The following is a 115,343-nucleotide window of genomic DNA, read 5'->3' on the forward strand; positions in this document are numbered from 1 at the left end:
CCGGAACGGGCGTTCGCACATGCGGCTCATTGCGAGCACTACCCCGATTCCCGCCGGCACATCGACGTCCCTCGCTGCCCCGCCTGCACCGCGGCCGTCACCGGCGCTGCGTCCACATCCCGAGAACCCCACACGCAGACGACCCGGCCTCACCGACCGCGAGATCCAGGTGCTGCGCACCTGGCTGCTCACCGATTCGAAGATCTGCGTGGCGGAAGAACTCTCGATCTCGATCGGCACGGTGAACACCCACCTGACGCGCATCCGGGCCAAGTACACGGCGGTCGGACGGACGGCCCGCACGAAGGCGGCCCTGGCCGCGCGCGCCATCCAGGACGGGATTCTCGCGCTCGACGACCTCTGAGCGACGGCGTGGCGACCAGCAGGCAGGCGGCCCGACCACCCATACAATCGACGCCATGCCACCGCCCCCGCCGTCGTCGCCCACCGGCTCCCAGGCACCGTCGGGCGTCCGAGTCGAGGCGCTGACCGCGGTCTTCCAGGTGCGCGAGGTCGGGCCTGAGTCGGCATCCTCACTGTGCGTCCTCCTCGAGAAGGCGGCCACCACGGGCACCTGGTCGCTGCCGGGCGGCGATGTCGCGGACGACGAGACCCTCCAGACCAGTGCGCGACGTCTCGTCGCCGACAAAGTCGGGATCGGAACCATCGCCCACCTCGAACAGCTGGCCGTGTTCTCCGCCCCCCTTCGGGTCCCCGGCGCCCGCACCATCGCATCGACCTACCTCGGACTGGTTCCGAGCGACGTGCAGGCATCGCTTCCCGAGACCGCGGCCTGGCACGGCGTCGATGCGCTCCCGGACCTCGCCTTCGACCACGGCGACGTCGTTGCCGCGGCACGGCATCGCCTGGCCGCCAAGCTCTCCTACACCAATATCGCCTTCGCGCTGGCCCCGGCGCGATTCCCGATGTCGGAGCTCTCCGAGATCTATTGTGCAGCACTGGGTTACCCGGTCGACACGACGAACCTCCTGCGCATCCTCAGCCGCCGCGCCGTGGTGGTCGCAACCGGCACGGTCGGCAAGACCGGACGGTCCGGTGGACGCCCGCCTGCCCTGTACGCGTTCGCCGACACCCGATTGCGGGTCACCGACGAGTTCGCGACCCTTCGTCCGCCGATGTGACGACCGCCCCGTCATCGACGAGAAGGACTCAGGACGGTCTCGAGCTCGGTACGGATCGTCCGCAGCTCCCGACCGATGCGTTCGCCGAGGGTGGATCCCGACGGGGACCCGGTCCGAGATCTCCGACGCTCGTTCGCCGCGCACATCGATTTCGGGACGTCGAATCCCGGTCTCACGGCAATCTTCTCGGACCCGTTACGGCGTCCCTCGACCACCGAGGAGCGCGGCATCGCCGTGCCGCGGGAGCGCATTCATCTGGTGGCACTCGCCGGACGCCTCCGCATACCCGAGGAGCGCGCCGTGTTGCTCGTGCACGCGATCGGCACCGGCGTGGTGCTCGCGCTCATCGCAGCACCGGAACCGGATCGCGACGCCCATCTCGCCGACACGGCGCGGGAGTCGCTTGCTGCCGCGCTTCTCACCGACGCCACCGACGGGTCCGACGACAGCACACGCGTGGCCGCACTGCGCCTGCGGGCCGGCGAGGACGCGCTCGGCGCCCTCAGCCCGGCGGAGCGAACGTTCATGCGTGAGTGGCTCGACCGGATCGCCGATTCGTGACCGGACATGGCCGTCGCCGGCGCCGACCTCAGAGAGCGGTCAACACCTCGGCGTCGCCCTCGGTGATCGCGATCGTGTGTTCGCTGTGCGCCGTACGCGAGCCGTCGGCCGACCGGATCGTCCAGCCGTCGGGGTCGTAGACGATCTGCGACGTGCGCTGGGCGAGCCACGGTTCCAGCGCCAGGGTGAGCCCGGGCCGCAGCCGCATCCCGTGCCCGGCGCGCCCGAGATTGGGCACATGCGGGTCCTCGTGCATGGTCCGACCCAGCCCGTGCCCGCCGAACTCGGTGTTCACGAGATAGCCGCGGGACGTGCAGATCTCGCCGATGGCGGCCGAGATGTCGCCGAGGCGATTCCCCGCCCGGGCGGCGGCGATACCGGCCACCAGGGCTGCTCTCGTCGTCTCGACGAGACGCTCGTCGTCGCTGCGCGGCGTCCCGACAATCACCGTCCGCGCCGAGTCGGCCACCCAGCCGTCGATCGCCACCGCTATGTCCATACTGAGGACGTCGCCGTCCGCGAGTACGTGGTGATGCGGCAGGCCGTGCAACACGGCGTCGTTGACCGAGAGGCAGATGACGTTACGGAACGGCCCGCGACCGAAGGACGGCTCGTAGTCCCAGTAGCAGGAGACGGCACCACGCTCCTCGATCAGCTGACGGGCACGCATCTCGAGGTCGAGCAGGTTGACACCGATCTGCGCACGACCGGCCAGGTCGTCGAGCAGTTCCGCGATGAACCGCCCGGTCACCCGCATCGCCGCGACCTCTTCGGGTGACTTGAGTTCGATCACTGCGGCCTCCTGCATCCATCTCCGGCGGTATTTGAATACCACCCTACGGAACGCGGTCGGTATTTTCATACCGGGGTCGCTAGAGTGGGTTCATGGTTCGTGCACCTCTGACCGCTGAGCAGATCGCCGCAGGCCGCAGGCTCGGTGCGCTGCTGCGCGACCGTCGCGGCAACCGCACGACGAATGAGGTCGCATGTGCGGCGGGGATCTCTCCGGAGACGCTGCGCAAGATCGAAACCGGCCGCCTGCTGACGCCGTCGTTCGCGACCGTCGTGGCACTCAGCCGGGTCCTGGATGTCTCGGTGGAGACGCTCGCCACGGCGATGAGTGGCGAGGTGACCGCTCACATCGGCTGAGCGGTGGGTCGCAGTTGCTCCTCGGTACCTGCGTCGAGCAGGTCCCCGACGCCCAGGTCACCGTGGCGCGAGGCGAGCGCGAGACCGAGATAGACCAGCGAGGCGGCCAGCGGCGCGCACACGAACAGGACCCATGGACCGGCGAGCCCTCCCCGCACGGCGCCGTCGAGCCACAGGTCCGGGACCACCTCGAAGGTCGAACCCACCGGCGACGACCTCGGATCGTCGAAACGCCAGTCGGCCACCATCGTGCCGACCCAGGCCGCGACGAGCGAGCCGATCACCGTCGAGATCGCCACGGCGACGAATCCCAACGGACCCCGCCACCGACGACTCGCGAACCATGCGATCACCACCGCGACCACCCCATAGCCGAACAAGAGCAGAGCGAAGGTTCCGACGCCCGCGAACTCCTCGGGGAACTGACCTGCCGGAATGAGCGCCGAGTCGGCGTCGACGACCCGGCCCGACATCGCCGGGGTCACCTCCGCCCAGATCATCCCGACCACCGAACCGAGCAGAACCACCGCACCGACCACCGCGATCAGCGGCCCGACGGCGGGCCGACGTCCGGCGTCGGTCACCGCAGGCCCAGTTCGGTCGAATCGACCGTCCCGTGCCGGGAGCACCGGGCACCCCATCCGTCCGGCCGTACCTGCACCACCATGCGTCGACCACACTGCCCGCAGAACCGGGGTGGTTCCAGCCCCATCCGGGCGGCCGTCGGCACCGCTTCGGCCGACTCCAGTTCGAGCGCGAGTCCGGTGTGGACACCGAACCGGCAGGGCTGGGCCAGGGGGCCCGGGATCTCATGCAGCGCGTCCGGAATGCCCGAGGGCCCCGGCGTCGTCATCGGAGACGTCACGTCGTCGAGCCTAGATGCTGTCGTTGAGTGCTTTGATCGGCATCGACAGATCCGACAAGAGGTCGAGGTCGTCTTCGGCCGGTCGGCCCAGCGTGGTGAGATAGTTGCCGACGATGACGGCGTTGATGCCGCCGAGGATCCCCTGCTGGGCGCCGAGATCGCCGAGCGTGATCTCGCGACCACCCGCGAACCGCAGGATCGTGCGGGGCAGCGCGAGACGGAACGCGGCGACCGACCGCAGCGCCTCGGAGGCCGGCAGGACGTCGAGGTCGCCGAACGGGGTGCCCGGGCGCGGATTGAGGAAGTTGAGCGGCACCTCGTCGGGCTCCAGCGACGCGAGGTCGGCGGCGAACTCGGCGCGCTGCTCCAGGCTCTCCCCCATGCCGAGGATGCCGCCGCAGCAGACCTCCATGCCGGCGTCGCGGACCATCCGCAGCGTATCCCAGCGCTCCTCCCAGGTGTGGGTCGTCACCACATTCGGGAAGTGGCTGCGGGCCGTCTCCAGATTGTGGTTGTACCGGTGGACGCCCATGTCCTTGAGCTGATCCACCTGCTCCTGGGTCAGCATGCCGAGGCTGCAGGCGATCTGAATGTCGACCTCGTTGCGGATCGCCTCGATGCCGGCCGCGACCTGACTCAGCAGCCGCTTGTCCGGTCCGCGGACCGCCGCGACGATGCAGAACTCGGTGGCGCCGGTCTTCGCGGTCTGCTTGGCGGCCTCCACGAGCGACGGTATGTCGATCCACGCGCTGCGCACGGGCGACGCGAAAAGGCCGGACTGCGAACAGAAGTGGCAATCCTCAGGGCAGCCGCCGGTCTTGAGCGAGACGATGCCCTCCACCTCGACCTCGGGGCCACACCACCGCATCCGGACATCGTGGGCCAGCTGCAGCAGTTCGGTCAGACGCTCTTCCGGCAGCCGCAGCACCTCGAGGACCTGCTCGCGGTTCAGCGGCTCCCCGCGGTCGAGGACCTGTGCGCGCGCGACGTCGAGGATGTCGCCGGTTGTCGGTTCGGATACAACGGGTGCCTGGGTCACGAGTGAACTCCTTCGGTGGACGGGCATTCAGGGTGGGCAGACGGTGCCGCCGCGGAAATCTCGGTTGCCGTCGGCGGGGATCCGGTTGCTGTCGGCGGGGATCCGGTTGCTGTCGAGGCGAATTCAGTTGCTGTCGACGAAAAGTAGGTTGCTGTCGGCGGGAGGGCGCACTCACGTCGGAGCCAGTCGGTGTCTATCCACGAGGGCGCACGGCGACGGAATTCCGCCCGATCGAGGGCCCCCGCGCCGGCGGGGATCACGCCGACGATCGGCACCCCGGTGACACGCGGCAAGTCAATGCGATTGCAGGTCATCGCGAGATCGGGGTCGGCAGGCCAGGAACCGACCACGAGGCCGGCCGGACGCAGGCCGCGGGCGACGATCGCACCGACGGTGAGCTCGGCATGGTTGAGTGCACCGAGCCCCGGCGGAACCACGATGAGCACACCCGCATCGGTGGCCGCCGCGACATCGAGCAGGGTCAATCCGTCGGCCAGTCGGACCAGGACACCACCAGCGCCCTCGACGAAGGTGACGTCGTGGTCGGCGGACATCGCGGTGATCGCGGCCGAGACGGTGTCGGGATCGAGCGGAGCCATCCCGGCCCGTCGGGCGGCCGTGTCCGGGGCGAGCGGATCGGGAAAGCGAGCGCATTCCACGGTGCTGACCGGACCGGCCAACTCATCGATCACGGCAAGGTCGCCGGGCTCCCCGGGCGCGACCCCGGTCTGTGCCGGTTTGCACACGGCTGCGGCCAATTCCGCATCAGCGGCGGCCGCGACCAGCGCTGCCGTGACGATGGTCTTGCCGACGTCGGTGGACGTACCGGTGACCGCGAGGACCTGGCCGGTCATCGCTCGCCGACCTCTCGGATCCCGACCTCTCGCAGCGCACCCTTGACCACGTCGGCGACGTGATGGATCAGCGGTCCGTCGAGATCGGCCCGCACCGTCAGCCGCAGTCGCGAAGTGCCCGCGGGCACCGACGGCGGGCGGAAGCAGCCCACGAGGACTCCGCGATCCCGACAGATCGCGGCGGCGGCCACCGCCCTTTGCGGTTCTCCGATGACCAACGAGATGACCGCAGCGGCCGGGTCGGGTACACCGATCGCGGCAGCGAGCCGGGTGGCATTGGCGCGCAGTCGGTCCGGCATCGCCGCATCCGAACGGAGCAGCCCGAGCGCGGCGCGCGCCGCACCGACCGCCGCCGGATTGAGCCCGGTGTCGAAGATGAAGGTCCGCGCCCGATCGATCAGGTGCGAACGCAGCAACGCCGATCCGAGCACCACCCCGCCCTGCGCGCCCAACGATTTGGACAGCACCGTCGTGACGACCAGGTCCGGAGCCCCCGACAGTCCGAGCTCGGCGACCAGTCCCCGACCACCCGGTCCGCGCACCCCGAGCGCGTGCGCCTCGTCGACGAGCAATGCGGCGCCGTGATCGCGAGCCGCCGAATACAACTCGGCGACGGGGGCAGGCTCGCCGTCGATGCTGTACACCGAATCGGTGACCACCAGGGCCCGCCGTTCGGTCCGCTCGCGCAGCGCCGCACGCACCGCGGCGTGGTCACCGCGATCGGTCACCACCACCCGCGCCCGCGACAGCCGGCATCCATCGATCAGCGACGCATGCGTACCCGTGTCGCTGACGATCAGGTCCCCTCGGCCTGCCAGCGCGGTGATCGCCCCGACGTTGCCGAGATAACCCGACGAGAAGGCCAGCGCAGCAGGGAAACCGAGGAAGTCGGCGAGATCGTCCTCGAGGTCGACATGGAGCTCGGTGGTCCCGACGACGAGCCTCGACGCGGTCGACCCGGCACCCCAGGTGTCCAGTGCGGCGTGGGCACCGGCGACGACGGCCGGATGGCCGGAGAGGCCCAGGTAGTCGTTGGAGGCCAAATTGATCATCGCCGGATCAGGAGGTCGCACAACGGGTTCGCGATGCAATCCGGCGGCACGCAGACGAGCGGCCTCGTCGGCCAGCCACGCCAGCGCATCGTCGCCGTCGGCGACCGGCGTGATCGCGGAATCCGGCAGCTCGGTGGTGGTCATCGGATGGCTCCCGTGACGAGATCGGTGGACAGACATGCCTGCACGGCGGCGCGGACCCCGCGGGTGATGGTGTCGATGTCGTCGTCGGTGCACACGAACGGCGGCATCACGTAGATGAGATCCCGGAACGGCCGGACCCACACGCCCTCGTCGAGGGCGGCGGCGGTGGCGGCCGCGATGTCCACCGGACCCTCGAGTTGGACGACCCCGATGGCTCCACGCACCCGAACGTCGACGATCCCCGTGCGACCGTCGAGGTCGGTCAGTCCCGTCCGCAACCGGCTCTCGATCCCCTGCACCCGTTCCCGCCACGGGGAATCGAGCAGCAGTTCCACCGCGGCGACCGCGACGGCACACGCCAGCGGATTCGCCATGAAGGTCGGCCCGTGCGCGAGCCCGCCCGCTTCCCCGGCACTGATGACCGCGGCGATCTCAGGCGTGCACAGGGTGGCCGCCAAGGTCAGGTATCCGCCTGTCAGCGCCTTGCCCAGACACATGATGTCCGGGGCGACCCCGGCATGATCGGCCGCGAACAGTTCACCGGTGCGGCCGAATCCGGTCGCGATCTCGTCGAAGATCAGCAGGACGCCGGCACGGTCGCAGATGCGGCGCAGTTCGCCGAGGTACCGCGGATCGTGGAAACGCATCCCGCCCGCACCCTGCACGACCGGTTCCACGATGACGGCGGCCAGCCTGTCGCGATGCCGTTCGACCGCGGATTCCAGAACGCGGACGTAGTCGTCGTCGAACGCCGCGGGCGGCGCGGGCACAAAGAGCTGCTCGGTCAGGACGTCGGTCCACATCGAGTGCATGCCGCCGTCGGGGTCGCAGACGCTCATCGGGGTGAACGTGTCGCCGTGGTAGCCGCCGCGCCACGTGAGCAGCCGGGTCCGCTCACCGTGGCCGCGACTGCGCCAGTACTGCAGCGCCATCTTGACCGCCACCTCCACCGACACCGAACCTGAGTCGCAGAAGAAGACCTTCTGGAGCGGCTCGGGGGTGATCGATGCGAGCAGCTGTGCCAGCCTGGCGGCAGGTTCATGGGTCAGACCACCGAACATCACGTGTGACATCGCCCCGAGCTGACGGGTCACCGCGTCGTCCAGAACCGGATGGCGATAGCCGTGAATCGCCGCCCACCACGAGCTCATCCCGTCGACGACGATGCGACCGTCGCCCAGCTCCAGCCGGACCCCGTGCGCGCCCCGCACCACCAGTGGGCGCGGCTGCGCCGGGTCGACGCCTGCCGCATGCATCGCGCCATACGGATGCCAGACGTGCTCGGCATCGATACGACTGATGGCGGCCTCGTCCACGGCGATGTCCTTCGAGATCGGGAGACGTCGTTCGGGCTGACGGCGTCCTGGACACTGTACAGGCTTCCTGAACGCTGTACAGGGCGCGCGTCGTCGGGCGCGCGCCCATTACCCTGAGCGGGTGAGCAACAATCGGGCCGACGTCCTGCGAGCGGCTCGGCACATCCTCACCGACCACAGCCTCGCCGACCTCTCGATGCGGCGGCTCGCCGCGGACCTCGGCGTCCGCCCGAACGCCCTGTACTGGCATTTCCCCAACAAGCAGACGCTGCTGGCAGCCCTGTCCGACGACATCCTCGGCGAGGTGCACACGGCACCGGGGTCGCTTCCGTGGGATGAGCGGTTGGCGTTCCTGGCGACCGGGATGCGCGCGGCACTCCTCTCGGTGCCCGACAGCGCCGAGGTGGTGTCGTCGAGCTGGGCCAGCGGATTGTCGCCGAAGTCGATCGCCATCGATCTGTCCTCGGTGGCCCGCGACGGCGGCTTGAGCGATCGAGATGCCCGGGCGGTCGCGACGGCGGTGTGTCAGCTGGTGATCGGACTCACCATCGAGGAGCAGACACGTGCCCAGATGGAACGTCTCCAGGTGATCGAGCCGTCGGACCGGGACTTCACCGCCGAGTTCACCGACGGCCTGAGCGTGATCCTCGACGGCGCGCGACTGCGCGCCTTGGCCGTGACTGCGTCGCCCGGCTCGGCCGAAGGTAAAGAAAAGTAAAGGTCAGCGGGGGTGTGACCGCAGGCGTGTCGGAGCGGACCGAATCGAGATATCACAGCTTGGACATGTAGATTGCTTCCCGACACCAGCCTCTGGCACACCAAACCAGTCGTCGCGCTCGATTCGCCGAACGCGCCGTCGAGACAGGAAGACGTACCCAGGTAGTGGCAGCTCCGACCCACACCGCCGCCCCGGCCACGCCGGCCCCGGTGAACAACGTGCCCGCGTACCGCACCGACCTCGACGGTCTGCGCGGGATCGCGATCGCACTCGTCGCGTGCTTCCACATCTGGTTCGGCCGGGTGTCGGGCGGTGTGGACGTCTTCCTCGCGCTGTCCGGATATTTCTTCATCGGGTCGCTGCTCCGCCACGCGATCCACAGCCAGGCACCGCACGTGACCTACCGCGACACGATCAATCCGTGGCCACGCCTGAAGCGCCTGCTGCGCCGACTGTTGCCCGCACTGTTCACCGTCCTGATCGCGATCGCCGTCCTCACCGTCATCGTCATCCCGCAGACCCGCTGGGTCAGCATCGGACGCGAACTGGTCGCGAGCGCGCTGTACTACCAGAACTGGCATCTGGCGTTCAATTCCCAGGACTACCTGGCCGCGAGCTCGGCCAACAGCCCGCTCCAGCACATCTGGTCGATGTCGGTGCAGGGCCAGTTCTTCGTGGCCACGATGGTCGTGGCCCTGGTGTTCGCCGCCGTCATCAAACTGGCCGCGAGAGCTCTGGCGCCCCTCGCGGAGCCACGGGTCATCCGGGTGCTCGTGGGCGTCGCCGTCCTCTTCGTGGCCGCCGTGTCGTTCTACTGGGCCCACATGCGCATGGGGGTCAATCAGCAGTTCAACTATTTCGACACCTTCTCGCGGGTCTGGGAACCACTCGCCGGCGGGCTGCTGGCCATCTGGCTGCCCCGCTGGCGCGTCCCGAGGTGGCTCCGCACGGTCGCGGCGGTCGTGGCCCTGGCGCTGATCGTCACCTGCGGCTGGTGGATCGACGGAGTCGACTCCTACCCCGGACCGTGGGCGCTGATACCGGTGGGCTCGACGCTGCTGATCATCTGGGCAGGCGCAACCGCCCTGGAGCGTCCGCGTCCAGGGGTCTCGTCACCGCAGGCCCTCCCACCGGTCAATCGGATGCTGGCCAGCCGGTGGCCGGTCTGGCTGGGCACCATCGCCTACTCGCTCTACCTGTGGCACTGGCCACTGCTCATCTTCTACCTGACGTGGCGGGGCAAGGACCACGCTTCGGTACTCGAGGGTGTGGTCCTGCTCGCTGTCTCGATCACCCTCGCCTGGCTCACCAAGCGCTACATCGAGGATCCGCTGCGCGGCGGCGGCCGGTCGCGGCTGGCGCACGCCCGCCGGGACGGGCACACCCGCTGGCTGACCTACACGTCGGTACTGACGTCGATCCTGGTGATCGCAACCCTGGTCACCGGAGTCGGTATCAAGATCTGGGATCGACACGTCTCGACGATGGTCGTGGACACCAAGAACCTCGATCCGCGCCTGTATCCCGGTGGTCGGGCACTCCTCAACGGCCTGCCGGTACCCGCACTGGATCCTCAGCCCTCGCCATTGCTGGTCACCAAGGACTTCCCGGAGACCTCCACCGACGGCTACATGAGCAGCTTCGAAGACCCCGACATCCACGTCGGTGTGTACGGCGACCCGAACGCGACCAAGACGATCGCGCTGATCGGCGGATCGCACGCCGAGATGTGGATCAGTGCACTGAACCTGCTCGGGCAACGCAATCACTTCAAGGTGACCACGTATCTGAAGATGGGTTGCCCGATGTCGACCGAGCTCGTCCCCAAACAGGACGGCATACCGTATCCGCAGTGCCACGACTGGGTGATGCGGGTCCAGAAGAAGGTCATCGCCGACAAGCCGGACGCGATCTTCACCAACTCGACCCGGCCGCGCGACTACGAGCCCGGCGACTGGGTGCCCCCGACCTACACGCCGATCTTCGACGATTTCATCGCGGCGGGCATCCAGGTGTTCGGCATCCGCGACACACCCTGGCCACACAACGCCGCGGGTCTGATCGACACGCCGACGTGTCTCGCCGACGGCGGGTCGGCCACCAGTTGCGCGACGCGACGGGCCGCGGCGCTGGCTCCCGACGACCCGGCCAAGGCGTTGGCCGCCACCCGGCCGATGTTCCACGCCCTCGACCTCTCGAACGGGGTTTGCGATGCGGAGTTGTGCCCGGCGATCGTCGGCAATGTGGTCGTCTACAAGGACTGGCATCACCTCAGCGCGACGTTTGTCCGCAGCCTGAGCGACGAGTTGGGCCGCCAGATGGCGGCGGCGGCGCCGTGGACGGGCCCGTCACCCCGTTGACCCCCTCGCCCGTTGACCCCCTCGCCCCGTTGAAGAGGTGTGACGTCGTCGATCACACGTCGTCGGCATGCTCTCCGAGATGAACCCGGGACCGTTGACGGCTAGTGTCGTCTCATGGAATCGCCGAAGGTCGCAGTGACTGAGTCACCGGCCCCCGATGCCGGAGGTTCGCGCCCCGCCCAGCCCGCGGAGGTCACCAACGTCCCCGATCCGTTCGACTTCGCGGCGCCACCGGACGACCGGGAACCCTTCATCGTCTGGCCGGGCAGCGCATATCCGCTCGGGGCGACGTATGACGGTGTGGGGACAAACTTTTCGTTGTTCTCGGAGGTCGCCACCGCGGTCGATCTGTGTCTCATCGACGACGCCGGGACGGAACGTCGGATCCGCCTCGAAGAGGTCGACGGATACTGCTGGCACTGCTATCTCCCCAACGTCGGCCCGGGTCAGTTCTACGGCTTCCGGGTGCACGGCCCCTACGACCCCGCTCAGGGTCTGCGGTGTGATCCGAGCAAGCTGCTGCTCGACCCGTACGGAAAGGCCTTCCACGGTGAGTTCGACGGGGATGCGTCACTGTTCTCGTACCCGATGGTCGATGAAGGACCGGACGAGGCTCCCGCCGCCGACGAGGCCGCCGAAGCAGACTTGGACACGACGCCCGGCGGCACGGATCAGACGCCGCCCGAGTCCGTCGGAAAACCGGACACCGATGGCACCGACACCGACACCGAGACCGAGACCGAGACCGAGCCGAACGGCGACACCGAGTCCTCGCTGACGCTCACCACCCGTGCACCGGCCGACATGCCGCAGCTCGACTCGCTGGGACACACCATGGTGTCGGTGGTGATCAATCCGTATTTCGACTGGCAGAGTGACCGATCCCCGCGTCGGCCTTATCACCAGACAGTCATCTACGAGGCCCACGTGAAGGGGATGACGGCCACTCACCCCGATGTTCCGGAGCATCTACGCGGAACGTACGCGGGACTGTGTCACCCCGTGATCATCGACCATCTGCAGTCGCTCGGCGTCACCGCGATCGAGCTCATGCCGGTCCACCAGTTCATGCAGGATTTCGTCCTGCACGACAAGGGCCTCCGGAACTACTGGGGGTACAACACCTTCGGGTTCCTCGCACCCCACGTCGAATACGCGTCGAAGCCCGACCAGCCGGCGAGCGCGGTCACCGAGTTCAAGGCGATGGTCCGGGCCTTCCACAAGGCCGACATCGAGGTGATCCTCGACGTGGTCTACAACCACACGGCGGAGGGCAACCATCTCGGCCCGACGGTCTCGTTCCGCGGGATCGACAACGCGGCCTACTATCGGCTCGTCGACGACAACCCCGAGATGTACATGGATTACACCGGAACCGGGAACAGTCTCAACGGGCGCCATCCGCACACGCTGCAGCTCATCATGGATTCGCTGCGGTACTGGGTCCTTGAGATGCATGTGGACGGCTTCCGTTTCGACCTGGCCTCCACCCTCGCACGCGAGCTGCATGACGTGGACCGACTATCGGCGTTCTTCGATCTGGTGCAACAGGATCCGGTGGTCAGCCAGGTCAAGCTCATCGCGGAGCCCTGGGATGTCGGCGAGGGCGGCTACCAGGTCGGCAACTTTCCCCCGCTGTGGACTGAATGGAACGGCAAATACCGCGACACAGTCCGGGACTACTGGCGGGGCGAACCGGCGACCCTCGGCGAGTTCGCGTCCCGGCTGACAGGTTCGTCGGACCTGTACGAGGCAACCGGCCGTCGGCCCCTCGCCAGCATCAACTTCGTCATCGCCCACGACGGCTTCACGTTGCGTGATCTGGTGTCCTACAACGAGAAACACAACATCGCCAACGGCGAGGACAATCGTGACGGCGAAAGTCACAACCGGTCCTGGAATTGCGGGGTCGAGGGCCCCACCGACGACCCCGACATCCTCGCCCTGCGCGCACAGCAGCAACGCAACATCCTGGCCACCCTGTTCCTCTCACAGGGCACACCCATGCTGGCGCACGGTGACGAGATGGGCCGGACGCAACAGGGCAACAACAACGTCTACTGCCAGGACTCCGAACTCTCGTGGATGGACTGGTCACTCGCCGAGAAGAACACCGACCTCCTCGACTTCACCCGCCGGGCCATCGCGCTGCGCCACGACCACCCTGTGCTGCGGCGCCGAAGGTTCTTCGCCGGCAAGCCGATTCGCTGGGGCGATCAGGCCCTCGACATCGTCTGGCTGACCCCAGCCGGGCAGGCCATGACCGCCGAGGACTGGGACAGCGGGTTCGGCAAGAGCCTGGCGGTGTTCCTCAACGGCGACGGCATCGAGGAGAAGAACGAACTCGGCGAGAAGGTCGTCGACGACAGCTTTCTCATCTGCTTCAACGCGCACGACGGCGACATCGACTTCCACCTGCCACCGTCGTCGTGGGGCCTGGAGTGGACCGGCGAACTCGACACCACCCACGCCGACGGCGCCACCGACCTCACCGCCGCGGCCGACACGACCGTGACCGTCGGTGCCCGATCGGTCCTGGTCCTGCGCAAGACGGCGTGAGCACCGAACGGCAGGTGTCGTCCGCCGACGCCCACGGCATCGGCGGACGACGAGAACCGGTCGCCACCTACCGGATTCAGCTCACCCCGGACCACGGCTTCGCCGAGGTCGTCGAGATCCTCCCCCGGATCGCCGACCTGGGCGTGAGTCACCTGTACCTGTCGCCCATCGGACGCGCGGTCGAGGGTTCCACCCACGGATACGACTGGGTGCCACCGCCCGGCGTATCGGCCGAACTGGGCGGGATCGACGGGTTGCGGGCGTTGCGTCGCGCCGCCACCGATCACGGACTGGGGGTGATCGTCGACATCGTGCCGAACCACACCGGCGTCGCGGACCCGGTACAGAACCCGTGGTTCAACGACCTGCTGCGGTACGGCTCGGGTTCGCGTTACGCGACGTGGTTCGACGTCGACTTCTCCACCGACAACGGCACCGACGGCAAGATCGCGCTCCCGGTGATCGCCGCCGACGGCGACCTCTCGCCCCTCTCCGTCGACGACGGGCATCTCCGGTACTACGACCATGTCTTCCCCACGGCTCCCGGCACCTCGAGTGGCACGCCCGCGGAGGTGCACGATCGTCAGCACTATCGGCTGGTCCCGTGGAACAGCGGGTTGATCGGATACCGGCGGTTCTTCACCGTCAACGAACTCGCCGGCCTGCGTCAAGAGGACCCCGAGGTCTACGCGGCCTCGCATCGATGGCTGTTCGACCTCGTCGACGAGGACCTCATCGACGGCGTCCGCGTCGACCATCCGGACGGGCTCTGGGATCCGCAGGCCTATCTGCGACGTCTGAGGGGCGACGTCGGCGATCGCCGGTTGATCTACATCGAGAAGATTCTCGCGTCGGACGAGGATCTGGAGCCCACCCTGCCGGTGGAGGGAACCACGGGTTACGAGCAGATGCGCGCGATCGATGCCGTCTTCATCGCGCCGACCGGGATCATCGAGCTCGACGAGGTCCACGAGAGCATCACGGCGACGACCGGCGACTCGGCGTGGCTGCACGCGACCGAACGAGAACGCAAGTTGACAACCGTCCGGCAGATGTTCCCGACCGAGCATCGACGACTCGTCCGGGCCATCACGCACTCCGATCCGTCCGCCGACGTCGACGCGATAGCCGACGCGACCGCCGAGCTGATCGCCGAGATCGGGGTCTATCGTGCCGACTACCCGTCCCTGCGCTCCCGTCTCCTCGACACCGCAGCGGAGATCGCCCGTCGCGCACCTGCTCTCGCATCCGCACTCGACCTCGTGGTCCAATCCACCGCGAGCCCCGGTGCGGCCACGTCTCGGCTCGCCCAGACCTGCGGCGCGGTGACGGCGAAGAGTGTCGAGGACAGCCTGTTCTACCGCACGGCAAGACTCGTCTCCGCTCAAGAGGTCGGGGGCGACCCGGCCAACCCGGCGATGTCGCTGCGGGAGTTCCATGCCCGCAATGCCCGCCGGGCACGTGACTGGCCGTGGGCGATGACCGCGACGTCGACGCACGACACCAAACGCGGCGAAGACGTGCGGGCCCGCATCGCCCTGCTAGCCCAGGTACCGGAGCGGTGGTCGCTGCTGGTCCGCCGGATCTGGTCCCTCGCGCCGCCGCCGGACGACCTGACGGGATACTTTCTGCTACAGAACATCTTCGGCGTCTGGCCCGTATACGGGGCGGTCGACGACACCCTGCGGACACGACTACGCGCCTATGCCCAGAAGGCGGCCCGCGAGGCGGGCCTGCGTACCACCTGGACCGAGGTCGACGAGGAGTTCGAGAGCGCTCTCGACTCGTGGGTGGACGCCGTCACCACCGGTGACGCCGCGGACGCGATCGCCGGACTGGTCGGCGAGATCTCGGCGAGCTGGCAGGCCGAGGCGATGGCGCGCAAGGCGATCGCACTGCTCGGCCCGGGGGTCGGCGACATCTACCAGGGCACCCAATGGTGGGACGACTCTCTCGTCGATCCCGACAACCGTCGGCCGGTGGACTACTCGCGGCCCGAGCATCATCCCAAGGCCGAACTGATCCGCGTGGCCCTGCGGGCCCGTGCCGATCATCCGATCGCCTTCGGTGCGGGAGGCACTTACGCTCCATTGCCGACCGAGGGCCCGCGCGCGGACCACGTGATCGCCTTCGTCCGGGGAGCAGACGACGATGATCCGCGGGTCGCCGTGGTGACCGCGCGCTTCACCCACAGTCTGTCCGCGCACGACCGCTCGACGACCTCGGTGACCCTGCCGCCGGGGACCTGGACCGACGCGGTGACCGGCGAAACCCTCGACGGAACCGCCCATCTCGCGCAGTTGCTCGCCCCCGGACCCGTCGCGATTCTCACCCGCTCAGGCTGAGCACACCGTCAGGTGGTGTCACTCACCCCGCCGGGGCAGGCGCGGGCGGGGCGGCGGGGGCGGCCGGCTGCCCGGACTGGTTCTGTTGGCCCTGGGGCGCACCGATACCGGCCTGCGCGCCGTCGAGCTTCGCGACCAGCCACTTGCCGTCCTCTTTGTGCAGGTCCAGCCAGATCAGCATCAGTTCCTTGCCGCCGGACGGCGCCAGGGTGCTGGTCCCACTGACCTCCATCAGCACACTCGTCTTTGCCGAGTCGGTGTCGAAACTGGCGACCGACACCGACTTCACGACCGGGGTGGCCTTCACGTTCAGATCCTTGACCGCCTTGCTCCCGTCGGACTGCTGCTGCTCCAGATGTTGACGGAACTCACCGGTGGACAGGGGGCCGAGGAGCTCCTTCATGTTGCCGATGTTGTCGGTGTTCATCGTGCTGACCAACTTGACCGAGAACTCCTCCGACGCCGCCTTGCTGTCGTCGAAGGCGGCGAGTTCCTGCCGCTGGTGATAGTAGCCCCAGCCCAGCAGCACGACCCCGACCACCACGGCGATCACGACGATCGCGGCCAGGACCTTCGCCAGTCCACGGGTCGAGAAGGTCAGCGAGATCTCGCGTCCGCCAGAAGATTTCGGGCGCTCGGAATCGGGTGTCACGTCGTTGTCGGGGGTTGCGGCCGCCGGGGTCGGGGTACCGGACCGGCGCCCCGCCGTCCGAGCGGATTTCGTCTGCGGACGCGTCGCCTTCGGTGCCGGCTCGGCCGGCTCGTCGACACTTCCGGTCGACGTGTCATCGGCACCGAGATCCGCGTCGGCCCGCGGCACGGCGTCGTCGGTGTGGGCGGCGTCGTCGGTGTGGGCGGTGTCCTCGGGACGGGGCGATCTTGACTCTGCCGAGCCCTCGTGCGATCCGTCGGAGTTGTTGTCCTGCTTGGTCATTCCTTCTCTTCACATCACTTGTCGAGCGGCACTGTCCGCGCATTCGGGTCATAGCCGGGCGGCGGACCGGCGGTATCGTCGCCGGGTGGTCGAGGTGCGTTCGCCGATCCGCGGACCTGTTGCCGCGGGTCTTCGGTCACACAGTACAGATTGGTGGGCACGGTCAGTTCCAGGATCTTCGTCGGTCGCACCGGGGTGACGGCGTAGTTGCAGCTCGGGCGCGGGAAGATGGAGCCGAACGCCCACCACGCGCCGCCGTGGAACATCGTGAGGCTCTTGACCCCGGCGTCTCGGATCGACGGGAGCAGATTCGCGATGGCGGGTGCCCGCAGAGCACCCTGCCGGGCCACGTCCACGAACTGCTGGAGCACGTCGGACACCGGGTCCCGGATCTGGTTCAGGGAGCCGGTCAGACTCGTCAGTTGCGATGGTCCCCGATCGAGCAGGGTGCGGATCTCCTTGTCGGAGGCCACCGCCGCGTTCACGATGGTACTCAAGGACGAGACCGTGGTCCCCAGATCCGGCTGGATGTTCGAGGTGGTCTTCAGAATCGTTCCGGTGTCGGAGATCAGCTTCTTCGTCTGCGGCAGCACGAGTGCCAGGTCGGCGAAGATGGTGCCGCCCGAGACGAACAGTGCGCGCAGATCGTTGTCACCGGAGCCGTCCGAACCGAGTGCCACCTCCAGGTTGTCGACCGCCGACCGCAGCTTGACCGGATCGATCTGCTCCACGACGTTGAGTGACGCCTCAAGCATCTCGGGGAACGGCGCCGTCACCCGAGTCTGGTTCACCGCGACGACATCACCATCGGCGAAGTACGGACCGTCGGCCGTGGCCGGTTCGAAGTCGACGTACTGTTCGCCCGCCGCCGAGAGTCCGAGGGCGGCGACGACCGCGTTGCGGTTGATCTTGACGTCATCGGTGATCTCGACGGTCACGTCCACCTGTTTCGGCTGCACGCGGATCGACTCCACCTCACCGACCCGGGCGCCGCGCAACATGACGCCCGAGGTGTCCTGGAGCCCACCGGAACTCGTGAAGTGCACGGTCATCTGATAGGTGCCCTTGAACGGATCCCAGCGGAGCGCGCCGAAGGACAGGTACGCCAGCCCGACGAGCATCACCAGGATCAGCCCGATGTTCCCGACGAGGACCGAGTGCCTGCGCACCCAGGTGAACGGTCCGGACAACGCCCTCATCCGCAGCACCCCCGCGTTCCGGTCAGCCGTGCCAGCAGTCGGGTCAGCGTCTGCTGCAATGCCTTCGAGCCCTCGTCCACATCCTGCAACTCGGGCAGGCGACTGGCCGAGTCGAACCCGGCGCCGGGATTGAGGTAGTAGACCTTCGCCGACAGTGCCGCGGCACTACCGGGCGTCGACTTGACCCACTTGGGAGTCAGCGTGGCCAGATTGTCCGAGAGCGGACCAAGGACGTTCGCGGCGCCGCGTAGACCTCTCAGTGCCGTCGACAGATGTCCGATGAGCTCGACGAGATTGTCCTGGTCGGAGTTCAGGAAGTCATTGGTCGCCGCGGTCACCCGGTTCGTCTTGTCCAGGGTCGTCAAGATCTGACCGATCTGGCTGTTCACCGCGTTGACCGCGGGTCCGAGTTTGTTGATCGACGCCATGATCTGGGCTCGACCGTCCGCTAGCTGACCGGTCAACACCTGCATGTTGCGCATCGACTCATCGACCTCGGCGGAGTTCTTGTTGAACTTCGTGATCGCAGTGGTGAGGCCTTCGATCGAGCCGGACAGCTCGTCCGGATGCGCCGAGACCGCGCTGCTCAACTCCGTCAGGATCACCTGCAGCGAGCTCAGGGATCCACTGTCGACCAGACCTGAGGTGCTGACGAGCAGATCCTCGACGGTCGCGGCGGCCGAGGTCGGCCCGTCGAGGCTGTCGCCGTCGCCGAGATACCCCGACGGCGCGCCCTTCGGAGGTAGCAGTGCGACGAACACGTCGCCGAGCGGAGTCGCCTGCCGCAGTTCGGCACCGGTGCCGGTCGGCAGCTTGGAGGCCGTGCTGACGTTCATGGTGACCACCGCCGAATAGTCCTGCGCGACGATGTCGGAGACCTGCCCGACGTCGGTCCCGTAGAGCTTGACCTTCGCGCGCGTCGGCAGGTTGAGCGCGTTGTCGAACTTCGCTGTCAACCGGATCGAATCACCGATGCCGCCGGGAGCGGGCAGCGGGATCTGCTCGACGGTGAGTCCCGGTACCACGCCACAGCCCGACATCGACACGACCGCCGCCACGAGCACCATCATCAGGGCGCCGCGCGAGACCCGTCGCCCGCGTCCGTCGGCGCGTTGAACTCGGAAGGGTCCGATTCCGCCACGGGTCATTTCGTCAGCTCCATCATCGCCGAGAACACACCGAGATCCGGCCCGAAATCCTTGAGCTGGCCCGTGCGACACCCGTTCTTCTGGAGGTTGATGGCCTGGCAGAAGGTCGACAACGCCTCGGTGTCGATCAACGACTTGTCGAGCAGCACCTGTGCACGCCAGGCGCCCTGCTCGGCCGAGACCGAGTTGCTGAGGTTCTGGAACAGCAACGGCCCCAGGTCGATCGTCTCCACCACCTGCCGCGAGAAGTCGCTGAGGTTCTCGGCCAGCGCAGCGAGGCGACCGGTCGACGACCCGATCGTGCCCGCATTGTTCCGCAGGAATGCGGTGGTGTTCTGCAGCGCGACGTTCAGGTCGCCCAGCGTCGCCTGGAGACCCGGCGCCTGGGTGCGGAGCATCTGCGCGACGTCGTTGATGGAGTTGGAGAAGGCCGTCATCTTCGGGTAGTTGCCCACCAGTGTGGAGGTCAGTCCCTGCACGGTCTTGATGATCTCCATCAGGGCACCACCATTGCTGGATGCCACCTCGGAGGCCTTGCTCAGCTGGTCGAACGCCTCACGCATCCGTTCGCCGTTGCCACTGGTGATACCGGAGGTGATGTCGACCAGGTCGGCGACCGGCCCCTCACCGTGCTGATCACCCGACAGCGACTTCACCAGGCCGTCGATCGAATCGAACAGCTCGCCGACCGAGACCGGGCTCTTCGTCTGCTGGATGACCGCGCCGTCGGTGAGCTTGTCGCCCTCGGAATATGTCGGGGACAACTCGATGTGTCGGGTGGTCACGATGGAGGTGTTGACGATGGCCGCGGTGGCGTCGGCGGGAACCGGGACATCCTTGTCGACGGTGAACGTCACCTTCACCCGGTTGCCCTGCTGCTCCACCCCGGTCACCTGGCCGACCGGCATACCGAGCACCGAGACGTCGTTGCTCGAATAGAGGCCGGCGACGTCGTCGAAATATGCGGTGACCTCGATGGCCGAACCGAACGCCGCCGTCCACTTCGCCGGGATGAGCGAGCAGCCCGACAGGCCCAGCACCACCATCAGAGCCAGCGCGACCATCGAGAGCGGACGACGCAGGCCGCGGGCCCCGCGTGCGGTGATCAACATCCGTCCACCACCCTCGCCAGGCACAGCCAGTTGTCCGGGAAGATCCCCCAGGGGAGGTAGCCGTTCGCGTAGGGACCGTCGCCGATGATGTTGTTGGTGAGTCGCGCGGTGACCGGGAGCACCTCGAGGAGCTTGCGAAGGTTGGCGCGATTCTTCTCCAGTCCCTGGGACATCGTGTTGAGGTTGGCCATGATCGGCGCGAACTGGTTGCCGTTCTCGCGGGCCACCGCGCGGGCCTGCTCGGTCAGCTGGGCGATCCCGTCGAGCATCCTCGTCACCAGAGCCTCACGCGCGGTGATTTTCTCGGCCAGCTGACGACCCTGACCAACGATGATCGACAACTGTGTCTGACTGTCGTCGACGATCCCCGTCACCGACTTCGTGTCGCTGACGAGTTGATTGATCTGATCCCGGCGGTTGGTGATCACCTTCGACATCGCGGTCAGCGAATCGAGGGTCGGCTTGGTCACCGCTGGTGCACCGGCGAGCTGCCGGTTGAGGGTGCGCAGGCTGTCGGCGAAGCTCTCGTCGTCGATCCCGGCGATGATCGGGGTGCCCTGTTCGATGGTCTTCTGCAGATCGTAGGGGACGCTCGTCTGCACGATCCGCCCGTCGGTGGCCTCGGTGGGCGAATCCCCCAGCGACACATCGACATATCGCTGTCCGAGCAGTGTGGACATCTTGATCTCGGCGGAACCGTTCGATGTGACGTTCACGTCCCGGTCGACCTTCATCGTGACGGTCACGTGATTCCCGTCGAGTTCGGTCGAGCTGACCTCGCCCTTGTCGATGCCGGCCACCCGCACCTTGTCCCCGGGACGGATGCCGCCCGCCTGGGCGAAATCACCGGTGTAGGTCTTCTTCCCGAGGTGTGCCTGCGCCAGACTGGTGACACCCAGCACCAACAGCACGATCACCGCGGCACCGGCCAGGCCGTACCAGAAACGACGATTGCCGTCGAAGTGTCTGCGCCACCTGCTCATCGACACACCTCCGAATGCTTGGTGCCACCGATCTTGTTGATGATGCCGGGTGGCAACAGCACGTCTCCGATCGCGATGTCGAGGTCGCAGGCATAGATGTTGAGGTAGGCGCCCTGACCGAGGACCAGTGGGAAGTGACCGAGGAAGATCGGCAACTGCCCCGCCATCCGGTCGAGCTTGGCGCCGTTGGCGATGAGGGTGGACGTGGCCGCCCGCGCGTCGGTCGCCGCGGCCGACAGCGAGCTCCGGCTCTGTCCGAGTACGTCGGCGAATCCACTTGCGGTCTGTCCGATCTGGGACACCGATTTGCCGAAGGCGGCCGAGTTCGCGTTGAGGTTCTCGATCAGGCCCGAGATGCTGTCGATCACGGTGCCCACCTGGCCGCCCTGCTTGGCCAGGTCGCGCATGACGGCGCTCAGGTTGTTGATGATCGACCCGATCACCGCATCACGATCGGCCATGTCCGAGGCGAGTTGCCCCACCTCGGCGACGGTGTAGCTCAGCGACACCTTGTTGCCCTGGAAGGCCTGGATCAGTCCCTCCGACAATGCATTCACCTGTTCTGGTTTCAGGGTCTCGAACACGGGCTGGAACCCGGCGAGCAGTCGGGTCACGTCGAACGAGTCCTCGGAGGGCTGTCGGAGGGATGATCCGGCCGCCAGCGGCGCGCTGTCGGCGCCCTTCACCAACGTGAGAGACAGGTACCGCTGACCGATGAGGTTCTGATAACGGATCGCCGCCTGGGTGTTGGTGAAAACGGGCTGATCGGTCTGTACGTCGAAGGTGACCCGGGCACGACCGTCGTCGAGGGAGATGTCGTGGACCCGGCCGACCCGCACGCCGGCCATCCGGACGTCGTCGCCGGTGGCGAGCCCGGAGGCATCCGTGAAGTAGGTGGTGAACGAGTTCGTGTTCCCCGGCAGCGACCGCTCCAGGGTGGACCAGATGATGTAGGTCAGGAGCATCGCGACGATCGCGAACACCGTGAAGCCGATCAGTGGTTTGCGGATGCTGGACTGCCCGTGGCTCATCGACCGCCTCCCTGCTGTCCGTTGGGGCTCCCCGGCCTGATCGAACTCGACTGGACCAGCGGCCCGAGCATCAGCGTGTCCGCGGCACCGGGCTTACGCTTGAGTGCCGTGCCGAGCGTCTTGTCGTCCGATGATGTGGTCACCGATCCCGCGGCGGATGCGTTGCGGCGCATACCGTCCGAGGGATAGATCATCAACGGACCGGAACTCGTCGGCCCCGTCCCGGTGCCCGGACCCACACACCCCGGGGCGCGCGTCTGGCCGTACGGGCCACCGTTGTAGACAGGGCAGTTCTGCCGTGTGTACCGCTGATACGCACCGAAGCTCACACCGATGTTGAGCTGTGCGTGACCGTTGACACCGGTGAACACGGTCAGCGCCTTGGCCGCGAGGTTGTTCAGCGCCGACAACGACTGCGGCAACGCGTCCGGCTCGAGGACCGCGGCGCCGACCATCGTGTTGAGATCACGCACCACCCGCTTGCCCCGATCACCGTTGGCCGCGAAGAGCGCCTGCGTCTCGTCCAGGACGCCCTCGCCCGCCGACAGGAGGGCGGTGAGATCCTGCTGTTTCTCGGCGATGGTCATCGCCGGGATCACGCTGCGGCCCAATGTGTCCAGCAACTGTGGCGTCGACTGGGAGAGCCCCTTCACGGCGTTGTTGAAGTTGTCGAAGCCCGAGGGAGCGCCTGGGGGGAACTGCGCGTTGATGGTGCGCCAGTAGTTGTCCAGCAGCGGGACGAACGCGCCGAAAACCGCACCGCCACCCTTCAACGCATCCGAGATGGTCCCGAGCACCGACGCGAGATCCTCCGGCGGTACGGCCTGCAGCAGGGTCCGCAGTTCGTTCTGCGCATCCTGCAACCGGATGGTCGGCAGGGTCTCGTCGGCCGGGATCGTGGCGTCCGAGGACAGGCCCTCCCCACTCGCCTGTCCGGGTGCGACGAGTTCGACGGAATTGACGCCGAACAAGTTCGACGGCACGGTCCGCGCGGTGACGTTGCTGGGGATGCCCGGCGCCTGGTCCGGATCGATGTCGATCCCGACGTTCTTGTACTGGAGGTTGCCCGGCCCGACGTCGCCGCTGAGATCTATCGACTTCACCGCCCCGACGATCAGGCCGTTGTAGCGGACATCTGCATCGGTGACCAACCCGTCGCCCACGTCGGTCAGTTTGGCGGTGACCGGAACCGTCGAGGTGAAGGTGCCCTGATATCGCAGGAAGAGCAGTACGAACAAGATGAGCAGGGCGACGAGGAACGCGAGTCCGCGCAGGACGTACTGCAGCAGTGAGGGATTGCGGCCGTCGGTGGCGATGTCCATCGAATCCTCCCCTAACCCGAGATCTTGATTCCGGGCGAGGTGCCCCAGAACACGAGCGTCAGGACCAGGTTGGCGAAGACGATGACGATGATCGCCATGCGGATCGCGTGCCCGGCGGCCACCCCCACGCCTTCGGGACCCCCGGAGGCGAAATAGCCGTAATAGCACTGGATGAACGTGGTCAGCAGGACGAAGACCACCACCTTCACGAATGAGGCGACCATGTCCGTGGAGACCAGGAACTGGTTGAAGTAGTAAAGGTAGGTGCCTGCGCCCTGGCCGCTCTGCACCTGGAACATGACCTGGCAGGCCAGGTAGTTCGCGGCCAGCGACACCGCATACAGCGGCACGATCGCCAGCACGGCCGCCGACATCCGAGTGGTGACGAGGTAGGGCAGCGGGCGGATCGCGATGGATTCGAGCGCGTCGATCTCTTCGCTGATGCGCATCGAACCGAGCTGCGCGGTGAATCGGCATCCCGACTGAGCGGTGAACGCGGTGGCCGCGAGCAGTGGCGCGATCTCACGGGTCGTGGCGAAGGCCGACAGGCCGCCGGTGACCGGGGACATGCCGAGGAGGTTCAGGGCGGTGTATCCCTCGATGCCCACGGTGGCCCCGCCCATGACGCCGAGGATCACCATCACGCCGACGGTGCCGCCGCCGACGACGATCGCGCCGTTGCCCCAGGCGACATCCGACAGCAGACGCCAGACCTCTTTGCGGTAGTGGGTGAAGGCGATCGGCACCGCGCCGATCGACTTGACCAGAAAGGTGATGAGGTGGCCCATCGCGGCGAGCATGCCGCGCGGGCCCCGGTAGATCGCCTTGGCCGCCTCGAGCGGCCGGAGAGCGGGGGGCACATACCGTGATGCGGTCACCTCACACCACCTTCGCCGGGACGAGGATGGCGAACAGCTGGGTCAGCGCGACGTTCACGGTGAACAACAGCAGCACGGAGTTGACCACGGCGGCGTTGACCGAGTTCGCCACACCCGCCGGACCGCCCTTGGTGGTCAGGCCGCGATCACAGGCGACCACCGCGACGATGGCACCGAAGATCACCGCCTTGATGATCGCGAAGGCGAGGTCGGAAGTGGATGCGAAGGACGCGAATGTGCCGGTGTAGCTACCCGGCGTACCGCCCTGGAAGTAGACGTTGAAGACATATCCGGTGATGAAACCGACGAAGCAGACGAAGCCGCACAGCAGAAAGCTCACCACCATGGTGGCCAGCAGGCGCGGGGAGATCAGACGCTGGATCGGGTTGACCCCCATCACCTTCATCGCGTCGATCTCGTCGCGGATGGTTCGAGAGCCGAGATCGGCGGCGATGGCCGAGCCGACCGCGCCGGCCAGCAGCAGCGACGTCACCAGTGGCGCGCCCTGCCGGATCACACCCAGTCCGGTCGCCGCTCCCGAGAACGAGGTCGCGCCGATCTGACCGGCGATGTTGGACACCTGGATCGACACGATCACCCCGATCGGGATCGCGACCAGCAGCGTCGGGAACACCGAGGTACTCGACATGAACGCGCACTGACGGATGAACTCACCGAACGGGAACCGGCGTTTGACGATGTCGACGATGAGGACCTTGAAGACCTCGACGAACATGCCCATCTGCCGCCCGAACGTGTCGAACGAGGCCATGACATGGTCACGGAACCACCGGCGAACTCCGCCCGAGCCCGCACGTGTTCCCTCCCCGTTCGAGGTCACCGCGTCAGTACTCAATCCCCTACCCTCGCGTGTCGGCTGCCCCGTCGCCGGGTTCAGTCAGATGTGTCGATCGAGCGGCCGACTCGGCCACCATCCCGCACACCATGTCGATGCGGGCCCCCTGGTGGGCCGACCCCCGCCGGTAAATATATCTGATATCTCCAATCCGTCTGTGTCACGGGTCACACTACCGACATCTGCGCCTGTCACAGCGGCGACATACCTTGTGTTTCGTGACCGATAAGTCGAAAGCTCCCGACACCATAACTGGGTCGACCGACCAACGTGGGGAGATATCGCGCTTTCCGGTCCCGGCGCGGCCTTTCGTGCCGCCGCACACGGCGGCCGATATCCGCGTGTGGGCACCGCGTGCACAGAGCGTCGTGATGCTGGCCGACGACGGCGGTGGCCAGAGCGAGATCCCGATGCGCCGAGACCAGGCCGCCACGGGGCAGGACACGGCGCAGTGGTGGGTTCCGGAGGTCGAGCGCTCGACCGCCGCGCAGCCCGACCTCCGATACCGTTTCGTCGTCGACGGCGGCGAGCCCGTCCCCGATCCGCGTTCCGTGCGACTTCCCGACGGTGTCCACGGCAGTTCGGCGCTTCATCATCTCGACGAGCCGTCGTGGTCCGCCGACGACTGGCGCGGCATCGATGTCCGGGGGGCCGTGCTCTACGAGCTGCACATCGGAACCTTCACTGCAGAAGGCACATTCGACGCCGCGATCGAGCGGATCGACCACCTGGTGACCCTCGGTGTCGACGTCGTCGAGGTCATGCCGATCAACGCGTTCAACGGGACCCACGGCTGGGGCTACGACGGTGTCGCGTGGTACGCGGTGCACGAGCCATACGGCGGCCCGGATGGTTTCGCCCGATTCGTCGACGCCTGTCACCGGCGCGGCCTCGGCGTGGTGCTCGACGTCGTCTACAACCACCTCGGGCCGTCGGGCAACTATCTGCCCCGGTTCGGTCCGTACCTCACCGAGGGAACCAACAGCTGGGGGTCCTCGCTGAACCTGTCGGAGCCCGATTCGGACGAGGTCCGGTCCTACATCATGGCCAACGCGCTTCGCTGGCTGCGCGACTTCCACGTCGACGGGTTACGTCTCGACGCCGTCCACGCCCTCGTCGATCACCGAGCGGTCCATCTGCTCGAGGAACTGGCGGTCGCGACCGATGCGCTCGCACTCGAACTCGGCCGGCCTCTGTCGCTGATCGCGGAGAGCGACCTCAACGATCCGCGACTGATCCTGCCGCGTGAACTCGGCGGGTACGGACTCGCCGCGCAATGGGACGACGACGTCCACCACGCCATCCACGCCGCCGTCTCGGGCGAGCGGCAAGGTTACTACGCCGATTTCGGCAGCCTCGAGGGATTGTCGAAGGTGCTGAGGGGCGGGTTCTTCCACGACGGCACCTACTCATCGTTCCGCAGGCGCCATCATGGCCGGCCAATACCGACCGACCTGGTCGCCGCAGAGGCGTTGGTGGCCTACACGTGCAATCACGACCAGATCGGCAATCGGGCCGTCGGCGACCGGCCCTCGGCCTACCTCACCGGTGGTCGCCTCGCCATCAAGGCGGCACTCGTGCTGCTCTCGCCGTTCACCCCGATGTTGTTCATGGGCGAGGAATGGGCGGCACAGACGCCGTTCGCGTTCTTCACCTCACACCCCGAGCCGGAACTCGGCCGCGCGACGGCGGACGGCAGGCGCGCGGAGTTCGCCGACCACGGCTGGGACGGTGTGGAGATCCCCGATCCTCAGGACCCGGAGACTTTCCGGTCGTCGAAGCTCGATTGGTCCGAGTTGGACCAGATGGCCCACCGTCGGATGTTCGACTTCTACCGCGAGCTGATCGAGCTGCGCAAGTGCGAGGAGGATTTCCGTCGCGGCGATTTCGCCTCGGTCACAACATCATTCGACGACGCAGCCGGTTGGTTCGCGATGTCGCGCGGCGAGTGGGTCGTGATCTGCGTCCTGGGCGGAACCGAGACGACCGTACCGGTCGACCTGACCCCCGAGCTCTGGTGGGACGAACCCACGATCGCCGACGGAGCGCTGCGCAGCAACGGGCACAACGTGGTGATCGGCCGGACCCGGTGACCGATCAGGTCAGGTAATCGTAGGCCGGAGTACCGGGTTCGAGTCGCTCACAGTGCAGTCGTGAGTGCGCCATGCGATCCATCAGGCCGACGAGACCCTCGGGTTCACCGAGCTCCACACCGACCAGCGCGGCCCCGGTCTCCCGGTTGTTCCGCTTGACGTACTCGAAAAGCGTGATGTCGTCGTCGGGGCCCAGCACGTCGTCGAGGAACCTCCGCAATGCCCCGGGCTCCTGCGGGAAGTCCACCAGGAAGTAGTGCTTGAGCCCCTTGTGGACGAGTGAACGTTCGATGATCTCGCCGTACCGCGAGACGTCGTTGTTGCCGCCGGAGATCAGGCAGACGACGGTGGCATCGGCCGGCAGGTCCAGCGTGGACAGTCCGGTGACGGCGAGCGCACCGGCCGGCTCGGCGATGATGCCCTCGTTCTGATAGAGCGCCAGCATGGTCGAGCAGATCGCACCCTCGTCGACGTGCATGATGTGCGCGGAGCCCGGGCGGGGTCGGTACCGGACGCCGTCCTCGAGCACTCCGACCAGGGGCTTCGGCGCGATGCCCGGCAGGCACGGGTGCTCGGTGATGGTTGCGTCGAGATCCGCCATCACCCGGTGGCCGATGCTGCCGATGCGCTTGACCGCCGCGCCGTCGACGAAGGGATCGATGGTGTCGAGAGTGACGGGCCCGCCGGCCGCCAGCGCCGCGGTCAGTGAGACCGCGCCGGTCGGCTCGACTCCGACGATGGCCACGTCGTCGCTGAGCGACCGCAGATAGGTCGCGATACCGGCGAGGCAGCCACCGCCACCGACGGGCGCGACCACGACGTCGGGCACCTTTCCGAGTTGCTCGACGATCTCGTAGGCGATGGTCCCCTGCCCCGCGGCGGTACGCGGGTCGTCGAACGCATGGATCCAGGAAGCCCCGGTGCGCATGACGTCCGACTGCGCCGCGGCGGCCGCGGCGTCGTACGTCTCGCCGACGGCGATCAGTTCGACGAAGTCTCCACCGTGCCAACGGATTCGGTCGCGCTTCTGCTTCGGAGTGGTGGTCGGCACATAGATCCGCCCGGGCACCTGCATGGACCGGCATGCGTACGCGACGCCTTGTGCGTGGTTGCCTGCGCTCGCCGCGACCACACCGCGGGCGAGTTCCTGCTCGGACAGTTGGGCCATCACGTTGTAGGCACCGCGAATCTTGTACGAGCGCACCGTCTGCAGGTCCTCGCGCTTGAGAAAGACCCGGGCCCCGACGTCTGCCGAGATCCGCGGCGATTCCTCGAGCGGCGTGCGGGCGACAGCCTCGGCGATCCGCGCGACCGACGCCGTGATGGCGTCCGCGGTCAACGTGGGACCGTGCTGATGAACCGATGCCTCCTGCGTACTCACGCTCTCCATGCTCTCACCCGGCGTCGTGGTGAGAGCATCGGGAGGTCCGGCGCAGTCCGATCGTAAATGGTCGACGGGGCCTTGCCGCGGGCATACACTCCACACAGGTCAACGAACCAGTCGTCCCCCGAGATCTGTGCGCGTGACCAACCGGCGGACGGCGTCCAACCTCGAGAGGCCGAGATGTTCCGACGCTCCACATCGTTCGACTGCGCCGACGACTCTGCATCGGTGTCACCCCCGGGATCGGGGCGGCCCGTCCGACGACGATTGATCGCGACCTCCTCGGTGATCGCACTCGCCGCCGGTCTGTTCACCGCGCTGTCGGCGGCCCCGGCCGCGGCCGCGCCGGTGTGTGCAGGCGCCGGGCAGGCCCCGCGCCTCGTCGGGTCGGTACCCGGGGCAGCACTCGAGGGACTGACCGTCGACGCCGGCGGACGGCTCTACACGACCGACCTGGTGTCGGGAAGGGTGTTCCGACTCTCGGCGCCGGGCGCACGACCGGTGCCGATCGCGCGCGTCCCCGAAGGCGGCGGCGGCGCACTCGCATGGGCCCGGGACGGCGCATTGCTCGTCGGCTACGGTGCCGATCCCCGCGTCGTCGTCGGGGACTCGCTCCGGCACGCGGGCATCGCACGTCTGAACGTCGCCAACCTTGCGCTCCGACCCTGGGTGCGTGGCTTCTCCGCCGCCAACGGGATGGATACGGCGGCGAACGGAATCGTCTATGCCACCAATGATTTCGGCAATCTGATCGGACGCGCCTATCCCAACGGCGCAGTGCAGGCCGACTGGGGTTCGCTGCCCAGCGCCAACGGCGCGGTCCTCGGAAAAGGTGACCGGTGGCTGTACGTGTCCCGCACCTTTGTGAATCCGGGCGTCAGCCGCATCTCGACCGCCAACCCTCGCGTGGTGCAGAGCCTGCTCGATCTGGGCGGGAACATCACCGCAGGCCCGGATGGGCTGACACTCGATTCCAAGGAGCGGCCGGTGGTTCCGTTCAACGGGGCAGGCCAGATCGTCCGGATCACCTCGCCGGGACGCTACTGCGTACTCGCTTCGGGAATCCCCACCTCGAGCGTGTTGTCGTACGGCCGGGGAAACCGCGGCTTCGCGGCGGGGCATCTCTACCGGGCGGGCTTCGACGGACGGATCTACGAGATCCCGGGTGGGTTCGATCGGGGCGCCACGGCAGCGGTCCCGAGCTGAGCGGCTCGCTCGTCGGCAGTCCAGGGTCCCGAAGGGAATCCTGGTTCGCTCGACGCCACCACCTGCAACACACTCCACGGAGGTCGACGAACCGGCCCTCCACCGGAACCATGCGTGAACAGAAGTCCCCGAGCTCAGTGGGAGGCTGACATGTTCCGACGGAGCCGCTTCGATGATGCCGTCGACCCATGGGTGCACCCGGGCGTGAGCACCCGTCGGCGACGCCTGGTCGTAGCGGCGTCGGTGGTGGCACTCGCGGCGGGCCTGCTCACCGCGGTGTCCGCGGTCCCGGCCTCGGCCGCGCCGATCTGCGCCGGAGCCGGGCAGGCGCCACGACTGGTCGGTACCGTGCCGGGCGCCACACTCAAAGGTCTCACCGTCGATGCCGGCGGACGGCTCTACACAACAGACTTGGTCTCGGGCCGAGTATTCCGTCTCTCCGCCCCCGGCGCACCGGCGGTCCCGATCGCTCATGTCCCCGACGGAGGCGCCGACGCACTGGCCTGGGCACCCGATGGCGCGCTGTTGGTCGGCTATGGCTCCGATCCGCGCGTCTTCGTCGGGGACGCACTGCGCCCCGGCGGCATCGCGCGTATGAATGTCGGCAACCTGTCGCTCCGCCCGTGGGTCCGGGGGCTCTCGGCCGCCGACGGCCTTGATGTCGGCGCAAACGGAACGGTTTACGCCACCAACGATTTCGGCAATCTCATCGGCCGCGTCCACCCTGACGGCGGCGTGCAGGCGGCCTGGGGAACTGCGCCGAGCGCCAACGGCGCGGTTCTCGGACGCGACGACCATTGGCTGTATGTTTCCCGTACCTGGGTCAATCCGGGCGTCAGCCGCATCTCCACGACCAACCCGCGGGTGGTACAGAGCCTGTTGGACCTCGGCGCGAACACGATGGCGGGTCCGGCCGGCCTGACACTTGATTCCCGGGGGCGTCCGGTGGTGGCATTCGGCGGGGCCGGACAGATCGTCCGGATCACCTCGCCGGGACGGTACTGCGTCCTCGGATCCGGCATGGCATCGTCGATCGTGGTGTCGTACGGCCGTGGAACCCGCGGATTCTCGGCGGGACATCTCTACCGGGCCGGCTTCGATGGCCGCATCTATGAGATACCGGGCGGTTTCGATCGGGGTGCGACTGCGGCCGTCCCCGGCTGAGCGGGCTCTCGTCGCGAATCCGGCTTCTGTCGACGGGAATGCAGTTGCTGTCGGCGCGGCCGCGGTTGCTGTCGACGGATCTGTGGTTGCTGTCGGCGGCTAGCGGTGCCGGCGTGATTGCCAGAAACGCTCGGTCCACCACACGGTGATCAGCGCAACTGCCGAGGCCCAGGCGACGGCCTGGACCGAGCCGGTGATGGCGAGGGCGAGCACTCCGACGACGACGGCGGCCAGCAGGGCGTGCAGCTTGTAGAGCGGCCACCTGGTGCCGGCGATCTCCACCGATCGTGCCGATGCCCGCGCCCGGGTGGGACGCACCTCGACCAGCGCGGTGATGTTCGCTGAGGTCATGGGTCACTCCTCGGTCGGGCGGAGATGGCGGATGTTCGTTGCCACTGACCCCAGTATAACGCACCCGAAACTAAATTGTTCGGCCAGCCGAAATCTCTGGTTCGGGTGTGGGCACTTTCACTCAGCCGTCAACCCAGACAGCTCGGTCCGAGCAGCGCCTTGAGATCACCCATCAGCGCGGAACTCGGGCTGACGCGCAGCGACTCCGTGAGTCGCAGGATCGTCGACCGTTGCTCGCTGACCAGCGTGACGTGCACGTCGGCGGTACCGGGGTGTCGCGTGAGGACCTGCTTGAGCGCCTGCACCCGATCCGGTGTACACGTCCGCGCACTCAGCGTGAGCGACACCGGTTTCGCCGTTCCCACCACTGCCAGGTCGGGCACCGCGAGGTCGTTGGCGCTGATCATCGTGCTGTCGTCGCGTTTGTTGACCCGCGCCTTGATGAGCACGATGTTGTCGGCCACGATGTCGAGCCCGTAGACCTGGAACGACCGCGGGAAGAAGTAGACCTCGACACCACCGACCATGTCCTCGAGGGTCACGACCGCGTACGGCTCGCCCTTCTTGTTCACGCGACGGTTGACCGACGAGATGATGCCGCCGATGGTGATCTGCGCACCGTCGCCCACCGTGCCCTCGAGGAGCGCGGTGATCGATGTGTCGGTCTGGGCCGCGATGGCGTGCGCCACCCCGGCCAGCGGGTGATCGGAGACGTAGAGCCCCAGCATCTCCCGCTCCAGCGCCAATTTGTGTTTGGAATCCCACTCCTCGTCGGGCACCTTGACGGCGAAGACCTCGGCCATCGTGTCGTCGGCCCCGCCGGAGTCACCGAAGAGGTCGAACTGTCCGATCGCCTCGGCCTTCTTGGTGCCGATGACCGATTCCACCGCGTCGCCGTGGACGAGGAAGAGGCCCTTGCGCGGATGACTCAACGAGTCGAACGCACCGGCCTTGATGAGTGACTCCGTGACCTTCTTGTTGCACGCGGTGACGTCGATCTTGCCGAGGTAATCGGAGAAGTTGGTGAACTTCCCCTTCTCCTCACGTGCGGCGAGGATCGCCGACACCACGCCCGTCCCGACGTTGCGCACCGCCGCGAGACCGAAGCGGATGTCGCCGCCGACGGCCGCGAAGTTGCGTTGCGATTCGTTGACGTCGGGCGGCAGCACCGTGATGCCGAGCTTGCGGCAATCCGACAGGTAGATGGCCGCCTTGTCCTTGTCGTCGCCGACCGACGTGAGCAGGCCTGCCATGTACTCGGCCTTGTAGTTGGCCTTCAGGTAGGCCGTCCAGAAGGAGACCAGGCCGTAGCCCGCGGCGTGCGACTTGTTGAACGCGTATCCGGCGAACGGGAGGATCGTGTCCCACAGCGCCTTGATCGCCGCCGACGAGAAGCCGTTGGACTTCATGCCCTCTTCGAAGCCCTCGAATTCGGCGGCGAGGACCTCGGCCTTCTTCTTGCCCATCGCGCGACGCAGGATATCGGCTCGACCGAGCGAATATCCGGCCACCTTCTGGGCGATCTGCATGATCTGCTCTTGGTAGACGATCAGACCGTAGGTGTCGGCGAGGATCTCCTTGAGCGGCTCCTCGAGCTCGGGGTGGATCGGGCGGACCTGCTGCCGCCCGTTCTTGCGGTCGGCGTAGTCGTTGTGGGCGTTCATGCCCATCGGACCGGGCCGGTACAGCGCGAGCACGGCCACGATGTCCTCGAAGCCGGTGGGCTGCATTCGTTTCAGCAGTTCGCGCATCGCGCCGCCGTCGAGCTGGAACACACCGAGTGTGTCGCCGCGGGCGAGGAGTTCGTAGGTCTTGGGATCGTCGAGCGGGGCGGCGTCGAGATCGAGGTCGACACCGCGGTTGGTCTTGATGTTCTCGATCGCGTCACCGATGACGGTGAGGTTGCGCAGACCCAGGAAATCCATCTTGAGCAGGCCGATGGCCTCGCACGACGGGTAGTCCCAACCGGTGATGATGGCGCCGTCCTGCGCACGCTTCCACACCGGGATCGCGTCGGTCAGCGGTTCCGACGACATGATCACCGCGCAGGCATGCACGCCTGCGTTGCGGATCAGGCCCTCGAGCCCCAGCGCGGTGTCGTAGATCCGCTTGACGTCGGGGTCGGTCTCGATCAGCGACCGCACCTCGGACGCCTCGTTGAACCGCTCGTGGTCGGGATCGGTGATACCCGACACCGAGATGTCCTTGGCCATGATCGGCGGCGGCAACGCCTTGGTGATCTTGTCGGCGATTGCGAAGCCGGGCTGACCGAACTGGACGCGGGCCGAGTCCTTGATCGCGGCCTTCGTCTTGATGGTGCCGAAGGTGATGACCTGGGCGACCTTGTCGCTACCCCACCGCTCCGTCGCGTAGCGGACCATGTCGCCGCGACGGCGATCGTCGAAGTCGATGTCGATGTCGGGCATGGACACGCGCTCGGGATTCAGGAACCGCTCGAACAGCAGACCGTGCGGGATGGGATCGATGTTGGTGATACCCAACGCATATGCGACCAGCGAGCCCGCTGCCGAGCCGCGGCCCGGTCCGACCCGGATACCGACCTCCTGGGCGTGCCGGATGAGGTCGCCGACCACCAGGAAGTAGGCGGGAAAGCCCATCTCGATGATCACGTCGAGTTCGTAATCGGCGCGGCGCGCGTACTCGTCCGGCACGGGCTCCGGGTCGAAGCGGCTCTTCAGGCCCTTCGCCACCTCGCGGCGCAGCCAGGTCTGCTGAGTCTCGCCGTCGGGCACCGGGAACACCGGCATCCGGTCGCGATGCCCGAAGACGTCGGCGTAACTCTCCACCTTCTCGGCGATCTCGAGCGTGGTGTCGCAGGCACCGGGGACCTGCGCATCCCACAGCTCGCGCATCTCGGCGGCCGACTTCAGGTAATAACCGTCGCCGTCGAACCGGAATCGTGTCGGGTCGGACAGCGTCTTGCCGGTCTGGACGCAGAGCAGGGCCTCATGGCTGGTCGACTGGTCGCGGGTGACGTAGTGGCAGTCGTTGGTGACCACCGGTTTGATCCCCAGCCGGCGACCGATGTCGAGCAGGCCGTCGCGCACGCGCCGCTCGATCTCCAGTCCGTGCTCCATCAACTCCAGGTAGAAGTTGTCCTTGCCGAAGATCTCCTGCCACTTCGCGGCGGCCTCGAGGGCCTCGCGCTCGTGGCCGAGGCGCAACCGGGTCTGCACCTCGCCAGACGGACAGCCCGTCGTCGCGATGATCCCGTCCGCGTACTCCGCGATCAGGTCGGCATCCATCCGCGACCACTTACCCAGCTGTCCCTCGATGGACGCCAGCGACGACAGCTTGAAGAGGTTCCGCAGACCGGTCGCGTTGCGCGCCATCATCGTCATGTGGGTGTAAGCGCCACTACCGGAGACGTCGTCGCTCTTCTGGTCGCGGTTGCCCCACAGGACGCGTTTGGTGTCGAACCGCGACGCGGGCGCGATGTAGGCCTCGATCCCGATGATCGGGGTGATGTCGTGCTTGACCGCGGCGTTGTAGAACTCGCTGGCCCCGAACATGTTCCCGTGGTCGGTCATGCCGATCGCGGGCATCCCGAGGCGTTGGGCCTCGGCGAACAGCGGCGACACCTTGGCGGCACCGTCGAGCATCGAATACTCGGTGTGGTTGTGCAGGTGAACGAACGAATCGGCCACGAATCCCTCTCACCTCGACAGCTGTCACGACGACGACGACCACTTTAGGCGCGACGTACGACAGTCTTCGCGGGGCGCGCCCGACTGTGACAGATGGGGCGATCGCCTCGGTGTGTCGGTCCGGCGTGTCGGACCGACACCCCCTCAGGTCTCGCGCAGGATGTCCAGCGCGTGCTGCAGATCGGCCGGATACGGACTGGTGAACTCCACGCGCCTGCCGTCGGCGGGATGTGCAAACGCCAGCGAGCGCGCATGCAGCCACTGCCGCTGCAGACCGAGCCGCTCGGCCAACACCGGGTCGGCCCCGTAGGTCAGGTCGCCGCAGCACGGATGATGCAGCGCCGAGAAATGAACCCGGATCTGATGCGTCCGACCGGTCTCGAGATGGATGTCCAGCAGCGACGCGGATGCGTGCATCTCGAGCGTGTCGTAGTGGGTGACGCTCGGTTTGCCGTTGGCGGTCACCGCGAACTTCCAGTCACTGCCCCGATGACGGCCGATCGGTGCGTCGATCGTGCCGGTCGGCGGATCGAGGTGCCCCTGGACGAGCGTGTGATAACCCTTGTCCACGTCGCGTTCCTTGAACGCGCGCTTGAGCAACGAGTACGCCCTTTCGGACACCGCGAGGACCATCACCCCTGACGTCCCGACGTCGAGTCGGGACACGATCCCCTGACGTTCGGATGCCCCCGACGTCGAGATCCGATAGCCGGCCGCCTCGAGTGCGCCGACCACGGTTGGCCCGCTCCACCCCTGTGATGGGTGTGCGGCCACCCCGACGGGCTTGTCGACGACGATGATGTCGGAGTCGTGGTAGATGACGTCGAGATCCTCGACGGGCGTGGGTTCGACCCTCAGGGGTTGTGCCGGTTCGGGCAGTGTCACGTCGAGCCAGCTGCCGGCGGCCAACTTGTGCGCCTTGCCGACGGCCACCCCTTCGACGGTGATGTCGCCTGCCTCGGCGAGTGCTGCGGCCACCGTCCGCGACAACCCGAGGATGCGGGCGACCCCGGCGTCGAGCCGCATACCATCGACGCCGTCGGGAACCGGCATCGACCTCGATTCACGCATCGGCGTCCTCCGCCGACACCGGCTCACCGTGGCCGGCCCGGCGGGCCGCCCAGCCGGTACGCGAGCCGTCGTACTCGAAGCCCAGCAGCGACAACGCGACGAGCAGGATCGCGCCGCACACCACCGCCGAGTCCGCGACGTTGAAGACCGGCCACCAGCCGACGGACACGAAGTCGACGACGTGCCCGCGCAACGGTCCGGGCGCGCGGAAGATGCGGTCGGCGAGGTTTCCCATCGCACCGCCGAGCACCAGACCGAGCCCGACGATCCACCAGGCCGACCGCAGGCGGCTGCTGTAACGGATGATCCCCAGCACCACCACCAGCGCCACCACGGTCAGCACCCAGGTGTATCCCGATGCCATCGAGAACGCCGCCCCGCTGTTGCGCACCAGGCGCAACGTGATCGCGTCGCCGACGATGTGCACCGGCCGCGCCGGGTCGAGGTGCGCCACGGCCAGCGTCTTCGTCAGCAGGTCGAGGCCGATCACCCCGAGCGCGATGGCGAGCAGCACCCACACCATCGTGGGTCGACGACGACCGGTTGCCCCGTCTCCCCGTCGGTCCGGCCGGGCCCCGGTGGGCGGTGTCCCGTCCGCGCCCTCGGCACCACCGCCGTCCACCGGACCGGGTGTCGCTTGACTCATGACTCCATCATCCACCTCACCATCATCCACGAGGTCTGCAATACGCTGGCTGCCGTGTTCCCCTCGCGCGTCGTCACATCAGGATCGGGGTGGCAGGTACGGCCACCGAATCGAGGCGCAGGCGTCGCCGTCGCGGCGCTGTTGATCATCGCGCTCGCCGGCTGCGGTTCCGGTGATCAGGCAGGCGACACGTCGGCCACAGCGGCGCAGGCGGGCTGTGCCGACGAGTCGACGTCGGGCCAGGAGGGCGTCAACCTTCTGCCGATCCCGCCGGCGAAGGTGACCGTGCTCGACGCGGGCGGCGCAGACAAACGCACCGCCGCCGCAGCTCCCGATCGGACCAGTCCGCAGTCGTCGACCATGGTGACCACCTCGTCGGTGCTCTCGCCCGGTGACACCAAGACCCAGAGCGTCGAGATGCCGCTCCAGGCACGGTTCCATTGCACCGACTCCACCGACCTCGAGATGACCCTCGGCCACGTGACGTCGCCGGAACCGGTCCTCGCCGACCAGTTGCGGGCGGTCGAAAATTCCCGCGCGGGCCTGGCCATCGGCCCCGGTTCGATGCCGATCTCCTTACGTCTGCTCCCGGCCGAGGACGCCGGTCCCGAGGCGCGCAGCGCCGTCGAACAGTCCTTCGTCCAGGCCCTGCAGCTCTCGGTGCCCGTCCCCACCGAGCCGATCGGTCCCGGTGCGCGCTGGCAGGTCGAGCGTGTCATCAGCGGGGCCGCGACGGTCACCCAGCACATCGACGCGACCCTGAAGTCGTGGGACGGCAATCGTCTGGTGGTCGCCGTCACCGTCGACGAGACCCCGGTCAACTCGGTGTTCGCGATTCCCGGCAGTGATCAGACCCTGACCATCGCCCGCTTCTCCAACGGCGGCACCGGACAGGTCACCATCGACCTCACCCGCGGGCTGCCGGTGGCAGGCTCCATCGAACTCTCCGGCGCGCGGGCCCTGGTCGGCAGCGACCCCGGTCGCCCGCTGATACAGCAGACCGGACTCTCCGTCCGCTGGCGCTGACCGGGCCCGACACGGCCGCCGGACCATACAGAAACGGGCCGGTGGCACGAGCTGCTGCTCGTCCCACCGGCCCGTTCAGTTCTGTCGACCGCGGCTCCGGGTCAGTTGGGCGCCTTCGACGTCGAGGCACCACCTGACGACTTGCACATCGGCGTGGTCACGTTGTTGGCCGTGATCAGCGGACAGACCGTGTCACTGGACAACATCCACCGTCCGTCGGTGTAGACGATCCCGGCGTCCAGCTTGGTCGGCGGGTTGTCCGGCAGCTTGACCTGGACCTTCACGGTGGCCTTGTTGGGGCCGGCCGGGATCACCGGCGGGAAGATCTCGTAGGTGACGTCCGGGTTGTCCTGCTTGGCCTTGACCAGCTTGTCGAAGACCGTCGGGTCGGCCGAGGAACCCTCGACCAGCTCGGTCTTCTCCGAGTTCGGCACGTTCGGGTCCAGCGCCTTGGTGAGCATCGCGTTCAGCGTCGCCACCGACGGCCGCTTGTTCGGGTTGGTCACGTCGTCCGCGCTGCTCCCCCCGGCGTCCGCCGAGCTCGCCGCCGACGACACGGTCGGCACGTCCGGCACGTCGCTGTCGTCGCTGCCACAGGCCGCAACCGATGCGACCGACGCCGCGATCAACGCGGCGGTCACGATCTTCGGAAACTTCACCGATCTCCCTCACTGTCGTTCGTCACGCCCGCAGCGGACTCTCCCCCGCCGCAGGTCCTGGCAGATCCTGGCCGACTCATCCCCCTCCGAGCCCGCCAAAACTCACACCACTATGCCAAATGGACGACGAGGCCCCCAACATCCGAGCCGGGAACCATCGCAGCCGGATCGCCAACGGTTGACGCGACGCGCAGGTTCCATCGACGCTGAACACCATGGCGAACACCCGCACCGTCCTGATCACCACCGGCGGCACGATCGCGGCGCTGACCACCTCCGACGGCGCGGTACCGAGCCTGGCGGCGAGCGATCTCCACCCCGGCTCCGGCGACATCCTGGCCGTCGATCTGATGTCGGTGGACAGCTCGGCGATGACCGTCTCCGACCAGTTCGCGATCGTCGCGGCGATCGTCGACGCACTGGCCGATCCCGCGGTCGCCGGAGTGGTGGTGACGCACGGCACCGACACGGTCGAGGAGACGTCGTACCTGGCCGACCTCTTCCTCACCGACGACCGGCCCGTGGTGTTCACCGGTGCGCAACGACCCGCGGACGCACCTGCGCCGGACGGTCCGGACAACATCACCGCGGCGTTGCGGGCGATCACCGATCCGGCGTCGCGTGGCCGTGGTGTCCTGATCGCGATCGGCGGCGAAATCCGTTCGGCACGTGGCATCTTCAAGTCGTCGACGACGGACCTCGCGGCGTTCGACAATGTGCACGACGCCTTGCCGCGACGGCCGATCGGACACCCCGTGCCACGGAGGCGGCACGCCCGCGTGGACGCGTTCATGCTCTATCCGGGCGTGGCGCCGGGCATCATCGCGGCCGCCGTCTCCCAACAGGCATCGGGCATCGTGCTGTCGGCCACCGGGTCGGGCAACACCCACCCCGACATCACCGCCGAGGTGTCTGCCGCGGTCCGCGCGGGCGTTGTCGTGGTGGTGGCCAGCCGGGTTCCCTTCGGGGCGGTCGTACCCGCCTACGGAGGTGGCGGCGGGGCCGTCGACCTCGCACGCGCCGGCGCCATCGTGTCGCGATGGTTACGCGCTCCTCAGGCGCGGATCGCGCTGCTCGCGCTGATCTCGGCGGGCGCGGATCCGCACGAGATCCGCGCCTTCTTCGATGCCGTCGAACCGCCGGGATGACGGGCGCAGCCCGGTGGGCCCGCCGACGTACGGAGAAGCCGGTCAGTCGCCGTCGCGCGGTGCCGACGAGCCCAGGTCGGGCCAGGCGAGACTGTCGAGCGGATCGGCGCGCCGCACCGCGGGATCGTCGGTCGCGAAGGTCAGGGCGCGGCCCGGTCCGGTCGCCCGCGTCTCGAACCGGACGGTCAGCACCCCGTGACCGCTCCCCTGGACCCACCCGTGGCCGTGGTCGGGATGTGTCACGTCTGCGCCGGTCTCCCAGTTCTCATGCGCTGCGGGGTCATCGACGGACGTGTCGGGCGTGTCGTCGGCGGGGACGTCGGCGGGGACGTCACCGGCGGCGCCGCCCATCGGCCCGGCGGCCCCCGCGGCCACGAAGGCGGCCTCGACATCCTCCGATTCGGCCGCCGATGCGCCGGGCGCACCCCACTCTTCTTCCAGATCTGCGAACAGTGAGAACTGTTGCACCGCAGTGAGTCCCGAGTACCCGACGCCGACCAGCCGGATCGGTCCGACACTGCGCGGGTCGAGGGCGAGTCGCTGTGCGGCCGAGACCAGCACCGACAGTTCGGTGGTCGCGGCCGGCAGCGTCATCGACCTCGTCAGCACCGACATGTCGGATCGCCTCAGCTTCAGCACCACGGTGCGGGCGCCGCGCCCGTCCGACATCAGCCTGCGGTGCGCACCTTGCGCCGCGGAGTCGATTGCCGGACGCAATTCGTCGAGTTCCACCAGGTCTCGGGGAAATGTCGACTCGGCGCTGATCTGTTTGGCCGAGGCACGTTCGGCGACCGGGCGGTCGTCGACACCGTGCGCGAGTCTGTGCAGGGCGGGCCCGAGCGTCGCCCCGAGAACCGAGGTGACCTCGATGTCGGACATCGCGGCGAAGTCGCCGATCGTCTCGATGCCGAGCCGTTGCAGCTTGTCGCCCGACACCGGCCCGATCCCCCACAACTTGCGGACCGGGAGCGAATGCAGGAAGGCGAGTTCACGACTCGGCGGGATCGCCATCACCCCATCGGGTTTGGCGAGTCCGGACGCGATCTTGGCGATCTGCTTGCCGCTGCCGAAGCCGACCGACGCCGCGATGCCGACGGTGTCGCGGATCCTGCCGCGCAGGCGTTCTGCGAACGCCGTGACCTCCTCGACCGACGCTCCGGCGAGTTCCGCCGGCTCGCCGAACGCCTCGTCGAAGGAGAGCATCTCGATCACCGGGATCGCGTCACGGACCAGCCCGAAGATGCGTGCGCTCACCACGCGATAGACACCGCCCCGCGGTGGCAGCACAACCGCTCCGGCGCCGATCAGCCGACGGGCCTGATGCATCGGCATCGCCGACCGCGCGCCGAATGCCCTCGCCGCGTAGCTGGCACCCGCCACGACGCCACGCCCGCCGGTCCCGCCGACGAGCACCGGACGACCCTGCAACGTCGGACGCGTCAGCTGTTCCACGGAGGCGAAGAACGCGTCCATGTCCAGATGCATCACCCACCGCGCACTGCGCTCGGGATCGGGGCCGGCGGGCCCGGACGGTGATGGGACGGCGGACGCCACCCCCGCATCGTAGTCAGGACGGCCGCCCGACCTCAGGACCGGATCTCGAACACCGGAAGGTCGTCGAGGTGGGCGGCCAGCGTGGCGTCGTCCGGCTCGGTACCCATGCCCTCCGGCAGGAACCGACCGACCTCCCACCCCCACTTGTCGAGGTAGGCGCGAATCATCGGCGCGCGGTCGGCGGTGTCGACCTCCACCAGGCGCACCGCGCGACGACGCCGGCCGCGTCGCAGTTCGGCGGAATCGTTCACCCGCACGTTGCGCACCCACTGGGTCGTGCCGCGCGGTGCGACGAGGTACTCACGCCCGTGGAGCTGCATCGGGTTCACCGGCACGCTCTGGGGCAGACCACTGACCCGGCCGGTGACCGTGAGGGTCTGCGCTCCCGCGAGGTTCACCCCATGGTCGGCGAGCCAGCGCACGCTGTTGTTGAAGACGTTGTCGAAGCCCTTCGGGGCGCTGTAGTGCGTCGCGGTCATGATCTTCCCTTCGAAGTCGATTCGAGAGCGCCGCTCTCGAATATCAGTCTGCACGCTGTCGGCGGAATAATCAAGAGCGGTGCTCTCTTTTTATGCGACACTGTCTCCATGAGTGGCGGGAGACGCGCGGCCAACCGCGCCGCAATGGAATCGGAGATCCGGCGACTGGGCCGGGCGCACTTGCGCACCGACGGCGCGGCGGGCCTGTCGCTGCGCGCGATCGCACGTGACATGGGGGTGGTGTCGTCGGCGGTGTACCGCTACGTCCCCAGCCGCGACGACCTCCTCACCCTGCTGCTCGTCGAGGCGTACTCCGATCTCGCGGACACGGTCGATGCAGCCGTCGGTGCCGTCGACGAGAGCCGCCCGTACGACCGCCTGCGTGCCGCGACGCGAGCGTTGCGGCGATGGGCGATCGACGATCCGGCCCGGTGGGCGCTGCTCTACGGCAGCCCCGTCCCCGGGTACACGGCGCCTGCAGAACAGACCGTCGAGCCGGGGACCCGGGTCGTCGGAACACTCATCGCCGAGGTCGCACGCGCGCACGCGACCCGGGAAACCGCCGCGGCGGACTCGGTGCCGTCGTCGGTGGCGAGCGATTTCGACGCCATCCGAACGGAATTCGGCACCGACCTACCCGACGAGGCGATGCTCGTGGCGACCACCCTGTGGGCGACGACGATCGGCGCGATCAGCCTGGAGGTCTTCGGCCAGTACGGATCCGACACCTTCACCGACCCGGAAGCCCTGTTCGTCGCCCAGATCGATCTCGCGCTAGGGCCGATCGGCGAGTGATGCGCCCGATCTGACCGTCAGGAGTCGACGATGCTCGTCAGCACCCGGCGGAATGTCGCATAATCCTCACGCCCGACCTGCCGTATCCAGGCGCGTTCGATGGCGGCCAGGCGACGATGCAGGCGGCCGAGGGTCTCGACACCCCGCTCGGTGAGTTCCACACGGCGAGCCCGGCGATCGCCCGGGTCGGGCTGCTGTGTGACGAAACCACCGTCGGTCAAATAGGCGACATGCTGGCCGGCCCCCTGCTTCGTCATACCCAGTTCGGCAGCCAGATCCACCGTGCGCACCGCGCCCCCCTCGATCGCTTCGAGAATGCGGAAATGCGAGGGCCGCAACCCTTCCCAGTCGTCGGACGGAAACGATGCACGTAACTCACCGAGTGCGGCGCCGAGGAGTTGCGCGGCGTGCGGGGGCTTGACCGATTTGGACAAGTGACTTACCTTTCTTGGTAAAGCTTATTGACCAAAGGTACCTCATGGACGTCGCGGCATTGCTCGGTCCACCGGAACTCCCGGTCCCGTCATTGGCGGCGATGCTGGGCGTGTCCGAGGCGTCGGTCACGGGCGTCGACGAGGTCGAGTACGACCTGATGGCATTGACGACGGGCAGCCGCTGGCGGGTCGGCGTCGACACCGCACACGGGCATCGGTGCTATGTGGTCAAGGTGGCCCGCACCTTTGCGCGATCACCGATCCTGGCGATGATCCCGCCCGCCTTGCGCGACGAGGCGATCCGGGCGCTGCCCTGGCAGATCGAACCCGACGTCTACCGATCCGAGTTGCATCGGCACATGCCCGCCGGGTCGCGGCTCCCCGCCTGCCATGGTGTCGTGGACCTCGACGACGCCTCAGCGGCCATCTGGATGGAGTTCGTCCAGCACGACACGTCGGTGTGGGACGCCGCACGCCACGGTGCCGCGGCACGACTGTTGGGGCGGCTGGCGGCATCGTCGTCGGTGGCCGACATCGCCGACGACATCGGCCATCCCGCGGGTCCGGGGCAGGCGCGCATGTACTGGTCCGGACGACTGATGGATCAGTTCGTCCGCTCGTATCTCGACGGCACGGCCTGGGATGATCCGGTGATCGCACGGCATGTCGACGCCCGGTTCCGCGAACGGATGATGCGATTCATCGACGGCGTGCCCGCGTTGTTCGACGAGATCGAGTCCTTGCCACTGCTGAGTTCGCACGGCGACGCCTGCCCCAACAACCTGCTGGCGGCCGACGGCGGGTTCGTGGTCATCGACTGGGCCTTCTTCGCACGTGGCCGCATGGGCTTCGATCTGAGCCAACTCGTCATCAGCGAGATCGAACTCCGCCAGAGGCCGACGGAGCGATTGGCGGATGTGCAGCAGGTGTGCCTGCCCGCCTATCGGCAGGGCCTGGCCGACGGCGGGGTGAGCGTGTCGATGGCCGAACTCGAACGGGCACACCACATCCAACTCGCCGTGGCACATGTCGTATCGGCGATACCGCTCGACCTGCTCACTCCCGCGGTCGAGGCAGACCGAGTACCGGGATCGGCCCTCGATCGCCTCACCGCCGACCGCGTCGCGATGATCGGCCACATGCTCGACAACATCGAGATCTGACCGGGACCTGACCGGGGATCACCGCGAGATCCGGCGCGGCTCGGCGACCCCGAGCAGTTTCTCCGGATTGCGGGTGGCGTAGATGTCGGCAACGAGACCGTCCACGACGTCGAGCACGAACACGCCTTGCAGTTCGCCGTCGAAGAAGATCCGCATGCCGGGCAGACTGTTGAAGATCGCCGGCTCCACCCGGAACTCCTCGAGGGTCGGCCCGACGCGCGCGAATCCGGCCAGCAGACGGGCCACCGCGAGCGCCCCGCGGATCGGCCTGCGCACCGCGCTCGCCTTGCCGTCGCTGTCCGCGGTGAACACCACATCCGGCGACATCATCGTCATGAGTGTCTCGACCTCGCCCGACTGGGCGGCAGCCATGAACGCATCGGTGATCTCGGCCGTGCGCGAGGCATCGACGGGAACGAAACGCCGTCGTCGGGCCTGCACGTGTGCGCGGGCCCGATGCGCCGACTGCCGAACCGCCGCATCGGATTTGCCGACCATCTCGGCGATCTCGTCGTGGCCGAAACCGAACACCTCCCGCAGCACGAACACGACCCGCTCGTCCGGGCTGAGTGTCTCGAGTACGACGAGCATGGCCGTGGATACCGATTCCGCGAGTACGACGTCCTGGGCTGCGTCGCGTTCGTCGAGCAGGATCGGCTCCGGTAGCCACGGCCCCACGTACTGTTCCCGGCGCCGCGACGATGCCCGCAACGCGTTGAGCGCCTGGCGGGTGACCACCTTCGCGAGATAGGCCTTGGTGTCGTCGACGGTGCCGAGATCGACGTCGGCCCACCGGAGATAGCTCTCCTGAAGCACGTCGTCGGCATCCGTCGCAGACCCCAGGATCTCGTACGCGACCGTGAACAGTAGCGGCCGCAGCTCGGTGAACCTGCGTACGTGCTCGTCGGAATCGTGGGTCACGCCACCACCTCCGGCTCCCGACCACCGACCTCACGCGGCCGTCCGAACGACGGGGTGACCCCCGGCCGACGACCTTCCAGGCGGAGACCCCAGATCACGCTGCGGCACACCACCTCCTTGATCGCGGCGCCGGTTCGCCCCGAGATCACGGCCCGCGCCGGCGTGTCGTCGCGGTGGGTCAGCTGGACCACCGCGCCATGCCGCCCGAGCGAGGTGCACTGTCCGACGAAGGCCAGTCGGATCGGCGTCGGTTCCGTTCCCGCCAACCGGGCCAGCACGGTGTCAGCGGCGTGGGGACCGAGCTGATTGGCCGCCTGACAACTCATCCGAAACGGTGTGCCCGACGGGGCAACCGCGTCACCGGCTCCCACGATCCGCGGGTCGTCGACGCTGCTCAGCGTCTCGTCGGTGATGAGCCTGCCGATCGCGTCGGTCGACAGGCCGCTGACCGCGGCCAGATCGGGCACACCGAACCCGGCCGCGACGATCGTCGTCGAACTGGGCACTACCCGGCGCTGCGCCTTCTCCACGATCGTGACGGTATCCGGTCCGACTGCGGTGACGTGGCCGTCCTCGAGGATCTCCACGCCGAGCTTCCGCAGGCGCCTGCGGGCAGCCCGCCGGGCGCCGGCGCCGAAGGAGGGGGCCAGGGTCGCGCCGCAGACCAACCGGACCGCCACCCCGGCGTCGGCGAGCTCGGCGGCCATCTCCATCCCCGTCAGCCCGCCTCCGACGACGGTGACGGGTCGATTCTCGTCGGTCGTGTCGACCTCGGCCAGATGGTCCCGCAGACGCTGCGCCGCTTCCCATTCACCGAGTGCGAATCCGTGGTCGGCGAGTCCGTCGATCGCGTCGGCCGCGGTACCCGACGAGCCCACCGCGTAGACGAGATGGTCGAAGTCGAGGGCCGCGCCGGACGCCAGTTCCACCCGCCCGTCCGCGATCCGGGTCGCGGTGTCGACAACCAGCCGCACGTGCTCGGAGAGAACGTGCCGGTAGTCCTCCTCGGCAGTGCCCGTCCCGGCGATCCACTGATGCAACCGAATCCGATGAACGAATCGCGGACGCGCATTGACCACCGTGATCTCCGCGGCGGTCCCCTCCGCGCTCAGCCGGTTCGCGGCCATCGTCCCCGCGTACCCGCCGCCGAGGACGACGATCTGTGGGCGGTGTGAGGTGTTCATGATTGCTCCCTTCGAAGATGGACAACCACTGGACACCGGCAACATCCGCCGCGTGACGAACAGTGACCCAGATCACATTCAATGCACCGTCAGGCAGCCGCCTTTCGCACGTCCGCCGTCACACCGTCGCCGAGGTCGATGGCACCGGCCTGCTCGCCGTCGGTGCCGACCACATCGAACGAGACCGCGAGAACCTCGCCCGCAATCAGCTCGGCATGTTCGCCTGCCCAGGCCAGACGCTCCGCCGGCACGACGAGGCGGACCGTTATGCGATCGGATACGTCCAAGCCCAGGGTGCGTCGCGCATCCTGCAGTTCACGGATGCGGTCCTTCGCCCAGCCCTCGGCTTCGAGTTCCGGCGTGACCGTCGTGTCCAGCACCACCAGCCCCCGCCCACCGGGCATCTCCGCGGTCGAATCGGGCTCGACCGCGACCAACCGGCGCGTGTACTCACCGTCGTGCAACTCGATCCCGTCGGCGACCACCACCTCGGCGCCGTCCGCGTCGGTCCGGACCGTCCAGTCGCCGGCCTTGACCGCCTTGATCGCACGCTGGACGTCCTTGCCCAGGCGCGGTCCCGCGGCGCGGGCGTTGACCGCGATCTCGTGCCGACCATAGGCGTCCGCGTCGGTGGCCAGCGTCACCGACTTCACGTTCATCTCGTCGGCGATCAGGCCCTTGAAAGGCGCCAGCTGCTCGGCGGTCGGCGACGCGACGGTCAGCCCCGGCAGCGGGAGGCGGACACGGAGCTTGTTCGCCTTGCGCACACTCGACGCCACCGAACAGACCTCCTGCACCTCGTCCATCGCTGCGACGAGTTCCGGATCCGACGGCAGTTCGTCGGCCGACGGCCAGTCCGTCAGATGCACCGAACGACCGCCGGTCAGACCGCGCCAGATCGCCTCGGTCGCCAGCGGCAGCAGAGGTGCGGCGAGTCGACTCGCCGCCTCCAGCACCGTGTACAGCGTGTCGAATGCGTCGGGGTCCTCGTCCTGCCCGCCCCAGAACCGCGCACGCGAGCGACGCACGTACCAATTCGTCAGCGACTCGACGAAGTCGCGGAACGCATCGCACGCTCCCGACACGTCGTAGGTGTCGAGGGCCTCGGTCATGGTGTCCCGGGTGACCGCGAGCTTGGCCAGGATGTATCGGTCGAGCACATTCGTGGAGTCGGTGCGCCACGCGGCCGGCCGTTCCGCGTAGAGCTGCAGGAAGCTGTAGGCGTTCCAGAGCGGCAACAGCGCTTGGCGCACTCCCTCCCGGATGCCGCGCTCGGTGACGACCAGATTGCCGCCGCGCAGGATCGGGCTGGCCATCAGGAACCAGCGCATCGCATCTGAGCCGTCACGGTCGAAGACCTCGTTGACGTCCGGGTAGTTGCGCTTGGACTTGGACATCTTCTGCCCGTCGTCCCCGAGCACGATGCCGTGTGCGGCGACGGACTTGAATGCCGGACGATCGAACAGTGCCGTCGCCAGCACGTGCAGGTTGTAGAACCAGCCGCGGGTCTGCCCGTTGTACTCGACGATGAAGTCGCCCGGATTGTGTGGCAACACACCCTGATCCGGATCTCCGTCGAACCACTCGGAGTTCTCGAAGGGGTAGTGCACCTGGGCGAACGGCATCGAGCCGGACTCGAACCAGCAGTCGAACACCTCCGGGACGCGACGCATGGTCGAGCGCCCGGACGGATCATCGGGATTCGGCCGGGTCAGCTCATCGATGTAGGGACGATGGAGGTTGTCGGGCCGCACACCGAAATCGCGCTCGAGGTCGTCGAGCGAGCCGTAGACGTCGATCCGGGGATGATCCGGATCATCGGAGATCCACACCGGGATCGGCGCACCCCAGAAGCGATTGCGGCTGATGTTCCAGTCCCGCGCACCCTCCAGCCACTTGCCGAACTGACCGTCGCGGATGTGCTCCGGCGCCCAGGTGATCTGCTTGTTCAGCTCGAGCATCCGGTCCTTGATCGGGGTGACCGCGACGAACCACGACGGAACCGCCATGTAGATCAACGGCTTCCCCGACCGCCACGAGTGCGGGTACGAGTGCTCGATGGTGTCGTGACGCAGGATCTTGCCGACGGACTTCAGGTCCTTGATGATCACCGGGTTGGCGTCGAACACCATCAGACCCTCGTATGGCGGCACCATGGCGGTGAACCGGCCACCCGGATCCAGCGGCTGTACGACCTCGATGTCGTTCGCCGTGGCGAGATCCATGTCCTCCTCGCCGAACGCCGGCGCGAGATGCACCACGCCCGTGCCGCTCTCGGTGGTGACATAGTCGCCGAGCAGCACACGATGGGCGTTCGGATGGCCGACGAAGAAATCGAACGGCGGCGTGTACGACAGACCGGCCAGCTCGGCCCCGCCATAACTGGCGACGACCTCGGGCTCGGAGATCTCCTTGGCATAGCTGCCCAGCAGCGCCTTCGCCAGCAGATACTCCTGGCCGTCGGTGGCCCTCACGTGCACGTACTCGACGTCGGGGTTGACCGCGATGGCGAGGTTCGACGGCAGCGTCCACGGCGTGGTGGTCCAGATCAGCGCGTTCACACCGTCGAGCGCGGCGAGCGGACCGTCGGGGACCACCAGCGGCATCCGCACGGTGACCGCGGGGTCCTGACGCATGCGGTAGGCGTCGTCGAGCTTGGATTCCTGGTTGCTCAGCGGTGTCTGCTCGTACCAGCTGTACGGCAGCACGCGGTAACCCTGGTAGACCAGCCCTTTGTCGTAGAGCCGCTTGAACGCCCACATCACCGACTCCATGAAGTCGAGATCCAGCGTCTTGTAGTCGTTGTCGAAGTCGACCCAGCGGGCCTGACGGGTCACGTAATCGCGCCACTCACCGGTGTAGCGCAGCACGGAGTCGCGACAATAGTCGTTGAACTTCTCCATGCCCATCGTCTCGATCTCCGACTTGTCGGTGATCCCGAGCTGACGTTCGGCCTCGAGTTCGGCTGGCAGACCGTGCGTGTCCCAGCCAAAGCGTCGCTCGACCCTCTTGCCGCGCATGGTCTGGTACCGCGGTACCAGATCTTTCACGTACCCGGTGAGCAGGTGCCCGTAATGCGGGAGTCCGTTGGCGAACGGAGGCCCGTCGTAGAAGACGAACTCCTCGGCGTCGGCACGGTTGGCGATCGACGCCGCGAACGTCTGGTCGGCCTCCCAATAGGCGAGAACGCGCTCCTCCACATCAGGGAAGGACGGCGTAGAACGGCCGGTATCGGTATCGCTCGACCCGCTTGCTGCGTTCCCGGCGTCGGTGGTCATGTCGGCGACCGGATAGACACGCGCTCCGGCGGGACGGTCGGACTGTGATGCGGGGTCGGTCGGGTCGCTGCTGCGGACCGTGTCGGTCATCGGTCGGTCTCCTCGTGCCTGGCATGTGTATGACTGCTCTGGGCACGGGGACGCATATCAGGTCGTCGACGACCACCCGATCCGCGCGGTACCACCCCGCTTGCGCCACCGCTCGCGATCCGAGCCGGTTCGGCGCCTCTCTCCGGCCCGCGGTCACACCGCGCGCCCACGGCTGTGTCGGGCCGCTCCCGCCCGGGTCTACCGAGGGCGCCGTGAGGTGCCCTGTTCTTCCGGGTGCTCCCCGGTGATTGCCGGATCAACGCAGCATCGAGTGTAGCCGCGCAACCGGCGTGCAGACCAATCGTTTGTCGAGAGGCCGTCGGCGGCCCGCGGTCATTCCGGCGGTGGTCGCCAGTTCGGGTCCAGCGGATCGAACTTCTGTGGGCGCGACTCACGCGGGCGATCCCGGTTCCACTCCTCCGAGCGCTGTCCCGGCGGGCGCTGTTGCGTTCCGCCCGGTGGCGGCGATGGACGACGCTGCTGAGGAGGAAACGACTCGGTCGCCGGATCATCGGGCGCCGAGTGGGATCCTGGTGCCCCACGTCCCGGCGGCGGGAACTGCCGCTCGTACGATCCCGGTCCGCGAGGAGACGTCGGAGGAGTGTTGTCGGCAGGACCCGGCGCAGTCACGCCGGGGACCGCGCCGTAGCCACCGACCGACCGCAGATAGTCGTCGTAGGTGCCCTCACGCCCGGTCCGAGGAACGGACTCACCCTGGTTCGGCTGCGGCGGTTGCGGTGCGGACCCTGCGTCGTCGCCGGCGCCTGCCGGAGCGTCGGACGCGCGCTGCGGTGCGTCTGTCGCAACGGCCGACCGGGGCTCGGTGGGCGCCGACCTCGTCCGGGTCTCCGATGCCCCCTCATGACGTCCGCCGACGTCCTCATTCACCGCGGACAGCGAATCATCGTCGGCCGCAACGAAATCGCTGATGGTCGGCTCCTCGTTGCGACGACCTGACCCGACGATGTCGGCGATCAGCAATCCGAGGCCTACCAAACACACGACGATGCACGCGATGGCGAGCCACACGGTACCGGTGATCAGGCCGAGTACCAGTAGCACGAACCCGACCAGCGTCGCCGCCAAGGCCAGCGTCAGCACGAACTACTCCCTGCTGCTCGCCGACTAACTCGGTGAGTAACTGGTGAAACCGCCATTACCCGGATCCGAAGAGAACGAATCGGCGCGTCCGCCCTCGACGGGCGCCGCACTTCCTCGCTGCTGCAGCTCCTCGAGCTGGGATTCCAGATACGTCTTGAGACGGGTCCGGTACTCGCGCTCATACACCTTCAGCTGTTCGATCCGGCCCTCGAGCACGGTCCGCTGCTGGTTGATGGTCCCCATGATCTCGCTGTGCTTGCGCTCGGCATCGCTCTGCAGGGCGTCGGCACGTTCCTGCGCCTGGCGCACCTGCGCCTCGGAGCGCGTCTGAGCGTCGGCGAGGATCGCCTCCGAGCGCTGTCGCGCATCGGTGAGCAGCCCGTCCGCCTTGGCCTGCGCTTCCGACACCATCGTGTCGGCACGCGTCCGCGCATCGGTGACCAGCGAATCCGCTTCCTGGCGCGAGGTCGAGGTCAGGCGGTCTGCGGTGTCCTGGGCGAGCGCGAGCACGCGGGCCGCACGGACGTTCGCGTCATCCTCGCCGAATTCCTGCTTGGGTGCAGCGCTCTGCTGCGGTGCCTGCTGTTCCGGTGCGGCGGCGAAGACCTGGGTGCGCTCTTCCGCGGCCGGTGCGGACGATGCGGCAGCCGCGGCTGCTCCGGCGGCGGGCGCCGACGAACGCGCATCGGCCAGATCGCCTTCGAGCTCCTCGACCCTCTGCTTCAGGTCGCCGTTCTCCTCGATGAGACGGGCCAGTTCGGCCTCGACAAAGTCGAGGAACTGATCGACTTCATCCTCGTTGTAGCCGCGTTTACCGATAGGCGGTTTGCTGAACGCGACGTTGTGCACATCAGCTGGAGTCAGCCGCATGTCGGTTCCCCTCATTTGTCGGTCGAGATCATCTTTGTCAGTCGAGATGTGGTCGGGATCTAGCTCTGTTCACTTGGCAGCACACCCAGTCTGCACAGTCTTTGCTACAGGCTGTCACTGTTTATTCATACCAGTCCAATTGGTAACTGGCGTCAAATCCTGTCACACGAGAACCGTTCGTAGCACGAGATCGATGCGCTCTTGCAACGAAACGGTCACTCGATGATGACATCCAACCGTAAACCACCGAAGGTGTGCAGTCATCGACCAGGTTCGGCCCGTCGTCGACGGCCCGGAGTCGGTCACAGCAAATCCCCCAGGTCACGCCAGTCCTGCCAGGGCGGCCGCCGAGCTCCTGCTGAGTGAACTGACGATCTGCATGGCGATCAACACCACGATCATCACGATCATGAGCGAGAGGTCGAGGCGCACCGGCCCCAGCGGGATCGGCGGGAGAATCCTCCGCAATGCCCGGATCGGGGGATCCGTGGTGGTGAACACGATCTCGATGATCACCACCGCGAACCCCGTGGGCCGCCATTCACGCGCGAAGGTCCGCACCAGTTCGACGACGAGTCGCGCGAGGAGGAGCAGCCAGTAGATGAACAGCAGGTAATAGAGAACCTGGAACAGAATCGTCACCCCACCAGATTGCCTGATATATCCCATCGGTGGTGAATCGGCCCGCTCGCTGCGCTCCCGACGCCGGACACGACAACGGCCCTCCCCCGCATCGCCATGACGCAGAGAGGGCCGCTGCCCGAAGGTTTGAAACTCAGCTGTGGTTGTAGAACCCGGTCTCGGCGATCTTGCGCCGGTCCTCGGGTGAGACGTCGACGTCGGCAGGCGACAGGAGGAAGACCTTCGTCGCGACCTTGTCGAAGGAGCCGCGCAGGGCGAACGCCAGACCCGCCGCGAAATCGACGAGTCGTTTCGCGTCGTCGTTGCTCATGTCGACCAGGTCCATGATGACCGGGTTCCCGTCGCGGAAACGCTCCCCGATCGTGCGCGCCTCACCGTAGTCCGACGGGCGGAGGGTGGTGATCTTCTGCAGTGGGCCATCGGCGAACACACGTTCGAGCTCACGCTCGTCGGTGTTCATCGGCGCGCGCGGCACGCCGGCCGCCCGCATGCCGGAGCGCTGCAGGGGTTCGAGGCGCGGCGGACGCATCCGCTCGACCGGTTCGCCTGCGTGCCGCCCACCGGCATAGGCGTACTCCGGAACGGGCTCGTATCCGCCGCCGTCGTAGGTATTCATGTCGTAACCGTTCCCCCCGAAGCCCTGCTGATCGAACTCCGCCGGAAAGCGGCGATCGTCGACGTATGCGAAGTCGGCGTCACGCGGACCCTCGCGAAAGCCGGGCTCGCGATAAGCGGGCTCACCGTAGTAGTCGTCGCGATAGGCACGTCCGCCGCGCACCGGTCCACCTGGTTCCTCCAGGTAGTCGTCCTCGTATTCACCTGGAGGCACCATGCCGAAATATGCTTTGAACTTCTGCATCGTGGTCATAGCTGGCCTCTCTGTCGTCCAACGCTGCCGGGGGAAGCAGTGGGTGGTGCAGTTGTCGATCTGTGTGCTCGTTGGTTCTCATGTGACCAATGTGATTACTGAGAGACTAACGGGCGAGGTCCCATGATCGCGGTACCGACACGCACGCATGTCGAACCGTGTGCCACCGCCGATTCCAGGTCGCCAGACATCCCCGCAGACAGTTCGCGCGCCTCCGGATGATCGGCGACGAAACGCTCGCGGATCCGGGCGGCCAGCGACATCCAGCGATCGGCCGTACCCTCGAGCGGCGCGATCACCATGAGGCCGGCCAGCGACAGCCCGGGCGCCGCCCGGACACGCTCGGCCAGTTCCGGCAGATCCTCGACGAGCGCGCCGCCTCTATGTGGGTCCCCGTCGAGGCTCACCTGCAACAGAATGCCCAGCTGATCGGACCGCTCGCCCGCGTCGAGCGACGCCTGCGCTCCACGGGAGAGGGCGTCGACCACCTTGTCGCGATCCACAGAATGCACCGAACGAGCCCACGTGGCAACGGTTTTCGCCTTTTTGGACTGAACAGAACCGATCATGTCGAAGACCGCGGCCCGATCGCCTGGCCTGCCACCAGTCGGGTCGTCCGCGGCGAGCTCGGCCAGCTTGCGGCTCGCCTCCGGTTCCCTCGACTCACCGAAGCACCGCACGCCGAGGCCGAGCAGCCGCCGCACGTCGTCGGCCGGGAAGTACTTGGTCACCACCATCAACTCGACGTCGCCGCGTTCCCGCCCGGCCGCTGCGACCGCGGCATCGAGACGATCGCGCGCAGCCGAATACCGTTCGGCAAGTTCGTGTGTCCGCGCATCCACCGCCTCGTCAGCCATCGGCGCCCTCGGCGGGTCGGGCGTCCATCCAGATCACCGAGGCGAGCCGGCCCGTGGGCGCGCCTCGACGGTGGCTGAACAGTTCGGGGTCCGCGACGGTGCTCCGCGGATCCGCGGCCACCGCGCCCACACCGGCGGCGAGGAGCTGACGGCGCAGTCCCGCTCGGAGATCCAGACCCGTTGTGCCCTTGGTGGTCACACACGCGCTACCGGGCAGATGCTCCTCGACGTCGCGCTGCATGTGCGGCGGCACCTCGTAGTCGGCCCCGGCGGCCGCCGGACCGAGCAGGACGCCGATCCGCTCCGGCCGGGCACCGAGTTCGATCATGGCTCGCAATGTCGCCGGCACGATCCCGATACGTGCACCCACTCGTCCGGCGTGCACGCCCGCGATCACGCCCGCCTCGTCGTCGGAGAGCAGTACCGGCACACAGTCCGCGGACAACACGGCCAACGCCAGGTCGGTCTCCGTGGTGACCAGCGCATCGGTCGCAGGCACCGGCTCGTCCACCGGACCGGTCACCACGGTCACGTTGCGACTGTGGATCTGTTCCATCCACACGATCCGTCCCGGCGCCAGCCCGATCTGCTCGGCGAGGCGAGTCCGGTTCTCGGCAACCGCTTTCGGGTCATCGCCGACATGATCGCCCAGGTTGAACGAGTCATAGGGCGCCACCGAGACGCCACCGGATCGGCTGGTGACCACGCGGCGAACCCGCATGTGCGGGCTCAGCGCTTCATGAACGACGGCACGTCGACGTCGTCGTCGTCGAGGGTGACGTTGTTGCGCCGCGGACGCTCCTGAGCCTCGACGAACGGGTCGCCTGCGCCGGCAGGCATCTTGCCGAACAGCGGGTCGTTGTCCTGTGAGTTGGCCGCGACCGCGCCCGCCTGTCCGGAACCGACGGTCGACTTGCCCGTCGCGGCGGCCGGGATCTCGGTGCGCTTACGTGGTGCGCCACTGTCGAATCCGGCCGCGATGACGGTCACGCGGACCTCGTCGCCCAGGTTGTCGTCGATCACGGTGCCGAAGATGATGTTGGCGTCCTCATGCGCAGCCTCTTGCACCTGGGTCGCTGCGTTATGGATCTCGAACAGGCCGAGATCGCTGCCGCCTGCGATCGAGATGAGCACGCCGCGAGCGCCTTCCATCGACGCCTCGAGGAGCGGCGAGTTGATGGCCGCCTCGGCGGCCTTCTTCGCGCGTTCCTCGCCGCGCGACGACCCGATACCCATCAGGGCACTGCCCGCGTCGCTCATCACGCCCTTGACGTCGGCGAAGTCGACATTGATCAGCCCGGGCGTCGTGATCAGATCCGTGATGCCCTGAACACCGTTGAGCAGCACCTCATCTGCGCTGCGGAACGCGTCCATGAGACTGACCTGGGCATCGCCGAGCTGCAGGAGCCGGTCGTTGGGGATGACGATGAGGGTGTCGCAGGATTCACGGAGCGCGGTGATACCCGCCTCCGCCTGCCCGCCGCGGCGCTTGCCCTCGAAGGAGAACGGCCGCGTCACGACGCCCACCGTCAGCGCACCGAGTTTGCGCGCGATCGACGCCACGACCGGCGCGCCGCCGGTCCCGGTCCCGCCGCCCTCACCGGCAGTCACGAACACCATGTCGGCGCCCTTGAGGAGTTCCTCGATCTCGTCGCGGGCGTCCTCCGCCGCGCGCCGCCCGACCTCCGGGTCGGCGCCGGCGCCGAGCCCACGGGTCGAGTCGCGGCCGACGTCGAGTTTGACGTCGGCGTCGCTCATCAACAGGGCCTGAGCATCGGTGTTGATGGCAATGAACTCAACACCTTTCAGTCCCTGTTCGATCATTCGGTTGACGGCATTGACACCGCCGCCGCCGATGCCGACGACCTTGATCACGGCCAGGTAGTTGTGCGGTGGCGTCATGTGCCCGCCTTCCTCGTTCGATCCGAAACCCTAAACCTGAACCATAGATTTAGAGTTATGTCAAGTAGATGGATGATGGGCATGACGTTAGGCACCGAATGGCGCGGTAACCAGCAAGCGTGCGGCGTGTCGCGAAGTTGGACCGCATTTTTCATGGATGTCACCTGCCGACGACCACCGCGGACGTCGGCACGGCGTTGCCGTCGCGCACGCCGCGTCGTCACTTGTAGGCGGGGAACTCCGGGCTTGACACGTTGTAGGTGGTCGCGGGACGTGTCAGCAGGGCGCCGAGGGTTCGGGCTTTCTCCGCCCCTTGCCCACTGTCTCCCCAGACGACGGTCTTGTTGCCCTTGAGGGTGAACTGGATGTCCACCGGCGACGAGGCGGCCACCTTGACGACCCGGCTCCCGATCGATTCCGGCAGCCCGGAGACGGCTGCGAGGGTTGCGGTCGTCGTCGGATCACCGGGACCCGGATTGGGTGTCGAGAACTCCGGCAGCCGGTTCATCTCCGGTGGCACACCGGTCGTGGTGTCGAAGGTCAGATACCCGACGCCCGAACGGTCGAGTACATGGACCTTCTGCCCGTCGGTCACCTTCACCACCGGTTGCCGCTCGACGACGGTGATGGTCAGCGACGACGGATAGCTCCGCTGCACCCGGACCGATTCGATCGAGGGGATCGCCGCGATCCGCTGCGCGACCTGGTGCGTGTCCACCTGCAGCAGTGGCGTCCCGTCGGCCACCTGGGCCGCGCCGATGATCTGGTCGGTCGGGACCGCCCGATTGTCGTGGACGTCGGTCGACCGGACCGACATCAGCGGGGTGAAGTAGGCGATCAGACCGAGACCGACCACCACCACGATGACCAGGACCGTGCCCAGCAGAAGCCGGGAACGACGCGAGGTTTCCCGCACCCGCGGACTCACGGTTGCGACCCCGGCGCCCCGGCCCCCTCGGCACCGTTCGCTCGGGGACCATTCGCTCGGGGACCATTCGCTCCGGCACCATTCGTCCCGGCACCGTCCGCGACTGCGGTGACAGCGTGGTTGGCACCGCGGTCCCGCAACGCCTCGAGGATTTCCGGCCCCTGCATGGTGATGTCACCGGCCCCCAGTGTGAGCACCAGGTCGCCGGGGCGTGCCACGGACGCGACGGTCCGCGCGAGCGCGGACAGATCGGGCTGGAAGATGACCGGCCGGGTCACCCGATCGGCGATGCTGGCACCGCTGATCCCCGGGATCGGCTGCTCGCGTGCGCCGTAGACATCGGCGACGACGACCTGGTCGGCGAGATCGAGCGCCGCGGCGAAGTCGGCCGCGAAATCACGGGTGCGAGAGAACAGATGCGGCTGGAACACCGCGATGACCCGACCCGTTCCCGGTGCGTGGCTGTCCGGCGTCGCACTCTCGACCGCGAGCCGCGCGGCGGTCAACACCGCCCGAACCTCGGTCGGGTGGTGTGCGTAATCGTCGAAGACGTCCACATCGCCTGTCCGGCCACGGAATTCGAATCGACGGTGAACGCCACCGAAAGCCTCGACGCCGTCGATGACACCCGCGAGGGCGCCACCTGCGCAGACACAGGCGACGACCGCTCCGATCGCGTTGAGCGCCATGTGCTCGCCGGGGACGGTCAACAGCAGGGTGCGCTCGACGGACGGATCGGCGATCGGCGCGTCGAACCGCACCTGCGCCACCCCGCCGGAGCCCCGCGCCGACCACGAGACCAACGTCGCGACGTGCTTCGCGGCGGGCGCGAGATCGGCATGCCGGCCCGCGCCGTAGCCGAACACCGACACGCCCCGTTCCGCCAGTCGCTGCGCGCATCGGCCGGCCAGGGCCGCGGAACCCTCGTCGTCGAGACACACGATGAGCGAACCGCCGGGTGCGATGCGATCGGCGAACTCGTCGAACACGTCGACGTACGCCTCACGGGTCCCGAAGTGATCGAGATGGTCGACCTCGATGTTGGTGACCACCACGACGTCCGGGGTGTACTCGAGCAGGGATCCGTCGCTCTCGTCGGCCTCGGCGACGAAGATCTCGCCGCTGCCGTGGTGGGCGTTGGTACCGGATTCGTTGAGCTCGCCACCCACTGCGAACGACGGGTCGACACCGCAATGCTGAAGCGCGACAACAGCGATCGAGGTGGTCGAGGTCTTGCCGTGGGTTCCGGCCACAAGCAGGGTGCGATACCCCACCATCAGGTCCGCCAGGATGCGGGGCCGCAAGAGGACGGGAATGCCCCGCGACCGGGCGGCGACGAGTTCGGGATTGGTCTTGGGGATCGCCGCGTGCGTGGTCACGACCACCGACGGGCCGCCCGGCAACTGGTCGAGGGCGGACGGATCGTGACCGACCTGGATGCGGGCTCCGCGTGTGCGCAACGCGAGGATGCCCCGGCTGTTCTTCGCATCGGAGCCGGACACCTGACCGCCGCGGGCGAGCAGGATCCGGGCGAGCCCGCTCATCCCGGCGCCGCCGATGCCGACCATGTGCACCCGGCGAAGACGTTCGGGGAGTTCGCCTACGGGGCCATTCACGGAGTCGCCGTTCATCGCCTCACCTCACCATCGCCACAGCCTGGGCCACCCATACCGTCATCGTGGCCGGCGCCACGCACGTCGATTGTCACCGCTCCGATACCGATCCCGGTGAACGAAACGCGGAACGGAGCCGCCGTCGTCGGCCGCCCCCTCGGTGCTGTGCGGCAAGTTCCAGTGCCGCCGACGCGACCGCGTCCGCGGCGTCACGATGACCCGAGCCGGTCGCGGCCACCGACATCGCGGCCAGCCGGTCCCGGTCGGCGAGCATCGCGGGGACCTCTCGGGCCACCCAGTCCGCGGTCAGCTCTGCGTCGTCGACGATGATGCCGCCGCCTGCCTCGACCACCGGGAGCGCGTTGAGTCGCTGTTCGCCGTTGCCGTGCGGGAGCGGGACATAGATCGCCGGCAGGCCGGTGGCCGAGATCTCGGCCACCGTCATCGCACCCGATCGGCAGATGACGAGATCTGCCGCGGCGTATGCGAGATCCATCCGCTTGAGGTAGCCGACCCCTCGATACGGCGGCGCACCCGGCGGCGACTGTGGATCGATCGTGTGCTTCGGGCCGAACGCGTGGAGCACGCCGATGCCTGCGGTGCCCAGCGCACCCGCGGCGCCGGAGACGGCGTCGTTGAGTCGTTGCGCACCTTGGGATCCCCCGAACACAAGCACCGTCGGCGCGTCCTCGTCGAGGCCGAAATAGTGGCGCGCCTTGGCGCGCAGAGCCGGACGGTCGAGTTCGGTGATGACACCGCGTACCGGGATGCCGACCACGTCGGCGTCCAGGCCGGAACCCGGTACCGCCGCCAGCACCCGATCGGCGAACCGCGCGCCGACCTTGTTCGCGATCCCGGCGCTCGCATTGGCCTCGTGGATGACGATCGGCAGCCGGTGACGGCCGCGGACCCGCATCTGCGCCGCGAAGTACGCCGGCAGGGCGACATAACCGCCGAAACCGACCACGACGTCGGCGCCGACCGACGAGAGCACCGACCGGGTCGCGGTCACCGCATGGACGAGACGGGCAGGCGTCTTGGCCAGTTCCATCCCCGGCTTCCGGGGTAGCGGGACGGGCGGGATCAGCTCCAGGGGGTACCCGCGCTCGGGCACCAGGGTGGTCTCGAGACCACGGGTGGTCCCCAGGGCCGTGACCTGCGCGGTCGGGTCCAGACGGGTCACCGCATCCGCGACGGCGAGCGCGGGTTCGATGTGTCCGGCGGTCCCACCGCCGGCGACCACGACCGACAACGGCCGATCCGACGACCGGCCTCGCTCAGAACTCACCCGTGCCCAACTCCATTCCGCATCGTCGGCAGCCGCCTACCGGCTCCCGTGCGGTCTCGACCGTCTTCAGTGCCGTGACCAGGTGGAACGGCCCGCCGGCCGCCACTGGTGTGTCGACCCGGCCCGCCCGGCGTCGGAGGCACCGCCCCCGCCACGGCTCGCACGCGGCGGAACCGGAGCGCCACGGCGGGTACCCGTTCCCGAATACCCCGTACGGTAGTCGACCCGGACAGCGGCCGTGCGTGGTGTCCGGGGGCTCTGTGCCGGGCGCCGCACCGGTCGACTGCCCACGTCCTCGGTTGGCGTGCCATGCCGCAGACGCGCCCAGCGGGAGGGGGCGGCGGGCGCTGCGACGCGAGCCCGTTCCGGGCGTCGCTGATCGAGCCGATCACGCAGGGCGTCGGCGCGCGTCGGGCGATACGGGACCGGCGCCGGCAGGCGCAGCCAGCGACCGAGGCGCCCGGGTTCGCCGGTGCTCAGGGCGGCCACGGCCTCCGGCTCGTGCCGGGCGGCACTGGCCAGCAGTCCGAGCATGGCCAGCACGGTCAAGGTCGAGGTACCGCCTGCGGACAGCAGCGGCAGTTGAATACCGGTGACCGGCAGGAGCCCGATGACGTAGCCGATGTTGATGAATGCCTGGGCGGTGATCAGGACGGTGATGGTGCCGGTCATCAGGCGCAGGAACGGATCCACGGACCGCACGGCGATCCGGAATCCGATGAACGCGAGGATCGCGAACAGGATCACCACGAGCAGTCCGCCGATCAACCCCAGTTCCTCGCCGATGATCGCGAAGATGAAGTCGTTGTGCGCGTTCGGGAGATAGTTCCACTTCGCCCGGCTCTGCCCCAGGCCGACCCCGAACACCCCGCCGTTGGCGAGCGCGTAGGTGGCCTGGCGAGCCTGGTATCCCGCTCCCTGGGGGTCGTCGATGCTGCCGAGGAAGCTCAGCACACGCTGGGATCGGTAACCCTCGACGAGTGCGAGCAGCACCGCGATCGCTGTGCCCACTCCGGCGAACGTGAGGAACACCTTGACCGGGAGGCCCGCGAACCACAGCATCGCGCCGACGATGATGGCGATCGTGATGGTGGTGGACAGATTCGGCTCGAGGATGATCAGCAGGCAGACCAGCATCGCGACCGGGACGAGCGGGATCAGCAGCTCTTTCAAGGACGCGTTGTCCCGGCGCCGGGAGGCGAGCAGGTGGGCACCCCAGACGCAGAGCGCCACCTTCACCAACTCCGACGGCTGCACCGACAATCCACCGATCACGAACCAACGCCGCGCGCCCTGACTCAGGGTGCCGATGCCGGGGACGAGCACCACGGCGAGCAGGACCGTGGTGATCACCATCAGTGGCGCCGCCGCCCGACGCAGGAGCCGCACCGGCAGCCGGAGCATGACGTAGAAGCCCACCAGACCCAGCAGCGCGAAGATCATCTGGGTGGCGAACAGACCGTAGGACGACCCGTCCTTGGAGTAGCCCTCCACCGAGGAGGCCGACAACACCATCACCAGACCGAACACGGTCAGCAGGAACGCGATCGTCAGGATCAGGTGGTACGACGCGAGTGGTCGCGACAGAAGGTTGCGCACCGCCTCGACCACTGCGGCAGGCCAGGTGCCCGCCGACGACGAGTCCTTCGTGCCGGTTGTTCTGCGTGTGCTCGTTCGCTGGGTGCCGTTCTGCTTCGTGCCGGTCGACTTCGTCGCGCGCGACGACCGCCCCGGTACCTCCGTCGAGGAGCTCATCGAGATGTTCCGCTCACGTCGGCCGCACCCGGCAGGGACCGCGCGGCCGTCGCGAACACGTCGCCGCGCCTGCCGTACCCCGCGAACATGTCCAGGGAGGCGGCCGCCGGGGCGAGCAGCACCGCGTCGGGCCGGTCGTCGGCGGTCCGGGCCAGATGCGCAGCCACCTCGACCGCACGCTCCATGACCGCGACAGCGGCTCGGTCGGAGTCGGTCTCGTCGGATCCGACCGCCGGCGAGGGTGGTTCGGTCGGAGCGCTCAGTCCGGCGGGCAGTTCGTTCCCGAGGTGTGGGGTCGCGTGCTGAACAGTCACGCGCCCATCGTCCCCTGTGAATACTGTGACTGTTGGGACTTCTGGGGCGTGTCGCGAGATCGCGTCGACGATCAGCTCACGATCGCGACCGATCGCGACCACCCCGGCGAGCCGCGCACGCGTGTGGCGGATCATGTCGTCGACCCGTGCGCCTTTGAGCAGTCCGCCTGCGACCAGGACCACCCGCCGATGACCCGCGATCGCGGCCTCGGCCGCATGCGGATTGGTTGCCTTCGAGTCATCGATGTAGTCGAGATCCTCGACGCGGGCCACCACCTCGCCGCGGTGGGCGGCGGGCCGGAAGTCGCGCAGCGCCTCGGCGGCCGCATCGGGTGAGATCCCTACCGCGAGCGCCAGAGCCGCCGCCGCCAGTGCGTCGGCGGTCCCGGACGGGCCGGGCGGGTGGATCGCCGCGGTCTCGACGATCGTTCGCGACGACCCCTGCGGTCCGAAGGCGCGGTCCACGATCCGGGAGTCGGCGACCCCGAGCTCGCCGTCCCCCGGCGTGCCAAGCGTGAAGCCCACCCGGCGACCGGCGACCGGCAGCGACGACGCCGCCCGATCGTCGAGGCCGACCACCCCGACGGCACCGCGCAAGGCGACACCCTTGGCCTCGGCATAGGCGTCGAACGAGCCATGCCAGTCCAGATGGTCGTCGGCGATGTTGAGCACCACGCCGGCATCCGGCGCCACCGAGGGTGCCCAGTGCAGCTGGAACGACGACAGCTCGGCGCAGAGGATGTCCACTCGCGGCGTCTGCCGCATCGCATCGAGTGCGGGCAGGCCGATATTGCCGCAGGCCGCCGCCGAACGCCCCGCGCCGACGACGATGTCGGTGAGCATCGACGTGGTCGTCGTCTTCCCGTTGGTCCCGGTGACGACCAGCCAGGTCCGAGGCTCGCCGAGCAGCCCGGCACGGTCGACGCGCCAGGCGAGTTCGACCTCGCCCCAGATCGGCAGTCCCGCCTCGACCGCACGGACGATGAGTGGATGCGCAGGCGAGAATCCGGGCGACGCGATGACCAGGCCGGTCTCCCCCGGCCATGCGCTGTCGTCGTCGAGCAGTGACGCGGTGCCGACCAGGCGAGCACCGAGGCCGGACAGATCGTCGTCGCCGGGATCGTCCGGACCGAACCGGGCATCGGCGACGGTGACCTGCGCCCCGATATCGAGCAGGTACCGGGCCGCCGACCGGCCTGCGGTTCCGGCACCGGCGACCAGCACAGTCGTCCCCGACAATGCGGTCACGTCGAGGTCGGGTCGCCGATCAGCCACTGACGGCCAGGAACTCGCTGTAGAACAAGGACAGGCCCAACGCGCAGGCGATGGCCGTGAGCAGCCAGAACCTGATGATCACCGTGGTCTCGGCCCAGCCGCCCAGTTCGAAGTGGTGATGGAAGGGCGCCATCCGGAACACCCGGCGTCCGGTGGTGCGGAAGAACGCGATCTGGACCACCACCGAAATGATCTCCGCGACGAACAGTGCACCGATGACCACCGCGAGGAGTTCGGTGCGGGTGGTGATCGACAGGCCGGCCAGCATGCCGCCGAGGGCCAGCGAGCCGGTGTCGCCCATGAAGATCTTGGCCGGCGCCGCGTTCCACCACAGGAAGCCGAGACAGGCTCCGCCGCCGGCGACCGCGATCAGCGCGAGGTCGAGCGGATCTCGGACCACATAACAGCCGGGCGTGATCTCCTGGGTGGCCTTGGGTCCACCCGAACACGCGTTGCGGTACTGCCAGAACGTGACGAGCACGTAGGACCCGAGCACCATCGCCATCGAACCGGCCGCCAGTCCGTCGAGGCCGTCGGTGAAGTTCACCGCGTTCGACCACGCCGCCACCACGAGCCAGCAGAACACCACGAAGACGATCGACCACATCGAGATGGCGTCGATGTCGCGGACATAGGACAGATGCGTGCTCGCAGGCGTGTAGCCGGCATCGTTGCGGAACTGCAGCACGAGCACCCCGAAGAGGATCGCGGCAGCGAACTGCCCGATCGACTTGGCGGTCTTGTTGAGCCCGAGGTTCCGGTGCTTGCGGATCTTGATGATGTCGTCGAGGAACCCGACACCGCCGAGCGCGGTGGCCAGTCCCAGGACCAGCAGACCCGACGCGGTGACCCCGGTTCCCCCGGTGAACAGTCCGACGATGTGGGACCCGAGATAGCCCGCCCACAATGCGACCAGGATCGCCACGCCACCCATCGACGGCGTGCCACGTTTGGTCTGGTGGCTCTGCGGGCCCTCGACCCGGATCTCCTGCCCGAAACCCTGCCGGGTGAAGAGTCGGATGAGGAACGGCGTGAGGAGGATCGACACCGCGAGCGCGATGCCACCCGCGATCAGGATCTGTGTCACCGCGTCATCCCTGTCTGCACTGTCACCCTTGTCGCCCTCACTCGTTCGTCCCCGTCGTCGACATGCTCGATGGCCCGTCCCCCATACCTTCGTGTGCGGTGTTCTCGTCGTCGGTTGTCTCGTGTCCGGCGCTGTCGCCCGAGTTGCCGTCGCGCGCCGGCCAGAGGGTCGCGAGGCCGGCGATGCCGGGGTCCTCGGCGGCCAGCAGGACCACGTCGCCCGGTCCGGGCCGCCAGTCGTCGGAGGTCAGCAGGTCACGTGCCTCGTCGACGGTCGCGACCATCCGGACCTCGTCACCCCATGAGCCTTCCATGACGGTGCCCTGGTGAAGGGCACGCACGGCGCGCGAACGCCCGACACAGAGCGTCTTGTCGACGGCGAGGCGGACGATCTGACGACCGAGTCGATCGTGCTCGACGACACGCTCGTTCTCTGTGAGTCCGTCGGCGACGGCGAGTTCACCGAGGATCGCCCAGGTGCGCACCTGCCCGGCCTCCGAGGGGGTCGCACCCGCCTCCGCCAGTCTGCGCAGCATGACCCGCACGTCGTCGATGTGGACCGATGATGCCACGAGAACAGTCGGTGGCGTCGTCATTTCTCGTCCTCCCCCGTCGTCGGAGGTGCGATCGACGAATCGAGGGCTGCCCCGGCGACCAGCCGGTCGTCGAAGGGGTGCTTGACACCGTCGACCTCCTGACCGGTCTCGTGTCCCTTGCCGGCGATGAGCACGGTGTCCCCCGGCGCCGCCCAGGCGATGGCCGCCGCGATGGCCTCGGCCCGATCACCGATCTCGCGGATCTCGTGGGCATCTTCGTCGAGTTCGGCGGCCCACGCACCGGCGAGGACCTCCGCACGGATCGCGGCCGCTTCCTCGGTGCGCGGATTGTCGTCGGTGACGATCACGAGTTCGGCACCGCGAGCGGCGATCTCACCCATGATCGGTCGCTTGCCCACATCACGGTCACCGCCGGCCCCGACCACCACCGCGATCCGTCCACGGGTCTGCTCTCGCAGCGTGGCGATCACCGCCTCGAGCGCCGCAGGCTTGTGTGCGTAGTCGACGACGACGAGGAATTGCTGCCCACGGTCGATCCGCTCGAGCCGGCCCGGGACCGCGACGCCTGCGATCGCGCCGATCGCTGCCGATGGGGTGACACCGGCGCCGACCGCGATCGCCACCGCTGTCAGGGCATTGGCCACGTTGTAGCGGCCTGGCAGGGGCACCACCATGTCCTGGTCGCCGCCGCCGGGCACGGTCACCGTCACGTGCTGCGCGCCGTCGGCGTCCACCGTCGACGGTCCCGCATGCCACTGGGCCGGCACCGTTCCGGTCGACACCGTCACCGGGGGCGACTGCTTGTCCGAACGGGCGATCTCGACCATCCGGCGTCCCCACTCGTCGTCGACACAGATGATCGGTCGCACCGCATGCGTCGACGACGACGGCGCGAACAACCGCGCCTTGGCGTCGAAGTACGCCCGCATCGAATCGTGGAAATCCAGGTGGTCCTGCGACAGGTTGGTGAACGCCCCGATCGCGAACTGGGCGCCGTCGACCCGGCCGAGCGCGAGGGCATGGCTGGACACCTCCATCACGACGGCGTCGACGCCGCGCTCGAGCATGGTGGCCAGCATCGCCTGCAAGGTCGGGGCCTCCGGCGTGGTGAGTGCGCTGGGCTGGGCGACCCCGTTGATCCGGGTCTGCACCGTGCCCATCAGGCCGACCGAGTGTCCCGCGGCGAGCAGGGCCGCCTCCACCATGTAGGCGGTCGTCGTCTTGCCCGAGGTGCCGGTGATGCCGATCAGCTTCAGTCGCAGGGACGGGTAGCCGAAGATCCGGGCGCTCACCGGGCCGAGAACCTCTCGCGGATTCGGGTGGATGAGCACCGCGCACGCCGCATCGGACCCGAGGACCTTTGTCAGCTCCGCACGGCCGGCAGGATCGGTGAGCACGGCTGTGGCGCCCGCCGCGACCGCCTGATCGGCGAACAGTGCGCCGTGTGTGCGGCCGCCGGGCAGTGCCGCGAAGAGATCGCCCGGAACCACATCCTGGGCCCGCAAGGTCACTCCGGTGACCTCGGTGTCGGCGGATGCCGAGCCGACGAGGTCCACACGAGCCCCGGTGGCCGCGGACAAGACCGAGACCGCCGTCGGTGCCACGATTGTCGGCCGGAGCATCCCCCCGGCAGGCTTCGCCCGGTTACGGCGAGTCGACGCCATCTGTGCCTCCCGCCTCCCTCGTTGTTCAACCCAAGGCGGCCCGGTTCGGGCTCGCCGGAACGCACTCACGATACCGTCAGCGCGATCGCTGTCCGTTACGGGTGACTGTGGACGCGCACGGATTCGACATCGGTGCGCCGTCGATCGCCTGACCACCTCCGGTCAGCGCGCCTCCAGGGTCAAACGCGGCGCAGGTCCCGACAGGGGCACCCGGTCGCGCTGCAGCAACCACGAGGCGATCGTGCCGAACATCGGCGCCGCCGACTGCCCGCCGCTGCCGTCCGAGCTGCGTTTCGGATTGTCCAGCATCATGCCGATCACGTATCGGGGGTTGTCGGCCGGAGCGATGCCCGCGAAGGTGATGTTGTAGTTCGAGTTCGAGTAGCAGCCACAACTCGGATCGACCTGCTGGGCGGTGCCCGTCTTTCCCGAGATCTGGTAACCCGCGACGGCACCCGTGTAGCCGGTCCCCTGTTGCACACCCATCGGATCTTTCTGCATGACGGCCCGGAACATGTTCCGAACCTTCTCGGCGGTCTGTGGGCTCACCACACGGACACCGTCCGGACGGGACAGGTCGTCGACATCGTGCCCGTCTCGCTGCTCGGACTCGAGGATGCGCGGCGGGACCCGCACACCGTTGTTCGCGATGGCCTGATACATCCCGGTCATCTGCAGCAGCGTCATCGACAGTCCCTGACCGATGGGCAGATTCGCGAACGAACCGCCCGACCATTGACTCAGGGCGGGCACCTCGCCTGCGCTCTCGGCCGGCAGTCCCACGCCGGTGCGCTGGCCGAGGCCGAACCTCTGGACCATGTCGGCGTACCGTTTCTCCCCGACCTTCCGGGCCAGCATGAGGGTGCCGACATTCGACGACTTACCGAAGATCCCGGTCGTGGTGTACGGCTCGACGCCGTGAGACCAGGCGTCGTTGACCGTCACCCCCGCCATGTTGATGCTGCCGGGTACCTGGTGGACCTCGGTCGGCGTGGTGACGCCGTACTCGATGGCGGCCGATGCCGCGATGATCTTGTTGACCGAACCTGGTTCGAACGGCGACGTGACCGCCCGGTTGCCGAGGTCGGCATTTCTCTGGTCTCCCAACGGCTGCGAGGCGTTGAACGTGTTGTCGTTGGCCATCGCGACCACTTCGCCCGTCTTGGCGTCGAGGACCACCGCCGAGGCGTTCTTGGCGCCCGAGGCCGCCTTGGCCGCCGACACCTGGCTCTGCACGAACCACTGGACGTCCGAGTCGATCGTGAGGCGAACGGTCGCGCCGTTGAGGGCCGGATGCACGTTGCGGGTGCTGCCCGGGATGATCGCGCCGTCGGAGCCGCGATCGTAGGTCTTGGAACCGTTGGTACCCGCCAGTTGGGAATCGAGGGAGGCCTCGAGACCGACGAGGCCGTTGCCGTCGTAGTTCACGTCGCCGATGATGTTGGCGCCCAACGACCCTCCGGGATAGAGCCGGATGCTCTGCGGGTCGGCTCCGACCTCCGGGAACTCCTCGGTGATCTTGTTCGCCACCTCCGGACTCACCGACCGCGCCAGGTAGACGAAGGTGTCGTCGCTCTTGAGCTTCGACAGCAGGTCCTGCTCACTGATCGAACCGCCGAGCGCCGACGACACGCCTTTCGCGATCTCGCCGAGACGGTCGTCCACATCCGGTAGTGCGTCGTCCTTCTGATGCGCCTCGGCAATCGTCTTGCGAACCGACTTGGGCAGGAAGGTCAGCGATCGCGCTTCGTCGGTGTAGGCGAGCGGACGACCCTTGCGATCGAGGATGGCTCCGCGTTTCGCGGTCAGGATCTGGGTGTACTCGCGTTGCTGGGCGGCCTCGGCCGAGATCGATGATGCCTCCACGGTGTGCACCACGATCATCCGGATCGCCACCGCCAGCACCGCGAGGATCACCAACGCCCCGGCGATCCGGCTACGCCCCAGAAATGTCTCCGGTCGTTGCGGACCGCCGGCTCCGGAACCGGCACCGCCGCGACCACCTCCGGAACCTCCGCGGCCACCTCGACCCCGACCGGAAGATCCCGCGTCGAAACGCTGGAAGACGGCACGTGTCATGGTTGCCAATTGTCCACGCTGTTAGCGGGATTCCGGCGAATTTGCGCCCGGCGCGTTCTGGTTCGTCGGCAGCACGTTCGGTGCCGGACGGACCGCGGACGGCGCGGGTGCCGCCTGCGTGGTCGCGCCCGCCGCCGGTGCGGTGGCACCAGGGGTGACCGACGACGATGCACCAGGTGTCGGCGCGGGAGTGGGGGCAGGCGTGGGTGTGTCGGCCGGCGTCTGCGCGGGAGTGTCACCCGGGGTCGAACTCGATTGCGCACCTGCGGATTCCGCCCCACCACCGGGCAGCCCCTCGGAGTCGTCGACCTTCTTGGGGTCGATGCTCGACACCGGGTCCGGCCCGGTCGGCGGGTTGATCGAACGCATGGCGCGACCCTGCGCGGGTTCCGGATCGCCGATCACCCGAGGCCGTCCGGTTCCGTTCACGATCATCCGCGCCGGATTCTTCGCCGGGATCATGCCCAGCCGAGATGCCTTGTCGGACAGTTCCGGTGCCGAGTCACCCGATTCGTAACTCCGCTTGAGCGAGTCGCGTCGATCGACCAGCGCCTGGTTCGCCTGACGCTCCTCGCCGAGCCGATACGAATCCGCGGCTGCCTTCGTCGACAACAGCAGGCTCATGCCGAGCCCGATCACCAGGAGGGCGAGCACCGGTACCACGAAAGGAATTCCGGCGATTCGAGCCCTCATCGAGATCTGGGGACCGACCGCCGCCGGCATCGACTTCGCCCGGGTCCGGCCTGCGATCTGATCGGCCCGCTCATCCCGCTCGAGCCGCTTCCGACGCCGGTCTATCGCGCGCTGGGCAGCGCGAGACCGGGTCGCGCGCTCACTCTCGAAACCCGAATGCCGCCGGCCTCGGCGGATCTCGTCCGCTTCGACATGGTCATCGTCGATCTCGATGTCCTGCAAGACGGTCATGCGCGATCCTTTTCGTCGACACGTTCGATCACCCGGACACGCACCGGGGCCGATCGGGGGTTCTCCGTTTGCTCCTGGTCGTTCGCTCGCTCGGCGCCGCGGGTGATCAGGCGAAAATCCGGTGCAGAGTCCGGCAATTCGACCGGGAGGCCGATCGGCGAGGTCGATGTCGTGCGACTGACGAACTCCCGCTTGACGATCCGGTCTTCGAGCGACTGGTAACTCATCACGGCGACGCGTCCACCGACCCGCAGGGCCGACAACGCCGCCGGGAGTGCACGACGCAACGCGTCGAGCTCGTGGTTGACCTCGATGCGCAACGCCTGAAAGGTACGTTTCGCCGGATGCCCACCGGTCCTGCGGGTGGCGGCCGGGATGGCGGCGTAGAGCAGTTCGACGAGACGGGCGCTGGTGGTGAACGGTTCCTTTTCGCGCTCCCGCAGGATCGCCGACGCGATCTTCCCGGCGAATCGTTCCTCGCCGTACTCGGACAGGATACGCGCCAGGTCGCCGTGCGAGTACGTGTTGAGAATGTCTGCGGCAGTTGTGGATTCGGAGGAGTTCATCCGCATGTCCAAGGGCGCGTCGATCGCGTACGCGAAACCCCGGTCGGCACGGTCGAGTTGCATGGACGACACACCGAGGTCGAAGAGCACCGCGTCGACGAGGTCGACACCGACGTCGGTCAGCACATCGCCGATCTCGTCGAAACGGGCCTGATGGAAGGTGATCCGCTCACCGAACTCCGCCAGCCGGTCGCGTGCGATGTCGAGCGCGTTGCTGTCCCGGTCGATGCCGATCACCCGGACCCGCGGATCGGCGCGCAGGATGAGTTCGGTGTGGCCGCCGGCCCCGAGCGTGCCATCCACGAATACGGGTGTGCTGCCGGTTCCGGGGAACGCTGCCGTGATGAGGTCGACCATCCGGTCCGCCATCACCGGCAGATGCCCGAACTCGCCCGAACGGCGGGGCGTCCCACCGGGGTCCGCGTGCGGAGTGAGCCGATCGGATCCGCCGTCCGGCTCCTCGTGGCGTGCGTTCACCGACCTCCTCCTCGGACTGTGCGGTTCGATTCGTCGGTCTCGGGCGGTGAGGGTTCGCAACGGGGTGTCTCCGATGAGGCGGGGTCTCGGCCCGATCGCGCACCTGGCGTTGGGGAAGTACGCCAGGGTCGCTCCGGGCCGAGGCCTCGACCCATCCGATCCCGTATTCATCTGTCTGCCCGATCGCTTGCCTGCTACAGCAACGCGTCCAGTGCGTCCGAGCCCGCGGCGGAGAAGTCCTCCTCGTGCTCGCTCTGGTAGTCGCTCCACGCTTGCGCGTCCCAGATCTCGAGGTGGTCGAACCCGCCGATCACCACGCATTCCTTGGACAGGCCCGCGTAGGTCCGGTGTTCGGCCGACAGGGTGATCCGGCCCTGCCCGTCGGGTCGCTGCTCATCGGTACTCGCGAAGAAGTACCGCTGATAGGCCCGCGCCTCGGGGTTGTTTCGCGACGCCGCCATGGTGCGTTCCGCGATCGCGTCGAACTCGTCGGCTCGATACACCGACAGGCTGCGGTCCTGGCCTCGTGTGACCATCACCCCTCCTGCCAGTGCGTCGCGGAACTTGGCGGGCAACGTGAGCCGCCCCTTGTCGTCCAACTTGGGCGTGTAGGTGCCGACAAATCGCACGGACATGTCGACACCTCCTGCCCTACTGGGTTCGACGTCCGGTCCGTCTCACCCAGTGCTGCCACAGTACCCCACTTTCCTCCACTTTCCACCCCCGACGCTCCACCCATCCCCCACACGATCAGAAAAGTCCAGTTCAATGGCCTGATTTCGCGTGGGGCATGATGCGCGACACGGCGCGTCGCCAGCGCAGACAAGTGGTGGTGATGATGCTGAATCACATCAAAGTGCCAGGTGAGGAATGAGATCGGCGCACTGTGGGGCGTAGTGGGGCACTCAGGTGGGGCGCCGTGGGGAATCGGGGTGCGACACGGTGGGGAATCGCGGTGGGGCGCCGTGGGGAGTCCGGCTGTGGGGAGCCAGAGGGCGGGCGTCGGACTCCACGCTCCACCGACAACACGAAAAGACCGCACACCGAAGTGGTGTGCGGTCTGTGAACGACCTGGCGCCGGGTTCTCACCCGGCGGGTGACCTACTCCTGCTCGAAGCGGCGGTTGAACCGCTCTTCCATGCGTTCGGAGAACTTTCGCTTGGGTGCGCCGCCCCGGGGCTCCTTGGCACCGTTGCCGTGCTCACGATCGGCCCCCGCCGATCGACTGCCGCCGCCCCAGAGGGCGAGCAACCCGGCCCCGAACATGACGAGAAAACCGATGAGGCTGATGATCGGGAACCCGCCGACGCGCACCTCGACGATGAGTCCACCGACGAGGAGGACCAGACCCACAACGAAGATGGCAACCGCTTGCAGGCGGCGCCGGCCGCTGGACCGTCCGAGGCGACGACGCTTGACGCTCGACGCGAACTTCGGGTCTTCGGCATACAGAGCGCTTTCGATCTGTTCGAGCATCCGCTGCTCGTGCTCCGAAAGAGGCACCGACCCTCCTAACTCCCACTCCACCGACCCGACCGCATCGCCGTTGCCGGTCCTGCGCGATGTCGACGCCGTCTGCCGCCGTCTGCGGCTTCAATTTCCCATGATACGAGCAGAATCACCCGGCGACCACCATTACCCGAGGTTGGGTCGGATCATACCGTCACGCGGTCCGGTCCGAATGCGCGGCCTGGTGGGGCAACTTGCCTTGTTCGTACGAGATGAGCAACGCCTCGACGGCATCGAGCAGGTCGATGACCCTGCGGCGCATCTGCTGCACCGCTCGATCATCGATCGAGCGGACCAGGCCTGCCTCGATGTCGAGGCGTATCCGCGAGCGGGCGGCGAAGTAGGCGGCGTGGTCATCGAGCTCGGGGACCACCACCGGGACCCGGTTCCAGGCGCTACGAGAATGCCTGCGCCGGACCGGCCTGTTCGTCGGCTCGTGGATCTCGAGCGCCGCACCTGCGGCACGCAGCGCGGTGAGGTAGTACTGACGGAAGCGCTCTGCGGAGTCGTCGACGCCGTCGGCGTTGTCGAACAGGTTCTGGGCGCGGTCGAGCAGGTCACGGCTACGTCCCACCACGATCGGATCGATGTCCGTCGTGGACCCGGTCGTCGGAATCGAGTTGGGCATGTCCACCTCCCCGTGGTCAGTCGGCCGTCGTTGTGCGCGGTGCGACTGCTGTATACAACGCCGGCCCGACAGCAAACGCTTCCCTCGTCGCCGTCGGGCCGGCGCCCGATGTCGACGGGTGGGCCAGAACAGCTTGCGGAGGCTGATTCATCGAACACCCGTTCGACATATTCAATATAGCTAGCACCTCCGTCACCTTCAAGGCGACGGCCGACCCCGATGTCCACTGTTCGACGAGAGGACAGACGTTCGTTGACGATCCGCCTCGTTGATCTGACCGGCCAGGATTCCCGGATTTGGCTCGAACCCGCCCTCGACATCTACGTGACCGCGATGAACTATCCACGCGGTACCGAGATCCACCGGGCGGCGCTCTGGCGCGACCACATCACCCGTCCCGGCTGGCGCGCGGTCGGGGCGGTGGCGACGCTGCCTCCCGCCGAGATCACCTCCCCGCAGATGGTGCGCCGGCGCCTGGCCCGGCCGGTGGCGGTCTCCGACGACGAGCTCCTGGTCGGGATCGCCTACGGCTATCAGGGCGCGCGCGACCAGTGGTGGAATCAGCAGCTCCGCATCGGCCTACGTCAGGCGGGACATTCCGATCCCTCCGTCGACGCGATCACCCGCGACTACTTCGAGCTGACCGAACTGCACGTGCACCCGACGGCACAGGGACGTGGCATCGGACAGTGGCTGCTCGGCAGGCTGCTCGCCGGCCGGCCCGAGGGCCAGGTGTTGCTGTCGACACCCGAGGCGCCTGCCGAGGACAATCGCGCCTGGTCCCTGTACCGACGGATGGGATTCGTCGACATACTGCGTCACTTCACCTTCACCGGTGACCCGCGTCCGTTCGCGTTTCTGGGGCGGCCGCTTCCGCTGGGCCTCGACGACCCGGCCCGTGCACGATGACTGGACGGACTACCGGATGAGCCTCGCAGGCGATCGAACCCATCGGCCACTCGACGCGGTCGTCGTCGGGGCCGGCCACAACGGCCTGGTCGCAGCCGCCTACCTCGCCCGTGCCGGGCGATCGGTGCGTGTCGTCGAACGCGACGACATCGCAGGCGGCGCGGTCTCCACGGTCGAGCGTTTCCCCGGCTACCGGGTCGATCGCGGGTCGTCGGCGCACCTGATGATCCGCCATTCCCCGATCCTCGAGGAGCTGTCCCTCGCCGATCACGGACTCCGCTACGTCGACTGTGATCCCTGGGCATTCGCCCCATCGACCGACCAGACCGGGCCGATCATCTTCCGCACCGACCTCGACACCACGTGCGAATCGATCGACCGCGCGGTCGGCTCCGCCGATGCCGAGGCGTACCGCAGATTCGTCGAGGTGTGGCGACCGCGCGCCAGGGCCGTCATGCGCTCGTTCTACTCCCCTGCGAGTCCGGGACGGTTCGCCACTGCGTTCACCGGTCTCTCCCGCACCGCCCACTCCGCCCGAACGGGACCCATCGGACACCGGACCGGTGCGATGCTGTCCCTGACGCAGGAGCTGATGTCCTCGGGCGACACGCTGCTCGACCGATGGTTCACCTCCGAGCCGCTCAAGGCCGCACTGGCCTGGTTCGGTGCGCAGTCCGGTCCGCCGATGAGCGCACCCGGCACCGCCCCGATGGTCGGCTTCGCCGCGCTCCAGCACGACATCCCACCCGGACGCGCCATCGGCGGCAGCGGGGCACTCACCGAGGCCCTCCTCGGCCGGCTCGGGAGCGACGGCGGCGAGGTGCTGCTCGGCCGGGCCGCCACCTCGATCACGCGATGCGGCGACCACTGGCAGGTCCGGACCGTGGACGGCGCAGGCCACTGTGCGCGAAAAGTGATCGCGGCCTGTCACATCGCCACGACCCTCGACCTGCTGACCGCAGGTGGATATCCGCGCGAGACGGCCGAGCGCTGGCGGTCGCAGATCGTCATCGGAGACGGCATCGGCATGGCCGTCCGGCTCGGCACCGACGCCCTGCCCGCCTACCGCGACCTGCCGTCGGATCTCCCGGCCCACGGCGTGCATTCGGCGCTCGGTCTGTTGGTGACCGATCGCGCGCAGCTCCGACGGGCTCACGCCGCGGCGTCGGTGGGTGACCTGCCCGACCGACCCGCCTGCGTGGCGATGGGATATTCGGCGATCGACTCCACCCTCGCGCCGCCCGGCAAGCATCTCGTCAGCGTGTGGGCCCAATGGCATCCCCATCGCCTCGCCGGGGGCCGGTCGTGGGCCGACGTCGCGTCGGATGCGGCCGCTGCGATCGGTGCGGAACTCGACCGCCATGCGCCCGGGTTCGGTGAGCACGTCGAGCACACCCACATCCAGACCCCGGACGACCTCGAGCAGGAACTCGGCCTGCTCGGCGGCAACATCATGCACGTCGAGATGAGCATCGATCAGATGTTCTTCTGGCGCCCCCACCCCGATCTTTCCGGGCACTCCGTTCCCGGCGCGGACGGGATCCTGCTGGCCGGGGCATCGACGCACCCCGGCGGCGGCGTGACGGGAGCGAGCGGCCGGATCTCCGCGCACCTGGCGCTCCGGCGGTGACCCGTGCGCGTCGGCAACGGTTTGCTTCGGCGCGTCTGGCACGATGAGCAACGTGCGCTCGTCATCTCGAAGGTCCGCGGTCCTGTTGCTGGTGTCCCTGATGGCTGCCGCTCCCCTGCTCACGGGCTGTCTGGAACGCTCGACCACCGTCGGTGACCGGTACTCCGGCACCATCGTGGTGGCGACCTCGCCGGACAATCCGCGCGGCGCGCCCAAGCTCGACGTCCCGGAGTCGATGGCGTCGAGCGTCACCCTCAGCGACTACTCCACGCGCCCCGAGTCCGAGACGACCGCAGCGCCCGGCAGTTCCCCGACGCCGTCCCCCGCGAGCCCCGGCGCGAGCGCGGCTCCCGGCAACACCGCCGACAAGGTCATCCCCCGCGTCGGCACCCGCGCGGTCTTCACCGATCTCACCGCCGGCCAGTTCAGCCAGCTCGGCGACATCGTGGCGGCCTCGTTCGGCGAGTCCGCGATGAGCATGGACCTGTCGGCGAAGCGCAGTGGCGATGTCGTACGTTTTCGCGGCTCCGCAGACCTCACCGACCTGACGCCGAACCGCGACTTCGTCGAGCTCACGGTGACGTTCGGTGGACCGGTGAGCGCCACCAACGGCGATCAGATCAGCGACAGCACCGTCACCTGGACACCCGAGCCGCGCAAGCCGTCGGACTTCAGCGCCGACGCCACCTATCCGGATCCGGCGACAGCCGCCGTCAGCAGCTGGTCGTGGTTCTTCGCACTGGTCTGCCTGGCGGCCGTCGCCATCGTGGGCTGGCTCGCCTACCTCAGGCGAGACCGCAGTCCCCGACCTGGCCGACCGCGGCGGTCGGGTCCGACGAGCACGAAGTCGTCGACGAAACCCGGGGCGACCGAGCAGGAGACGACGACGCAGCAGACGACGGGGTCCGGCAGCCGGTGATCGGCCGACCGTCGGGGCGTCAGCCGACGGTCGCGCCCAGCGCCGACGACGTGTCGACCCCGAGGCGCTCGAGGACCTCGCTGGTCGCCTTGGCGAAGTTCAGACTGCAGAAGTGGATGCACGGCACCCCCTCGGCGACGAGGCGTTGTGCCATCTCGGTCGCGAAGTCGATCCCGACGGCGCGCACCGCCTCGCGGTTCTCCTCCGCACCGTCCCCGGCCGCGGCCGCGAATCGTGCCTGTACGTCGGGCGGGATCACCGACCCCGACAGCTCGGCCATCCGCCGCACGCTCGCCAGCGACGTGATCGGCATGATCCCGGGAATGAGCGGCTTGGCGCCCTGCTCCGGATCCGCACGGACCACCCGATCGCGCAGCCGCAGGAAGTCGTCGACGTCGAAGAACATCTGGGTGATGGAGTACTCGGCACCGGCGCGCAGCTTGTTCACCAGTGTGCGGGTGTCGTGCTCGAGCGTCGGCGCCCGGTGATGCCCTTCGGGGAACGACGCGACCCCGACATGGAAGTCGCCGAGTTGGTCGATCAGCCGCACCAGTTCCTCGGCGTAGGCGACCCCGTCCGGATGCTGCACCCAGTCGCCGAGCGGGTTGCCCGGAGGGTCGCCGCGGAGCGCAAGGATGTTGGTGATGCCCTGGTCTGCGTAGGCGCCGACCAGCGCCCGCAGTTCACCGATGCTGTGGTTGACCGCGGTCAGATGGGCGACCGGCAGCAGGGTGGTCTGGGCCGCGAGTTCGCCGGTGATGCGGACCGTCCGGTCACGGGTTGACCCGCCGGCGCCGTAGGTCATGGAGACGAATGCCGGACCCAATCGCTCGAACGTGCGGACCGCACGCCACAGCCTCGCCTCGGCCTCGGCGTCCTTGGGCGGGAAGAACTCCACCGAGAACGGGACAGGGCCGCGGTGAGGTGCCGAGAGCCGGTCCACGATCGAGGGAGCCCGGGTGGGAGATGAGGTCACCCGCACATTGTACGGATCACGGGTCAGGGCCCGCCGGTACCGGGCTCCACAGCGGCGTCGTCGGCGGCACTAGCCTGGCAGGGTGACGTCCGCCCTGCCGATCCCGACCACCCTCGACGCCGTGCCCTCCGCGGTCGAGGCCGCCCTCGAGGTCTTCTTCGGGCGCGCGATCCCGGTGGCCGCCGACGTCGACCCGCAGGTGGGCGCGGCGGGCGAGGTGGTGCGGGACTTCGTCCTGCAGGGCGGGAAACGGGTTCGCCCGGTCTTCGCCTATGCCGGATGGCTCGCCGGCCTGACCTCCTCCGGACGTGATCTCCCGGCCGCCGGGCCGGACTCCCCCGGCCCGGCGGACGCCCTCCGTGTCGCCGCCTCGCTCGAACTCGTCCAGGCCTGCGCGCTGATCCACGACGACATCATCGACCGATCCGACACCCGACGTGGGCGCCCCACCGTGCACCGGGTGTTCGAACGCCGCCACCTCGATGACGGCTGGGCCGGCGACGCCGCCCACCACGGGGCGGCCGCCGCGATCCTGCTCGGCGACCTCGCCCTCGCCTGGGCCGACGACATGGTGCACGGTCATCACCCGGGCGACGCGACCGTGCCCGGAGAATCTGCTCCACGTCCTCTGCCTGCGTCGGTCGGCCGGGTGTGGTCGTCGATGCGTACCGAGGTTCTGGGCGGCCAGTACCTCGACATCGTCAACGAGGCGGGCGGCGACGAGTCCGTCGGCGCCGCGTACCGCGTCATGCGGTTCAAGACCGCCGCCTACACGGTCGCCCGGCCGCTCGAACTCGGTGCCACCCTCGCGTCGGCACCCGCATCGCTGATCGGCGATCTCCGTTCGATCGGCCATGATCTCGGCGTCGCCTTCCAGTTGCGCGACGACCTCCTGGGAGTGTTCGGCGACCCCGACCGGACGGGCAAACCATCCGGTGACGACCTGGTCGCCGGGAAGCGCACCGCGCTGCTCGCCGTCGGACTGGCACGGGCAGGCGAACGCGATCCGGCACTCGCCGCACGGCTCCGCGCCGCCATCGGCCGCCCGCTGACCGAGGACGAGGTGGGCACGGCCCGGTCGATTCTCACCGAGGTCGGCGCCGTCGACGAGATCGAGACCCAGATCTCCGGCCTCCTCACCAGCGCCCTGGCCACCCTCGGGGCGGCCGACATGTCCGAACCGGTCCGCACCGAGCTGGGCTCCTTCGCCCATCGCATCGCCCACCGCACGACATGATCGCGACGTGACCGCACAGACGGCCCGGCACGGCGCCCGGGTGGTGATCATCGGTGCCGGGTTGTCGGGACTCTCGGCGGCACTGCGACTCACCGGACTCGGGCACCGGGTCACCGTCGTCGATGCCGCGCCCACCGCGGGCGGACTGGTCCGCACCGAACCGCTCGCCGCCGACGGCACGGCCCCGGACCGGTCCCTCGGTTCCGTCAGATTCGACACCGGCGCAACGGTTCTCACCATGCCATCGCTGATCGACGACGCACTCGGTGCGGTCGGCATCCCAGCCGCGGAGTCCCGCCGCCGACTGGCCTTGATCGACGTCGACCCGTCGTACAACGCTCGATTCGCCGACGGCACGCACCTCGACATCCCGCGCGGTGCCGCCAGGTTGGCCGCCGCCGTGACGTCGACGTTCGGTCCGGATGCGGGTACCGGGGTACGCGACCTCACCAGGTGGCTCGCCCGGCTGTATGACGTCGAGTTCGACACCTTCATCGACCACAACCTCAATTCCCTGTCCGACCTGCGTGACCGCCGAATCCTCTCCCGCGCCGTAGATCTGGTGATGATGGGGGCGACCCGGCGGCTCACGCCTGCCGTCGCGCGGCACGTCTCCGACGAACGACTGCAGCGTGTGTTCACGTTCCAGGCCCTCTACGCGGGGGTGCCGCCACAGCATGCGGCGGCGATCTACGGCGTGATCGCACACATGGACATCGGCATGGGCGTCTACTACCCGACCGGCGGGATGGGTCGCGTCGGTGCGGTCATGGCCGATGCTCTGCGTGACGCCGGGGGAAACGTCGAACTGTCCACCGGTGCGGCAGCCCTGTGTCGCGACGGCGCACAGGTCACGGGCGTCCGACTGGACTCCGGCGACATCGTGCCCGCCGACGCGGTGGTGGCCGCGGTCCCGATCGGCGAGGTGGCCCGACTGCTCGGCGCGCCGATGCCGCGCGGACCCCGATGGCGCCGGATCCGTCACTCGCCGAGCGCCGTCGTGATCCATGGCCTCGCACCGCGTTCGGTGACCGCGACCTGGCCGGGCCACCACCACACCCTCGACTTCGGGGCCGCGTGGGCGGAGACCTTCGTCGACCTGACCCGCGCGCCGGGGCGTCTCATGCGCGATCCGTCGTTCCTGGTGACGCGTCCCGCGGTGTCGGACCCGAGCCAGACCGGTCCGATGGAGCCCGTCTCCGTGCTCGCGCCCTGCCCCAACCTGGCCACCGCCGACCTGCCCTGGGACATCCTCGCCGACGCCTACGTCGACGAGTGCCTGCAGACCCTCGCACGCCGCGGCTACCGCGGCATCGACACGGCGCTGCAGGTGCTGCGCGTCGACGACCCGACCACCTGGGCGGCCGCCGGACTACCGGCCGGGACGCCGTTCGGCGCCGCCCACACCGTCCGGCAGACCGGGCCGTTGCGGACCCCGAACCGATGGCCGGGCAGCAGCAATCTGGTCCTGGCGGGTGCGGCCACCGTGCCGGGGGTCGGCATCCCGCCGGTACTGGTGTCCGGCAGGCTCGCCGCCGAGCGCGTCGTCTCGGCGCTCGGTACGACGTCGCGCCGTAGGATCAGGCCGTGACCGCGACCCGCGACGACACTCCGCCATCCCGTCGGAACCGCGCGGTTCGCGAGCCGGGCTTCGCGGACCTGGTGGTGGGCTTCGTCGGTTCCGTGCTCGTGTGCATCGGCAGCTTCGGCGTCGGTGACATCGCACGCAACAGCACCGTCGCCCAGGATCTCGGTCTGTCGGCGATCGCGTACGGACACGGCAAGACGTTGTTCGGCAGCATCTTCTGGCTCGGCGTTGCGACCATGGTGATCGCCTGGGTGCGGTTGGGACGCCGGCTCGGCACCGACCGATCGGCGCTGTCGGTGCGCACCTTCGGATGGGGCATCGTGGGCTGGGCCGCCCCGCTCGCTGTGGCCGTTCCCGTCTACAGCCGCGACGTCTACGCCTACCTCGGCCAGGGGGCACTGTTCCGGGAGGGGTTCGATCCCTATGCGGACGGACCCGCCCACCTCCCCGGGCCACTCCTCGACAGCATGGCGCAGGTGTGGGCGACCACCACCGCGCCCTATGGTCCGCTCTTCGTCGGACTCACCCGGCTGGTCACCGAGATCACCGGCGACCACGTCATTCTCGGCGTGTACGCGATCCGGCTGATCCTGTTGCCCGGGCTCCTGTTGGCGCTCTGGGCGATTCCGCGGCTGGCCGAACATTTCGGCGCGTCACCGCAGACCGGTCTGTGGCTGGCACTCGCCAACCCGATGGTCCTCATTCATCTGGTGGCAGGCAGCCACGTCGAGTTGCTGATGATGGGCGTCCTCGTCGCCGGTGTCGCCCTGGTGGTCACCGGGCGACACGTCCCCGGCCTTGTCGTGCTCGGGCTGGCGGTGTCCATCAAGGTCACCGCCGGTATCGCGATCCCGTTCGTGGTGTGGATCTGGTTGTCACACATCCGCGCCCGGCGGCGCGTGGAGCCGGTCGACGTGGCCCGTGTGTTCGCGTCAGTGGTCGGCATCACCGTAGCCGTGTTCGCGGTGTGCACCGCGGTACTCGGGCTCGGGCTGGGCTGGCTGACCGGTCTCGGCTGGGCCGATCGCATCATCAACTGGTTCACCCTGCCCACCCTCGCGGGGCACATCGTGACGCTGATCGCCGCGCCGTTCACGGCGTTGAACCTGCAACCGGTCCTGGGGGTCACACGTGCCGTTGGCATGGTGGTGCTCGCGATCGTCCTGGTGGGCCTGTGGTGGTCGCATCGCCGTGACGAACGCAGCGCCATGGCGGGCATGGTGTGGGCGATGCTCGCGGTCCTGCTCCTCGAACCATCCACGCTCCCCTGGTATTACACCTGGGTCCTGTGCCTGGCGGTGGCATTCACCCTGCCCCCCTGGGTGCGGGCGATCGTCGTCGGCGTGTCCACCTTCATGCTGATCGTGTTCCAGCCCGACGACTCGATTCTCTTCTACAAACTCCCGGAAGTGCTCCTGGCGACGGCGCTCTCCCTCCTCGCGGCGATCTCGCTCACCCGGCGGGATCCGCTGCGCCTGCGCCGGGCAGTCGACTGGTTCCGAGGCAGCCCCGACATCCCGGACGAGGCCGACCGATCGACGACCTCCGGTGCGTGAGAACGTGCTTCGCGATGCCGCCGCCACCGATACCGTTCGGCTCGGGTACCGGCGGGCACGTGCCCTGACCGCCGAACACGGCCGGACGTACTTTGCGGCGTCGTGTCTCCTACCCCCGCGGCAACGTCGCGGGGTGTGGGCGCTCTACGGGTTCGCGCGCATCGTCGACGACGTCGTCGACCTTCCGTCCGCCGCACCTGCGCCGCGTGGGCGGGCCGCCCAGATCGACCGGATCGAGGAGGCGCTGCACGCCGTGCTCCACCCCGCGCCCGACGGCAGACCGGTCGCAGGCCTCGACCATCGGCCCGAGGACGCGGAACAGGGCGACGCCCATCTCGAGTCGATCCTGGCCGCGGTGCGCGACACCGTCGTGCGGTTCGACATCCCCACCCACACCTTCGACGCGTTCCTGCGGTCGATGCGGATGGACGTGCCCGGCACCACCGAATTCCGGGACCGCTATCGGACCTGGGCCGAACTCGCCGAGTACACCTATGGATCCGCGGCCGTCATCGGTCTCCAGATGATCCCGCTGCTCGGGGTGAGGGCGGCCGGTGACGACGTCGCCGACGGTGCCGCGACGCTGGGCGAGGCGTTCCAGTTGACCAACTTCCTGAGGGACGTCGCCGAGGATCTCGACCGCGACCGGATCTATCTGCCCACCGACGAACTCGCGGCGTTCGGCGTGGACGAGGACCACCTCCGCCGGTGTCGTGCCGAACATGTGACCAGCCCGCACCTCCGACGGGCACTCGCCCACATGATCGCCGTCAACCGCGACCAGTACCGACGTGCCTGGCCCTCTATCACGGCTCTGCCCAACAGGTCTCGGCGCTCGATTGCGGCAGCGGCGGCGATGTACCACGATATCCTCGGCGAGATCGAACGGGCCGACAACGACGTCATGGATCGTCGCGTGGTGGTGAGCGGTCGACGACGGGCCATGCTGGCCGCACAGGCGATCTCCGGTCGCCGTCCGTGGTGAGACGGCCGGACAGACGAGCCGTCAGAACGCCTGGGCCTGAGCCCGCCGGATGACCTCGCGAGCCGAATGTGTGTGCAGCGCATCGGCCGGACACATACCGAGGTCGTCCTGGACGGCGAACAGCCACTCCATCACCTCGTCGCGGGTGTAGCCGCCGTCGAAGAGGACCTCCACGAGCCCGGTGAAATGCTTGACGATCCCGAGGTCGTCGAAGAACACCGCCGGAATCGCCGGTTGCCCCTCGCGCGACACCGCGAGCAGTTGATGGTCCTGGATCAGGGTGCGCACACGGCTGGCCGACACTCCCAGCCGGCGGGCCGCGTCGCCGATCGTCAACGTGTCGATCTCGGACGTGAGACTGTCTTCGGACAGCGGTAGTGAACCCACATCGCCGAGCGTACCGGCTCGAGGTCCGTCGCCCAACGATGCGGCCCCGGATTCACAGCGGTGGCATCGTGCACCGGGCCGGTGCTGATCCGAGCCCGAGTCGATACACCGCCCGCGCGACGCCGACCGGTAGATTCGGCGACGTGAAACCTCCCGCCGACTCACTCCTGGGCGCGTCCCTCGAGGGCCGCTACCGGATCGACGCGCCGATCGCGCGCGGCGGGATGTCGGCGGTCTACCTCGGGGTTGACCTGCGTCTGGGCCGATCGGTGGCGATCAAGGTGATGGATGCGCGCTACAGCGGTGATCCGCAGTTCCTGCGCCGGTTCGAGTTCGAGGCGCGGGCGGTCGCCGGGTTGAAACACCCCGGGCTGGTGGCCGTGTACGACCAGGGCATCGACGACGGTATCGCCTTCCTCGTGATGGAACTCGTCGAAGGTGGCAGCCTTCGGGAACTCCTGCGCGAACGCGGTCCGATGCCGCCCCATGCGGTCAGCGCCGTCGCCGACCCGGTACTCGGCGGGCTCGGTACCGCCCATGCCGCCGGACTCGTCCACCGCGACGTCAAACCGGAGAACGTGCTCATCTCCGACGTCGGCGAGGTGAAGGTCGCCGATTTCGGGCTGGTCCGCGCCGTCGCCGAAGCGGGCGTCACCTCTGCCAGTGTCATCCTCGGCACGGCGGCCTACCTGTCCCCCGAGCAGGTCGAGGCCGGTGACGCCGATGCCCGCAGCGACGTCTACTCGATGGGCGTCATGATGTTCGAATTACTCACCGGCCGAACGCCTTTCCGGGGCGACACGCCGCTGGCACTGGCTTATCAGCGACTCAGCTATGACGTTCCTGCGCCGGGTGACGTGGTGGACGGCGTACCGGAGGAGTTCGACGAGATCGTCCTGCGCGCGACCGAACGCGATCCCGCCGAGCGATATGCGGACGGGTACGACATGCGTCGGGCACTGCTGGCCGCCACCGACGAACTGGACCTGCCGTCGTTCACCGTCCCCGCCCCGCGCCGATCGGCCGAGCGCGACACCATGGCACGGTTCCGGGCCGATCGCGCACAGCCGCAGGCCCCCGCGACCCCGGTCGCCAACCCCACCAGGGTGCAGTCGGGTCCGACCCCACCTGCGGTCTCGGCGCCGGCACCGCGACCCGAGCGCGAGCCCGCCGCGGCGACGAGGACGCGCCTGGAGTCCCGATTCGACGAGCAGCCGGAACCGGACGACAACGGGCCCGTGCGGGCGCTCATCTGGACCACCGTCGTGCTGCTGCTCGCCGTCGCGATCGGTGCCGCCGGATGGTGGGTGGGACAGACCTACCTGAGCTGAGCAGGCCGACCGGCCCTGTGGCGCCGGTCAGCCGCGCAGCATCTCCGCGACGAGGAATGCGAGCTCCAGTGACTGCTGGGTGTTCAGGCGTGGATCGCAGGCCGTCTCGTATCGCCCGGCGAGGTCGAGATCGGAGATGTCCTGTGCGCCACCGAGACATTCGGTGACGTCTTCGCCGGTCAGCTCGATGTGTACGCCACCGGGATGGGTGCCCAGCGCATGGTGCACCTCGAAGAAGCCCTGCACCTCGTCGACGATGCGATCGAAGTGCCGCGTCTTGTAGCCGGTCGAGGCCTCGTGGGTGTTGCCGTGCATCGGGTCGGACTGCCAGATGACCTTGTGCCCGGTCGCCTCGACCGCGGACACGATGGCGGGCAGGACCTCCCGCACCTTGTTGTTGCCCATCCGGGCCACCAGGGTGAGCCGACCCGGTTGGTTGTGCGGGTCGAGTCGTTCGACGTATTCGACGGCCTGCTCGGGCGTGGTGGTCGGACCGATCTTGACCCCGATCGGGTTGTCGATCAGCTCGGCGAACGCGATGTGCGCGCCGTCGAGCTGCCGGGTCCGCTCACCGATCCAGAGGAAATGGGCGGAGAGGTCGTAGAGGACCTTCTCGCCGTCGGATCGATCGGGTACGTCGGCAAGACGCAGCATCGCGCGCTCGTAGTCCATGACGAGTGCCTCGTGGGAGGCGAAGATGGACGCCGATTCCAGGTTCGTATCGGTCACGCCACAGGCGTCCATGAACCGCAGGCCGCGGTCGATCTCGGATGCCAGCGCCTCGTAGCGGGCCCCCGCCGGGGAGGTCCGCACGAACTCGCGGTTCCAGAGGTGCACGCGGCGCAGATCCGCCTCCGAACCAGTCAGCGCGCGAACGAGATTCATCGCGGCGGCCGCGTTGGCGTACGCGCGGACCAGTCGCGACGGGTCGTGCCTGCGCGTGGTCTCGTCGGCCGGGAAACCGTTGACCATGTCGCCGCGGTACGACGGCAGGCCGAGCGCATCGGTGTCCGACGACCGCGGCTTGGCGTACTGGCCTGCGATCCGGGCCACCTTGACCACCGGCATGCTGGCACCGTAGGTGAGCACCACCGCCATCTGCAGCAGCGTGCGGATGTTGCCTTTGATGTGCGGCTCGGTGTTGTCGACGAAGGTCTCGGCGCAGTCACCACCCTGGAGCAGGAAGGCACGCCCCTCGGCAACGTCGGCGAGTTGCGCACGGAGATCCCGGACCTCGGCAGGCATGCAGATCGGCGGCACGCTCTCGAGGACGGTGCGCATCTTGCGCGCCTCTTCGGCGGGCCAGCTCGGCTGCTGCAGCGCCGGACGCGCCATCGCATCGTCGAACCGGCTCTGCAGGTCGCCGGGCAGCGGCGGCAGCTCCGGAAGCTCTGCGATCGGAACGTCTACGGTCCAGTTCGTCACCACGGTTACAGGGTAGTTGAGCCGGTCGCGTACCAGGTGGGCGGGGAGCCCGGCGGGCGACGGTGCTCCGGCAGGCAGGTGCGGCCGCGATCAGGGTCGCGACTTCTCGATCGCCTGCCAACGACGCCAGTTGTGGCGGGCATCGGTGAGCGCGTCGTGGGCGTCCCTCGGCGACGGTGGGAGCGCCGGTTTGCCCGCGGCCTCCCAGTGCTGTCGCAGCTCCCGGGTGAAGCGCGGCATCGGGCGCGGAAGCGCCGTCATCGGGCCCCACAGCTGGCACAGCACCACATGGTCGTAGGCGCCGACCCACGCCCACAATTCGACGTCGTCACCGTCGGCGGTCAGGAACGCGAGCAGCTCGTCGCGGATCTGCCGACGGCTGCGCCAATAGGGCGACGCCGGGGACGGTAGCTTGGGCAATACGTTGGTCCGAACCCAGTCACCGGCCCGTCCCGGATCGAACTCGGTGGACACCGCGTAGAATTCACGTCCGTCCTCGGCGACGACACCGATCGAGATGAGCTCGATGGTGGTGCCGTCCTCGATAAACTCCGAGTCGTAGAAGAACCGCATACCCACCAGTATTCACACCACGTGGAGCAGAGAACCGCCGAGACCATGACTTATCTGTCCGCGGCCGACACCAGGCTGCACCGATGGGCGCCGTCGAACGGTGCGCGCACCGCGATCGCCGTGGTGTTCCTCGCGTCGGTCACCCTGCAGATCGTCGGCATTCCCTTCACATCGAGTTTCGGGACCCGCACCCGCATCGACCTGGACGTCTACCGCCTGGGCGGGCAGATCTGGCAACACGGCCAGAGCCTCTACGCCGACGGGTCCATGCCCTTCACCAGCGACGGAATCTGGTTGCCGTTCACCTATCCCCCGTTCGCCGCACTCGGCTTCATGCCCCTCGGCGCCATCACGCTCGGGCTGGCCGGGCTGCTGATCTCGGTGATCACGGTTGTCCTGACGGTGGTGATCCTGCAGATCGTGCTGAGGATGCTCTCGGTGGGAAACCCGGGGAACAGATGGTGGACCGCCCTGCTGCTGACCGCCGGGGTCATCTGGCTCAACCCGTTGTGGATGACGCTCGGCTTCGGTCAGATCAACATCATCCTGATGGCGATGATCATCGTCGACATCTTCGTCGTCGGCCGGGGTCGCGCCGCCGCCACCGGACCGTTCCGCGGAATCCTGACCGGTCTGGCATCCGCGATCAAGCTGACCCCACTGGTCTTCGTCGCGGTCTACCTGCTGACGCGGCAATGGCGCGCGGCGCTCGTCACGGTCGGTACCTTCGTGGGCGCCGGCGCCCTCGCATGGATCTGGTTGCCCGCGGACTCGCACGGCTACTGGACGCACACGCTCTTCCACACTGCCCGCATCGGCGACCCCGCAGGCCGGATCAACCAGAATCTCAACGCCATGTGGATTCGTCTCGTGCCGCAATTGGAGTCGGCCGAGCAGCTGATGTGGGTCGCCAGTTCACTCGTGGTGACCGTCCTCGCGCTCGTCGCGGCGCGATCATGCCGGCCGATCGCGGCCTTCGGAGCATTTCGACGTCCCGCCGGCGGTGACCCCTCGGCAGGGGTCGCGGCGGTCCTGACGGTCTCGGTGGTCGCGCTCTGGGGCCTGCTCGTGTCGCCGACGTCGTGGGCCCATCATTGGGTGTGGGCGATCCCGACCATCCTGACCGCCGCCGTGGTGGCCGCCCGCGACACCGATCGACGTGTGCGGATCGGCTACGCCACGGTGGCCGCGACGGGAGTGGTGATCTTCGCGCTCGGCCCGTTCCAGTTCTTGTCGCCCGCGGTCCGCCAGTGGTCGATCATCGATCACCTGATCGGGAACTCCTACACGCTCTGGGGGCTCGCCGTCCTGATCATCGTGTGGCTGCTGCCGCCGCAGATCACCGGCGAGGGAACCACACACGCGCATCCCCAACTCGCGGACGCACACGTTCGCTGAACCGACCGGGTGCCGGGCAACCCGGCGCGGCTGCGACGACGGCGTCGTCGTCGGCGCGCCGGTCAGGGTGGCGCGCCGGTCAGGGTGGGACGCGGGTCAGGCAGCCGACGCCGAGACGGGCTCCGGCGGTTTCGGCTTGCTGTCCTTGAGGGAGGCCGCGTAGATGTCGACGTATTGCTGGCCGGTCAGCTGCATCAGCTCGTACATGATCTCGTCGGTGATCGCGCGCTCGATGAACCGGTTGCCCTGCATCCCCTCGTAGCGCGCGAAATTCAATGGTTTGCCGATCTTGACGACGATGCGCGCCGGGCGCGGGATGAGCGACCCGGGCGGGTTGAGCTTCTCGGTGTTGATCATCGCGACGGGGATCACCGGCACACCGGTGTCGAGCGCGACCCGTGCGAGACCCGTCTTGCCCTTGTACAGCCGGCCGTCCGGGGACCGGGTGCCCTCTGGGTACATCCCCATCAGCTCACCGGTCTCGAGCTGCCGGCGCGCGGCGGTCAATGCGCCGGCGGCCGCTTCCGCACCGGATCGATCGATGGGGATCTGGCCGACGGCCGAGAAGAACCAGCGCTGGAAGGCGCCCTTGGGGCCGGTGCCGGTGAAATACTCGCTCTTCGCCAGGAAATAGATCCGGCGCCGCACCATCAGGGGCAGATAGAAACTGTCCATCACGGCCAGGTGGTTGCTCGCCAGGATCGCCGGGCCACGGGCCGGAATGTTCTCGAGTCCTTCGACCGTCGGCCGGCCGATGAGGCGGAGAAACGGTCCAAGCAATACGTATTTGAACGTGTAGTACCACATCGAAGACTCCGAACCTCGCCCATCGTCACCGCCTCAGACCTTACTCGCAGAAACGATACACATCCTCAGGTTCGGCTGCGTACCGTCTCCCCGGCCTGTGCCCTGATGGCTTGTCGCGCAACTTCTGCCGCGCCCACCACGCCGGCGCTCTCGCCGAGCTGGGTGCCGCGGATGCGGGCGAGCTGACGATGACCGGCACCCGTCACCAGCCGTGCGTAGTGCTCACGCGCCTCGTCGAGGAACAGTCCCGACGCCGCGCCGACGCCGCCCGCGAGCACGATGAGATCCGGGTCGAAGATGTCCGCGATCATCGCCAGCCCCTGTCCCAGGGATGCGGCGAATTGGGCGAAGGCCGCCAGCGCGACAGCATCCCCGTCCGCGGCGGCACCCGCCACCCGACGGCCGGTCAGCGAGCCGGGGTCGGCGGCCACGTCCGCGGCCAGTTGACTGCGTCCCCAGTCGCCGTCGGCGAGCAACTCGACCACGGTGTCCACCAGAGCGGTACCGCTGCAATACCTTTCCCAGCAGCCGAGCTTCCCGCACGAGCACACCCGACCGTCCGGGACCACCGTCAGGTGCCCGAGCTCCGGGGCCACCCCGAAGCTGCCGCGATAGATCTCGCCGTCGAGCAGCAGGCCGGCCCCGATCCCGGTCCCGATGGCGAGCACCAACGAATTCTTGCCACGCGCGGCCGCCCCGAAACGCCATTCCGCCACCGCCGCGGCATTCGCGTCGTGTTCGGCGAACACCGGTATGTCGATCCGGGCGGTCATGTCCTCGGCGACCGCGGCCTCCCGCCACGGGAGATGCGGCGCGAATCGCACCACCCTGCGATCAGGGGTGAGGAATCCGGCGATGGCCAGTCCGACCGCCTTGGCGGCCCACCGGGAGGTGAGTTCACCGACTAGCCGGTCGAGGCAGTGTTCGAGCGCGCTGGTCGTCGGCGGCGTCGCCGCCCGCAGGGTGTCCAGCATCGCACCGTGGTCGTCGACCACCGAGGCGCGCACACTCGTGCCACCGATGTCGATACCGATGGTCAAGTCCCCCATCAGATCTCACTCTCCGGGTCGGGCCCGTGCACATTCGCCGACCGGTCGACGACGTCGATGCGGACCGCGATCGGCTGATAGTGCTGGGCCGAGTCACCGGAGGTCGGCGACGGGGTGGATCGTAGAGCGTTCGCCATCGCCTCGAGGACGGCGATCAGGGCGGCGATCAAGCGGGCCAGCAGATCTCCGAGCTCGACGAGCAGCGTGGTGATGTCGCCGGTGAGATCGGCGAAGGTACCGGCATCCGCGGACACTCCCGCGGTCGCCGTGGCGTGCTGTCCGCCGGCACGCTGTCCGGGGCCGCCGAACAGGGCGGCGAGCTGATCGATCTGGGCCGCGACGCCGAGGAGGAAGTCCCGTACCGGGTCGCCCGTGGCGCCACGGGCGTGGCCTGCGACGTTGTCGTCGTCGGGTCCGGTCGTGTCGTCCGAGGTCATGTGGGCAGCTCTCCTGTCCGGGTCCGGCAGTAGTGTACGCGACACCACCGCCACGTCGCCGTGCGGCGGATGTGCGCAGATGTCAGCGGCCCTGCGGCCACAGCGCCGGGTCCGGCATGAACCGGACCGTCAGATCGGTGCCGTCCCACGCCGCGTCGACGACGACGCAACGCCGCAGCACCGAGGGTAGGCGCACCGGGTGCCGGAAACCGCCGACCGTCACCAGCAGGTCGTCGCCGGATCGCCCGAGCTGCAGGGCGTCGGGATCGGGAAGTCGCTGACGCCAGGTCAGTTCGTACACACGCGAGGTACCGGCCCCGGTGTCGGCGGCCTCGGTGACCTGCGCCGCCCCCGACCCGGACGGCCGACCGTTCGGCATCGGGAGGCCGACTCCGAGCTTGCGCAGTCGGGCGGCCCGGTCGATGGGTAGGTCCAGACACGGCAACTCGGCGACCTCGACTGCTGGGTCGCCGCCCCGGACGACGGCGCGCAACCGGTCCATCCGGGCGTCGTGATCCGCACCGTCACGGCCCGCTCCGACACCTTGGTTGATCACCACCGATCGCAGCGCAAGTCCCATCACGTCGACGGTGGCCAGCAGGTGCGGAAGAGCGCGCTCGCCGCGATCATCCGCCCCGACGACGACGTGCATCGCCACCGTGTGCGGATCGGTCACGAGTTCGGTGACATCGACGCAGTCGCGGTCGATCGCGTCGACAGCCGCGGTCAACTGGGCCATCACCGGGCGCTCGGCCGCTGCCGCGAGCCGACGATGCCTGGGCCACAACCGATTCAGCGCCTGACTCAGCAACGACGACGCCCTCAGGAACTCGAACGGGTCGCCGAGTCCGGACGCGTCGACCACGATCCGGCGCCACTGGCCGCTCACCGCTTCGTCCCGGATTCGGCGCATCACCAGGAAATCCTCGACACCCGGCAGAGTCGAGAGCTCCGCGGCGTCGATGTCCGACACCGCGCCGACACCCGGCAACGCCACCTTCGATCGGGCCATCGTCTCCGACAGCACGGTGGTGAACTCCGACCAGGTCCGTTCCAGGAGCACCAGGCGGTCGAGCGAGAGCAGGTGCAACCGGGTCGACACCGCGACCGGTTCGTCGGGCTGCCGGAACACTCCCAGGAGATCGGCAGTCGGCGAGCACCTGTCGACGGTGACCAGCAGGGTGTCGCGGTCGGGAGTGGTGACAGCACGGGCGCCCCCGGGCCTGCGGGTTCCGGACCGGCCCAGGGCGCCCGAGGTCGCGGTCACCGAGACCCCGGCGCCACCCGGCCCGATCACCACATGGATGGGCGTGAGATCGATCAGCCTTCGACCCTCTTCTTCAGATCGTTCAGTGCCGCCTCGGTGATCGCCTTCTCCGCCCGGCGTTTCAGCTGCCCGATCATCGGCACCAACAGGTCGACCATCAGTTCGTAGGTGACCTTCGTGGAACCCGGGACCTGCTGCGCGAGAACGTATCGGCCACGCTGATCGCGCTGCAGGTCACTGCTCACCAGTCGCCACGAGACCGCCCGACCGTCGGCCTCCCAGTCGTAGGAGAGGACGTAGGTGTCCTGCAGCACCCCGGCATCGAGCACGAACCGCACCTCGCTCGGACGATTGCCCGCGCCGTACTCGGTCACCTGGACCTCACGCGCGGCCGACACCCACTCCGGGTAGTGCTCGAAGTCGGCGATCACCGCCATGATGTCGTCGGGATCGGCGTTGATCACGATGGAACGCTCGGTGTGTTCGGCCATCAGACCGCCACCTGGTCGTCGCCGATCGCCGGACCGCCAACCGAGCGGCCGGACTCGAGGCGATCCTTCACCTCGAACGACATCACCTTGCCGGCCGCACGGCGATCACGGTTCGCATCCGCGAGGTACAGCCCTCGGGCCCGCCCTTCGGCCGGGAGACCGGCCGTGGGCTCCGCGTGCAGGAAGTAGTGCAGCACGAACCCGTCCATCACCGGCTCACACCAGATCTCCATGGTGCCTGCCAGTGGGCCGTCCACACGCCAACGCACCCCCTGCGCCCCCCGCTCCTCGGTCACGGTCAGGCGGAGGTCGGGCCACCACCGGCGCCAGTTGGCCCGGTCCCCGACCACCTCCGTCACCGACGACGGTGCGGCGGCGATGAAGGTCTCATCGGCCACCTGAATGCTCGTCACGTTCACTAGCTTCACATACTCGACCGACGCCGGGACAGCGACCTCGTCAGACGGGCTCGGCGAACGTGCCCCCGGTCACGTCGGGCACAGCGATACGATCGGTGAGGAGAAGCTGCATGCGAAAGGTACCTCGATGAGTGAGTTCAGCGTTCCCGCACGATTTTCTGTCCCCGAGAACGCCGACTGTACCGACATCATCTTCGGTATCGCCGAGCGAGAACCCGACAAAACGGTGTTCCGCCGCAAAGAGGGCCCACAGTGGGTGCCGGTCCGCGCAGGCGACGCGGCCGCGCAGATCATTGCCCTGGCCAAGGGCCTCATCGCCGAGGGCATCGGCCCGGGCGACCGCGTCGCGATCCTCTCCCGTACCCGCCCGGAGTGGACGCTGATCGACTTCGCCATCTGGTCGGCCGGGGCGGTGCCCGTGCCGATCTACGATTCGTCGTCGGGACCGCAGGTCGAATGGATCATGCGGGACTCCGGAGCCGTCGCGATCGTGCTCGAGGATGCGGGGCACCGGGCCATCTTCGACCGGATCGAGAACCTCCCGGGCGTCAAGGTCTTCCAGATCGACGGGGCGGACGGAGAGACCGGGGCCATCGCCGCCCTCGAGGCCGCCGGAGCCGACCTCCACGACGACGAGGTGACCAAGCGACGCGCGACGGTCGCCGCCGCCGACCCGGCCACCCTGATCTACACCTCGGGCACGACGGGCCGCCCCAAAGGCTGCATGCTCAGCCACAGCAACCTGCTCTCGGAGACCTACGGGGTACTCGAGGGCAACATGCGCACGCTGCTCGGCCCCGACAGGCGGCTGCTGATGTTCCTCCCGATGGCACACGTGCTCGCACGGGCCATCAATCTGGTCGCCCTCGAGGCGGGCGTGGAGATCGGTTACACCAGCGACATCCCGAACCTGGTGCCGGAGTTCGCCGTGTTCAAGCCGTCACTGATCCTGTCCGTCCCCCGGGTCTTCGAGAAGGTCTACAACAGCGCCCGGCAGAAGGCACACGACGAGGGCAAGGGACGCATCTTCGACGCCGCTGCCGACGCGGCCGTCGAATACTCGCAGGCGATCGAGCGGGGCGGCCCCGGGCTGGTCCTCAAGGCCAAGCACGCGGTGTTCGACAAGCTCGTCTACGGCAAACTGCGCGCGGCACTCGGCGGCGAGTGTGAGCTCGCCATCTCGGGCGGCGCACCGCTCGGAGCCCGACTGGGGCACTTCTTCTCCGGTATCGGCATCCCGGTCTACGAGGGCTACGGCCTCACCGAGACGACCGCGGCCTTCAGCGTGAACACGCCCGGCCAGGTGCGGGTCGGGACTGTCGGGAAACCGTTGGCCGGCAACAGCGTACGGATCGCCGAGGACGGCGAGGTGATGCTCAAGGGCGGTGTCGTGTTCGGTGGCTATTGGCAGAATCCGGACGCCACCGCCACCGCGCTCGAGGACGGCTGGTTCCACACCGGCGACCTAGGAAACGTCGACGGCGACGGATTCCTCACGATCACCGGCCGGAAGAAGGAGCTCATCGTGACCGCCGGCGGCAAGAACGTGTCCCCCGCCGGACTCGAGGACGTCATCCGATCCAGCGCGCTCGTCTCGCAGGCGCTCGTCATCGGTGATGCGAAACCCTTCATCGCAGCGCTGATCACGATCGACCCGGAGGCCTTCCCCGCGTGGAAGGATCGCCACCACAAGCCTGCGTCCGCGAGCGTCGCCGACCTCGCAGGCGACGACGACCTACGGGCCGAGGTCCAGGCAGCCGTCGACGATGCGAACAAGACCGTCTCGCACGCGGAGGCGATCAAGAAGTTCCGCATCCTCCCAGACGATTTCACCGAGGAGACCGGGGAGATGACCCCGACCCTGAAGGTGAAGCGCAACGTGGTGGTCCAGAAGTTCGCCGACGACATCGACGCGATCTACACCCGCTGAGGCACCCGGAGGCTCAGAGCAGCTGGCGAAGTCGAGCCGCGATCGACCTCCACTCCCAGGTGTCGACGGCGTGTTCGCGCCCCCGGGCGCCCATCTCGGACGCGGTCGTCGGATCCGCCAGAATCGCGGTGATCGCGAAGGCGACCGCGTCGACATCGGTGCCGTCGACGACGGTGCCGGTGACGCCCTCCACGACCGTCTCAGGTGCCCCACCCGACTGACCCGCGACAACCGGGATTCCGGTCGCCGACGCCTCGAGGTAGACGATGCCGAGTCCCTCGACATCCAACCCGCGTCCCCGTGTCCGCGCCGGCATCGCGAACACATCGGCGATGTTGTGATAGGCGGGCAGGTCCGCCGAGGGCACCGAACCGGTGAACACCACGTGCTCGGTCATGCCGTTCTGCGCCACCAATTCGCGCAGGGTCTGCGCGTAGGGTCCCCCGCCCACGATGACCAGTGCCACGTCGCCGACCTCCCGCCGGATCAACGGCAGCGCGCGGATCAACACGTCCTGCCCCTTGCGCGGCACCAGCCGGGACAGGCAGAGCACCGTCGGACGCTCACCGAGCCCGAGCTGTTCCCGAATCCTCTGACGCGCCTGCGGGTCCGGCGCGAACCGACCCGTGTCCACGCCGGGCGGCAGGTACTCCAGGGCGGCCCGTGCGCCGAACGCCGACGCGAACCGCCCGCGCGTGTAGCGACTCACGAAGGTGACGACATCGACGTTGCGGCCGATGAAGGTCAGTACCTGGCGCGCGACGGGCAGCATCGACCATCCGACCTCATGGCCGTGGGTGCTCGCGACGACCCGTTCGGCCCCGGCCCGCCGCATCGCCGGAGCGAGGACCGCCAACGGCGCGGCAGCGCCGAACCAGACCGTCGAGATGCCGTGGGTCCGGATGATCTCGGAGGCTCGGCGGGCCACGAACGGAGTGGGCAGCATCAGCGTGGTGGGATGCCGCACGACCGTGTAGGGAATCGTCGCGTCGAACTCCTCGTGGCCACGCCACCGCGGTGCGTAGACGACCACCTCGTCCGGCGGCAGGCGATCGACCAGGTTCTGCAGATATGACTGGATGCCCCCGGGTCGGGGCGGGAAGTCGTTGGTGATCAACAGGGTCCGGCGCATCAGTCGACCTGTTCGTTCAACCATCGCCGCCACGAGGCGACGAACTCGGCACGCGACATCCCCAGAACCCTACGGATCGCGACGTCCTGCCGCTTCACGTCGTCGGTACCGGCGACGCCCACGTAGAGCTCCTTGAGCTTCTCCTCACCGAAACGTGCGGCCACGAATGCGGAAACCGACCACGCCGCCTGGTATGCCACGAGCGCCTGGTCCGAATCCACCGCGAACTCCCGGTCGGTCGGCAGCGCCGTCGGTCCCTCACCGGCCCGTACGGCAGCTGCCAGATCGGGCGCAGCGTCCTCGAGGCGGACATAGGTGTCCTTCCGTCCGACGTACTCGGGAACGCCCTCGGTGATCCACAACGGAGCGCCCGGCGACGTCACCACCCGCGCGGCAACGTGCGTCAGCTCGTGCCGCAGCACCACTCCCAGGGCGGGCTCCGCGAGGTCGCCCGCGTTCGGGGTGAGGATGATGCGTTGTCCGGCCGCCGAATGCGCGCCGGTGTCGATCCGACTGAACACGGTGGCCGCCGCCGCGCCTGCGATGTCGGTCGACGCGCTCTGGGCCAGATCCCTGAACTCGGACGGACGCCCGGTTGCCACCACCGCCGCGCGTCGCGGCCAGTCGGAGCCCCAGAAATCGGTGACGGCGGCCGTTGCGCCCGGGAGCAGACGACGAACGCGGTCGACCACGGTCTCCGTGCCGGGGTAGGACGCAACAACCGATTCCCCGCCGGCGGTCGCGACGTCATCGGCCGCGACGTCGGGGAGTTCCCACAGCTGGGTCGGCATGGCGGCGGCCCCGATGGCCGACGCGTCGCCGACGATCTTCCAGGCATCCCCGTACCTCGCCATCACGAACTGGGACGAGACCACCACCTCGGGTTCGTCGAGCCCTGGCTTGGTCGCACCGCCGAGCGCGTAGTGCAGTTCCACCGGCGCCACCCAGGAGTCCGAACTCCCCTGGGCATCGAGCCGGGCCTGCAACTCGGCGGGCACCAGCGTCTCGGCCTCCTCGGTGGGCGCCAGGACATAGCGAAGATCCTTCAACTGCAAGGCTTCTCCGCGGGCCGGCGGCGGCACAGACGCCGACGGGGTCCCCGACGACGCATCGGCGGAGGGCGAATCCGATCGCGGCGTCGACGTGAGGTCGAGGGCGGGCGACGACGTCGGGCTCGACGATCCGCTCCCGGGTCCGGCGCCGGAGAGATTGGCGATCGATGTCTGGATCCGGCTGCGGAAGGCAGGCGACGCCGAAGCGTCGAGGAGGTCGGTGACGCGAGCGCGATCGCCGGCGAGCAAGCCCCTACCGAGAGCATCCAGGGCGGCCTGCACCCCCGCCGACCGCTGTTCCTCATAGACATTGGCCGGGGTGGTCGACGAACTGCCACCCGATTCGGGCGCTGGTGCGACGGCCTCGCCGCACCCGCTCAGCACCGTCGCGACCACGAGCGCCGACCCGGCGAGGGTCAGCAGCTTCCGCCGGCGCCGCCCACCCGGAGCGATCATCCGGACGCGCCCCTCACGGCACGCCACTCAGTACCGGCGAGCCGCGCTGAACGGTCCCGCCTCGTCGATCGGCACGACCTTCACGGGAACACCGAACGTGGATGCGTGGATCACGTATCCGTCGCCGACATACATGCCGACATGGTGGGCGTCCGAGTAATAGATGATCAGATCGCCGGGGCGCAGGTCATTACGATCGACCGCCTGTCCGGAACTGTTCTGCGCCTCGCTGGAACGCGGCAGCGTCTTGCCCGCCTGCTCGTAGGCCCACACCATGAGGCCCGAGCAGTCGAACGAATCGGGTCCGGTGGCCCCCCACACGTACGGATCACCGATCCGGCTCAGCGCGGCCTGCACCGCGACGAGCGCGGCAGACGTGCCCCTCGGCACGAACCGCGGATCGAAATCGAACTTCGGGCCACGCAGGGCCGCCAGCTGCTTGCCGGTCATGGATTCGTACACCGCACGGATCTGCACGGCCTGCAGCTGCAGATTCGCCTGCTTCGCCTGCAGCTCACCACGTGTCTTCTCGGCCGAGGCCACGGCAGCGGTCGCCTCGGTCGCGGTCTTGTCCGCGGAGGCCTTCGCCGCCAACGTGTTCCGGCGAGCGTCCTTGAGGCCCTTGAGGTCGGTGGCCGCCTGACGCGAGATCAATTCCAGACCCGACATCTGGTCGAGCAACGACTGGGGTGAATCGCTGACCAGCACGGCGTACAGACGATTGACCCGGGCGCCCTTGTAACTCGCACGGACGATCGAGTCGACACGACCCTGATAGCTCTCGAGACGCTTCTGCGTAACGACGAGCGTGCGGTCGGCGTCGGTCGACGCCTTCTTCGAGTCGGCCACGATGCGTCGCTGCTTGTCGTACTCGATCTGCGCGTTGTGCATCGCCTCCGCCGACTTCTCGGCGTCGTCGCTGAGCTTTTTGTATTGGGTGAGCAGCTGATTCGGCGACCGGACCGGCGCTGCCGAGGCGTCACCGGCACCAACCGTCGCAGCGAATTGGCCGGAGGACACCACGAGCGCCATCACCGCGGCGACGAGTATCACTGGCACAGCCCGCGCCCGTGCGGTCCACCATCCGGAAACCACGGTTGTCACTTCTCCTCCGCCACTGTCCCCCCGATCACGTGCCCTGACGGCGATCCGGATGGACCGTTCCTGTCAGGCCAGGTGATTTGTTTGGGCGGATCACGCATTCCACGTGATCCGCCCAAACGAGTTCACATCCTCATCGGTGACCGACGCTCAGTAGCGCCGGATGCCGGTCACCGACCAGTTGGAGACCTTGTCCTTCTTGACCGGCACTCCGGCGGTCGACGCATGGACGAAGGTTCCGTTGCCGATGTACATGCCTGCGTGGCCGCCGCCGTCGAAGATCAGCACGTCGCCGGGCTTGGCGGCTGCGATCGACGCCACCGGCGTGCCGCCACCGAGCTGCCCATAGCTGTCGCGCGGGATGGTCTTGCCTGCCTGCTTGTACGAGTAGTAGACGAGACCCGAGCAGTCGAAGGCGTTCGGACCGGCCGAACCGTAGACGTACGGCGCACCGATCTTGCTCTCCGCGACCCGCACGGCCTTCTGGGCCGCCGTCGGCTTCGCACCCAGGAAGCCGCCGTCGTCACCCTTGGGCTTGAACTGCTGCGGGATCTGGTTGTCGTTCAGACCGGGCACGGTGAAGGTACCCAGATTCGGAACGGAGACACTCGCACCGGGCGACTGGGCTGCGGGAGTGACCGGAGCTGCCTTGGGGGCAGGCGCCGCCTTGTGCTCCTGGAATTGCTGGGGGACCTGCTTGGTATCGACCCCAGGAAGTTCGAATGTGCCGACATTGGGCACGTGTATCGGCGCTGCGAGCGCCGGTCCCGCGACAGCGGCGAGCGAGCCGACGGTGATCGACCCTGCAACCACCGCGCGCTTGGCTACCTTGGTGCCGCGGTTGGGCTGTTCCAAACGATGTTTCGCCACGAAGCGATCTCTCCTTGCTCTCCCTTCGACCGCCGACCGAGTTAGCTGTCGGGTTCGGGCCGGAAGAATGGCCCTACACACGTGTCGCGACGACGTCGAAAACGTCGCCGGGCATGCGCGATTCACCCCGATTCGGATCACTCCGAAAACTGATGGTTCCCCGGTTCGCCTGTGGCGATTGAGCGGTGACCGATCCAGACCACTCCTGTTGGAGCGGGACGCTCTGCAAAGGTCTCGGAAAGGTTACGAAATCCGATGCGGGTCTGTCCACCGACCCTTTCGGGCCTGAATTGGCGCGTGCGCTCAACCAGCGCGCAGAATACGGAGTTGCCGACCGGAAACCACGCCGCCATCTGCGGTTTTCCCATTTCTTGCAGATACTGCAGCGGCACTGGAGACCATTGCAGCGGCCTCGAAAACACCGATCGCGGCGTCGATGTCGGCGTCTCCCGGCACCCCCGATCTCGTAACCTTTCCTCCACCTTCGGCAGTGGGGTTTTCGCAGTTGGGGGCGTCGAACAGCACTTGCATCATGCAGCCGTCGCAGGCGACGGGACGACCCGGGCAGGACTGGCAGTCGATGTACATGTGTGATCTCCATCTCAATCGCGTGCTCTGGGTATGTCGACGGGCCGAAATCGCCTGACTCGGCTCCGTGCGCCACACGTGATGGACACTAGGGACGGCCACCGACAGATCCGGCCCGATCACCGGTCGAACTCAATTTCCCCGCCTGTCACATCAGAATCTGTCGTAACGTCGAACTAGTGTTCGGAGCGTGGTGCTCAGGGGGCAGACGGACGGCGGACAACTCACCTTCGCCGATCTGGACGACAACGACGACGACGGATTCCGGCCCGATCGCTCACTGTTCGACACCACGCTCGTCGTCGTGGACCTCGAGACGACGGGAGGCAGTCCGACCGACGATGGGATCACCGAGATCGGCGCGGTGAAGATCCGCGGCGGTGAGGTCATCGGCGAGTTCGCGACGCTGGTGGATCCCGGGCTGCCCATCCCCCCGCAGATCGTCACGCTCACCGGCATCACCGAGGCGATGGTCAGCGACGCGCCGATGATCGGTGCAGTGCTGCCCTCGTTCGTGGAGTTCGCCCGCGGCTCGATCCTGGTGGCCCACAACGCCCGATTCGACATGGGTTTCCTCCGACAGAACGCGGCGCGACTGGGGATCGACTGGCCGTTCACCGCCAGCCTGTGCACGGTGACCATGGCCCGTCGCATCCTGACACGCGATGAGGCCCCCACCGTCCGGTTGTCCGCTCTCGCCGATCTCTTCGACGTCTCGACGCGGCCGACCCACCGTGCCCTCGACGATGCGCGCGCGACGGTCGAGGTGTTCCATCACCTCCTCGAACGGGTCGGCAATCAGGGCGTCGACACCTACCGCGAACTGACCGCCTATCTGCCGCGATCGAATCCCCGGTTGCGCGCCAAACGCACCCTGGCGCGGGACCTGCCGTCGCGGCCCGGTGTCTATCTCTTCCGCGGTCCGTCGGAGGAGGTGTTGTACGTGGGCACCGCCGTCGACCTGCGGCGCCGGGTCATGTCGTACTTCACCGGCAGCGACCCCCGCCGACGCATCGGCGAGATGGTGAATCTGGCCACCCGGATCGACCACGTCGAGTGTGCGCACGCCCTCGAGGCCGGCGTGCGTGAGCTGCGGCTCCTGGCCGCGCATGCGCCCGCCTACAACCGGCGGTCGACCCAACCGCACCGCGGTTGGTGGATCGTGCTGACCGGCGAACGATTCCCGCGGCTGAAGGTCTCGCGGACCCCGACCGAAGACGCCATCGGCCCGATCGGCAACCGCACGACCGCGGCGACGATCGCCGACATGATCAGCCGGTCATCCGGATTACGCAGCTGCACAACGCGATTGGGGTCCGCATCACACCACTGGTGCCGATCCGAGGCCGCGGGCGGGCCGCGCATCGGAGGGTGTCACGCGGCGTCGGAACGCCCGCTGACCCTCCCCGACTATCTCCCGCGGGCCTCCGCCGTGCGCGACCTGATGGCAGGCGATCGCGACCACCTGCTGACCGACCTCACCGATCGACTGGTCCGACTCGCCGATGCGCAGATGTTCGAAAGTGCTGCCCGGCAACGAGACCGGGTGTCCGCGACGATCGACGCTTTGGCCCGCTGCCAACGACTCGCAGCGCTGTGCGCGATCAGCGAACTCGTCGTGGCCCGCCCCGATCCCGATCGGGGGTGGGAGATCGCCGTCATCCGGCACGGTCGGCTGGCCAGTGCCGGGGTCGCCCGCCGGGGCATCGCCCCGATGGCCGTTGTCGAGACCTTGACCGCGTCCGCCGAGACCGTCGTCGCGACCGACGGGCCGTTGCTCGGAGCCCCACCCGAAGAGGCCGGGCTGCTCTATCGCTGGGTCACCGAACCCGGCGCCCGGATCGTCTCCACGACGGAGCCGTTCGCCCTGCCGGCGGCGAGCGCCGAGCGGTGGTTGCCGTGGTCGCAGACCGCCCATGCAGCGCGCGAGGCGCCCCGCCGCGCAGGCTGACGGCCCCTAGCCGCGCACCCCGCACACGCACACCCCGCCGATCGGCAGGGTGATGTGCACGGTCGGCGAGGTCCCGGAGCACTACTGTGACACCCATGATCACCGCCATCGTCCTGATTCACGCCGACGTCCATCAGATCCCGGAGACCGCGCAGGCCGTGGCCGACATCCCGGGCGTCTCGGAGGTCTACTCATGCGCCGGTGACGTCGATCTGATCGCGAAGATCAAGGTGCGCGACCACGAGCAGATCGCCGACGTCGTGACCGGGAAGATCAATCGGCTGCCGGGGGTCACCCACAGTGCGACCCACATCGCATTCCGCAGCTATTCCAGTTCCGATGTCGAGGGCGGCTTCTCCATCGGCGAGGAATGACCTAGCCCGCGGCGGCGGCCAACTCCACGGTGAGGCGACCCCAGCGGTCGAGCAACCGGGTCGCGTCTCCGCTGTCGAGCACCGCGGCGGCCCGCTCGGTGGCGGCACCCATGGCATCGGTCAGTTCGGCCGTGGTCATCGCCGACTCCTGCTCGAAGGCGACGATCGCGCCCGCCGCGTTCAGGAGCACCGCATCGCGCACCGGCCCGCGCTCCCCGGCGAAGAGCCCGCGGGCGATCATCGCGTTGGCGGTCGCGTCGCCCCCCTGCAGCGCAGAGAGTTTCACCCGTCCGACGCCGAGGTCGGCCGGGTCGAGCGTGAGCCGATGTACCGCACCGTCGACCACCTGCCACACAGTCGAGGTCGTCGTGGTGGTCAGTTCGTCGAGCCCGTCGTCGCCGCGGACGACGAGCACCGAACTCCCCCGATCGGCGAAGGCCTGCGCGAGGACCGGGGCGAGATCGACGAAGGCACACCCGATCAGACCGCTTCGCGGCCGTGCCGGGTTGGTGAGCGGTCCGAGCACGTTGAAGACCGTCGGGATGCCGATCTGGCTACGCGGCGGGCCGGTGAACCGGAATGCGGGATGAAAGACCGGGGCGAAGCAGAACCCGATGCCGAGTTCGTCGACGCATCGCGCGACGTCGGCGGCGCCGAGCGAGATGTTGATGCCGAGCGCCTCGAGGACGTCGGCACCGCCGCTCTTCGACGATGCCGCCCGGTTCCCGTGCTTCACCACCGGAATCCCGGCGGCGGCGATGACGATCGACGTCATGGTGGAGATGTTGACGGTGTGCGAGCGGTCGCCCCCGGTGCCGACGACGTCGACCGCGGGACGCGGAATGTCGACGAGAGTGGCGTGATCGAGCATGGCGGCCGCCAGACCGCGCAGTTCGGCCGGGGCCGCGCCCTTCATCTTCACGCCCACACCGAAGGCGGCGATCTGCGCTCCGGTCGCCGCGTCGCTCATGATCTCGTTCATCGCCCAGGCGGCCTCGTCGACGGTCAGGTCGATGCCATCGGTGACGCGACCCAGGATCTGCGGCCAGGTGAGGGACGTCGGCGCGGTGCGGGAAGGCTCTGTGCTCACGGTGCAAAGGGTAGTGCGCGGCCGCTCATCGGCGCGCCTCCGGTCGTTGGAGTACCTGCCATCGGAGCACCGAGCCGCCGTGCCGGGCACCGAGGCCTGCCATCCGCGACCGTTCCTGGGACAGATGCATCGCGTCGAGCGTCTGCCGGCGCCCGAGCACCACGACGACGGTGTCGTCTGCGCCACCGGCGACCGTCCGCCCCAGACCGTCGTCGAGCCATTCGTACCCGTCGAGTGCGGCCGTCGCGACGGCGTCGTCCACTCGCGACGCCGGTACCCGCAGAACGTGCCGCAACACCACGTCGTCACCCGGCCGCCACGCGGACTCGTCGAGCACTGCCGAGCTCGCCGCGGTCTCGTCGTCGGACTCGGCCACGACGATCAGATCGGCGTCGTCGACACCCAGCGGCACACCACCGGAACCGCGTCCCGACAACCGCTGTCGCATCCGTTCCCACCGACCCGCATCCACCGGGTGTCCGTTCAGGTCCCAGCGGGCCGAAACCGATGGCCGAGAGGTGTTCCGATCGCCGTCCACGCACCCAGCAAACCACGTCTCAGGACACGCCGACGAGGGCCTTCACGGTGCCCCCACCAGGGTCGGGAGAAATAGTTCCGCCAATTTGGTGACCCAAGTGGTCACGGCTTACTACGAACCGTCATACTTCCTTTTGTGACTAGCGCTGTAGGTACCTCAGGAACAGCCATCACCTCGCGCGTGCACTCGCTGAACCGGCCCAACATGGTCAGCGTCGGCACCATCGTGTGGCTGTCCAGTGAGCTCATGTTCTTCGCTGGGCTTTTTGCGATGTACTTCGTCGCGCGCGCCAACTCGTCGATCGGTTGGCCGCCCGAACCCACGGAGTTGAACCTCACACTCGCGATCCCGGTGACGACCGTCCTGATCCTGTCGTCGGTGACCTGCCAGATGGGTGTGTTCGCCGCCGAACGAGGTGACGTCTTCGGGCTGCGTCGGTGGTACATCCTGACGTTCCTGATGGGCGCCTTCTTCGTCTGCGGCCAGGGGTACGAGTACTACCACCTGGTCCACGAGGGCACCACGATCTCGTCGAGCTCATACGGCTCGGTCTTCTACATGGCGACCGGATTCCACGGTCTGCACGTCATCGGCGGCCTCGTCGCCTTCATCTTCCTGCTGATCCGCACCAAGCTGTCGAAGTTCACGCCGGCCCAGGCCACCGCGGCCATCGTCGTGTCCTACTACTGGCACTTCGTCGACATCGTCTGGATCGGTCTCTTCGTCACCATCTACTTCATCAGGTAGCCGCCCCCGGGCAGCCCCTGCAACAGCAACAGTCCGTCCGCTTAGTAGAGAGTCACAGATGAGTTCATCTCCACCGCGACCGTCGGATAGCGACGACGTGGACGCCGGCCACAGCACCGACACGGCAGGCGTCGCGTCGGCCGGACGCCCGGCGTCCGCAGCCACCTCGGCGCGTAAGGCGAAGTCACGACGCAAACTGCGCCGTCGGGCCAGCGGCGCCCTCCTGCTCCTCGTCGGTCTGGTGGCCGCCGGGGTTCTCGCATCGGTACTGACCCCCAAGCCTCAGGTTGCGGTCGCCGACGAGTCGAATGCGGCACTGATCAGCGACGGCAAGAAGCTCTACGAGACGTCCTGCATCACCTGCCACGGGGCAAACCTGCAGGGTGTCCAGGACCGCGGCCCGGCACTGCTCGGCGTCGGCGACGCCGCCGTTTACTTCCAGGTGTCCACCGGCCGCATGCCCGCCGCACGTGGCGAGGCCCAGGCGATCCGCAAGCCACCGAAGTTCACCAAGGCGCAGATCGACCAGCTCGGCGCATACGTCCAGTCGGAGGGTGGCGGACCGCAGGTCATCTACGAGCGCAACCCCGACGGCTCGGTGAAGATGAAGGACGGGCTGCCCGTCCTCGCCCAGGAGTCATTGCGCGGCAAGAACCTCGGTCGCGGCAGTGAGCTCTTCCGGCTGAACTGCGCCTCATGCCACAACTTCACCGGTCGCGGCGGCGCACTGTCGTCGGGCAAGTTCGCCCCGACGCTCGACGGGGTGGAAGAACAACAGATCTACACGGCCATGCTCACCGGACCGCAGAACATGCCCAAGTTCTCCAACCGCCAGCTCTCGGTGGAGGAGAAGAAGGACATCATCGGCTTCGTCAAGTACGTCACCGAGTCCAAGCCGCAGGGCGGCCTCGGGATCGGCGGCTTCGGCCCGGTCAGCGAGGGCATGGTGATGTGGGTTGTCGGAGTTGTGGCGATCGTTGCCGCCGCAATGTGGATGGGATCACGAACATGAGTGCAACCGGCGGAAACGACGTCCCGTCGCAGGACGAGCTCGACCAGATGAGCAAAGAAGAGCTGGTCAAACTCGGTACCAATCTCGACGGCGTGGAGATCATCCACCGCGCCGAGCGATTCCCGGAGCCGGGTACCGGCGTCGAGAAGCGCGCCGAGCGCCAGGTCGCCGCCTGGTTCACCCTGGCCGGCATCTCGGCTCTCGCCTGCTTCATCATCTTCATCTGGAATCACTGGGAGTTCGCGCTCCCCGATTCGGTCGACTACTGGCGCTACACGCTCAACACCCCCCTGCTCGGCGTGACCTTCGGGCTCTCGGTGTTGTCGATCGGCGTCGGCATGGTGCTGTTCACCAAGAAGTTCATCCCGGCCGAGATCTCGGTGCAGGATCGCCACGACGGCGGCTCCTCCGAGGTCGACAAGAAGACGATCGGCGCCGAGTTCAACGATTCGCTGACCACCTCGACGCTCCCGCGCCGCAAGATGATCATCGGGTCGGCCCTGTTCGGCCTCGGCGCTTTCGCCTTCACCGGCCTGGTCGCCGGTCTCGGCGGAATCATCAAGAACCCGTGGGCACAGGGCGACAAGGCCCCCCTATGGCACACCGGGTGGTCGCCGATCTACAACCCGGCGAACGATCCGAACGAGACGGTGTTCCTGCGGCGCGACACCGGTAATCCGTACCAGGTCGCCCTGGTCCGGCCCGAGGATCTCGACTCCGGCGGCATGGAGACCGTGTTCCCTTGGCGTGTCTCCGATGGCTACGGCGAGACCGAGGAATCCCGCCACAAGCTGGTCGAGGGCCTGCGGTACGTGAGCAATCCGGTCATGCTGATCCGCCTGCGCCCCGAGGACGCGGCCCGTGCGATCAAGCGCAAGGGCCAGGAGAGCTTCAACTACGGCGACTACTTCGCCTACACCAAGGTCTGCAGCCACCTCGGCTGCCCGACCTCGCTCTTCGAGCAGCGGACCAACCGCATCCTCTGCCCCTGCCACCAGTCGCAGTTCGATGCCCTCGAGTACGCGAAGCCGGTCTTCGGTCCGGCCGCGCGCGCCCTGGCGCAGCTGCCGATCACGGTGAACAATCAGGGATACATGGTCGCCGCAGGCGACTACATCGAACCTGTCGGACCGGCATTCTGGGAGCGTAGATCATGACCATCGCCGACCGTCTCGCGACGCAGGCCGAAGAGGTCGACTCGCGCTACCACCTGTCGCCGGGTATCCGTCGTCAGATCAACAAGGTGTTCCCCACCCACTGGTCGTTTCTGCTGGGTGAGATCGCGCTCTACAGCTTCATCATCCTGCTGATCTCCGGTGTCTACCTCACCCTGTTCTTCGATCCGTCGATGCAGGAGGTCGTCTACGACGGCGCGTATCAGCCGCTCAACGGCGTGATGATGACCCGCGCGTACGAGACCACCCTGAACATCTCGTTCGAGGTACGCGGCGGACTGTTCGTGCGGCAGATCCACCACTGGGCGGCGCTGCTGTTCGCGGCGTCGATCATCGTGCACATGGCCCGCATCTTCTTCACCGGCGCGTTCCGCCGGCCGCGTGAGGCCAACTGGATCATCGGCTGCCTGCTGCTGATCCTGGCGATGTTCGAGGGCTTCTTCGGATACTCGCTCCCCGACGACCTGCTCTCGGGTACCGGCGTCCGCGCGGCGATGAGCGGCATCGTCCTCGGCATCCCGTTGGTCGGCACCTGGATACATTGGGCGCTCTTCGGCGGCCAGTTCCCGGGCGACATCATCATCCCGCGTCTCTATGTGATGCACGTACTGCTCTTCCCGGGCATCATCCTGGCCCTGATCGGTGCCCACCTGGCACTGGTCTGGTACCAGAAGCACACCCAGTTCCCCGGCCCGGGACGCACCGAGAAGAACGTCGTCGGCGTGCGCATCCTGCCCGTGTTCGCGGTCAAGTCGGGCGCCTTCTTCGCCATCACCACCGGCGTGCTGGCGATGATGGCAGGAATCTTCCAGATCAACCCGGTCTGGGTGCTCGGCCCGTACAACCCGGCACACGTGTCGGCCGGCTCTCAGCCCGACATCTACATGATGTGGACGGACGGCCTGGCGAGACTCATGCCCGCCTGGGAGTTGTACCTGGGCAATTACACGGTGCCCGCGATCTTCTGGGTGGTCGTGATCATCACGATCATGTTCGGCCTGATGTTCTCGTATCCGTGGATCGAGAAACGGCTGACCGGCGACGACGCGCATCACAACCTGCTGCAACGTCCGCGCGACGTCCCGGTGCGCACCGCGATCGGTGCGATGGCGCTCTCGTTCTACATCATCCTGACGCTGTCCTGTATGAACGACATCATCGCGCTCAAGTTCCACATCTCGCTCAACGCGACGACGTGGATGGGACGTATCGGGCTGATCGTCGTACCGCCGATCGCGTACTTCATCGCCTATCGCTGGGCACTCGCACTGCAGCGCAGCGACCGCGAGGTGCTGGCCCACGGCATCGAGACCGGCATCATCAAGCGCCTGCCGCAGGGTGAGTACATCGAGCTGCATCAGCCGCTCGGCCCGGTCGACGACCACGGCCATCCGATCCCGCTCCCCTACGAGGGCGCGGCGCTCCCGAAACGGATGAACAAACTGGGTTCCGCGGGCGCACCCGGCACCGGATCGATCCTCCTCGAGGATCCGCCGGAGCAGCAGGCGCGCAACGTGGAGCGCGAGCACGAAACGGAGAAGGCCGAGAAGCAGGCTCTGCGCGAGCTCCAGGCCAAGGGCGGCGACGCTCTGGAGTGATCGGCTCAGGCCTCACCGGACCACGGATCGGCCGCCGTCGCTATTGCGACGGCGGCCGATTCGTCTGTGCAGGGGCACTCGCCCCGACATGACTAGGATCGAGATGATGAGATCACCTCGACGATCACGACAACCATCCCGATCCCGCTGGGACTCTTCGGGTTTACGACAGATCACCCGAGGCCTCGGAAGCCTCGACGCAGAGATCTTCGAGACCGTCGCACGATCGGACTCCCCTGCTCTGGACGCCACGATGCGCCCGCTGTCGCGGGCGGCCGACCACTCCACACTGTGGTTCGCGATCGCAGGCGGGTTGGCGCTGAGCGGCCGCCCGACCGCTCAGCGTGCGGCCGCCCGCGGTGTCGCCACACTCGCGGTCACCAGCCTGGTCACCAATCAGGTCGCCAAGCGGATCCGCAACCGGCCGCGGCCGACACCGACCACTGTCCCCCTCCAGCGGCGCGGCCATCGGTTACCCACCTCGAACTCGCTGCCGTCCGGCCACTCCGCGAGTGCAGCCGCGTTCGCACTCGGGACAGGCATCGAGAACGGTCCCACGGGCCTCGTACTCGGCGGCCTCGCCGGCCTGGTGGGACTGTCGCGGGTGGCCACGGGTGCCCACTACCCCGGCGACGTCCTGGCCGGATTCGGAATCGGTGCATCCATCGCGGTCATCGGCGCCCGCCTCGTCCCACCCATCACCGAGCACAGCGTCGCCGTACCGCCCGCCAGTCGTGACCTCGCTTCCCCACGGCCTCGCGGTGGTGGTGTGGTGGCGGTGGTGAACCCGTCGTCGGGATCGGGTGACGGTCGGCGGGTCATCGACACGATACGCACCGAGCTCCCCGACGCGGAGATCGTCGAACTCGGCCCCGACGACGACGTCGAGGCCCTGCTCCATGACGCTGCCGGTCGCGCAGAGGTCCTCGCCGTCGGCGGGGGTGACGGTACCGTGGCCGCTGCCGCACGGGTCGCCCTGGACACCGGGTTGCCCCTCGCCGTCTTCCCGGGTGGCACCTACAACCACTTCGCCAAGGACCTCGGCGTCACGACGGTCGCGGACACCGTCGCTTCGCTCGCGGCGGGCGACGTCATGCGGGTCGATGTGGCACTGCTCAACGACGACCACGTCATCCTGAACACCGCTAGCATCGGGGCGTATCCGCATTTCGTGCGCACCCGCAGTCGACTGCAACACCGGTGGAGTCGCCCGTTCGCGACGGCAGTCGCCCTCACGGCGACATTGCGGCGGACACGTCCGGTGCGGATCCGCGTCGACGGCACGGTGATCGAGACGTCACTGTTCTTGCTGGGCAACTCGCTGTATCAGCCGTCCGGCTTCGCACCGTCGCGGCGGGTACGGCTCGACGACGGCCTTCTCGACGTCCGCATCCTCGAGGTCGGGCATCGATTCGCGGGCATCCGACTTCTCGGGTCGCTGGTGGCCGGCCGACTCGAGCGCTCCCCGCTCTTCCACGAGATGCAGGTGCCCGAGTTCTCGTTCTCAGCGGTTGACGGCCCGGTCGTCGTCGCCCACGACGGCGAGGTCGGTGAGTCGTACCAGGACGCCACCTTCCGGGTCGCGTACCGCGCCCTGCCCGTCTACGCTCCGCACCGACGCGACTGACTCACCGAAGGGAATCGGTCCACAGAACGGCACCGGAGCCCACCACAGCAATCGGCCACATCCCCCCGTCGTGGAGGATGTGGCCGTTTGCTCACGAGCAGTGGTGTCAGTGCTTCTCGGGACCGACGTGGTACTCGAACACGAGACCGGCAGCGGTGCCGATGATCACGACCGCAGCGAAGATGGCGAACCAGAAGTTGCCCGTCGCGAATCCGATGGCGAACATCGCGGCGCCGGACGCAAGCAGGATCGGCCACCAGGAGTGCGGGCTGAAGAATCCGAGTTCTCCTGCACCGTCCTCGATTTCGGCATCCTCATAGTCCTCGGGACGGATCTCGACGCGGCGCGCGACGAACCTGAAGTACGTCCCGGCGATCAGGGTCAGACCACCGGTGAAGAACATCGCGGTCACACCGGCCCACTCCACGCCCTTGCTGGAGAAGGCCGTGCAGATCGTGTAGGCAATACCGGCGATGAAGAAGAATCCGGTCAGCAGTTCGAAGATCCTGGCTTCGATTTTCATCCGTTGGCTCCCACTGTGCAGCCCTGCAGGGACGTGTTGGAGGCGTCACCGAGCTCCTTCGGGGTGTCCCCGTTGGTCGCGCGACGCGTGTTGAACGGAACGGTCGTGACCGACTTGGGCACCTCGCAGATCGACTCGAGGGCCTGAGCGTTGGTCGCGGTCGGATTCTGCTCGCGGTAGCGGATGTAGGAGTCGAACTTCTGCGGACTGACCGCGCGGACCTCGAAGTTCATCATCGAGTGATAGGTACCGCACATCTCCGCGCAACGACCCACGAACGCGCCGGTGCGATCGATGCTCTGGATCTGGAAGACGCTGTCGCTGTGGTTCTGCTTGGGGAACGGCATGACGTCCCGTTTGAACAGGAACTCCGGCACCCAGAACGAGTGGATGACGTCGGCCGATGCGATCTCGAACTCGATGCGCTTGCCTGTCGGCAGGACCAGGATCGGGATCTCCGTCGACGAACCGACGGTCTCGATCTTGTTGAACTTCAGGTAGTCGCGGATGTCGTCGTCGCGACCACCCGCCGGTCCCTGGATCGGATGCTCTTCACCGTGCTCGGTCCGCACGTTGCGGGTCTGCAGTTCGAAGGGGCTAGCCGCGCGTTCGAAACCGTTGTACGTGTTGCCGTCGGTGAAGGTGACGTCGCGATAGCCGAACTTCCAGTTCCACTGGAACGCCGTCACATCGACGATGACCTTGGGATCGGAAGTCTTCTTCTCGACATCGTTCTGGACGACGACGGTGAAGTAGAACAGCACCGCGATGATGACGAACGGAACGGCCGTGTAGCCGAGCTCGAGCGGCACGTTGTAGGCCGTCTGACGGGGGAACTCGTCCTTGCCGGCCTTGTGCCGGTGGAAGGTGATGGTCCAGAAGATCAGGCCCCAGACGATGATGCCCATGACGAGCGCGGCGATGACCGACCAGGTCCACAGATCGCCCATCTTCTTGGCCTCGGGGGTGATACCCGCCGGCCATCCGAATCGCATCGCGGTTCGGGCATCACAGCCCGACATGAGCAGCGCACCGATACCGAGTGCGACGACTGCCCCGATCTGCTTGATCGTTCGCGATGCGGATCGGGCTTGTTTCGCCCGCGGCCGTCCACCGTGTGCCAATTTCACGCCTTCCCGCTCGCTCGGTTCCGGCACATCGTGCCGCCCGAGTTGCCATGCCACATGACCCGCACAGGGCTGCCCTCGCCTGCACCGGGAGTGGTCACACCCAGCACTACAGCGATTCTCGCACCTAGTACTACGCAGCGTAGACCAACACGGCGAACCTTTCGTGATTGGGGTTTACCTTCGTGCGTCGAGACCGCCCGCGCGCGTTGTCATCACCGGTTCTCAGGCATACTCGACGCGTCGGGAGCACGTGTAGTCGTCGATAAGTGAGGCCTTTCTGGTGTGTGGTTTGCTCGGTCTGTTGACCTCGGACGGATCGGCGGCCGACGCCGTCGACCTGGTGTCCACCGCATCCCACTGCATGCGCCATCGCGGCCCCGACGAGCCGGGTACCTGGCACGACGACGATCTGGTGTTGGGGTTCAACCGGCTGTCGATCATCGACATCGAGCACTCGCACCAGCCGCTGCGGTGGGGTCCCCCGGAACAGCCGGATCGGTACGCGATGGTGTTCAACGGCGAGATCTACAACTACCTGGAGATCCGCGAGGAGTTGCGACGGGACTCCGACGCCCGCTTCGCCACCGAGGGCGACGGCGAGGCCATCGTCGCGGCATTCCACCACTGGGGGCCCGACTCGGTGCGCCGGTTGCGCGGGATGTTCGCGTTCGCCATCTGGGACACCGTCGAGAAGTCGTTGTTCCTGGCCCGCGACCCCTTCGGTATCAAGCCGATGTTCATCGCGACCGGACCGGGCGGCACCGCCTTCGGCAGTGAGAAGAAGAGCCTTCTCGAGCTGATCGGCCGGATCGGCCTCGGTGACGAACTCGACCCTCGCGCCATCGAGCACTACACGGTGCTGCAGTACGTTCCCGAGCCGGAGACCCTGCACGCCGCGATCCGCCGGTTGGAGTCCGGCTGCCACGCGACCCTGCGTGCCGGACAGGCCCCGCAGGTGCAGCGCTATTTCACACCCCGGTTCGGAGTGCGCCCGGTCACCGACGCCACCCGCCAGAAACGCTACGACGAGATCGCCGACGTGTTATCGGACTCCGTGGCCAAGCACATGCGTGCCGATGTCACGGTCGGATCGTTCCTGTCCGGCGGCATCGACTCGACGGCGATCGCCGCGCTGGCCATCCGGCACAATCCCGACCTCATCACCTTCACCACGGGCTTCGAGCGGCAGGGATATTCCGAGGTCGACGTCGCCGTCGAGTCGGCCGAGGCGATCGGCGCGCGGCACATCGTCAAGTTGGTGAGCCCGCGCGAGTTCATCGACGCGATCCCGGAGATCGTCTGGTACCTGGACGATCCGGTGGCCGATCCGGCGCTGGTCCCGCTCTACTTCGTGGCGGCCGAGGCCCGCAAGCACGTGAAGGTGGTGCTCTCCGGCGAGGGCGCCGACGAGCTGTTCGGTGGATACACCATCTACAAGGAGCCGCTGTCGCTTGGCGCCTTCGACCGGTTGCCGACCGCGTTGCGCCGCATCGCGGGACGGGTCTCCGACCGCATCCCCGAGGGCACGCGCGGCAAGAGCCTGCTGCATCGGGGGTCGTTGACGCTCGAGGAGCGCTACTACGGCAACGCGCGGAGCTTCGACGATGCGCGGTTGCGTGCCGTGCTGCGCGATTACCGGCCGGAGTGGACGCACACCGACGTCACCGCGCCGATTTATGCGATGTCCGAGGAGTTGGACCCCGTCGCCAGGATGCAGCACATCGACCTGTTCACCTGGCTGCGCGGCGACATCCTGGTCAAGGCCGACAAGATGACGATGGCCAACTCACTGGAACTACGCGTCCCGTTCCTCGACCCCGAGGTCTTCCGGATCGCGGAGACACTGCCGTTCGACGAGAAGATCTCGCATGGCACCACGAAGTATGCGCTGCGTCAGGCCCTCGAACAGATCGTCCCGGCCCACGTCCTGCACCGCAAGAAGCTCGGCTTCCCGGTTCCGATCCGACTTTGGCTGGCCGGCACCGAGATGTACGACTGGGCGCACGAGACGATCGAGCACTCACAGACCGATCACATCCTGAACAAGGAAGCGGTCGTCGCGATGCTCAACGAACACCGCGACGGTGTCGTCGACAACAGCCGACGACTGTGGACGCTGCTGATGTTCATGGTGTGGCACGGGATCTTCGTCGAGAAGTCGATCGTGCCCGCCATCACCGACCACCACTACCCCGTCCGGCTGTAGCCACCCCCGCACCCAGCCGCCGATCGCCACCAGCACGGCGGCCGAGAGCAACGCAGAATTCGCCGAGAGCAACCAGCCGTCGGCCGATCCGGTCGACATCGACAATTTTCTGGTTGCTCTCGGCGAATTCTGGGTTGCTCTCGGCACGAAAGGCCGCACGGCCCGAAGGCCGGGCGACGCGTAGCCGCAGGCGTCGTGGACCTAGAGGTGCGCCGCGATCTCCGCAGATGCCGCATCGCCGTAGGCGTCGGCAAGTCGTTTGAGGGCGAGGTCGCGATCCCACGTCCAGTCCTGGGTGGAGACCGTCTCGAGCACGAGTACGGCGACCATCGACCCGACCTGTGCGGCGCGCTCGAAGTCGAGTCCCTTGCCGAGTGCGGTCAGGAAGCCGGCCCGGAAGCCGTCGCCGACGCCGGTCGGGTCGACCTTCTCGGTCTCCGGTACCACGCCGACGTGGGTCCGAGCGCCATCCTTGTCGACGATCTCGACGCCGTCCTTGCCGAGCGTGGTGACCCGGACCCCCACCATGCCCGCGACCTGGGCCTCCGAGAGACCGGTCTTCTGACGCAGCAGACCCCATTCGTATTCGTTGGTGAACAGATACGCGGCGCCGTCGATGAGAGCGCGGGCCTGCTCGCCGTCGAGCCGTGCGAGTTGCTGCGACGGATCCGCCGCGAACGGGATGCCCAGCGTCCGGCATTCATCGGTGTGCCGCACCATCGCGTCCGGATCGTCCGCCCCGACCAGGACCAACTCCGGGGTGCCGACCTGCTCCACCACGTCCGACAGGGCGATCTCGCGCGCCTCACTCATGGCGCCCGCGTAGAACGTCGCCAGCTGCGCCATCGTCTGATCTGTGGTGCACATGAACCGCGCGGTGTGCTTGGTGTCCGAGACCCGGACCGCACGACAGTCGACCCCGTGCGACTCGAGCCAGCGGCGATAGTCGTCGAAGTCGGCGCCGACCGCGCCGACCAGCGCCGGACTGCCACCCAGCTCACCCATCGCATAACAGATGTTGCCGCCGACGCCGCCGCGCCGGACGACCAGATCCTCGACGAGGAAGCTCAGCGAGATGTGCTCGAGATGGTCTCCGAGCAGCTGCTCGGAGAACTTCCCGGGGAAGGTCATCAGATGGTCGGTTGCGATGGAGCCACAGACAACGATTGCCACGTGCGGATGCCCTTCGGTTTTCGGGAGTTGGACAGCAGACCACGCTACTCAGGTCGCCGAGACGACACTGACCGCACCCCCGGGTCGGGGATGCGGTCAGAATCGAAAGGAGTCTGGACTCAGTTGAAAGAGTCGCCGCAGGCACAGCTGCCGGTGGCGTTCGGGTTGTCGATGGTGAAACCCTGCTTCTCGATCGTGTCCACGAAGTCGATGGTCGCGCCGCCGACGTAAGGTGCGCTCATACGGTCCACTGCGAGCGTGACGCCGCCGAAATCGTCGGTGAGGTCACCGTCGAGGCTAGGCTACGATCGTCGAAGAACAGCTGGTAACGCAGGCCCGCGCAACCGCCGGGCTGAACAGCGATCCGCAGTGACAGGTCGTCGCGGCCCTCCTGGTCGAGCAGCGCCTTCGCTTTGGTGGCAGCCGCGTCGGACAGAATGACACCGGTCGTGGTGGTGGCGGGTCCGGATTCGTTCTGAACGGTCATCGATGCTCCTGTGTGTCTCGGGTCGGGATCTCCTCGGGCGGCCGTGTCCACAGACCGGCGGCACGCCGATTCGGCCACGTGCTCACCACAACGGTACCCCGTCCCCGTCTATTCCTGCCGATCCGCGCACACACACCCGACACCTCGCGCGATCACTCCGTGACGCCGGCGGCGATCTCGGTCCGCCGGACACCGCGCTGCCTGCGCGCGACGATCACCGAGTCCAGCGTGAACACGACGAGCGCCAGCCAGACGATCGCGAACCCGATCCAGCGTTCCGGCGGCATCGGTTCGTCGAGCACCCACACACCGATGATCAGCTGCATCGTGGGCGTGATGAACTGCGCGATCCCGAGGACGGTCAGGCGGGCGCGCCGGGCCCCGGCGGCGAACAGCATCAGCGGCGCCGCGGTGA

Annotated in this window: 103 protein-coding genes, 1 pseudogene and 1 riboswitch (2 of these 105 running past the window's edge); of the genes and pseudogenes, 33 read left to right on the forward strand and 71 right to left on the reverse strand. The window is 67.9% G+C overall.

The window, feature by feature from the left end; all coding sequences use genetic code 11:
• From OVA31_RS00520 to OVA31_RS00530, 3 genes are all read left to right on the forward strand, one after another.
• Nucleotides 1-364 carry the 3' portion of a helix-turn-helix transcriptional regulator gene (locus OVA31_RS00520; protein WP_267629213.1) on the forward strand. 239 nt of this gene lie to the left of the window's left edge, so the window shows 364 of its 603 coding nt (coding positions 240-603); the start codon falls outside the window, past its left edge; the stop codon is at nt 362-364.
• 55 nt (nt 365-419) lie between these two features.
• The gene (locus OVA31_RS00525; protein WP_267629214.1) at nt 420-1,142 is read left to right on the forward strand and encodes an NUDIX hydrolase; all 723 of its coding nucleotides are present in this window, start codon (nt 420-422) and stop codon (nt 1,140-1,142) included.
• Nucleotides 1,143-1,217: 75 nt separating this feature from the next.
• Nucleotides 1,218-1,703 (forward strand): hypothetical protein, encoded by a 486-nt coding sequence (locus OVA31_RS00530; RefSeq protein WP_267629215.1) that lies wholly within the window; start codon nt 1,218-1,220, stop codon nt 1,701-1,703.
• 28 nt (nt 1,704-1,731) lie between these two features.
• Here OVA31_RS00530 and map read toward each other — a convergent pair whose 3' ends face one another.
• Entirely contained in the window at nt 1,732-2,496 is a 765-nt protein-coding gene (map, locus tag OVA31_RS00535; RefSeq protein ID WP_267629216.1) for a type I methionyl aminopeptidase, read from the reverse strand.
• 92 nt (nt 2,497-2,588) lie between these two features.
• On the opposite strand from map, the gene OVA31_RS00540 reads away from it, so the two are divergent.
• Nucleotides 2,589-2,852, forward strand: a complete 264-nt coding sequence (locus OVA31_RS00540; protein ID WP_267629217.1) for a helix-turn-helix domain-containing protein — start codon at nt 2,589-2,591, stop codon at nt 2,850-2,852.
• Here the strand turns inward: OVA31_RS00540 and OVA31_RS00545 are convergent.
• Genes OVA31_RS00545 through OVA31_RS00570 form a run of 6 tightly spaced genes read right to left on the reverse strand, consistent with a single transcriptional unit; the run spans nt 2,840 to nt 8,122 of the window.
• Nucleotides 2,840-3,436: a DUF2567 domain-containing protein gene (locus OVA31_RS00545; protein ID WP_267629218.1), complete on the reverse strand. Its 597-nt coding sequence runs from the start codon at nt 3,434-3,436 to the stop codon at nt 2,840-2,842. The genes OVA31_RS00540 and OVA31_RS00545 overlap by 13 nt on opposite strands.
• Entirely contained in the window at nt 3,433-3,705 is a 273-nt protein-coding gene (locus OVA31_RS00550) for a hypothetical protein (RefSeq protein WP_267631345.1), read from the reverse strand. Before OVA31_RS00550 ends, OVA31_RS00545 begins: the two co-directional genes overlap by 4 nt.
• Before the next feature lie 22 nt (nt 3,706-3,727).
• A complete protein-coding gene (bioB, locus tag OVA31_RS00555; protein ID WP_420714121.1) occupies nt 3,728-4,756 on the reverse strand; it encodes a biotin synthase BioB in 1,029 nt (342 codons plus the stop codon).
• Nucleotides 4,753-5,610, reverse strand: a complete 858-nt coding sequence (gene bioD / locus OVA31_RS00560) for a dethiobiotin synthase (RefSeq protein WP_267629220.1) — start codon at nt 5,608-5,610, stop codon at nt 4,753-4,755. Before bioD ends, bioB begins: the two co-directional genes overlap by 4 nt.
• Nucleotides 5,607-6,806, reverse strand: coding sequence for an 8-amino-7-oxononanoate synthase (locus OVA31_RS00565; RefSeq protein WP_267629221.1), 1,200 nt, complete (start codon nt 6,804-6,806; stop codon nt 5,607-5,609). The genes bioD and OVA31_RS00565 overlap by 4 nt, the downstream gene beginning before the upstream one ends.
• Nucleotides 6,803-8,122: an adenosylmethionine--8-amino-7-oxononanoate transaminase gene (locus tag OVA31_RS00570; protein ID WP_267629222.1), complete on the reverse strand. Its 1,320-nt coding sequence runs from the start codon at nt 8,120-8,122 to the stop codon at nt 6,803-6,805. Before OVA31_RS00570 ends, OVA31_RS00565 begins: the two co-directional genes overlap by 4 nt.
• A gap of 121 nt (nt 8,123-8,243) precedes the next feature.
• Here OVA31_RS00570 and OVA31_RS00575 point away from each other — a divergent pair, with 121 nt between their 5' ends.
• The 4 genes from OVA31_RS00575 to treY all read left to right on the forward strand — a co-directional run bounded on the left by OVA31_RS00575 (nt 8,244) and on the right by treY (nt 16,104).
• Nucleotides 8,244-8,840 carry a TetR family transcriptional regulator gene (locus tag OVA31_RS00575; protein WP_267629223.1) on the forward strand — a complete coding sequence of 199 codons (597 nt, stop codon included), beginning with the start codon at nt 8,244-8,246 and terminating at the stop codon, nt 8,838-8,840.
• A gap of 164 nt (nt 8,841-9,004) precedes the next feature.
• Nucleotides 9,005-11,200, forward strand: a complete 2,196-nt coding sequence (locus tag OVA31_RS00580; RefSeq protein ID WP_267629224.1) for an acyltransferase family protein — start codon at nt 9,005-9,007, stop codon at nt 11,198-11,200.
• A gap of 114 nt (nt 11,201-11,314) precedes the next feature.
• A complete protein-coding gene (gene glgX, locus OVA31_RS00585; RefSeq protein WP_267629225.1) occupies nt 11,315-13,759 on the forward strand; it encodes a glycogen debranching protein GlgX in 2,445 nt (814 codons plus the stop codon).
• Complete coding sequence (treY, locus tag OVA31_RS00590; RefSeq protein ID WP_267629226.1) at nt 13,756-16,104, forward strand: malto-oligosyltrehalose synthase; 2,349 nt, start codon at nt 13,756-13,758, stop codon at nt 16,102-16,104. Before glgX ends, treY begins: the two co-directional genes overlap by 4 nt.
• Nucleotides 16,105-16,126: 22 nt before the next feature.
• On the opposite strand, the gene OVA31_RS00595 is transcribed toward treY, so the two are convergent.
• The 9 genes from OVA31_RS00595 to OVA31_RS00635 are packed head-to-tail and all read right to left on the reverse strand — an operon-like array spanning nt 16,127 to nt 25,567.
• Nucleotides 16,127-17,038, reverse strand: coding sequence for a hypothetical protein (locus OVA31_RS00595; protein WP_267629227.1), 912 nt, complete (start codon nt 17,036-17,038; stop codon nt 16,127-16,129).
• A 14-nt stretch (nt 17,039-17,052) separates the two neighbouring features.
• Entirely contained in the window at nt 17,053-18,237 is a 1,185-nt protein-coding gene (locus OVA31_RS00600) for an MlaD family protein (RefSeq protein ID WP_267629228.1), read from the reverse strand.
• Nucleotides 18,234-19,385, reverse strand: a complete 1,152-nt coding sequence (locus tag OVA31_RS00605) for an MlaD family protein (RefSeq protein WP_267629229.1) — start codon at nt 19,383-19,385, stop codon at nt 18,234-18,236. Before OVA31_RS00605 ends, OVA31_RS00600 begins: the two co-directional genes overlap by 4 nt.
• Nucleotides 19,382-20,449, reverse strand: coding sequence for an MCE family protein (locus OVA31_RS00610; RefSeq protein WP_420714181.1), 1,068 nt, complete (start codon nt 20,447-20,449; stop codon nt 19,382-19,384). Before OVA31_RS00610 ends, OVA31_RS00605 begins: the two co-directional genes overlap by 4 nt.
• A 41-nt stretch (nt 20,450-20,490) precedes the next feature.
• Nucleotides 20,491-21,480 carry an MCE family protein gene (locus OVA31_RS00615; protein ID WP_267629231.1) on the reverse strand — a complete coding sequence of 330 codons (990 nt, stop codon included), beginning with the start codon at nt 21,478-21,480 and terminating at the stop codon, nt 20,491-20,493.
• Nucleotides 21,477-22,511 (reverse strand): MlaD family protein, encoded by a 1,035-nt coding sequence (locus OVA31_RS00620; RefSeq protein WP_267629232.1) that lies wholly within the window; start codon nt 22,509-22,511, stop codon nt 21,477-21,479. Before OVA31_RS00620 ends, OVA31_RS00615 begins: the two co-directional genes overlap by 4 nt.
• A complete protein-coding gene (locus OVA31_RS00625; protein WP_267629233.1) occupies nt 22,508-23,833 on the reverse strand; it encodes an MlaD family protein in 1,326 nt (441 codons plus the stop codon). Before OVA31_RS00625 ends, OVA31_RS00620 begins: the two co-directional genes overlap by 4 nt.
• An 11-nt stretch (nt 23,834-23,844) precedes the next feature.
• The gene (locus tag OVA31_RS00630) at nt 23,845-24,711 is read right to left on the reverse strand and encodes an MlaE family ABC transporter permease (RefSeq protein ID WP_267629234.1); all 867 of its coding nucleotides are present in this window, start codon (nt 24,709-24,711) and stop codon (nt 23,845-23,847) included.
• 1 nt (nt 24,712) lies between these two features.
• Nucleotides 24,713-25,567, reverse strand: a complete 855-nt coding sequence (locus OVA31_RS00635; protein WP_164309301.1) for an MlaE family ABC transporter permease — start codon at nt 25,565-25,567, stop codon at nt 24,713-24,715.
• A 218-nt stretch (nt 25,568-25,785) separates the two neighbouring features.
• Between OVA31_RS00635 and treZ the strand changes: the two genes are divergently transcribed.
• The gene (gene treZ, locus OVA31_RS00640) at nt 25,786-27,660 is read left to right on the forward strand and encodes a malto-oligosyltrehalose trehalohydrolase (RefSeq protein WP_420714122.1); all 1,875 of its coding nucleotides are present in this window, start codon (nt 25,786-25,788) and stop codon (nt 27,658-27,660) included.
• 4 nt (nt 27,661-27,664) lie between these two features.
• Here treZ and ilvA read toward each other — a convergent pair whose 3' ends face one another.
• Nucleotides 27,665-29,050 (reverse strand): threonine ammonia-lyase IlvA, encoded by a 1,386-nt coding sequence (ilvA, locus tag OVA31_RS00645; RefSeq protein WP_267629235.1) that lies wholly within the window; start codon nt 29,048-29,050, stop codon nt 27,665-27,667.
• A 279-nt stretch (nt 29,051-29,329) separates the two neighbouring features.
• Here ilvA and OVA31_RS00650 point away from each other — a divergent pair, with 279 nt between their 5' ends.
• On the forward strand, nt 29,330-30,250 hold the full coding sequence (locus OVA31_RS00650) for an SMP-30/gluconolactonase/LRE family protein (RefSeq protein ID WP_420714182.1): 921 nt from the start codon (nt 29,330-29,332) through the stop codon (nt 30,248-30,250).
• Between the two features lie 150 nt (nt 30,251-30,400).
• A complete protein-coding gene (locus OVA31_RS00655) occupies nt 30,401-31,414 on the forward strand; it encodes an SMP-30/gluconolactonase/LRE family protein (RefSeq protein WP_267629236.1) in 1,014 nt (337 codons plus the stop codon).
• A 99-nt stretch (nt 31,415-31,513) separates the two neighbouring features.
• On the opposite strand, the gene OVA31_RS00660 is transcribed toward OVA31_RS00655, so the two are convergent.
• From OVA31_RS00660 to lspA, 4 genes are all read right to left on the reverse strand, one after another.
• Nucleotides 31,514-31,765, reverse strand: a complete 252-nt coding sequence (locus tag OVA31_RS00660) for a hypothetical protein (protein WP_267629237.1) — start codon at nt 31,763-31,765, stop codon at nt 31,514-31,516.
• Between the two features lie 128 nt (nt 31,766-31,893).
• Nucleotides 31,894-35,433 carry a DNA polymerase III subunit alpha gene (gene dnaE, locus OVA31_RS00665; protein WP_267629238.1) on the reverse strand — a complete coding sequence of 1,180 codons (3,540 nt, stop codon included), beginning with the start codon at nt 35,431-35,433 and terminating at the stop codon, nt 31,894-31,896.
• 144 nt (nt 35,434-35,577) lie between these two features.
• Nucleotides 35,578-36,504, reverse strand: coding sequence for an RluA family pseudouridine synthase (locus tag OVA31_RS00670; RefSeq protein ID WP_267629239.1), 927 nt, complete (start codon nt 36,502-36,504; stop codon nt 35,578-35,580).
• A complete protein-coding gene (gene lspA, locus OVA31_RS00675; RefSeq protein ID WP_420714123.1) occupies nt 36,497-37,150 on the reverse strand; it encodes a signal peptidase II in 654 nt (217 codons plus the stop codon). The genes OVA31_RS00670 and lspA overlap by 8 nt, the downstream gene beginning before the upstream one ends.
• Here lspA and OVA31_RS00680 point away from each other — a divergent pair.
• A complete protein-coding gene (locus tag OVA31_RS00680) occupies nt 37,142-38,176 on the forward strand; it encodes a hypothetical protein (protein ID WP_267629240.1) in 1,035 nt (344 codons plus the stop codon). The genes lspA and OVA31_RS00680 overlap by 9 nt on opposite strands.
• Before the next feature lie 101 nt (nt 38,177-38,277).
• Here OVA31_RS00680 and OVA31_RS00685 read toward each other — a convergent pair whose 3' ends face one another.
• Complete coding sequence (locus OVA31_RS00685) at nt 38,278-38,835, reverse strand: hypothetical protein (protein ID WP_267629241.1); 558 nt, start codon at nt 38,833-38,835, stop codon at nt 38,278-38,280.
• Between the two features lie 215 nt (nt 38,836-39,050).
• Here OVA31_RS00685 and OVA31_RS00690 point away from each other — a divergent pair, with 215 nt between their 5' ends.
• The gene (locus OVA31_RS00690) at nt 39,051-39,983 is read left to right on the forward strand and encodes an asparaginase (RefSeq protein WP_267629242.1); all 933 of its coding nucleotides are present in this window, start codon (nt 39,051-39,053) and stop codon (nt 39,981-39,983) included.
• A gap of 42 nt (nt 39,984-40,025) precedes the next feature.
• On the opposite strand, the gene OVA31_RS00695 is transcribed toward OVA31_RS00690, so the two are convergent.
• Complete coding sequence (locus tag OVA31_RS00695) at nt 40,026-41,468, reverse strand: DNA polymerase IV (RefSeq protein WP_420714183.1); 1,443 nt, start codon at nt 41,466-41,468, stop codon at nt 40,026-40,028.
• Nucleotides 41,469-41,569: 101 nt separating this feature from the next.
• Nucleotides 41,570-42,016 (reverse strand): nitroreductase/quinone reductase family protein, encoded by a 447-nt coding sequence (locus OVA31_RS00700; RefSeq protein WP_267629244.1) that lies wholly within the window; start codon nt 42,014-42,016, stop codon nt 41,570-41,572.
• 108 nt (nt 42,017-42,124) lie between these two features.
• Between OVA31_RS00700 and OVA31_RS00705 the strand changes: the two genes are divergently transcribed.
• Entirely contained in the window at nt 42,125-42,811 is a 687-nt protein-coding gene (locus OVA31_RS00705) for a TetR/AcrR family transcriptional regulator (RefSeq protein WP_267629245.1), read from the forward strand.
• A gap of 17 nt (nt 42,812-42,828) precedes the next feature.
• Here OVA31_RS00705 and OVA31_RS00710 read toward each other — a convergent pair whose 3' ends face one another.
• Complete coding sequence (locus tag OVA31_RS00710; RefSeq protein ID WP_267629246.1) at nt 42,829-43,245, reverse strand: MarR family winged helix-turn-helix transcriptional regulator; 417 nt, start codon at nt 43,243-43,245, stop codon at nt 42,829-42,831.
• Between the two features lie 44 nt (nt 43,246-43,289).
• Here OVA31_RS00710 and OVA31_RS00715 point away from each other — a divergent pair, with 44 nt between their 5' ends.
• A complete protein-coding gene (locus OVA31_RS00715) occupies nt 43,290-44,408 on the forward strand; it encodes a phosphotransferase (protein ID WP_267629247.1) in 1,119 nt (372 codons plus the stop codon).
• Between the two features lie 18 nt (nt 44,409-44,426).
• Here the strand turns inward: OVA31_RS00715 and sigJ are convergent, their stop codons facing one another.
• The 24 genes from sigJ to OVA31_RS00835 form a co-directional block, all read right to left on the reverse strand.
• Nucleotides 44,427-45,329 carry an RNA polymerase sigma factor SigJ gene (gene sigJ, locus OVA31_RS00720; RefSeq protein ID WP_267629248.1) on the reverse strand — a complete coding sequence of 301 codons (903 nt, stop codon included), beginning with the start codon at nt 45,327-45,329 and terminating at the stop codon, nt 44,427-44,429.
• On the reverse strand, nt 45,326-46,513 hold the full coding sequence (locus OVA31_RS00725; RefSeq protein ID WP_267629249.1) for an NAD(P)/FAD-dependent oxidoreductase: 1,188 nt from the start codon (nt 46,511-46,513) through the stop codon (nt 45,326-45,328). The genes sigJ and OVA31_RS00725 overlap by 4 nt, the downstream gene beginning before the upstream one ends.
• A gap of 89 nt (nt 46,514-46,602) precedes the next feature.
• On the reverse strand, nt 46,603-49,881 hold the full coding sequence (ileS, locus tag OVA31_RS00730; RefSeq protein ID WP_420714124.1) for an isoleucine--tRNA ligase: 3,279 nt from the start codon (nt 49,879-49,881) through the stop codon (nt 46,603-46,605).
• 333 nt (nt 49,882-50,214) lie between these two features.
• Nucleotides 50,215-50,982, reverse strand: a complete 768-nt coding sequence (locus OVA31_RS00735; RefSeq protein ID WP_267629250.1) for a hypothetical protein — start codon at nt 50,980-50,982, stop codon at nt 50,215-50,217.
• Nucleotides 50,983-51,006: 24 nt separating this feature from the next.
• Nucleotides 51,007-51,852, reverse strand: coding sequence for a DivIVA domain-containing protein (locus OVA31_RS00740; RefSeq protein WP_267629251.1), 846 nt, complete (start codon nt 51,850-51,852; stop codon nt 51,007-51,009).
• 321 nt (nt 51,853-52,173) lie between these two features.
• The gene (locus OVA31_RS00745; RefSeq protein ID WP_164309288.1) at nt 52,174-52,494 is read right to left on the reverse strand and encodes a YggT family protein; all 321 of its coding nucleotides are present in this window, start codon (nt 52,492-52,494) and stop codon (nt 52,174-52,176) included.
• 133 nt (nt 52,495-52,627) lie between these two features.
• Nucleotides 52,628-53,362, reverse strand: coding sequence for a cell division protein SepF (locus OVA31_RS00750; RefSeq protein ID WP_267629252.1), 735 nt, complete (start codon nt 53,360-53,362; stop codon nt 52,628-52,630).
• Between the two features lie 95 nt (nt 53,363-53,457).
• A complete protein-coding gene (locus OVA31_RS00755) occupies nt 53,458-54,219 on the reverse strand; it encodes a YggS family pyridoxal phosphate enzyme (RefSeq protein WP_267629253.1) in 762 nt (253 codons plus the stop codon).
• A complete protein-coding gene (gene pgeF / locus OVA31_RS00760) occupies nt 54,212-54,940 on the reverse strand; it encodes a peptidoglycan editing factor PgeF (protein ID WP_267629254.1) in 729 nt (242 codons plus the stop codon). The genes OVA31_RS00755 and pgeF overlap by 8 nt, the downstream gene beginning before the upstream one ends.
• A gap of 8 nt (nt 54,941-54,948) precedes the next feature.
• Complete coding sequence (gene ftsZ, locus OVA31_RS00765; protein ID WP_267629255.1) at nt 54,949-56,121, reverse strand: cell division protein FtsZ; 1,173 nt, start codon at nt 56,119-56,121, stop codon at nt 54,949-54,951.
• A 220-nt stretch (nt 56,122-56,341) separates the two neighbouring features.
• Nucleotides 56,342-57,049, reverse strand: a complete 708-nt coding sequence (locus tag OVA31_RS00770; RefSeq protein ID WP_267629256.1) for a cell division protein FtsQ/DivIB — start codon at nt 57,047-57,049, stop codon at nt 56,342-56,344.
• Nucleotides 57,046-58,680 carry a UDP-N-acetylmuramate--L-alanine ligase gene (gene murC / locus OVA31_RS00775; RefSeq protein ID WP_267629257.1) on the reverse strand — a complete coding sequence of 545 codons (1,635 nt, stop codon included), beginning with the start codon at nt 58,678-58,680 and terminating at the stop codon, nt 57,046-57,048. Before murC ends, OVA31_RS00770 begins: the two co-directional genes overlap by 4 nt.
• Nucleotides 58,681-58,753: 73 nt before the next feature.
• Nucleotides 58,754-59,950: an undecaprenyldiphospho-muramoylpentapeptide beta-N-acetylglucosaminyltransferase gene (gene murG, locus OVA31_RS00780; protein ID WP_267629258.1), complete on the reverse strand. Its 1,197-nt coding sequence runs from the start codon at nt 59,948-59,950 to the stop codon at nt 58,754-58,756.
• Between the two features lie 66 nt (nt 59,951-60,016).
• Nucleotides 60,017-61,705: a putative lipid II flippase FtsW gene (ftsW, locus tag OVA31_RS00785; RefSeq protein ID WP_267629259.1), complete on the reverse strand. Its 1,689-nt coding sequence runs from the start codon at nt 61,703-61,705 to the stop codon at nt 60,017-60,019.
• Nucleotides 61,702-63,294, reverse strand: coding sequence for a UDP-N-acetylmuramoyl-L-alanine--D-glutamate ligase (gene murD, locus OVA31_RS00790; RefSeq protein WP_267629260.1), 1,593 nt, complete (start codon nt 63,292-63,294; stop codon nt 61,702-61,704). Before murD ends, ftsW begins: the two co-directional genes overlap by 4 nt.
• Nucleotides 63,287-64,381: a phospho-N-acetylmuramoyl-pentapeptide-transferase gene (mraY, locus tag OVA31_RS00795; protein WP_164309280.1), complete on the reverse strand. Its 1,095-nt coding sequence runs from the start codon at nt 64,379-64,381 to the stop codon at nt 63,287-63,289. The genes murD and mraY overlap by 8 nt, the downstream gene beginning before the upstream one ends.
• Before the next feature lie 37 nt (nt 64,382-64,418).
• On the reverse strand, nt 64,419-64,976 hold the full coding sequence (locus OVA31_RS00800; protein WP_267629261.1) for a UDP-N-acetylmuramoyl-tripeptide--D-alanyl-D-alanine ligase: 558 nt from the start codon (nt 64,974-64,976) through the stop codon (nt 64,419-64,421).
• The gene (locus tag OVA31_RS00805; RefSeq protein ID WP_267629262.1) at nt 64,973-66,601 is read right to left on the reverse strand and encodes a UDP-N-acetylmuramoyl-L-alanyl-D-glutamate--2,6-diaminopimelate ligase; all 1,629 of its coding nucleotides are present in this window, start codon (nt 66,599-66,601) and stop codon (nt 64,973-64,975) included. Before OVA31_RS00805 ends, OVA31_RS00800 begins: the two co-directional genes overlap by 4 nt.
• 162 nt (nt 66,602-66,763) lie before the next feature.
• Nucleotides 66,764-68,680 carry a peptidoglycan D,D-transpeptidase FtsI family protein gene (locus tag OVA31_RS00810; RefSeq protein ID WP_267629263.1) on the reverse strand — a complete coding sequence of 639 codons (1,917 nt, stop codon included), beginning with the start codon at nt 68,678-68,680 and terminating at the stop codon, nt 66,764-66,766.
• 21 nt (nt 68,681-68,701) lie between these two features.
• Entirely contained in the window at nt 68,702-69,604 is a 903-nt protein-coding gene (locus tag OVA31_RS00815; RefSeq protein ID WP_267629264.1) for a hypothetical protein, read from the reverse strand.
• The gene (rsmH, locus tag OVA31_RS00820; RefSeq protein ID WP_420714125.1) at nt 69,601-70,647 is read right to left on the reverse strand and encodes a 16S rRNA (cytosine(1402)-N(4))-methyltransferase RsmH; all 1,047 of its coding nucleotides are present in this window, start codon (nt 70,645-70,647) and stop codon (nt 69,601-69,603) included. Before rsmH ends, OVA31_RS00815 begins: the two co-directional genes overlap by 4 nt.
• Nucleotides 70,648-70,841: 194 nt before the next feature.
• Nucleotides 70,842-71,282, reverse strand: a complete 441-nt coding sequence (gene mraZ / locus OVA31_RS00825) for a division/cell wall cluster transcriptional repressor MraZ (protein WP_164309275.1) — start codon at nt 71,280-71,282, stop codon at nt 70,842-70,844.
• 466 nt (nt 71,283-71,748) lie between these two features.
• On the reverse strand, nt 71,749-72,150 hold the full coding sequence (locus OVA31_RS00830; protein WP_267629265.1) for a DUF3040 domain-containing protein: 402 nt from the start codon (nt 72,148-72,150) through the stop codon (nt 71,749-71,751).
• 160 nt (nt 72,151-72,310) lie between these two features.
• On the reverse strand, nt 72,311-72,784 hold the full coding sequence (locus OVA31_RS00835; RefSeq protein WP_267629266.1) for an SAV_6107 family HEPN domain-containing protein: 474 nt from the start codon (nt 72,782-72,784) through the stop codon (nt 72,311-72,313).
• Nucleotides 72,785-73,036: 252 nt separating this feature from the next.
• Between OVA31_RS00835 and OVA31_RS00840 the strand changes: the two genes are divergently transcribed.
• The 3 genes from OVA31_RS00840 (at nt 73,037) to OVA31_RS00850 (ending at nt 76,242) form a co-directional block, all read left to right on the forward strand.
• Nucleotides 73,037-73,693, forward strand: coding sequence for a GNAT family N-acetyltransferase (locus OVA31_RS00840; RefSeq protein ID WP_267629267.1), 657 nt, complete (start codon nt 73,037-73,039; stop codon nt 73,691-73,693).
• Between the two features lie 16 nt (nt 73,694-73,709).
• Nucleotides 73,710-75,323: a phytoene desaturase family protein gene (locus OVA31_RS00845; RefSeq protein ID WP_267629268.1), complete on the forward strand. Its 1,614-nt coding sequence runs from the start codon at nt 73,710-73,712 to the stop codon at nt 75,321-75,323.
• 100 nt (nt 75,324-75,423) lie between these two features.
• Nucleotides 75,424-76,242, forward strand: a complete 819-nt coding sequence (locus tag OVA31_RS00850) for an LppM family (lipo)protein (RefSeq protein WP_324290163.1) — start codon at nt 75,424-75,426, stop codon at nt 76,240-76,242.
• A 19-nt stretch (nt 76,243-76,261) separates the two neighbouring features.
• Here the strand turns inward: OVA31_RS00850 and metF are convergent, their stop codons facing one another.
• Nucleotides 76,262-77,218: a methylenetetrahydrofolate reductase [NAD(P)H] gene (gene metF, locus OVA31_RS00855; RefSeq protein WP_267629270.1), complete on the reverse strand. Its 957-nt coding sequence runs from the start codon at nt 77,216-77,218 to the stop codon at nt 76,262-76,264.
• Between the two features lie 82 nt (nt 77,219-77,300).
• Between metF and OVA31_RS00860 the strand changes: the two genes are divergently transcribed.
• The 4 genes from OVA31_RS00860 to OVA31_RS00875 are packed head-to-tail and all read left to right on the forward strand — an operon-like array spanning nt 77,301 to nt 82,584.
• Nucleotides 77,301-78,455 (forward strand): polyprenyl synthetase family protein, encoded by a 1,155-nt coding sequence (locus tag OVA31_RS00860; RefSeq protein ID WP_267629271.1) that lies wholly within the window; start codon nt 77,301-77,303, stop codon nt 78,453-78,455.
• A gap of 7 nt (nt 78,456-78,462) precedes the next feature.
• Entirely contained in the window at nt 78,463-80,046 is a 1,584-nt protein-coding gene (gene crtI / locus OVA31_RS00865; protein ID WP_267629272.1) for a phytoene desaturase family protein, read from the forward strand.
• Entirely contained in the window at nt 80,043-81,599 is a 1,557-nt protein-coding gene (locus OVA31_RS00870) for an alpha-(1->6)-mannopyranosyltransferase A (RefSeq protein WP_420714126.1), read from the forward strand. Before crtI ends, OVA31_RS00870 begins: the two co-directional genes overlap by 4 nt.
• The gene (locus OVA31_RS00875; RefSeq protein ID WP_267629273.1) at nt 81,592-82,584 is read left to right on the forward strand and encodes a phytoene/squalene synthase family protein; all 993 of its coding nucleotides are present in this window, start codon (nt 81,592-81,594) and stop codon (nt 82,582-82,584) included. Before OVA31_RS00870 ends, OVA31_RS00875 begins: the two co-directional genes overlap by 8 nt.
• 21 nt (nt 82,585-82,605) lie before the next feature.
• Here OVA31_RS00875 and OVA31_RS00880 read toward each other — a convergent pair whose 3' ends face one another.
• Entirely contained in the window at nt 82,606-82,971 is a 366-nt protein-coding gene (locus OVA31_RS00880; protein ID WP_267629274.1) for an Rv2175c family DNA-binding protein, read from the reverse strand.
• 143 nt (nt 82,972-83,114) lie between these two features.
• Between OVA31_RS00880 and OVA31_RS00885 the strand changes: the two genes are divergently transcribed.
• The gene (locus tag OVA31_RS00885; protein ID WP_267629275.1) at nt 83,115-84,302 is read left to right on the forward strand and encodes a protein kinase domain-containing protein; all 1,188 of its coding nucleotides are present in this window, start codon (nt 83,115-83,117) and stop codon (nt 84,300-84,302) included.
• 27 nt (nt 84,303-84,329) lie between these two features.
• Here the strand turns inward: OVA31_RS00885 and OVA31_RS00890 are convergent, their stop codons facing one another.
• Together OVA31_RS00890 and OVA31_RS00895 are read right to left on the reverse strand one after the other, a co-directional pair.
• Nucleotides 84,330-85,727, reverse strand: a complete 1,398-nt coding sequence (locus tag OVA31_RS00890; RefSeq protein WP_267631352.1) for a class II 3-deoxy-7-phosphoheptulonate synthase — start codon at nt 85,725-85,727, stop codon at nt 84,330-84,332.
• A gap of 90 nt (nt 85,728-85,817) precedes the next feature.
• Complete coding sequence (locus OVA31_RS00895; protein ID WP_267629276.1) at nt 85,818-86,300, reverse strand: polyadenylate-specific 3'-exoribonuclease AS; 483 nt, start codon at nt 86,298-86,300, stop codon at nt 85,818-85,820.
• Between the two features lie 45 nt (nt 86,301-86,345).
• On the opposite strand from OVA31_RS00895, the gene OVA31_RS00900 reads away from it, so the two are divergent.
• The gene (locus OVA31_RS00900) at nt 86,346-87,698 is read left to right on the forward strand and encodes a glycosyltransferase 87 family protein (RefSeq protein ID WP_267631353.1); all 1,353 of its coding nucleotides are present in this window, start codon (nt 86,346-86,348) and stop codon (nt 87,696-87,698) included.
• 96 nt (nt 87,699-87,794) lie between these two features.
• Here the strand turns inward: OVA31_RS00900 and OVA31_RS00905 are convergent, their stop codons facing one another.
• The 6 genes from OVA31_RS00905 to OVA31_RS00930 all read right to left on the reverse strand — a co-directional run bounded on the left by OVA31_RS00905 (nt 87,795) and on the right by OVA31_RS00930 (nt 92,177).
• The gene (locus OVA31_RS00905) at nt 87,795-88,505 is read right to left on the reverse strand and encodes a lysophospholipid acyltransferase family protein (protein WP_267629277.1); all 711 of its coding nucleotides are present in this window, start codon (nt 88,503-88,505) and stop codon (nt 87,795-87,797) included.
• Between the two features lie 65 nt (nt 88,506-88,570).
• Complete coding sequence (locus tag OVA31_RS00910; protein WP_267629278.1) at nt 88,571-89,554, reverse strand: ROK family protein; 984 nt, start codon at nt 89,552-89,554, stop codon at nt 88,571-88,573.
• Nucleotides 89,554-89,991, reverse strand: a complete 438-nt coding sequence (locus tag OVA31_RS00915) for a hypothetical protein (RefSeq protein WP_267629279.1) — start codon at nt 89,989-89,991, stop codon at nt 89,554-89,556. Before OVA31_RS00915 ends, OVA31_RS00910 begins: the two co-directional genes overlap by 1 nt.
• Before the next feature lie 82 nt (nt 89,992-90,073).
• Nucleotides 90,074-91,291 (reverse strand): ArsA-related P-loop ATPase, encoded by a 1,218-nt coding sequence (locus tag OVA31_RS00920; RefSeq protein WP_267629280.1) that lies wholly within the window; start codon nt 91,289-91,291, stop codon nt 90,074-90,076.
• Between the two features lie 20 nt (nt 91,292-91,311).
• Nucleotides 91,312-91,749 (reverse strand): SRPBCC family protein, encoded by a 438-nt coding sequence (locus OVA31_RS00925; RefSeq protein ID WP_267629281.1) that lies wholly within the window; start codon nt 91,747-91,749, stop codon nt 91,312-91,314.
• Complete coding sequence (locus OVA31_RS00930; protein ID WP_267629282.1) at nt 91,749-92,177, reverse strand: hypothetical protein; 429 nt, start codon at nt 92,175-92,177, stop codon at nt 91,749-91,751. Before OVA31_RS00930 ends, OVA31_RS00925 begins: the two co-directional genes overlap by 1 nt.
• A 118-nt stretch (nt 92,178-92,295) precedes the next feature.
• Between OVA31_RS00930 and OVA31_RS00935 the strand changes: the two genes are divergently transcribed.
• Nucleotides 92,296-94,098: an AMP-dependent synthetase/ligase gene (locus OVA31_RS00935; protein ID WP_267629283.1), complete on the forward strand. Its 1,803-nt coding sequence runs from the start codon at nt 92,296-92,298 to the stop codon at nt 94,096-94,098.
• Between the two features lie 13 nt (nt 94,099-94,111).
• Here the strand turns inward: OVA31_RS00935 and OVA31_RS00940 are convergent, their stop codons facing one another.
• The 5 genes from OVA31_RS00940 to OVA31_RS00960 all read right to left on the reverse strand — a co-directional run bounded on the left by OVA31_RS00940 (nt 94,112) and on the right by OVA31_RS00960 (nt 99,297).
• On the reverse strand, nt 94,112-95,230 hold the full coding sequence (locus OVA31_RS00940) for a glycosyltransferase family 4 protein (protein ID WP_267629284.1): 1,119 nt from the start codon (nt 95,228-95,230) through the stop codon (nt 94,112-94,114).
• Entirely contained in the window at nt 95,230-96,738 is a 1,509-nt protein-coding gene (locus OVA31_RS00945) for a hypothetical protein (protein ID WP_267629285.1), read from the reverse strand. The genes OVA31_RS00940 and OVA31_RS00945 overlap by 1 nt, the downstream gene beginning before the upstream one ends.
• Before the next feature lie 27 nt (nt 96,739-96,765).
• Nucleotides 96,766-97,770, reverse strand: coding sequence for a C40 family peptidase (locus tag OVA31_RS00950; protein WP_267631354.1), 1,005 nt, complete (start codon nt 97,768-97,770; stop codon nt 96,766-96,768).
• 219 nt (nt 97,771-97,989) lie between these two features.
• Nucleotides 97,990-98,709 carry a C40 family peptidase gene (locus tag OVA31_RS00955; RefSeq protein ID WP_267629286.1) on the reverse strand — a complete coding sequence of 240 codons (720 nt, stop codon included), beginning with the start codon at nt 98,707-98,709 and terminating at the stop codon, nt 97,990-97,992.
• Nucleotides 98,710-98,723: 14 nt separating this feature from the next.
• Nucleotides 98,724-98,904: riboswitch (cyclic di-AMP (ydaO/yuaA leader) on the reverse strand.
• A gap of 108 nt (nt 98,905-99,012) precedes the next feature.
• Nucleotides 99,013-99,297 (reverse strand): hypothetical protein, encoded by a 285-nt coding sequence (locus tag OVA31_RS00960; RefSeq protein WP_267629287.1) that lies wholly within the window; start codon nt 99,295-99,297, stop codon nt 99,013-99,015.
• Between the two features lie 190 nt (nt 99,298-99,487).
• On the opposite strand from OVA31_RS00960, the gene OVA31_RS00965 reads away from it, so the two are divergent.
• On the forward strand, nt 99,488-101,248 hold the full coding sequence (locus tag OVA31_RS00965) for a DEDD exonuclease domain-containing protein (RefSeq protein WP_267629288.1): 1,761 nt from the start codon (nt 99,488-99,490) through the stop codon (nt 101,246-101,248).
• A 95-nt stretch (nt 101,249-101,343) separates the two neighbouring features.
• On the forward strand, nt 101,344-101,622 hold the full coding sequence (locus OVA31_RS00970; protein WP_164309253.1) for an Lrp/AsnC family transcriptional regulator: 279 nt from the start codon (nt 101,344-101,346) through the stop codon (nt 101,620-101,622).
• A gap of 1 nt (nt 101,623) precedes the next feature.
• On the opposite strand, the gene trpD is transcribed toward OVA31_RS00970, so the two are convergent.
• The gene (trpD, locus tag OVA31_RS00975; RefSeq protein WP_267629289.1) at nt 101,624-102,712 is read right to left on the reverse strand and encodes an anthranilate phosphoribosyltransferase; all 1,089 of its coding nucleotides are present in this window, start codon (nt 102,710-102,712) and stop codon (nt 101,624-101,626) included.
• Nucleotides 102,713-102,737: 25 nt separating this feature from the next.
• Nucleotides 102,738-103,184 (reverse strand): hypothetical protein, encoded by a 447-nt coding sequence (locus OVA31_RS00980; protein WP_324290164.1) that lies wholly within the window; start codon nt 103,182-103,184, stop codon nt 102,738-102,740.
• A gap of 201 nt (nt 103,185-103,385) precedes the next feature.
• On the opposite strand from OVA31_RS00980, the gene OVA31_RS00985 reads away from it, so the two are divergent.
• The 5 genes from OVA31_RS00985 (at nt 103,386) to OVA31_RS01005 (ending at nt 109,409) form a co-directional block, all read left to right on the forward strand.
• On the forward strand, nt 103,386-103,997 hold the full coding sequence (locus OVA31_RS00985) for a cytochrome c oxidase subunit 3 (RefSeq protein ID WP_190265438.1): 612 nt from the start codon (nt 103,386-103,388) through the stop codon (nt 103,995-103,997).
• A 58-nt stretch (nt 103,998-104,055) separates the two neighbouring features.
• Nucleotides 104,056-105,009, forward strand: a complete 954-nt coding sequence (locus OVA31_RS00990; RefSeq protein ID WP_267629290.1) for a cytochrome c — start codon at nt 104,056-104,058, stop codon at nt 105,007-105,009.
• Nucleotides 105,006-106,166 (forward strand): ubiquinol-cytochrome c reductase iron-sulfur subunit, encoded by a 1,161-nt coding sequence (locus OVA31_RS00995; RefSeq protein ID WP_190265440.1) that lies wholly within the window; start codon nt 105,006-105,008, stop codon nt 106,164-106,166. The genes OVA31_RS00990 and OVA31_RS00995 overlap by 4 nt, the downstream gene beginning before the upstream one ends.
• A complete protein-coding gene (locus OVA31_RS01000) occupies nt 106,163-107,782 on the forward strand; it encodes a cytochrome b (protein WP_267629291.1) in 1,620 nt (539 codons plus the stop codon). The genes OVA31_RS00995 and OVA31_RS01000 overlap by 4 nt, the downstream gene beginning before the upstream one ends.
• Nucleotides 107,783-107,888: 106 nt before the next feature.
• Entirely contained in the window at nt 107,889-109,409 is a 1,521-nt protein-coding gene (locus OVA31_RS01005; RefSeq protein WP_267629292.1) for a bifunctional phosphatase PAP2/diacylglycerol kinase family protein, read from the forward strand.
• A gap of 106 nt (nt 109,410-109,515) precedes the next feature.
• Here the strand turns inward: OVA31_RS01005 and OVA31_RS01010 are convergent, their stop codons facing one another.
• Together OVA31_RS01010 and OVA31_RS01015 are read right to left on the reverse strand one after the other, a co-directional pair.
• Nucleotides 109,516-109,932, reverse strand: a complete 417-nt coding sequence (locus OVA31_RS01010; RefSeq protein WP_267629293.1) for a cytochrome c oxidase subunit 4 — start codon at nt 109,930-109,932, stop codon at nt 109,516-109,518.
• Complete coding sequence (locus tag OVA31_RS01015) at nt 109,929-111,002, reverse strand: cytochrome c oxidase subunit II (protein ID WP_267631356.1); 1,074 nt, start codon at nt 111,000-111,002, stop codon at nt 109,929-109,931. Before OVA31_RS01015 ends, OVA31_RS01010 begins: the two co-directional genes overlap by 4 nt.
• Nucleotides 111,003-111,342: 340 nt before the next feature.
• On the opposite strand from OVA31_RS01015, the gene asnB reads away from it, so the two are divergent.
• Complete coding sequence (asnB, locus tag OVA31_RS01020) at nt 111,343-113,268, forward strand: asparagine synthase (glutamine-hydrolyzing) (RefSeq protein ID WP_267629294.1); 1,926 nt, start codon at nt 111,343-111,345, stop codon at nt 113,266-113,268.
• A 201-nt stretch (nt 113,269-113,469) separates the two neighbouring features.
• Here the strand turns inward: asnB and OVA31_RS01025 are convergent, their stop codons facing one another.
• The 3 genes and pseudogenes from OVA31_RS01025 to rarD form a co-directional block, all read right to left on the reverse strand.
• Nucleotides 113,470-114,441, reverse strand: coding sequence for a carbohydrate kinase family protein (locus OVA31_RS01025; protein WP_267629295.1), 972 nt, complete (start codon nt 114,439-114,441; stop codon nt 113,470-113,472).
• Nucleotides 114,442-114,560: 119 nt separating this feature from the next.
• Nucleotides 114,561-114,928, reverse strand: a pseudogene (locus OVA31_RS01030) (HesB/IscA family protein).
• 152 nt (nt 114,929-115,080) lie between these two features.
• Nucleotides 115,081-115,343, reverse strand: the final stretch of a protein-coding gene (rarD, locus tag OVA31_RS01035; protein WP_267629296.1) for an EamA family transporter RarD. 688 nt of this gene lie beyond the right edge of the window; the window shows 263 of its 951 coding nt (coding positions 689-951); the start codon falls outside the window, past its right edge; its stop codon occupies nt 115,081-115,083.

The organism is Gordonia sp. SL306, assembly GCF_026625785.1.
Taxonomy (GTDB): domain Bacteria; phylum Actinomycetota; class Actinomycetes; order Mycobacteriales; family Mycobacteriaceae; genus Gordonia.

Excerpts from the sequence above, each read along its gene's own strand:
- ftsZ (WP_267629255.1), bottom strand. The coding sequence starts at position 56,121 with ATGACGCCACCGCACAACTACCTGGCCGTGATCAAGGTCGTCGGCATC.
- OVA31_RS00725 (WP_267629249.1), bottom strand. The coding sequence starts at position 46,513 with ATGAACACCTCACACCGCCCACAGATCGTCGTCCTCGGCGGCGGGTAC.
- OVA31_RS00700 (WP_267629244.1), bottom strand. The coding sequence starts at position 42,016 with ATGACCGCGACGCACTACAGCGCCCCGAAGGGCTTCGACAACGTCTTC.
- ileS (WP_420714124.1), bottom strand. The coding sequence starts at position 49,881 with ATGACCGACACGGTCCGCAGCAGCGACCCGACCGACCCCGCATCACAG.
- OVA31_RS00995 (WP_190265440.1), top strand. The coding sequence starts at position 105,006 with ATGAGTGCAACCGGCGGAAACGACGTCCCGTCGCAGGACGAGCTCGAC.
- OVA31_RS00565 (WP_267629221.1), bottom strand. The coding sequence starts at position 6,806 with ATGACCACCACCGAGCTGCCGGATTCCGCGATCACGCCGGTCGCCGAC.
- OVA31_RS01005 (WP_267629292.1), top strand. The coding sequence starts at position 107,889 with ATGAGATCACCTCGACGATCACGACAACCATCCCGATCCCGCTGGGAC.
- OVA31_RS00960 (WP_267629287.1), bottom strand. The coding sequence starts at position 99,297 with ATGTACATCGACTGCCAGTCCTGCCCGGGTCGTCCCGTCGCCTGCGAC.
- OVA31_RS00945 (WP_267629285.1), bottom strand. The coding sequence starts at position 96,738 with ATGATCGCTCCGGGTGGGCGGCGCCGGCGGAAGCTGCTGACCCTCGCC.
- OVA31_RS00915 (WP_267629279.1), bottom strand. The coding sequence starts at position 89,991 with ATGACCTCGGACGACACGACCGGACCCGACGACGACAACGTCGCAGGC.
- OVA31_RS00740 (WP_267629251.1), bottom strand. The coding sequence starts at position 51,852 with ATGCGGCTGACTCCAGCTGATGTGCACAACGTCGCGTTCAGCAAACCG.
- OVA31_RS00605 (WP_267629229.1), bottom strand. The coding sequence starts at position 19,385 with ATGACCCGTGGCGGAATCGGACCCTTCCGAGTTCAACGCGCCGACGGA.
- OVA31_RS00895 (WP_267629276.1), bottom strand. The coding sequence starts at position 86,300 with ATGCGGTTCTTCTACGACTCGGAGTTTATCGAGGACGGCACCACCATC.
- OVA31_RS00925 (WP_267629281.1), bottom strand. The coding sequence starts at position 91,749 with ATGGCCGAACACACCGAGCGTTCCATCGTGATCAACGCCGATCCCGAC.
- bioD (WP_267629220.1), bottom strand. The coding sequence starts at position 5,610 with ATGACCGGCCAGGTCCTCGCGGTCACCGGTACGTCCACCGACGTCGGC.
- OVA31_RS00525 (WP_267629214.1), top strand. The coding sequence starts at position 420 with ATGCCACCGCCCCCGCCGTCGTCGCCCACCGGCTCCCAGGCACCGTCG.
- OVA31_RS00940 (WP_267629284.1), bottom strand. The coding sequence starts at position 95,230 with ATGCGCCGGACCCTGTTGATCACCAACGACTTCCCGCCCCGACCCGGG.
- ftsW (WP_267629259.1), bottom strand. The coding sequence starts at position 61,705 with ATGAGCTCCTCGACGGAGGTACCGGGGCGGTCGTCGCGCGCGACGAAG.
- OVA31_RS00815 (WP_267629264.1), bottom strand. The coding sequence starts at position 69,604 with ATGACCGTCTTGCAGGACATCGAGATCGACGATGACCATGTCGAAGCG.
- pgeF (WP_267629254.1), bottom strand. The coding sequence starts at position 54,940 with ATGCGGGTTCGCCGCGTGGTCACCAGCCGATCCGGTGGCGTCTCGGTG.
- OVA31_RS00990 (WP_267629290.1), top strand. The coding sequence starts at position 104,056 with ATGAGTTCATCTCCACCGCGACCGTCGGATAGCGACGACGTGGACGCC.
- OVA31_RS00850 (WP_324290163.1), top strand. The coding sequence starts at position 75,424 with ATGGCTGCCGCTCCCCTGCTCACGGGCTGTCTGGAACGCTCGACCACC.
- ilvA (WP_267629235.1), bottom strand. The coding sequence starts at position 29,050 with ATGGAGAGCGTGAGTACGCAGGAGGCATCGGTTCATCAGCACGGTCCC.
- OVA31_RS00595 (WP_267629227.1), bottom strand. The coding sequence starts at position 17,038 with ATGACCAAGCAGGACAACAACTCCGACGGATCGCACGAGGGCTCGGCA.
- OVA31_RS00750 (WP_267629252.1), bottom strand. The coding sequence starts at position 53,362 with ATGACCACGATGCAGAAGTTCAAAGCATATTTCGGCATGGTGCCTCCA.
- OVA31_RS00905 (WP_267629277.1), bottom strand. The coding sequence starts at position 88,505 with ATGTGGTACTACACGTTCAAATACGTATTGCTTGGACCGTTTCTCCGC.
- mraZ (WP_164309275.1), bottom strand. The coding sequence starts at position 71,282 with ATGTCCGTGCGATTTGTCGGCACCTACACGCCCAAGTTGGACGACAAG.
- OVA31_RS00530 (WP_267629215.1), top strand. The coding sequence starts at position 1,218 with ATGCGTTCGCCGAGGGTGGATCCCGACGGGGACCCGGTCCGAGATCTC.
- glgX (WP_267629225.1), top strand. The coding sequence starts at position 11,315 with ATGGAATCGCCGAAGGTCGCAGTGACTGAGTCACCGGCCCCCGATGCC.
- OVA31_RS00935 (WP_267629283.1), top strand. The coding sequence starts at position 92,296 with ATGAGTGAGTTCAGCGTTCCCGCACGATTTTCTGTCCCCGAGAACGCC.
- OVA31_RS00690 (WP_267629242.1), top strand. The coding sequence starts at position 39,051 with ATGGCGAACACCCGCACCGTCCTGATCACCACCGGCGGCACGATCGCG.
- lspA (WP_420714123.1), bottom strand. The coding sequence starts at position 37,150 with ATGAGTCAAGCGACACCCGGTCCGGTGGACGGCGGTGGTGCCGAGGGC.
- OVA31_RS00910 (WP_267629278.1), bottom strand. The coding sequence starts at position 89,554 with ATGGGGGACTTGACCATCGGTATCGACATCGGTGGCACGAGTGTGCGC.
- OVA31_RS00970 (WP_164309253.1), top strand. The coding sequence starts at position 101,344 with ATGATCACCGCCATCGTCCTGATTCACGCCGACGTCCATCAGATCCCG.
- OVA31_RS00670 (WP_267629239.1), bottom strand. The coding sequence starts at position 36,504 with ATGCGTGAATCGAGGTCGATGCCGGTTCCCGACGGCGTCGATGGTATG.
- OVA31_RS00695 (WP_420714183.1), bottom strand. The coding sequence starts at position 41,468 with ATGCATCTGGACATGGACGCGTTCTTCGCCTCCGTGGAACAGCTGACG.
- murC (WP_267629257.1), bottom strand. The coding sequence starts at position 58,680 with ATGAACGGCGACTCCGTGAATGGCCCCGTAGGCGAACTCCCCGAACGT.
- OVA31_RS00950 (WP_267631354.1), bottom strand. The coding sequence starts at position 97,770 with ATGGCGCTCGTGGTGTCCTCCGGCCAATTCGCTGCGACGGTTGGTGCC.
- OVA31_RS00615 (WP_267629231.1), bottom strand. The coding sequence starts at position 21,480 with ATGAGCAGGTGGCGCAGACACTTCGACGGCAATCGTCGTTTCTGGTAC.
- OVA31_RS01000 (WP_267629291.1), top strand. The coding sequence starts at position 106,163 with ATGACCATCGCCGACCGTCTCGCGACGCAGGCCGAAGAGGTCGACTCG.
- OVA31_RS00755 (WP_267629253.1), bottom strand. The coding sequence starts at position 54,219 with ATGGCTGACGAGGCGGTGGATGCGCGGACACACGAACTTGCCGAACGG.
- OVA31_RS00810 (WP_267629263.1), bottom strand. The coding sequence starts at position 68,680 with ATGACACGTGCCGTCTTCCAGCGTTTCGACGCGGGATCTTCCGGTCGG.
- OVA31_RS00600 (WP_267629228.1), bottom strand. The coding sequence starts at position 18,237 with ATGAGGGCGTTGTCCGGACCGTTCACCTGGGTGCGCAGGCACTCGGTC.
- OVA31_RS00705 (WP_267629245.1), top strand. The coding sequence starts at position 42,125 with ATGAGTGGCGGGAGACGCGCGGCCAACCGCGCCGCAATGGAATCGGAG.
- OVA31_RS00715 (WP_267629247.1), top strand. The coding sequence starts at position 43,290 with ATGGACGTCGCGGCATTGCTCGGTCCACCGGAACTCCCGGTCCCGTCA.
- OVA31_RS00845 (WP_267629268.1), top strand. The coding sequence starts at position 73,710 with ATGAGCCTCGCAGGCGATCGAACCCATCGGCCACTCGACGCGGTCGTC.
- OVA31_RS00610 (WP_420714181.1), bottom strand. The coding sequence starts at position 20,449 with ATGGTCGCGCTGGCTCTGATGGTGGTGCTGGGCCTGTCGGGCTGCTCG.
- OVA31_RS00800 (WP_267629261.1), bottom strand. The coding sequence starts at position 64,976 with ATGACGACGCCACCGACTGTTCTCGTGGCATCATCGGTCCACATCGAC.
- OVA31_RS00805 (WP_267629262.1), bottom strand. The coding sequence starts at position 66,601 with ATGGCGTCGACTCGCCGTAACCGGGCGAAGCCTGCCGGGGGGATGCTC.
- OVA31_RS00620 (WP_267629232.1), bottom strand. The coding sequence starts at position 22,511 with ATGAGCCACGGGCAGTCCAGCATCCGCAAACCACTGATCGGCTTCACG.
- OVA31_RS00550 (WP_267631345.1), bottom strand. The coding sequence starts at position 3,705 with ATGACGACGCCGGGGCCCTCGGGCATTCCGGACGCGCTGCATGAGATC.
- OVA31_RS00660 (WP_267629237.1), bottom strand. The coding sequence starts at position 31,765 with ATGACCTCAGCGAACATCACCGCGCTGGTCGAGGTGCGTCCCACCCGG.
- OVA31_RS00835 (WP_267629266.1), bottom strand. The coding sequence starts at position 72,784 with ATGCCCAACTCGATTCCGACGACCGGGTCCACGACGGACATCGATCCG.
- OVA31_RS01010 (WP_267629293.1), bottom strand. The coding sequence starts at position 109,932 with ATGAAAATCGAAGCCAGGATCTTCGAACTGCTGACCGGATTCTTCTTC.
- OVA31_RS00540 (WP_267629217.1), top strand. The coding sequence starts at position 2,589 with ATGGTTCGTGCACCTCTGACCGCTGAGCAGATCGCCGCAGGCCGCAGG.
- OVA31_RS00900 (WP_267631353.1), top strand. The coding sequence starts at position 86,346 with ATGACTTATCTGTCCGCGGCCGACACCAGGCTGCACCGATGGGCGCCG.
- OVA31_RS00655 (WP_267629236.1), top strand. The coding sequence starts at position 30,401 with ATGTTCCGACGGAGCCGCTTCGATGATGCCGTCGACCCATGGGTGCAC.
- OVA31_RS00625 (WP_267629233.1), bottom strand. The coding sequence starts at position 23,833 with ATGGACATCGCCACCGACGGCCGCAATCCCTCACTGCTGCAGTACGTC.